Origin of the sequence: Streptococcus taoyuanensis (assembly GCF_029589235.1) — a bacterium.
Lineage (GTDB): Bacteria > Bacillota > Bacilli > Lactobacillales > Streptococcaceae > Streptococcus > Streptococcus taoyuanensis.
The window spans coordinates 1-115,343 of record NZ_JARQVW010000003.1 but is presented as its reverse complement, the minus strand read 5'-3'; the positions used below and the strand labels follow the sequence as shown (position 1 = coordinate 115,343).

The window sequence follows — 115,343 nt, the reverse complement described above, 5'->3', positions numbered from 1 at the left end:
CGATATCTGAAACAGATTGTTGGAATTCATTGTGGTCTGTTAAGATGACTTGCTCTGCACCTTCTGCTTTAGCCGATGTGATCACGCGTGGTGCTTCCACACCAAAATAATCCAATACGAAAGCTGTTTCTTCATTTGGAGTTCCTAGAGCCACTGCTTCTGTATCCAAACCATATGCTTCTTTTGCAAGATAAGCAAAGGCTACTGATGAACCGATAGCATCTGAGTCAGGATTTTGGTGACCAAAAACAAGAATTTTTGACATATTTCTACCTCTTTATTTCATTTATAGATTCACTCTATTTTAACACGTTTTGCCGTTTAAAGAAAGGGAAGAACAATGCATTTCACTAGAAAAAACAGTTGGGATTGCCAACTGTTTTTCTTCTTTATCCTTTGACCCGTTTCAGGTAATCTTGGTAACTTTCTGTTTCCATCAAATCTTTTGCATTTTGAACCCGTTCTTTTGTCGGTGGTTTCACACCCTCCAATTTGTAGGGAATGCCCAACTCCCGCCATTTGAATTCCCCCATGGTATGATAAGGGAGAATTTCAAATTTATCAACATTTTTCAGGGTCTTAACAAATTTTCCAAGCTCGATCAAGTCATCATCTCGGTCCGTCAAACCTGGCACCAAAACATGGCGAATCCAGACTGGTTTTCCAATATCAGACAAGTACTTAGCACAAGCTAAGATCGTTTTATTGGTATGGCTGGTCACAATTTTGTGTCGTTCATCATTGATTTCCTTGATATCAAGAAGCACCAAGTCTGTCACCGCCATCAAGCGGTCGAATTTTTCCAAATAACGAGGTGTATTCCGGAAAGGAAGGGCACAGGTATCCAAGGTACAATGAATGCCCAACTCTTGAGCCTTAGTAAAAAGTGCAATCAAGAAGTCAATCTGCAAGAGGGCTTCTCCACCACTGACAGTGATTCCCCCTTTTTCGCCCCAAAATCCACGATAACGGAGGGCTTCTTCTAGGACATCATCCACTGTCCGTTCACGGGACTTGTTGGTTTCCATTGCCCAAGTATCTGGATTGTGGCAGTATTGACACCGCATTTGACAGCCTTGAAGGAAGACAATAAAGCGGATCCCAGGCCCGTCTACTGCACCAAAACTTTCTGTTGAGTGTACCATTCCTGTTACTTTTCCATAGTCAACTGTTTCATTTTCCATTGAGGAACCTCTTCTCTTGAAAACGTTTTATGATTTTATTATAACACGATTCCATCTATTTTAAAGAGTTTAAGCCTCTTTTTGAAAAGAAACTGTTCTTTTCAGTATTTTTCATTGTCCTAGTACAGTTTCCAATATGGGCCTAACTGTCCTGTATTTTAATAGAAAAAAGGAGCCAGCGACTCCTTTTTTAGATCTTTCTTATGAAACACGTTAGTGAGTCATCCTTTTCTTTTTATACCAAACAAGACTCATCGTAGCTACTGCCACCCCAAAAAGAGCTAGATAGCTTGTTTCTTGTCCAGTAGATGGAAGGATTTTCCGTTTACCTGGTGTCTTAGTTTCTGTTACTGCCTCTTCCTTGTCTTCTTGCTTCTCATCTTCGTTCTTGTCCTTCTCTTTATTTTCAGCTGTTGAACTCTTTTGTTCATTAGCTTGAGCCTGATGAGGGGCTAGTTGAGACTCTGTATTCGATGAAGAAGGGCTGGTTTGTTCCGTTGCTTGTCCTGTATTGCCTTTTTGATCATCTGTCGGCGTTCCTGGAGTTTGTGCTCCACTAAAGTCGATTTGGACCAAGACAGGATCATGGTCTGATGCACGACCGTGTTCCTTCATAAAGGAAGCATTGATATGGACTGGTTCAAACCTTGCTTTGGCTGCCATGTTGTTTGAGATAAAAATGTTATCCAATACTTGATTGCTTCCACGGTAGAAATAAGAATAGCGATCACCTGCATCATGTTGGGCCATTAAGTTGGTTAGTTCACTGCCCGCAAGGATCTGTGCCGTGGTTGAGAAATCGTAATCATTAAAATCACCCGTCAAAACGAAGGTGGTCTTCGGATTTTGCTTCAAGCCTTCTTGAACAAATTGATGAATGACACTGGCTTGTGCTTCACGAGTTGGCAAGGTATGTTCCACTGATGGTTGGCTTGCCCCATAAATAGCATCATCTCCGATTTTTGATTTCAAGTGATTGGCAATCACCACAACTGGTTGGCCTTTGAATTCAAACTCAACGGCTAAAGACTTGCGAGTATGATCAAACGATGAATCGCTAGGGGCAATCCGAGCTGGGTTTTTAACCAGGTGTCCCTTGTCAAATTGCGCTGCTTCGTTGCTAGTCGCTGCCTCTTTTTTAGCTAAGGTCACGCGTTCCGGATTGTAGAGAATTCCCAAACGAATATTGGAACCTGGCTTTCCACCGTCAGCGCCATCTAGTGGAGCAACCTCCGTATACTCATAGCTCTTGCCACCCAATTCCTTGATCCGACTAGCTAGTTTGCGTCCACTTTCAACACCACTGGTCGTCCCGTCATCCACACTGCCATTATTGTCCTGCACTTCGATCAAAGTGATAATATCCGGATTGTGAATTTCATGGATAAAGGAATTGGCAATCAGCGTCACCTTATCCTCTGGCGTTTCATTTTTGGCATTGTTGGCCGAGAAATTTTCAATATTATAGGAAGCGATGGTCAGCTTGTCCTCACTTGGTTGGGTTTGAGCTGCTTGACGCTGCAAGCCGCCGTCTTGGACTGTCAACTGTTGAGTGGGCTCTACCTTATAAAAGCTATTCCGATACGTCACCACTCCTGTTACATCTTCTGCAAAGTAATCTTTGGCTTTTGCGACAAACTGATTACCAACATAAATCGGGATCGTCGCTGTATTTTGTGCATGGGGCCGTAGATTCAGACCTCCAATATTGTTTAAAGGAAGGCCTGTAAAATCTTCTCCCAATACATAGATATCTCCTTTATACTGGGGACCTAAAACATGCGGTTTCTTTACCACAGTGAGCATGCCTTCCAGACTTTCCCAATAATCGAGGGCATCGGTTTCTGGAGCATAAGCAGTTGGATTAGTCTTCACCTCTGCCGGCATCCCTGCAGTGATATTCACAGCTTCTGGAAGAGGGGCTGTCCCGTCTTTTGTGATCCAAGCATCAACCAACATGGTCACCGTTAAACTATTCGTCGGTTCCTTAAAGGTCTTCCCAGCTCCCAAGGTGACTTCTTCCATATAACCTTCCTTGACAGTACCGGTGATTTTTACCTTGTCACCGACCTTGACCTTATATTTAGAAACTACATAAATCCCATCTGAAGTCCGACTATTACCATCCGATTCAATATCTTGAGCATAAAAACCATAGCGGTCTGTTTTGGTCACGACCGCATTTTTGATGGCTACCTTTTGGCCTTCAAGTGGAGAGCGTTGCGCTTCCCCTTGAATCTCCCCAATCTTAACCGTCTTCTCTTCGATATCCTCCGAGGAACTGCTAGATATCTCTCCTCTATCACTCGAAGCTCTCGTCGTAGCTTCTGTAGTTGTTGTAGCGGAAGTCGAATGATTTGTCGAGCCTTCCTCGCTACTAGTGTTCGTCACAAGCGCTGGCTCTGAAGTCGAAGCTGTGGTCTCGTCTGCAACTACCGTGAGGGCACTGCTAAAAACCCCCAACTGACTAGCCAATAAGGTAGCTACTGCTAATAATCGAATCTTTTTTCCGTTATTTCTCATGCTTCTCTCCATCCCTAAAAAGTTTTCCTCTTTTATTATAAGGGAATGGTTTTACATTTTCAAGCGCTTTCAAAAATATTTTTCAAAAAAACAGACAAGCGAGTCCAAATCATGAAAAAATAGCAACATATCTATCAAATTTTAAAAGAGCAAATAGTAGAAGAAAAATATCTAGTCGGGGATTTTCTGCCTAGCGAAAACGACTTAAAAGAGCACTACCAGGTCAGCCGAGATACCATCCGCAAATCCCTCAAGCTCTTGCAGGAGGAAGGCTTTATCGAGACTGTTCAAGGGATGGGGTCTCAAATTTGTAGGCAATCCCATTTTGACTTTCCTGTCTCGCAATTAACCAGCTACCAAGAAATCGTCAAAGCTTCGGGTCTTCAGTCAGAAACCAATGTCATTCGTTTGGAAAAAATCACTATCGATGAAAAAGGAGCCAAAAAACTGGATTTCCCCTTCACCGCTTAGTTTGGAAGGTGACCCGGCAACGAGTGGTGGATGGCGTCGCTTCTGTCTTAGATATTGATTACCTGGATAGAGAACTGATTCCTGGCCTAACCAAGGAAATTGCCCAGCAATCTATTTATCAATATATAGAAGAAGACTTGAAATTGCAGATTGGCTATGCCAAGAAAGAAATTTTGATTTCACCAATCGATAATCTCGATAAGATCTTACTGGATCTTGGAAAAGACCAACACGTGGTGACGGTCCGTTCCCAAGTTTACTTAGCAGACGGACGACAATTCCAATTCACCGAAAGCCGTCACAAATTAGACAAGTTTCATTTTGTCGACTATGCAGAGCGGAGGAAATAAAAAAGGAGGCTGGGACAAAAGTCCTAGCCTCTCAATTGTTTTTGGATTGTCGAGCAAGACGCAGTGGTTGAGTGGGCTCTACTACGCTGATTTCATCAGCTTTTACAGCCCTACTCAACTTTGCGGATGTGGGACGACGAAATCGAATTCTAACGAATGACCGATTTCTGTCCCACTCTCTTTTATTTTATCCTAATACCAATTCATCACTCACCAAAGTTTCACCACTGTTTTGTTGGAAGAGGTGCACCAAATCTTCAACCGTTAGGTTTTTCTTTTCTTCTCCTTTGACGTCGACAACGATCTTGCCTTGGTAGAGCATGATCAAGCGGTTGCCGTATTCGATAGCATGGTTCATATCATGCGTAATCATCAAGGTTGTCAAATCATGGCTTTCCACGATCTTTTGTGTCAATTCCATGACCATTTCACTGGTCTTGGGATCAAGCGCTGCGGTATGTTCATCCAGAAGCAAGAGTTTGGGTTTAACCAAGGCTGCCATGACCAAAGTCAAAGCTTGACGTTGCCCACCAGATAGATATTGAGTATCGACTTTGAGACGGTTCTCTAAACCAATATTCAGTTCCTTCAAGGCTTCACGGAATAATTCGCGATCCTTCTCCCGAACGCCCCAGCCCAAACCACGAGATTTTCCACGACGTTGGGCAATGGCCATATTTTCTTCAATGGTCAAACGAGAAGCCGTCCCCATTTTAGGATCTTGGAAGACACGCGCAATATCCTTAGCACGCTTACGAACACTCGTATTTTTGATAGAGTTACCCTCTAGCAAGATATCCCCTTCATCCACGACTAGATTTCCTGCCAAGATGTTCATCAAGGTTGATTTCCCAGCTCCATTTCCACCGATAACCGAAATGAAATCTCCTTCTTCCACTTGGAGATCCAAGCCTTTTAAGACGTGGTTTTCATTAACCGTTCCTGCTTCAAATGTCTTATGAATGCCTTCAATTGATAATAATGTTGCCATACTTTTCTCCTACTTATTTCCTAACTTCAATCCGCGAACACGAAGACGTTTTTGCGCCTCAGGAGCGAACAAGACAATTGCGAGCAAGATTGCATTGAAGAGACGAACCATATTTTGATCGAGATTTGGGATCTCGTAAATATTTAAGATAATCAAACGGTAAACAATAGCTCCAACCCCGATGGAAAGCAAGCGCCAACCAATGGTCAATTCGTGGATCAAAACTTCAGCGATAATCACCGCACTCAAGCCGACTACGATCGTCCCTGTACCAGAAGTCACATCTGAGAAACCATCATTTTGTGCAAACATGGCTCCACAAAGGGCAATCAAACCATTGGAAATCATGTATCCCAACATCTTCATGTTATCTACATTGACCCCATTGGCTTCACTCATTGGAATGTTATCACCAGTCGAGCGCAAAACCAAGCCAAGTTGCGTCTTCATTAAGAGAGTTAACAAGATACAGACGATGATCAAGCAAGAAATGCTAATTAAAAAGACAGCTTCTTCATTGGATAAGCCCAATTTCATGACACTTTTGAAAATGGTACTGGCATCGCCAATAGAGAGGTTGGGTACTCCCCCCATGATTTTAATATTGATAGAGTAGAGACCGGTCAAAGTGACAATCCCTGTCAAGAGGGCTGGAATTTTCATTTTTGTATGGAGAATCCCAGAAACCAATCCTGCGATCATCCCTGCCAGGAAGCCCAACAAAGTTGCAAGCCAAGGGTTTCTTCCTGCTTGAATTTGGGAAGCTACAACTGCTGCCCCAAGTGGAAAGGCTCCTTCTGCCGTCATGTCAGCAATATCTAAAAATCGAAATGTTAAGTAAACACCGATCGCCATGATCGACCACAATAAACCTTCTGATAAACTTGATAAAACGAAATTCATCTCAAACCTCCTATTTTTCTACCTTCAACGAGCTAATATCAATTCCAAGCTCTTTAGCCATCTCTTTATTGGTATGCAATTCTAATTTTTCAGGTGTTTCAACTGCGACTTTGCCGGGTTTCTCACCCTTCATGATGCGAATAGCCATCCGAGCAGCTTGTTTTCCCAATTCCTCATAATCAGTACCAAAGTTGTACAAGCCACCAGTAGCTACCATTTCAGCAGATCCACCAAAAACGGGCACCTTATGGCTGAGGGAAACCTGTTTTACAGTGTCCATTGTAGAAGAGATAATATTGTCCGTCGGAACAAAGACGATATCTGCCTCTGACATGATACTGTCTGCTGCAGCTTTCACATTGTTACTATCGAGAATTGTTTTTTCAACCACTTGATAGCCTTTAGCTTCTAAGATCTTCTTCGCATTGTCTTTTTGGACGACGGAGTTAGGCTCACTTTGCGTATAGAGAATCCCAACTGTTTTCGCTGTTGGAAGCACTTGCTTAATCATGTCTACCTGTGTAGCGATCGCATCTTCTGACTGGTCACTTGTCCCTGTGATATTGCCACCTGGTTCTTTCAAGTTTTTCACCAATTTCGCTGCCAATGGGTCGGTCACAGCTGAGAAAACAATAGGTGTTGATTTAGTGGTATTAGCCAAACTTTGTGCGGAAGGGGTTGCAATCGCAAAGACTAGATCACTTTCTTCTGCCAATTGTTTAGAAATATTTTTCAGATTTCGTTGCTCCCCTTGAGCATTTTGGAAATCGATCTGAATATTTTTCCCATCTACATAGCCCTCTTTCTTCAACTCCTCGATAAAGCCTTTTCGTGTCGCATCGAGCGACTTATGGGTGATGTACTGGGAAATCCCAATTCGAAAGACATTGTCTTTTTTAGTATCCTTTAGATTGTGTAAGGTCACCAATGATGTTAACAGAAGTCCTACAACCAGGACAGGTGCTAGCAATTTTTTCACTACTTTCATTTATTGACTCCTTTTCTGCAAAATAAACAAAAAATCCGCTTAGATGATACTCTAAACGGATGCTTGAAATTCTCCAACAAGTTACAAAACCTCGGTCCATTTAGATACTAGCTCTATGGACCATCATCAAAAATCTTAGCCACATAGATACAAACAAATTGCTTGGGTTGTTTGCATCCATGAGATCATGTCTACAAACACTATCTAAAGTAGCTAAAGTAAAATTTTTGAGTTGAAATGGCTTGTTGCTTCATGTTTATTTTCTGCTTTCTTTTTTTATGGGTATTATCTTACCTTAATTTTTTTTGGCTGTCAAGACTATTTCAGAAATTTTTGAAATTTTTTGAAAATTCAACTGGTCCTGACAAGAAAAAAACAGAGGCTGGAACACGTCCAGGCCTCTATTTTTTAATCTTCTTTTGATTTAGTTTCTTCATCTTCCTCGACGATTTCAGAAATTTCAACTTTCACCTTGGTCACACGACCATTTTTTACTTTGTCGTTTGTCAAAATGAGGTGTTTCTTTTGACTATCGACTTCACAGCTGAGTCGCTCTTTCAAGGTTGGAATTCGCCCAACCTCTGTCAGATAATACCCTGCAATGGTATCCACATCATCACTTTGCAACTCAACATCAAAATATTCGTTAAAGTCATTTAGTGACATGGCTCCTTGTACGACATAGGTATTGTCCGCAATTTCAAAGACATCAATTTCTGCTTTGTCAGTCTCATCGTCAATTTCACCGACGATTTCTTCCAAAAGGTCTTCAAGAGTAACCAAACCAGACATCCCACCATATTCATCAAGCAGAATAGCCATTTGATTTTGGGTATTGCGCAATTCCTTCAAAAGATCATCCACAAAAATGGTCTCTGGAACAAACAAAGGTTCTTGTAAAATCTTTCTTAAGACAATATTATCAAAGCCATTGATAAATCCTTCGTTCAAGAGACGTTTGGTATGGATGAGACCGATGACATTGTCCTTGTCATCATCATAGACAGGAATCCGTGAAAAGTTTTGCTTAAGGATACTTTCAATGATTTCTTTGGTATCATCATTGATATCAACCATGAAGGCATCTGTCCGTGGCACCATGACTTCACGCGCTACCATTTCATCTAATGAAAAGATCCCTTGGAGCATCTCAATCTCGTCCGCATCTAGTGTTGCTTCACTATTGGTCAGCATATACTCGATTTCATCCCGCGTCATCTTTTCATCCGGATCATCGAATTCCATTGGCGTGATACGGCTCAAAAGGTTGGTCGACGCTGAAAGCAACCAAACAAAGGGGCTAACAATTTTTCCTAATAAAATGACAATCGGAGCTGTTCGAACAGCTAACTCATCTTTCAGGTTCATAGCGATTCGTTTTGGATAGAGTTCGCCAAACACGATCGAAATATAAGTCAAAAATGCTAGAGATAAAAAGCTTCCAGTTGCATGAGCTGTTTTGGTATTGCCCATCCATCCAGCAATGACATGTCCAAGGCTATCCGCAAGACTCGCCCCAGATAAGATGGTAATCAAGGTGATCCCCACCTGAATAGTGGATAAGAAATGGTTTGGTTGCTCCAATACGCTAAGAAGACGAATGTATTTTTTATCTCCTTCTTCAGCCTTTTGCTCTACACGAGAGCGATTCAACGATACCATTGACATTTCAGTCGCCGAGAAAAAGGCGTTCAATAATGTCAAAACAATCAATAAAATAACTTCCAGTAAAATTTCCTGACTGCCAGGGTCTTCCATGGATAATTTCCTCCAGTATATAATATTGTATATTATACCACAAAATAGGAGAGCCTGCATTCTTCTATAAAATTTTCTTTTTTTACCATCAAAAAATCAGGAACAAGTCCTGATTTTAGTGTTCTGCACTGGTAAAATCATAAAAGAAGGCATTGAGTTTTTCAACCAGCTCAAGCGATGAGAGACTACTTGTACAAATAAATGGTTTTTTCTTTAATTCAGGCATCATAAAGTTGGCCACCACCACATCTGCATCCGAAGCTTCAATATCATCTACTGTCAGATTGTACTTGATCATCTGCGTAAATTCAAAGTTATCCGTACAGTAGAAATCAAGGAAATCGATCATGGATTTGGCATGGTGATCGTCAAAACGACTGATAATCAAGACCTTAATGGACTTCCGACGGCGCAATAACTGCGGTAAGAGACGTTCCCAGTGAGTATAGACCGTATAGATCATGTGCTTGATGATCTCATCATTCAGATCATGCTTCATGGTCTTCATATAAGTGATGATATGCTCCTTCAAATCATCATAGAAGGCTGGGAAGATGCTCATGAAATCTTCGTTGGTATTGGTCTTGGTATCAAACAAGAGAAACTCAGAGAATAATTCCTTCCGATCGAGATGAGACGTGTTATGGACATGCATCAACATCTCATCAAGATTTTCAATGTCTAAATCATAGGTATAGCATAGATCCTTGAACATATCTTTGATGAGTCTAGTCGATTCTTTGGCATAAGGATCCGTTTCTGCAGCTTCGATCAAGCTTTCTGGACTGAAATAGAAATTCTCTTGAATAAAGATAATAAAGAACTGTTCCAGCACTTTTTCATTCAACTCGACACCCAACTGCAAGCTAAAGTAGCGCAACATCTCCTCGACATTGGTCACCCCTTGATACTGGTCCTTATACACATCATAGTTCGTTGGCATGTCGATGAAGTAACCTTGCTTAATCCGTGACAAGTAGACTGTCAAGAGAACTTTATAAGACCTGAGTACAGAGAAGGTCAATGGATAGCCATAGAGCTTGAAGAAGAAGGTGATCAAATCGGTCACCGCCTCTTCCTTAAATTCTGGGAAAGGCCACTCCATGTAGTAATAACGTTCCGCAAAATATTGGGCATAAAAGAAACGAACGTCAATCTCATCCCCGACAAGATTCAAGGGTTTCAAATCAATCTTTACATTGTATTTGGTTTGAAGCTTCTGATTAATCGTCCGAATCAAGCGGTAGAAAGATTGGTAACTCAAATCAAACTTTCTGCAAATATATTCATTGGAAACATCCTTGTGGAAGAAGAGGTATTCAATCAAGGCGAAGGCTTGTGATTCTTTAAAAAAGTGATGGTAAATCACCTCAAGACCAACCGAATCTTCATAACTGATCTTGATCCCATTGGTAGAGGATTCAATTAAAAAATCATCAAATGTACTACGAAGATTAGACAAATCTTCTTTTAATGAACGTTCTGTACAATCCAAACGCTTGGCCAACTCTTTCAAGTGGAACCATCTTTTTTCCTTAATCAAGATTTCCAACAATTGCAATTGGCGTCTCTGTTTTTTGGATAAGAGGAGTCTCATCTTTCCCTACCTTTTCATATTTTCTTTCAAAATCACTTATATTTTAACACATTTCATAACACTTGTTGACTTTTTTACGGTATTTTTTCAAAAAAATGTACAAAAAAGACTCCAAGGCCCATATAGGCGCTAGAGTCTAAGATTTATTAATGATTCCAAATTCTTCTTTTTTCTTCTGCTCCTTCGCAGCACGGTGGTTATCATAAAGATTTACCAAGAATTTTACAATTTCTTTCCCAATCGAATAGACTGGAATCGCGACGACCATCCCGATAATTCCGTAGATATTACTTGAGAGCAATAAGAGAACCATAATGGTAATCGGGTGAACCTTCATCACGCCTCCAACAATACGCGGATAAAGAATATTGCCATCGATCTGCTGGATGATCAACATGTAAATGACTGCTTTGATCATCATATCCATATCGGTAAAAGCATAAGTGATGATCATCGGAATCAAACCGATGGTTGGTCCTACATAGGGAATCAAGTTGGCCAGCCCAGAAAAAATGGCAAAGACCAAAGCATACTTCAATCCAATAAAACTATAGCCAATGTAGGCTAGTGTTCCAATGATCAAAGCATCGATCGAAATACCACTAATATAGCGAGAGACCGTTTCATTCAAACTAACCAAGAGGCTTGAAATGTGGAGTTTGTCATTGCGTAAAATGGTCCGTTCTAACATCGGCAACAACTTCTTGCCATCAATCAAGAAATAAACCAAGAAGACAGGGGTCATGATTAAGATAAAGACCGTATTGACAATGGTGTTAACCACACTTCCTAAACTGTTGGTCACACTATTCAAGAGATTTTGTAGGATATCCATATAAGAGAGATTCAACTGCTGAATCGTCGACTGGATATTTACATTCTGGAACAAAGGATTGGTTGAGAGTTTTCGAACCAAACTTTGGACTTCCCAGTAGAGCCCTTGAGTCGAATTGATCAAGCTGGTTAACTGATTGATCAAGATGGGGAGCAGATAAAAGATCCCTAAGCCAATGATCCCAAACAAGAGTACTAGGGTGATCAAAATGCCAAACACACGCTTGATTTTTAAGTGTTTTTCCAACAATTCAACAATCGGATTGGTAATGTAATATAAAAAACCTGCAATTAAAAATGGTAAGAGGATGGTATTCAGAACAGATACAAATGGAGAAATTAAAGTCCCCATTGATTTCCAAATATAGAAAATCACCGTCAATAATAAGATCTCACATGTCCAGAATAACAATTTACTATTTCGAAACATTCCTTACCTCCTGTTTTCTATTCTACCATATTTTATGATAGAATAAAGGAGATTTTAATCAAAAGGATGAAGTTATGAAGAATTTGATTGAACTACAAGACGTCAATTTGATCCGCAATGGAAAAGCCCTTTTAAAAGAGATTAACTGGCAAGTAAAAGAAAATGAATATTGGGCCATTTTAGGCTTAAATGGAGCAGGAAAATCGACTCTCCTCAAACTGCTCATGTCTGAATACTGGGCTAGTTCTGGCCAGGTAACGGTCCTTGGAACCCGCTTTGGCGAAGGGGGTATTCCTGAGTTGCGTAAGCGTATTGGGATCGTTAGCTCCTTTATTTCAGAAAGACTGCCAGAGCATCTTTTGACAGAACAAATTGTCCTAACTGGTCAATACAAGAGTAGTATTTTATATGCTGCATACGGGGAGGAAGAACTAAACTGGGCACGGGATATGCTAACTTCAATTGGTGCTAGCGCTTTGATCGGTCGCAAATACCGGGAGCTCTCCCAGGGAGAAAAGCAGACTGTCCTCATTGCACGAAGCCTCATGGACCAGCCAGATCTGATCATTTTTGACGAAGCTTCTAGTGGATTGGATCTCTTTGCCAGAGAAAAACTCCTCCGTCAGATCCATCATATCAAACAACTGGATCACGCGCCTACCATGATCTACGTCACCCACCATGCCGAGGAAATTACAAAAGACATGACCCATGTCCTCTTACTCAAACATGGCCAAGTGGTCGAGCAAGGGCCAAAGGAAAAGATCCTAACTCCCCATGTCCTAAGCCAATTTTATGAAGCACCAGTATCCCTTATTAATCTGGGTGACGAGCGACTCTTTGTCAAACCAGAAATCAGACACTGAAAAGAAAGTGAATAAAGCAAAAAGAGAGTGGGACAGAAATCGGTAATTCGTTAGAATTCGATTTCGTCGTCCCACCTCCGCACAGTTGAGTAGGGCTGTAAAAGCTGATGAAATCAGCGTAGTAGAGTCCACTCAACCACTGCGTCTTGATCGACAATCCAAAAATAATTGAGAGGCTAGGACTTTTGTCCCAGCCTCTTTTACTCTTATCTCAACGATTCCGTGCATACTCGATTAAATCGTATGGAAGCGTATTGGCACTTTCTCTTAGGGAATAGCTTTCTAATTCATTGACATTTTGTCGCATACGGCGCGCTTGCTTGGCGGTAATCAGGTGTTGCGCTTCATATTCAAAAATAATCTTACGCTCCAAATAATAGCCTCTCAACATTTCATCGATATTATTTGGTTTCACGCGATTAATAACCCGCTCCACAAAGGCCCCACTGGTAATAATAGCTGTCTCTCTCAGACGAGATTCTTGTAGGAAAGAGATCAAACTGCTCCGATAAACCCCCTTGAGGTCTTCCAAACTTTCGATAATGATTTCCGTATTGGCCAGATAAAGGGCCGCAATCTGGTCATAATCAATGGCCTCTAACTTACTGTCTTCTCGGGTCCACCAGTTTCGCAAGCCAGACCCAAAAGTTAAGATCTCATGAACTAATAAACGCAAGAGACGGAAAGACACCAAGAGGTAATAGGTTAAACGAGACGAAAGATTGCGATTGACACGTTGCTCCATATTGCGAAGATAGCGTTGGTAGACGCGGTAGCCCCGCTCTCGAATCTTCCCTTCTTCATAGGCTTGTTCCAAGCCGTCACTTTCAATACTCAAAATCAGGAGCTTCAACTGTTCCCAGTCCTTTTGAATGAGCCTGTTTTCTTGGCCTAGAATCAAGTTTTCTATGCGACCATGGTAGTTATCAATTGCCGCATACAAGGGCCCCTTGTGCTTGCTATTCTTTAGGTCTGCTTCTAATTCCATGACGACATCATTTAAAATCGCGATCTGCATCAGGTAGTCATTGGTTTCTTCCTTTTCTTCTGATAATTTTGGAAGTACCACTAAGCCAGCAATAAAGCTGACAAGGGTAACTCCTGCCACTAAAAAGAGTAGGATGGGGTATTCTTTTTCGATCTTGGTTGGAATCAAAAGAATCGTCGCAATCGAAACCGTTCCCTTCACACCCGAAAAAGTCAGCAATAAGGCATCTTTTAGATAATTTCTCAACGATTTTTTTAGTCGAGCCGTTCGGAACCAATAAAAGAGGTAAACCATGACAAAACGAATCAAAAAGAGCAAGGCTGTCAAAAGAAAGACAGAAAGAACTAAAAGAAGATTATTGTAAATGGGACTACTTAAGATGGGCTTGGAAATCATTTCCAATTCCATTCCTAAGATGACAAAGACCGACCCATTTAAGATAAAGTTGACCGTATTCCAGACAGTATGACTCACAGTATCTACCCGCGCTTCAAGGAGGGTAATGTGCTTAAAGCGACTGGCTTTTAGGATCCCTGACACAACTACTGCAATGATACCAGAGACATGGAGTTCTTCTGCTAGGAAGAAGGTCAACAGTGGGAGACTCAGTTCTAATAACAATTCACTGGCAATATCACTAGCGCGAACACTCAAGAGTAAGGTTTGCAGCCACCGGTTCACAAAGGCCGTCAAGATCCCCACCGCAAATCCTCCAATGATGGAGATTCCTAAGGAAACCCCTGCCTCTCCAAGAGAGAAACTTCCGGTCGCAAGGGCTGCCAAGGCCACTCGAAAGGCAACTAGACCTGAGGCATCATTTAGTAACCCTTCGCCTTTTAAGATATTCGAAACCCGCTTTGGAAAGCTAAAGCGCTCAGACAGAGAAGCAAAAGCTACTAAGTCGGTAGGCCCAAGGGCTGCCCCAACTGCCATACAGGCTGCTAAAGGAAGGCTCAGCCACAAGGAGTGAGCTGCCCAGCCCAAACTAATAGTTGAGATAAAAATCACTGGGAAAATCAAATAGAGGATGATCCGCCAGTGCTTTAAGACGGAAGTAATATCTGCTTCTTCTGCCTCTCGAAATAAGAGAGGGCCAATGACCAGCGCCAGAAAGAGCTCGGTATCCAAATGAAAATTTTCTTCTGGCACAAAGAGGGCCCAACCAATCCCTAGTAAAATTTGAATCAAGGGCAGAGGAAGGCTTGGCACAAGTTTATTGGTGGCATTTGAGACGATCAAAATCATCGAAAAGATCACTGCATAAAGGAGTAGTTCCATATCACTCCCTCCTTAGCGTTCTTGGCAGCAGGTCTCAAATTGCTGTTTTAACTCCGCAATCTTTTGGTCTGTCTTGGTTACATCCTTGTGCTCAATCTTCTTTTGGCACCGTTCCATCTCAAGCGAAACCAATTTCTTTTTTATTTTGAGCATCTTTTTGGTCATATGAGCTTCATCATAAAAACCTATTGCACGCTCGTGGATGGTTGATTCGACAAAATGATGTCTCAATCCTTCGATTTTATTCTTTAAATATTCTTTATCCATGACGGTAGCTTTCTAATTTTTCGATCATGACCAAAAACGGTGGCTGATTCACTTGATTCAGTGTCCGGTAGATGGTCGCTGTATAGTCTTTTTGAGGAAGCTGACTAACAAAGTCCAGCACTGCATCACGCTCGATGTCTCCTCCCTCATGACCATAATAGATCATAATAGCCATTCGCCCACCTTTTTCTAGGCGAGCACAGATTTTCTCCATCGCTTCAATCGTGGTAGCAGGAAGAGTAATGACCGACTTATCTGCAGATGGCAGATACCCCAGATTAAAAATAGCTGCTTTGAGGGTCTCCACATATTGGTCCACATGCTGGTGGCCATCCAAAATCAACCGGACATGTTGAAGACCCAACTTTTCCAATCGTTCTCGGGTATTTACAAGTGCTTGTTCTTGAATATCAAAGGCATAGACCTGGCCTGCAAGTTGGGCTAAAAAGGCCGTATCATGTCCATTTCCCATGGTCGCATCCACCACCACATCTTCTTTGGTGATGACTTCTGCTAAAAATTGATGGGCCATTTCAAGTGGTCGAAGCATCAGCAGTCTCCTTTTCTTCTAGCTTACATCCTTGGGTACTTCCACGCCGACGCATTTCAGTTTCAATGGCGTTTAGGACTTCCCATTTGTTGAGGCTCCACATAGGGCCAATCAACATATCCCTTGGCGCGTCCCCTGTAATCCGGTGGATGACAATGTGTTTGGGGATGATCTCCAACTGGTCACAGATGACCTTGACATACTCCTCCTGGCTCATGAGTTGAAGTCGTCCTTCATGATAGTCCCGTTGCATCCGTGTATTGGTCATCAAATGCAAGAGGTGTAACTTGATGCCATCAATTTCATTATCGGTCACACAACGGCAAACATTTTCCACCATCATCTCATGCGTCTCCCCAGGAAGGCCATTGATCAAATGGGATACGATCTCTGCCTTGGGGACCCGTTTGCGAATACGCTTGACTGTTTCAACATAGAGATCATAACTATGGGCCCGATTGATCAATTCAGAAGTCGCTTCATAAGTCGTCTGAAGCCCCAACTCGATCGTCACATGCATGCGCTCTGTCAGCTCTGCTAGGTAGGCTAAGGTCTCATCTGGTAAACAGTCCGGACGCGTACCAATGTTGATTCCTACCACTCCTGGTTCATTGATGGCCTGTTCATACCGCTCTCGAATGACTTCCACTTTATCGTGGGTATTGGTGAAATTTTGAAAATAGACCAGGTACTTCTTCACATCTGGCCATTTCCGATGCATAAAATCAATCTCTTTGTAAAACTGTTCTCGAATCGGAGCTTCTGGGGCCACAATGGCATCTCCTGAACCTGAGACCGTACAAAAAGTACAGCCACCGTGGGCGACTGTTCCGTCTCGATTGGGACAATCAAAGCCTGCATCAATAGGGACTTTAAAGGTCTTTTCTCCAAATAAGGTTCGATAATAATTATTCAAGGTATTATAGGATTTCATACCCTTCATTATAGCAAAAAAAGAATCGAACTCAAAACGCGAGTTCAACTCCTAGTTGTTAGATGCTTATTTTTGCTTCCCTGTAAAGCGCCATTGAAACCGCAAGCGATCATACAAGGGATACTCAAACTGTAAGACAGCAAGACCCAAAATCATACTGCCGAGAACGTCTGATGGGTAGTGGACCCCGACATAAACGCGGGAAACCACAATGGTCACGATTCCCAGAACCAGCAAGCCTTGAAGGCAATAGCGGGCTGTTTTATGTTTTACATGTTGGCTGATGATGATGATCAAACTTCCCAAAACAAGGGTAGACGCCAGTGAATGACCACTCGGGAAAGAAAAGCCTTTTTCCTCTACTAGATGAAGAATACTTGGTCTCGGTCTCTGGTAGATATTCTTTAGAAGAAGCACCAAAAGACCAGTCAATACCAGATTGCTCCCTAGAAAAAGAGCTTCACTGTACCATTTCTTATAGGCAAAGACCGCCAGCAAAAGACCCACCCAGATGACAATGATCTTGGTATCCATGACATGGGTCACTTTGGTAAAGAAAGCCGTCAGTGCTGCAGGCAGATCGCCTCGAATAGCAGATTGAATCGTGCTATCAAAGCCTGTTAATTGTTGCGGGTAAAAGCGAATCACATACCCGAGAATCACAAAAATGAGAAGGGCGAAGCTTGCCCTCGCCCAATGTTGTTGTTTATTTTTCATATTTTTTCAAAATCGGTTGCAATAAGGTATAGATCAACCCAAATGCGACGGCCCAAATCACCCCTTCGATTAGGTTAAACGGTGCAACCATTGCGGCTAAATAGTGGACAAGCCCTAGTGTTTTCGAAATATCATAGTTCATAAAACGAGCATACAAAGGGATTGCATAGACATAGTTCACCAATACCATGGTGATACTCAAGCTGATCGTTCCAACAATCGTTGCCAGGACAAATCGACCATGGGTCCGTTCCTTGTTCCAAATCCATGCAAAAGCAAGGACAAAAACAAGAACTCCAATGATATTGATTGGCAATCCGATCAAGGTTTCAAGCCCCTTATTATTAAGGGCTAACTTAAGGACAGATCGGATCAAGGTCACCCAAACGGCACTTTTAAAATCCAACAGGACCAAGGCCAACAAAATGGCGATGATACTCAAATCAATTTTGAAGAAATCTATCAAGAAAGAAAATTGATAGAACATCAAAATAAAAGATAAAGCGGATAAAACAGCCACTAGGGTCAGTTTACGTGTATTTGTCATAACAGGTTCCTCCAATTTTTTAAAAATTAGAGAAGCTGGAAAGACGTCTACTCCATCATTCTACTCTAAACTATTTAAACAAAGCTTAAACTAGAAAATATTCTAGTTACTTTAGCTGGTCTCCATCGAAACATGCCGTTAGTCAGTCTTAGACCCTAACGTTCCATTTTCATGCATCAGCTCTAAACAGATCAGAATAGATGTCAGTCTATTCGTCTCTCGTCTTCTCCCATCCAGACTATACTGTCGGTTGTGGAGTCACACCACATCAGCTTGCGCTCGCGGACTTCTTTTAGAGTATGGAAAAGAACATTTCCTAGTAAAAGTCACCGCCGGTCGGGAATTACACCCTGCCCTGAAGACCCTTTTATGATAACAAAAAAAACTTGCCTAGGCAAGTTTTTGTAACGTCATGGATTACATCGTTCGGGTTTTAATTTTTCGTTCTTATTTGAGCTTGTCGTGCTCATAACGATGGCTCAACTCCAGCCCCTTAAAACCTTGCTGGCGGAGTGCCTCATAGACAATCATGCAGACAGTATTGGAGACATTTAAACTACGGACATGCTCATCATTCATCGGAATGCGAATGGCCTTCTCCTCGTGCTGGCGCATAAAATCTTCCGGCAAACCTTTATCCTCGCGTCCAAACAAGAAATAATGGGACTTCCCATCCTGATAAGAAACATCCGAATAGGTCTGATTTGCAAACTTGGACACTAGGTGTACCTGACCGTCGCGCGCCGCTTCCATAAACTCTTCCAGGCTATCATAAAAGCGGACATCCAGCTTGTCCCAATAATCAAGTCCTGCTCGCTTCATTTTGCGATCATCGATCGGAAAAGCCATGGGGCGAATGATATGTAAGGGGGAATTGGTCGCCGCACAAGTCCGTGCAATATTTCCCGTATTTTGTGGAATCTGAGGTTGGAACAAGACGATGTGGTTTTGAGCAGCTGACTCTTGGTAGTCCAGTTCTTCAATATTCATACTCGATCTCTTTCTGATAAAAAAATAGCCACACTGCCCGGAGTCAAGCTCAGCAAACAGCGTGGTTACAGCTTCATTAACTTAACTCACAACAGGTTTGAGGTAAATCAACGAAGGTACTTTCTAAGTATAACACTTTTGAAGCTCCTGTCAATAGTTTTTTTAGATTTTTTTAAGAAACTTTATCAAAGTTTTCAATCCCTCCTAGCTCTACTCTTTTGACGATTTCTCCTACTTGTTCTTAGCTTCTCAAAATTCCACCAGAAAATCCTTAAAAAAGATGAATTTTTCTTGAAAATAGAGTATGATAGAAGCATACTCTGGAGGTATTCTATGAAAATTATTGTTGTTGGTGGAGGAAAGGTCGGAACGGCCCTTTGTCGTTCTCTCGTTGCTGAAAACCACGATGTTATTTTGATCGAAAAAGACGAATCCGTTCTTAACCATATTACCAAACGGTTTGATATCATTGGAATTTTAGGAAATGGGGCAAACTTCAAGATCTTGGAGCAAGCAGATGTTGAAGACTGCGACATCTTCATTTCCATGACCGAGTACGATGAAGTGAATATGGTCTCTGCTGTTTTGGCTAAAAAAATGGGAGCCAAAGAGACTATCGTTCGGGTGCGGAATCCGGAATATTCCAATTCCTACTTCAAGGAAAAAAATATCTTGGGCTTCTCCCTAGTTGTCAATCCGGAATTGCTGACAGCTCGCTATATTGCCAATATCATTGACTTCCCAAATGCCCTTTCTGTGGAGCATTTTGCCAATGGCCGAGTTGCCTTGATGGAATTTAAAATCAAGCCAGATAGCAATCTCTGCAATATGAGTCTATCCCAATTCCGGAAGAAATACGGAAATGTCATTGTTTGTGCAATCGAGCGTGGCAACGAACTCACCATTCCAAACGGAGACTTTGTCTTGCAACCTCAAGACAAGATTTTCGTAACAGGTAATCGGATCGAGGTCGTTCTCTTCCACAACAATGTTCGCCCTCAGGTCATTAAGAGCATGATGATCATTGGTGCTGGGAAAATTGCCTATTACCTACTCAACATTCTTCAAGATGTGCGCCGCAAGATCGATCTCAAGGTCTTAGAGGTCAATCGCGAACGGGCGGAATTCTTTAGTCAGGAATTTCCTGATCTCTATGTCGTCCATGGAGACGGAACTGCTAAAGACATTCTTTTAGAAGAGAGTGCCAATAACTTCGATGCTGTGGCTACTTTGACAGGGGTCGATGAAGAAAACATCATCACCTCCATGTTCTTAAATTCTGTCGGAGTCAAAAAGAACATTACCAAGGTCAACCGAACTAGTCTGTTGGAGATCATTGGCGATCAAGATATGACCAGTATCGTTACGCCAAAACGCATCGCTGTAGATACCATTATGCACTTTATTCGTGGACGCTACAATGCACAGTTCTCAAACCTAGAAGCCTTGCATCATGTCGCAAACGGCCGGATTGAAACCTTGCAGTTCCAAATTAAGGAAGACAATAAACTAACCCAATATCCCCTCTCTGAATTGAAATTGAAAAAAGGCGTCTTGATCGCTGCCATTATTCGAGACGGCAAGGCTATTTTCCCAAATGGAGATGACCGTTTGATGGTAGGAGATCGGATTATCGTAACCACCTTGATTCAAAATGTCACAAAAATCTACGATCTACTTGAGAGGTAAGCCTGATGAATAGAAGCATGATTCGTTACCTCTTGTCCAAGCTCCTCTTAATCGAGGCAGCTCTCCTGATCGTTCCCTTAGTCGTCGCTACGATCTATCAGGAACCTGCCAAGGTCTTTGTCTCTATTGGGGCAACCATGGCCATCTTACTTGGGCTGGGGCTACTTGGTAGTTTTCACAAACCAAAGGACTTTCACATTTATGCTAAAGAAGGAGTCCTGATTGTAGCCCTCTGTTGGATCCTCTGGTCCTTCTTTGGCGCCCTTCCCTTTGTCTTTTCGGGACAAATTCCCAACATTATCGATGCCTTCTTTGAAGTCAGCTCTGGCTTTACAACAACAGGGGCAACGATATTAGATGATGTGGGTGTCCTCACCCATTCTCTCCTCTTTTGGCGCAGTTTCACCCACTTGATTGGGGGGATGGGAGTATTGGTCTTCGCCCTTGCAATTATGGACAATAACAAGAACAGCCACCTTGAAGTCATGAAGGCAGAAGTTCCTGGTCCAGTTTTTGGGAAGGTCGTTTCCAAATTAAAAAACACAGCTCAAATCCTCTACTTCTTGTACTTGGGCTTGTTCTTCCTCTTTGTGGTTCTTTATTTCCTTGCTGGTATGCCCCTTTATGATAGTTTTGTCATCGCCATGGGAACGGCTGGAACCGGGGGCTTTACCGTTTTTAACGACGGAATTGCCCACTACAATAGTAGTTTAATCACCTATTTGGTCAGTATCGGGGTTTTAGTCTTCGGGGTTAACTTTAACCTCTACTACTTCCTCATGATCCGAAAATTCAAGGCCTTCTTTAAAGATGAGGAATTGCGGACCTATATCACCATCGTCCTCGTGTCCAGTGTCTTGATCGCGTACAATGTCCTTCATCTCTATGCCAATGTCGCTAAGAGTTTTGAGATTTCCTTCTTCCAAGTTTCCAATATCATCACCACTACCGGTTTTGGTTATGGAACGACGGAAAAATGGCCTCTCTTTTCTCAGTTCATCCTCTTGATGCTGATGGTTGTCGGTGGTTCTGCTGGATCGACCGCCGGGGGGCTAAAAGTCATTCGGTGCTTGACCTTATGGCGAATCGCAAAAAATCAGGTTCTTTCGACCTTGTCTCCGAATCGCGTTCTGACCTTGCATGTCAATGATACGGTATTGGATAAGGATACACAGCATCAGATCCTCAAGTACTTTACAATATACAGTTTTATCACGATCGGCCTACTCTTTGTAGTCAGTCTAGACAATAATAACTTCATGACGGTTGTCAGCGCTGTCTTTAGTTGTTTCAACAACATTGGACCTATGATTGGAACAGGTCAAACCTTCTCCATCTTTAGTCCGATTTCAAAACTGTTACTTTCCTTAGCCATGATTGCCGGACGGCTTGAAATCTATCCAATGATTCTACTCTTCCTCCCTAAAACATGGTCTAAACGCTGATAGACAACTCTTTTACAAAATCAACACCCTTAGAAAAATAATTTCTAAGGGTGTTTCTGTTTATTTGCGATCGTCCTATTTTGATTCTTCATTTCGCTTCAGACTAAAATGGTCTGGCAAGGGGTCTGGTCCTACTTTGGTTCCAGGATGGCAACGTAGAATCCTTGCAATCCCCATCAAGACACCTTTCACACCAAAACGTTCAATCGCTTGGATCATATAATTGGAACAGGTCGGTTGAAAGCGACAAGAAGGCGGAAATAGGGGAGAGATCCATTTTTGATAGCCTCTGACCAGCGCAATCAGGATTGTTTTCATGCTTTTTTAGATTTAGTCACTGCTAGATTGTGCAGCTGGCTGATTTCTTTTTTGTTCAAGCGACGGTATTCACCCGGACGTAGCCCTGAGACGTCCAAATTTCCAAACTGGGTCCGGGAGAGTTTATCCACTAAAAGTCCCACCGCTTCAAACATCTTTTTAACCTGGTGGTTACGCCCTTCATGAATGGTCAACTGAACCACTGAACGGTTCTTTTCGACATCCACTTTTAAGATCTCGTAAGTCGCTGGCTTGGTTTTCTTTCCATCAATGGTCACCCCTCGCGTCAAGGGACGCAAGTTTTCCTTATTGGCAATCCCTTTGACACGCGCCACATAGACTTTATCAATTTCATTTCGCGGGTGAATCATCTCATCTGTAAAATCGCCATCATTGGTCAAAATCAAGACACCAGATGTATCCCAGTCCAAACGTCCTACTGGGTAGATGCGCTCTGGTACTTGAGATAAAAGGTCAACGACTGTTGTCCGTCCTTTATCATCCGATACACTAGAGATGACACCACGTGGCTTATTTAAAAGATAGTAGACCTTTTCTTCGTTATAGATTGGAGTCCCTTCTACTTCAACCTGATCACCGGTTTTAATGATAGTCGCTAATTCACGCACAACTTGGCCATTGACCGTCACCAAGCCTTGCTTGATCAGTTCTTCGGCCTTGCGACGACTAGCCACTCCTGCATGGGCAATATATTTATTAATTCTCATCTAGTTCCTCTGTTCTCTCTGAAAATAATTGACCTTCCTCTGGATCGATGTCCACTTCCTCAACCTTTGGCAATTCCTCCAAATGATTGATCCCCATATAATCCAAAAAATACTCCGTCGTGACATACAAATTAGGACGCCCGAGGACTTCTTTTTTTCCATCTTCGCGGATCAGATCAAATGACAGTAGTTTGGTAATGGCACCACTGGAATTAACGCCTCGAATATCATCGACCTCCACGCGGGTGATCGGTTGCTTATATGCAATGATTGACAAGGTTTCAAGGGCAGCCCGAGACAAGCTTTGGTTCATAGGCGTTCTAGAATAGTCTCGTAAAACCGAAGCGTAGTCTGCCTTTGTCACCAATTTATAACGGGAAGCTGTCTCCATCAAACACAGACTGGTATCTGTGTCCTCCTGGTATTTTTGGGCCAATTTTTCTAAACTTTGCACCACACCTGTTGGGGGTAAAGAGAGAAGATCTGCGATTTGTCTGGCAGTAATTCCTTCTTCACCCGCTACAAATAAGAGTGCTTCAATTTCAGCTAATTTGCTCATGTTCAATCCTATTTAAGTAAATTTCTCCAAAAGCCGTATCCTGTACCACTGTGACCTCTTGAATCTTGATTAATTCAAGGGTTGCAAGAAATAGGGTAATGATCTCTTGGAGATCCGCTGCTTCTAGAAACAAGTCCTGCAAGAGAACTTGTGAGCGATCGTGGAATCGGTGACGCAGCTGGTCCATCAGATCCTCAATCTTGTATTCATCCTTGACAATGGTTGTATGGTTCTGACGGAATTCTTCCTTTTTCTTGGTCAATAGTTTTGAGAAAGCCAAGAAGAGATCCACCGTGGTGCGATCATGAAGTAATTCGGTATCGTCATAGACCAATTCCATCTTCGGTTTCGAATAATAGAGGGCGCGCTCCTCGTGCTGCGAGGCCATCAACTCTCCTAATTGCTTGTAAGTACGGTACTCTTCCAATTGAGAAAGGAGGTCCTGCTCGAGATCCTCTGCTTCATCCATCTCCTCTGCGACCTTAGGAAGAAGTCTACGACTCTTGATCAGGGTTAGTTGACTAGCCATCAGCATGTATTCCCCTGCTACCTCTAATTTCATAGCCTGGAGAGTCGCCAGATAAGCCAGATACTGTTCGATCACCTCAATCAAGGGGACCTCATAGATATCCATCTGGTATTTAGAGACCAAGTGGAGCAAGAGGTCCAAAGGCCCTTCAAAATCTTTAATTTTAATATCCATTATTTATATTTTTCTAATGTCACCATGGTTTTTAGGCCCAATTCACGTGCAATACTAAAGAGATCCACACCGAGTTCACGTTGTTTCAAAATATACTGCTCACGAATCGATTGTGCCGAAAGGTCTTGGTTGCCTTTTTCGATCAAGAAGGCTTCTAATTGTCGGAATCCCCACTGACGAGAGTATGATTTTCCTTTATTATCAAAGAGATAGACACCATCGAGGAAGAGTTGCAACTCATCTAGTAAAGGCTCTGGAACTTTTAAAACCCGTTTTTGGCCATCTTTGCCCACTCGAATGACATGAAAGTCCAGCTGAATATCTTCTACCTTGACTTGGAGGATCTCACTTGGCAATAAGCCCATCTCCAGAATCAACAAGGCCATCAAGCGTCCCTGTGGGTTAGTTGATTCTTCCCAAAAATGGGTCAGATCCAACAATTCACGATCATGGGTCTTGGCCGGTTGAATTTTAGGCAAGACCAAACGATGGTATTCAGAAATAAAGCGTTCTTGATACAAATAATATAAAAATTGGTTAACAGCGGATAATTTTCGTTTTTGAACCGCCGGTTTAAAATCTTTAATCGAAGCTTGGTAAATTCTCAAATTCGTCGGTGTCACTTTTCCATGAATTGATTCAACAAATTGGTCCAAATCATAGAAATAGGCTGACTGAGAATTTTCACTTAGTTCTTTTTGATCAATAAAACTTGCAATAAATTCTTTCATTTTGGAATCATCTCGTATTCATTTGAAAAATTATGCATTAGCGAATTGATGGCTTTGAGGATCGATTTCCGCGTAATAATCCCTTGGAAATAACCTTCTTCATCCACCACTGATAAGAAGGAGTCATCCACCAACTTGTGAAGGACTTCTGTCAAATTGAAGTCTAAGCCGATGACCCCGACCTCCTTCTTTGCAACGTCTACGATATCCATCGAAGCAAAAGTCTCCTCAGGAATATCGTGTTTCAATTGATAAGATAGAATATCCGTTAGGGAGATCGTCCCCACAAACTTGCGTTCATCCGTCACTACCGGGATGCGACTATAGCTAATCTGGCTCAACAGCAAAACCGCATGGTCTACATTGTGGGTATCAATCAAGACCGCTAAATTTTTGGCAGGAGTTAAGAACGTCTCTTCCTGCTCCAGCAAGAAACGTTCAAATTCCTTTGCTATCATCTGCTAAACTCCTTTGTCAATTCAGGGTACAATTCATGATCTCGCGTATAATACTCTACCTTGAAGTTCGAATCGGTAATCTCTATCTTGGCATACAAACACTCGCGAATCAGACCACGAGGTTGGCTAACGGATCCAGGATTCACAAAGAGGGTTCTTCCTTCCTTCCAAGCATCTGGGATATGAAGGTGGCCGTATAGACAGATATCTGCTTCCTCCTCTTGGGCCCACAAATCCAATTTTTGAAAACTAAAATTGATCTGGAAAAGATGTCCGTGGGTCTGGATGATCCGTGTTGGCCCTAGTTGGGTCACCAAGCGTTCCGGATAGCCATCATAAAAATCCATATTTCCTTGGACAACGTGGATCCCTTCCCAGACAGGATCATCACTTTTTAGTTCAGAATCCCCATTGTGAAAGATCCCATCGACCTGGCCTAGGTATTTTTCTTTAATAGCTTCAACAATGGAGCGGTCTCCATGCGAGTCACTCATAACGATGATTGTTTGCTTTGCCATGATGGAAATACCTCCAATAACTTTTTAACAGCTAAAGCACGATGTGATTGTGTATTTTTTTCTTCTAGCGTTAATTCAGCAGCAGCACGGCCGGTTTCCCCAACTAAGAAGAGAGGGTCATAGCCAAAACCGTGTTCCCCTTTGGGCTCAAAATTAATATATCCTGGCCAATCTGCTTCCACCACTAGGCTTTCCTTGCCTGGTCTTGCAACCACCAAGGTCGTATGGAACTGAGCTGAACGATCTTTCAAATCAAAGACCATGGCCAATTCGTGCAACAATTTCGCATTGTTTTCCGCATCTGTCGCACCGACTCCCGCAAAACGAGCTGACCAAACTCCTGGTAAGCCTCCCAAGATATCTACCTTCAAACCTGAATCATCCGCTAAGACTGTTTTCCCAGTTAGCTCTGCAATCGTTTCAGCTTTTAGGCGGGCATTCTCTTCAAAGGTCAGACCTGTCTCTTCGACTTCTGGAAGCTCTGGGTATTGATTGAGATTTTCCACTTCAAAGCCCAGCTTTTCAAACATATTACGGAATTCTTTGGTTTTTCCCTCATTTCGAGTCGCAATGAGAATCGTATCTTTGACCTTGTCTTGACCCAAGAAGGCTTCCAAATCCACCCCGTCACTTGGCAAATGCAAATAGAGCAATTTCCCTTTTTCAACCAAGAGCAAGGCTCCTTGACGCTGTACGATTTCAAAAGCTCTTCCCTTGACTTCATTCAAGATTTCGGTCAAAAAGGTCAGAAAACGAAAGGCTGAACCATAGCGCATCACCGATAGATTGAGAGGGAATCCTTCAGGATCCTTGGCAAAGAGAAGTTCCAGCTGATCTAACAGAGTGGAAGCTTCCGCAGGCACTTGACTAAATTGGTTGTAGTCTGCATCTTCTCCCCATTGGGCAATATACCAATCTTGGGGATCTTTGTATTCAAATAGTTTGTCACTCATAAATTTACATGCTCCACATTCACTGAACGTTCTAGCCATTTTTCGGCAATCGCTGCAAAGCTATTGGCATTTGCAGTGGTATAAAAGCGGTGGGTCTGCTCTAAGAGTTCGCGACTCTTATTGAGCTCAAAATAGTTTAATAAAACGGAAACATCCCGAACACACTCTGCCCCACTATCAATCAATTTAACATCCGGTCCCATCACATTTTGAATGATCGGTTTTAAAAGGGGATAATGGGTGCATCCCAAGACTAAGGTATCAACCTTTCCAACTAGTGGTTTTAGGGTTTCGTAAACTACCTTTTTGGTCACACTGGATGCCAACTCGTTTGATTCCACTAGAGGAACAAACTTGGGACAAGCTAAACTGCTGACTTCCATGTCTGGTGCCAGACTTTGAATCTTCTCTTTATAAATTCCAGAAGAAACCGTCATTGGTGTCCCAATGACCCCAATTTTTTGATGGGTCGTCGATTTAATGGCTGCAGAAGCTCCGGGCAAGATCACTCCCAAAACGGGAATATCAAGTTTCTCCTTGACTTCTTCCCAAACAACTGCCGTCGCTGTATTACAGGCTAAGACAATCATCTTGACATTTTTGGTCAGAAGAAAGTTCACCATCTGCCAAGTATACTCGCGAATTTGGTCTGCTGGTCTAGGACCATAAGGTGCACGCGCTGAATCTCCAATATAGACGACATCTTCGTGAGGAAGCTGACGGAGCAATTCGCGGACAACAGTTAGGCCCCCTACGCCAGAATCTAAAAAACCAATCGGTCGGTTATCCATATCTCTTCCTTCCAAAAGGAGGGACTAAGAAATTCCTCCAAGCCCCTCTCATTTATTATCGTGAGATTGCCCCACTCTTATTTTTTCTTGCTTTTCGCCATTGCTGATTTTTGTTGGTTCACAATTTGGCGATAGACTTGTTGAACTTTTGCTTCGCTTGGACGTTGGCCGCTGGCACCTAAAAGCGTACGGACTGCTTCAACATTCAAACGTGGGTTTGATGCAAATTCTTTTTCAAATTGACGACGAAGCAAGAACATTCCTGCAACCATCCCACCAAAGAAAGCTAAAATAATCAACAAAATTCCTAAAAAGAGATTCATAAAATTTTCTCCGATCCATTATTTTTACATAACTATCATTATATCAGACAATCGCTTATTTTTCAATGTCAAAGCCGTAGAGTGTCGCAAGATAATCTTCTGGTTTTTCTGCTCGACGAATCAAACGGGCCTGCCCATCTTCTTGAAGCAAAACTTCTGCAGAACGCAACTTAGCATTGTACTGATACCCCATTGAAAATCCATGGGCTCCAGTGTCATGGATCACAAGTAAATCTCCAATCTCCGTCACGGGTAGTTCTCGTTGTTTGGCAAATTTATCGTTATTTTCACAGAGACTTCCCACGACATCAACCACTTCAGTTGGTCCATCTGGACGATCCATATTGGTAATATGGTGATAAGCACCGTACATAGCCGGTCTGAGAAGATTCACAGCAGAAGCATCGACGCCAACATAGGTCCGGTAGGTTTTCTTTTTATGAGTGACTCTTGTTACCAGGAGGCCGTGTGAAGCCAGCATAAAGCGACCAAGCTCGGTATAGATTTTCACATGACCAAGTCCTGCCGGTTTGAGAATCTCATCAAAAACGCGATGCACACCTTCCCCAATAATGGCAATATCATTTGGTTCTTGCTCTGGTTTGTAATTGACCCCAACTCCACCAGAGAGGTTGATGAAGCCCAAGTGGACACCTGTTTTCTCGACGACTTCTACTGCCAATTCAAAAAGTTGACGCGCTAACTCTGGATAGTAGTCGTTGGATACAGTATTAGAAGCCAATAAAGCGTGAATACCAAACTCTTCCACACCTAGTTCTTTCAACTCAATAAAGGCTTGAATCAATTGCTCCTTGGTCATTCCAAACTTGGCTTCTTCCGGATTGTCCATGATATCGGTACCCAGTTCAAAGACTCCACCAGGATTATAACGGCAAGAAATAACCTTGGGGATGCTAGTCACAGACTTCAAGAAAGCAATGTCTTCATAGGCATCCAGATTGATGGTTGCCCCTAATTCACGAGCATAGATGAACTCTTCAGCTGGCGTGTTGTTCGAAGAAAACATGATCTCCTTCCCAGCAAAGCCCAGCTTATCCGCCATTAATAATTCCACGTAGCTGGCAGTGTCGACTCCACAGCCCTCTTCTTGCAAAATTTTTAGGATGGATGGATTGGGTGTCGCCTTGATAGCAAAGTATTCTTTAAAACCTTCATTCCAAGCAAAAGCTTGATGGAGAGCACGAGCCGTTTCACGGATTCCAGCTTCATCATAGAGATGAAAAGGGGTTGGAAATTCTTGGGTCAAACTCTCTAATTGTTCACGGGTTACAAAGGGTGTTTTCATAGGCTCTCATTTCTATTCTTTAATCACTATTAGTATAGCACAAGTCGGAAAACAAAAAAAGCCGAGGCTATTGCCCCAGCTCGAGCTCTTTCTGATTAGTCATTTCTTCCAAAGATACGAAGAAGACTGATAAAGAGGTTGATAAAGTCAAGATAAAGTTCCAAAGCCATCGCTACTGCCCAGCCTGTCGCAGGTTGACCATTTGTTTGATCATAGACATAGCGAATCTTTTGGTTATCCCAAGCCGTCAATCCTGCGAAAAGGAAGACAGAGATAATACTCAAAATATAGTCCATGCCAGAACTTCTCAAGAACATGTTCACAACAGAAGCGATGATCACACCGATCAAGACGCCCATCAAGGCACGTCCCATACCTGAAAGATCTTTTTTCACGACGCGTCCGATAGCTCCCATGACAATAAACATCAAGGCACTGACCAAGAAAGCCTTATAAACCGTCGCTTGCATGTAGCGCGCAATGATAAAGCTCAAGGTAAAGCCATTCAAAGCTGAGTAGATCAAGAAGATAGGAAGAGCAGACGGGCTATTTTTAACAGCCTTCCCACTGGCAACAAAGACCAAGATCAATTCTACAACCACTGCTCCGTAATAAACCATCGGAGCTGTTTTCAAGATTTGAACGAAAAAGTCTTGAAAGACCGTCATCATCAGTCCAGAGACAAGGGCTGAAATCCCTACACCGATCCCCACTAATGAATAGATTTTGTTATAAAAAGCATTCAATCCACTTTGTTCTTGGATTACTGAATCATTATACATATAAACAAGTTCCTTTCAAATTTGTTTACTACGATTTTAACATTTTTCGATGAAAAAATCTCCTTTTGGCCATCTTTTTACGCCAAGGTTCTGAAGCTTCCTTAACAGCCCAGTATTTATCCACCATGGTCACCACGAAGGATTCTTTGTAGCGAGGTGGAGCAAGGGTAGCCCCCCACATGTGTTTAATGATGATATCTTCTTCCTTAGCATTAAGATCTGTAATCTTTCGCGCATTTCTCACGGCAATGCGTGGATGAATCCAGGCGTGACTCTTGGTAAACTTGGTCTCGCGCCAATCATAGTAAAAGAGGTCATGCAAGAGGCCTCCCCGAGCCGTACTTTTAGCATCCCAGCCAAATTTTTTAGCCAGTTTATAACTGGTATAGCTCACATGAATGGAATGCTCCAAACGATTGGAATGAATATGATGAGGGATGTCGGCTAATTTTTGAACCTTAGGGTGCTGGATCAGATGGCCTACATAGGTCATGTATTCTTTGTCACGATGATATTGCATAAGATAACCACCTTTCGTTGATAAGCTCTCCCAATAAGATCTCCATCAACTTCTTCTTACAGGTTAAGTATACTTCTTTTTCTCAAAATTTCCTTAAAGAAAACATCAAAATTCCTGCTGCCACTGCAACATTTAAACTCTCTGCCCGACCTGGCATGGGAATATGAACCAGCTGGTCTGCTTGTGCCGCCATTTCCTGGCTGATGCCATTTCCTTCATTCCCCATAACCAGGATAAACTGATCGGTCTGAGAAAGCTGACGGTAGTCAATGGAAGCTTCTGAAAGCGTCGTTGCGAGAACTGCTAGATGAGAGTGCGCAGCTCGCTCCAATAGTTCTTCTCGATCCAGTTTCCAGATAGGAATATGGAAATGACTGCCCTGCATGGATCGAAGGGTCTTGAGACTGTATAGATCAGCGGAGGCTTTCGAAAGCATGACGCCATCAAAACCTGCTGCATCTGCTGTTCGAATCATAGTCCCTACATTGCCAGGATCCTGTACATCCTCCAAATAGAGGAATCGCCCTTGTAGCTGATCCGGAAGCTCTGGCTGCTCTAGAAGAATCTCTGCGACAATCCCTTGAGGAGTCTTCGAATCTGCCAAGAGGCTTAAGATCTCCGGAGTCACGATAGTGACTTTTTGGATGTCCTCTACCCGGTCTAAATAGGCTTCTAAAACAAAGACCTGCCGAATCTTCGCATGATTTTCTACTGCCTCTTCAAACAGATGCCAGCCTTCAATGAGATAAGAATCTGTCCGGTATTTTTTTTGATGTAATTTTTTTGCATTTTTGATTACATTATTGGATTTAGACGTTATAATATTCATAGAACTATTATAGCACAAAGAAAAAGAAGAAATCATACCTCAGATAGATTTCTTCGAGTCAAGGAGGTCGCACATGCAAAAGGTAAAAATGATTGCCCAAGGACGGGTTCAAGGGGTTGGCTTTCGCTGGGGAGTGTACAGTCTTGCTTTAGAGATTGGTGGGATCACTGGCCGTGTCTGGAATAATGACGACGGAACGGTTGGCATTCTGGCCCAGGCAGAGTCTAGTAGCCAAATGGCCAAATTCATCCAAGAAATTCGCAAAGGTCCCACACCTTTTGCACATGTGACTTATTTAGATGTTACGCTCGCAAACTTTGAAAACTATACAGACTTTAAAATTGCAAATTAAGACTAGAGAACTATTGTGTATTTTCAAAAAAAACAGTAGAATAGAAAGGTAACATTTTAAAAAAGAAGGAACTATTTGTGAAAAAAAATAAACTTGCATTACTTGCATCGATGGGACTAGCTTCGCTTGTCTTCTTATCAGGATGCGTGAGTGTCGATCGGAAAACTGGAAATCCGACTGGATTGATATGGAATCTTCTTGGCCGTCCAATGGGCGAAGCCATCAAATTCTTTGCCAACAACCTTGGCTTGGGCTTTGGGATCGGGATTATTATCGTCACCTTGATCGTGCGGTTAATCATCTTGCCACTTGGTTTGTACCAATCATGGAAGGCAACCTACCAATCTGAAAAGATGAACTACTTAAAACCTATCCTTGGGCCAATCCAAGAGCGCATGAAGAACGCTAGCACACAAGAAGAAAAGCTATTGGCGCAACAGGAATTAATGGCTGCTCAACGTGAAAATGGAGTTAGCATGTTTGGTGGAGTTGGGTGTTTGCCACTCTTGATCCAAATGCCATTCTTCTCAGCTCTCTTCTTTGCAGCTCAACACACCAAAGGGGTAGCAGATAGTAGCTTCCTTGGCATTGCTCTCGGCAAACCAAGCTTGCTCTTGACAGCAATCGTAGCAGTTCTTTACTATATCCAAAGTATGCTCTCTCTTCATGGAATTGAAGATGAAACCCAAAAGGAAAGCATGCGCAAAGCATCACTGATGAGTCCGATTATGATCGGTGTCTTCTCATTGATCTCTTCAGCCGGAGTGACTCTTTACTGGGTAGTCGGTGGGGTGATCCAAATTATCCAACAATTTGTCATCAACTACTTGATTCGTCCAAATCTTCGCAAGCGCGTCGCTGAGGAATACAAAAACAATCCTCCAAAAGCGACTAGTCACCGCGTGAAAAAAGATGTCACACCTACTGCAACGACACAAATCCAACACAAACCCAAAAACAACCGCAATGCAGGAAAACAACGCAATAGAAAGTAGTACAAACTACTAATTCTAGCGGTATACAGTAGCACTTGAACCCAAGGTTCAAGTGCTTTTTTTGATATCGTTCAGTCAGCAAAGAATTTTCACTCTCACAAAAAGATTAAGAGCACAAAAAAACAAGCCCTCTTGGAGAGTCTGCTTTAAGACCGTTTTTACCTAAGTAATGTTAAAAAATAAAATGATATAAACTATTAGGTTCATACAGCAGATACTGAAACTTTCCGCCGTGAGAAAAGTGCCTGAAACATAATTGTTTCAGGCACTAGGGGAGTTTTGAAAGTAAAACAGTTCGGGGAACTGTTTTAGCCTGAGCCTAAAAATTGAAAAGCGAAGGGGTTCAAAACGAATTGAACACGGGCTGCGAATCGTGTCAAAAAGATAAGTCTTCCTAGAATCTAAAGATTCTGCGTCAAACTTCCTATTTTGACTTTATCCGGCACGCCCTTTGTATCTTGATTTAGTCATGGAACTTCGTAGAAGTTCGCTGACGTCCATACTCACTTAAGGAAAGTTTCTAAGAGAACTTTGTCTTTAATCTGAAACAGGCCCTCTTGGAGAGCCTGCATTTTATAGTTACGCTGTTTTTTCTACGTTCAAAATTTTCACTTGGTAGCTTCCAGCTGGTGTCTCAACCGTGACAACGTCACCTGTCTTCTTACCAATCAAAGCGTGACCGATTGGGCTTTCGTTAGAGATCTTTCCTGCAAAGGCATCTGCCCCTGCTGAACCAACGATGCTGTATACTTCTTCATCTGTTTCTCCAACTTCTTGAACTGTAACGGTTTTTCCGATCGCAACTTCGTCTACTGCAACAGCGTCACTATCGACGATTTCCGCATAACGGATTTTTGTTTCCAAGCTAGAGATTTGACCTTCCACAAAAGCTTGTTCATCTTTTGCTGCTTCGTACTCAGAGTTTTCTGAGAGGTCACCATATGAACGAGCGATCTTGATCCGTTCTACCACTTCAGGTCGACGGACCAATTTCAATTCTTCTAATTCTTGTTCCAATTTTTCTTTTTCTGCTAGGGTCATTGGGTATGTTTTTTCTGCCATTATTCTTCTCTTTCTATTATTTGAATGAAAAAGCTGTGGACGCGCCACATGCTTTTTCTAGTTTGAACTTGCTTGTGTCAATTTACTATTGACATGTTCTTCAACATTTTTATTGTGTTCTTCGTATGTCTTAGCGAAGAAAACTTCACCATTTTCGACATTTGCGACAAAATACAAGTAATCGGTCTTACTTGGGTTCACCGCCGCTTCGATCGCTGATACTCCAGGGTTATCCACTGGGCCAGGCATCAAGCCGGTATTCTTATAAATATTATAAGGTGAATCCAGCTCTGTATTGATCGTTGCATCTTCTTTTAAGGTCGTCTTTTGACCAAGTTTCCCTTCTGCATAAAGAATTGCAATATTACTTTGCAAAGGCATGTCTTGGTTCAAACGGTTATAGAAGACACTCGCGATATCTTTGCGGTCCTGATCCGTCGCCCCTTCTTTTTCAACCAAGGAAGCAAGAGTCAATACTTCGTTTACATTGATGTTCTTGCTCTCAAGTGTTTCATAGTATGGGCTTAAATTTTGATCCATTGCCGCAAGCATCTGATCGATCATCTCTTTCACTGTGGTATCTTTCCCATAGTTATAAGTAGCTGGGAAGAGATAACCTTCTAAACGGTAGCGAACACCAGAATCCTTACTTGGTAGATTCGCCAAGAGCTTAGGATATTTGGCCACCATCTTCTCAATAAAGGCATCGTCTTGGACAGCCTTCAAGAAATCTTCTTTCTTGAATGGAGTCTTGCCTGCCTTCTTAGTGGAGACATCGGCGGTGATAGCCGTCGCAATCTGATCAATCGTATAGCCTTCTGGAATCGTGACCTTTCCAAGAACTGGAGCCTGAGGAGTTTTGGTTCCCTCTTCTTGCAGTTTTTGGATGATGGTTTCTAGATCCATGCTCTTTTGCAGGTTGAAATAACCGGATTTGAAATTGCTATAGTTCTTGAACTTGGTATAGTAGTTAAAGAACTGGCCATTTTTCACGAGTCCTTTTTTCTCAAGGATCGCGCCAATCTCACGATTACTTGAACCTGCTGGAATCTCAACCGTTACGAATTCTGTTGCATTTTTATCCATCGGCTTGACAGCTGAATGGATATAGGTCACAGCAAAGATCCCTGTAGCCACGATCACAATCAGCAAAAGGCTGACCACTGTCCGCACAATTCGTTTAGCGATTTTATTTTGTTTCTTTTGTTTTTGTTGGCGCTGGTTACGAGAAGAGCGCGATAAGCTTTCCTCTACCGGTTCCTGACTTGGTTCTTTTTTAGCAGGCTTTGTAAGCTCACTCTTTTCTTCCACAGCAGGAGTCGCCTTTACCGGCTCCACTGGTTCTTCTTTGGGAGCCGACGCAGATTCTTCTACTTTTGGAGGTGGTGTTGCTTCTTCCTCCTCTTTCAGTGAAGAAGGGGTTTCAATGCTTCGATCAGGTAGATCATACTCTTTTTCGATCTTTAGAAGTTGCTCATTGGCCTCTTCTAAGTCTCTGAGGATCTGCTCTTTGAAGCTTAATAACTTCTCACTGTCTTGTGATTTATCAGTCAAATAATTGACCTCCCTCATCATAATCCTTAATATTATATCTTAAAAGATTTAGAAAAGCAATACAAATCGCCCTTCTTCTTCAAAATACCTATTTAATCAAGGTTTTCATTTTCCCAGACCAGATTGTACCAAACTTCACCCGCATATTGGGATTCTGAAAGACCTTCATTAGTAAATCCTTGCTTTTCGTAATAAGGGATCAAATAATCATGACAGGTCAAATTGATCCCTTGACGGCCATCCTTAATCGCAATTTCTTTCATTGCCTCAAGCAAGAGGGTTCCAACCCCTAGCCCTTGGGCTTCTTTAGCAATGGATAGACTCGTAATGGAAATAAAGCCTTTTTCTAACTGGCTTAGATCTTCAACCTCTGAAAAAGAGGAATCGATCAAATAGCGCTCCGGTCTAACAGGTCCTTCTAAATAGCCTAAAATCTGACCTTGGCACTCTGCTACAAGAAATGTCGTTTGAATCTTTTCGATGTGATCTTTTAAAATCTCACGCGCAATCGCTTCTTCTTCTGAGAAATTCTCAAGCTCAATACGCTCGATGGCATCCAAATCCTGCAGCTCTGCCTGTCTAATGTGAATCTTTTCTTTCATCATTTACCCCTTCTATCGTTCCCAAACCATATGGACACCTCGATCAGACTCAGCTTCATCTCGAAATCCTTGCTGGGAAAAATAAGATAGTAAGTCTTCTGGGCAATCGATCCAAATGGCTTCCTTTTCCTTTTGAACAGCTAGATCCTTTAAAGCAGCGATCAAAATAGAACCATAGCCTTGACCTTGAAAGGCTGGTCTCACTGCTAGTCGCAATACGATTAGGTCTCCTTTTAAAGGCTGGTCTTCTGTCGCCAACAAGTAAGCCACAGCATCCCCCGCCTGCTCTGCAAGCAAAGAAATGGCTTCCTTCGAACCTAGCGCTTCCTCAAGAGTGGCCTTGTGCTTCTTTTCTTCATTGTCATGAAGTTCTTCTTCTAGCAAAAGCAACTGTTCTTGATCAGCTGGGGTGATTGATCGAATCATCATCCTGCTTTCCTCATCTCATACTCCTTCAGTGGACAGATAAATTTGAGTCTGGAACCAATCGATTCCAGACTCAATCATCTCTTATTGTACACTATGTGTCAAACTAGATAATAAACGCTCAAATGAGTATTCATAGGTTTGAATATCTCCTGCTCCCATAAAGACATAGACCGCATTTTCATGGTCAAGAAGAGGAGAAACATTCTCAGCTGTAATAATCGCTGAACGTTTGACAATTTTTGCTTCCAAATCTTCAACTTTCACATCGCCGTGATCGACTTCCCGTGCAGAACCATAGATCTGTGCCAAGTAAACAGCATCTGCTTGATTCAAGGCTTCAGCAAATTCATCCAACAAGGCAATGGTCCGTGTAAAGGTATGTGGTTGGAAAATAGCCACAATCTCTTTACTTGGGTATTTTTGACGGGCAGCATCCAAGGTTGCAATAATTTCCGTTGGATGGTGCGCAAAGTCATCGATGATCACTGTTCCATTGACTACTTTTTCAGTAAAGCGACGTTTCACGCCAGCAAAGGTCTTCAATTGCTCGCGGACTAAATCTAAATCAAATCCTGCAATGTAAAGCAAACCAATGACTGCTGTAGCATTCATGATATTGTGGCGACCAAAAGTTGGGATATGGAATTGCCCCAAATCTTCTCCACGGAAATGAACGTTGAAGGTTGAACCAGTCGTTGAACGAAGCAAGTTGCTTGCCACAAAATCGTTCGTCTCCTTATCAAAACCATAGTAATAAATTGGTGCTGATGAGGTAATCCGACGCAATTCTTTGTCTTCTCCGTAGATGAAGAGACCTTTGCTGATTTGTTTGGCATAATCGTTAAAGGCATTAAAGACATCTTCCAAGCTCGTGAAATAGTCTGGATGGTCAAAGTCAATATTGGTGATGATGCTGTATTCAGGATGGTAAGGCATAAAGTGGCGTTCATACTCATCTGATTCAAAGACAAAGTATTTGGCTGCTGCAGAGCCACGACCTGTCCCGTCACCAATCAAATAACTGGTATCAGTGATATTTGATAAGACGTGAGAAAGCATCCCTGTTGTTGAGGTTTTTCCGTGTGCTCCGGCAACCCCCATGCTGACGAAGTCACGCATAAATTCACCAAGGAATTCATGGTAGCGTTTATAGGTTAGGCCATGCTCATCTGCATAAGCAATTTCCACATTGTTATCTGGACGGAAAGCATTCCCAGCAATGAGGATCTTGTCGCCTTCCAAATTTTTCACATCAAATGGATAAATTTGAATTCCTGCTTGTTCCAAGCCACGTTGCGTAAAGTAATACTTCTCAACATCCGACCCTTGAACCGTATGTCCCATTTGGTGAAGCATGAGGGCTAAAGCACTCATCCCTGCTCCTTTAATTCCAATAAAATGGTATGTATTAGACATGTTTTCTCCTTATTCTTGATCTAGATGGGTTAAATCCAATTCCTGTTTAATTGGCTGTGGTTTCAACTTGTGCTGATCTTTATTGTATATTTGGCTAGTCTTTAAGAAATCATAATTGTTTTTCTTTTCAGTCGGTTCTGCCACTTCTGGTTCTCCTGCAGATTCGAACTCTGCAAGGATCAACTGATCTTGCCGCAATCGTTTGCTATATTTCAATAACTCGCCTGGGTTTTCCTTTTGGAAGGGAGCCGTTGGCTGGCCAGGTTTTCGTTCTGAAATAAATGGTTTTTTCCGCTTACTTGTAGTAGCTGTTGGATCCGTTGTCAGATAGGGGGCTGTACGTTTCTTTTTCAGATCTTCACGCGCACGCTCTCTAGCTTCCTCTGCATAACGATTGGCAGGGCTTTTTTTATCAATCGGCTCTTTAAAATCAGGTTTTCTTACTGGCCGTCTTTTCGGTAGGGGCTCTTCTAGTGGTTGGTGGTAAGGATGCTTAGGTTTGGTATTTTCAGCAATCGGTTGCCATTCCAAATAATTTTTATCCACATAGTCGCCTGTAATGTTACTAATCAAATCTGTTTCATCATACAGGTTCATGTGAGGCATCTCTGTTAACATCAACTCATTATCCCCTACTTGAGGAAAATATTTTTCTGTCATGCTTTCTTCCTTTCGACACTCCATTAATTATAAACTATTCACAGAATTTTTCAAGCTATTCTGACTGAATTCCAAGAATCTCACGAATTTCCTCAACCGATAAACTAGATCGTGTTTCCGTTCCATCTAAAATCGTTGAGACCAAGTGTCTTTTGGAAGCTTGCAGTTCTTGGATTTTTTCTTCAATCGTACCACGAGTAATCATGCGGTAAACTTCAACATTTTGTTCCTGTCCCATTCGATGGGCACGTCCAATAGCCTGGTCTTCCACTGCAGGATTCCACCACAAATCGACTAAGATGACCGTATCGGCACCAGTGAGGTTCAATCCAACCCCTCCAGCCTTCAGAGAAATGAGAAAAGCATGGCGCTCACCTGCATTAAAAGCATTGGTCATTTCTTGTCGATCTTTAGCGGGAGTAGAACCTGTGATTTTAAAGGAGGTCATGCCAAGCTGGTCAATTTCCTGCTCTAGGATATCCAGCATGCCTCTAAATTGAGAGAAGATCAAAACCCGGTGTTCGCCATCCTTGATTTGACCCAAAAGATCTCGAAGGCTCTCCAATTTCCCACTATCTCCCTGATAATCTTCCATAAAGAGGGCGGGGGTATCACAGATTTGGCGAAGGCGCATGAGACCCGAGAGAATTTCCACCTTACTCCGATTTAGTTCTTCCTCGCTAGAGCTTCGAACCCGATCTTGAATTTGTTTTAATTGAGCCAAATAGATCGTTTTTTGACTTTCATCCAACTCATTGTGATAGGTTGTTTCAATCAAGTCCGGTAATTCTTGGAGCACTTCATCTTTTTTCCGTCTCATGACGAAAGGTTTGACAAATCGCGCAATGGTCTCAGGACTCAACTTTTGAAATTCTCTTTTAGCTGGGAAGAGCCCTGGAAGGACAATTTGGAAAATAGACCAGAGTTCACCCACATGATTTTCAATCGGTGTCCCAGATAAGGCAAACACATGCGGAACCTCAAAGCCACGTAAGTGTTGGGCAATCTTGGTTTGGGCATTTTTCATGACCTGGGCTTCATCTAGAATCAAGTACTCATACTGATTCTTCTGGTATTCCTCCACATCTTGACGGAAAGACGCGTAACTAGTGATAACTACCTGTGGATTGGTTGCGATGAGTTCATCTCGGTGCTGCTTGAGACCATAGACGACTGCCACTTCCATCTGAGGAGCGAATTTTGAAAATTCTTGTTTCCAATTGTAGATGAGACTAGATGGAGCTAGAATCAAGATTTTAGTTTCTTTTTTTGCAACACTGGTCAAGAAGGAAATAGTCTGCAGGGTTTTCCCAAGCCCCATATCATCCGCTAAAATACCACCAAAACCATAATGATTTAACATGGAGAACCATTTGACCCCTGTTTCTTGGTAATCCCTTAGGGTCGCTTGGATTGTCATCTGAGGGAGTTGGAAGTCTTCTGGATGAGTCAAATCATGAGCTAAATTTCGAAAGTCTTCTGAAAAATGAACATTGTCTTGATCTGCCAACAAATCAGATAGCTGATAAGCGGCAATCCGGCGGGCTTGTAGTTTCCCACCCTTGCTCATTTTCGCCCGCAGATCTGCTAAGGCTCGACTGATCTTCTTAGTTTCTTCATCAAAGACAAGAACTTTCCCTGTATGGCTGACAAAATAGTCTTTTTGCCCTACTAGAGCTTTGAGGACCTGGTCCACTTCGGCTGGATCCACACTTTCAAAGTCAAAACCGATCTCCAGTAGACTGCCATTGGTTTTAACATCAATTTTTGGACGCTCCACTTGATAAAGATCTAAAAGGCTATCAGAGAGGGTAACCTCTCCTAAGGCTTCAAAAGTCGGGATCTGTTGGTGAAAGAATGGATAGATTTGCTCACTTGATAAAGGACTTCTTTGGGAAGAAAAGTCGTCTGTAAAACCTGCTGCTAGCATGGTTGAAAGGACTTCTTGCTCCTTATCGAAATCACTGGAATAAGGAAGATTGAGGAGTTCCTCACGCGTGGTCACCACACGATCCTGGTATTGAAAGACAACATCCAGTAAAACAGTCTGGTCCTGTGCTAGATCAAAATGAAATTCTGGAGTGAAATCGTGGATTAAAAAGCTGGTCGGAGCTGTTATTTGCCCCAGTTTTTTGAACTCTTTTAAACTATAGGAAAGCTTTGTTTGATCCGTTGGATCAAAATGCAGGCGTTTTTTGCGATCCTGATCCATTGGAAGATCTTGGATGGCCTTCCATAGGGTTCGCTGTTGGGGCGTCAGGTGATAGAAAACACCATTTCGAAACAGGTAAACAGCAGACTCGACAACCTTCACTTGTGGCTCCGTAATGATCAATTCGTAAAAATCACCATGGTCTTCCACCTGAAAATGAAAGAGTTCTTCCTCCCCATGGACATCCTGAAAATAGACTTCAGAAAAATCGTACATGCTGTATTGCAAGAGGAAGGAATCCAAATTCATCAATAATTCTACAGCTTCTTCAAAGAGAGTCGGTGGAAAATAAAGATGGCGTCCAGCATTGGGAAAGAAATCTTGCTCTTTCGATCCACTATCTATGACCAAGCCTTGTAGGAAATTGATCACATCCTGACTAGACCCATCAAATTCTAAGTAAGAAATGGGTTCATAGTAACTTTTGCCAATTGCAAAATGGCCTTCTTTCTGAAGGGTCTGCAAAAAAGCTAGTACATCTCTGATCACATAAGAGCGCTCGTCTGGCAAGCGACGAATGCGAAGAGTCCACAAGAATTGACCAGAGTATTCATCCTCCTGCCCGACTGCTGATAAGACATAGCGTGTTTCTTTCTTTTCGATTTTTGGAAGGACCTGGTCTAAAAACAAACTTCCAAAAGAGACCTTCTCCTGCGTTTCTTCAGTCGCCGTGGCGTCTTCTTCAAGGCTTGTAAGAGCTGCTTTCCCACTGTCATCATTCTTCAAAAAAGCTTCTACAGCTGCTAGATGCGTACAGAATTTTTTCTTTTGAAAGAAAGCACAGCTACAAAAAACGGCATCGTCGTCCAAACTGTACCGCAAGCTTTCTTCTTCCACCCGAAAATACAGGTATTTTTCTTTTACTTCCTGAAGGGAAACCTTCCCAGCTTCATAGAGAAGGCTCCCTTGTGAACGAACCTTCCCAGGAATTAATTTTGCCATGTTTACCACCTTAGATTAATCCCTTTATTATACCATATTTAAGAAAAAATTAGAAAAGATAATTTTACTATTAAAAGGATTTTAACTTACTTTTAGAAAAAAACTGAGATAGTATTGTCCCAGCTTTTCACCTGATTTCGTAATAGAGTTACCTCAATCAGCTATCCATGATTTTTCTCTTTTAACCGTCTGAGCGAACAATAGACAGAATAGATAAATAGAGAGGAGAAAGATCCTGATAGCCCACAGAAAAAGACAAAAAACACGACCTATTTTTTAATAAAATCCCCAACAATAGGATCAAGAGCTCCAAGCTTACGATCGAACCGAGAAACAAGAGATACAGATAGATTTTAAATAATAAGTACACAAACCTAAAGCTCTCATGATCTTCATGAGTTTACTCTACTCATCCTTAAAAAAGCATAAGGAATAAAGAATATCCGGACCATGAAACTACGCATCTGACTATCCTCCACTTCATTTTACCAACTTATTAAAAAAAGCAACGCTTATGCGCTACTTTTAGTTGTTTTCATAGTTGGAAGAATGAGCATTTTATCATTTGAAATATCCTTCTCCACTTTGATCCATTTGTCTCGTATTCCCTACTTCCGTTTCCGCGCAATCAAATGGATTGGAGTTCCTTCAAAAACAAAGGCCTTGCGAATTTGGTTTTCTAAGAAACGAAGGTATGAGAAGTGCATCAGTTCTTCTTCATTAACAAAGACCACAAAAGTTGGCGGCTTGGTTGCCACTTGTGTCGCATAGAAGATCTTGAGGCGTTTTCCTTTATCGGTCGGCGTTGGATTAATGGCAATGGCATCCATAATCACATCGTTCAAGACAGCTGAAGGAATCCGTGTATTTTGACTTTCACTGATCTGTTTAATCATCTCTGGCAACTTGTGCAAGCGTTGTTTAGTTAGGGCAGAAACAAAGACAATCGGCGCATAAGAAAGGTATTGGAATTGATCGCGAATGTCATCTTCCCACTGCTTCATGGTATGGTTGTCTTTTTCAATAGTATCCCATTTATTGACAACAATGATCATACCTTTACCAGCCTCATGAGCAAAGCCAGCGATCCGCTTGTCGTACTCCCGAATCCCTTCTTCGGCATTAATGACCATCAAAACCACATCTGAACGGTCGATGGCCCGCATGGCACGCATGACAGAATATTTCTCAGTGTTTTCATAGATTTTACCAGATTTGCGCATACCAGCTGTATCAATCATGGTAAATTCTTGGCCATCTGCATCGGTAAAATGGGTATCGATGGCATCCCGTGTGGTTCCAGCAACAGGGCTTGCGATGACCCGGTCTTCTCCTAGGATCGCATTGATCAAGCTTGACTTCCCAACATTTGGGCGACCAATCAAGCTAAATTTGATGATATCTGGATTTTCTTCTTCTGTGTCATTCGGAAGATTTTCGATGATGGCATCGAGCACATCCCCAGTTCCGATCCCGTGGACAGAGGATACCGGTAGTGGCTCACCCAGTCCCAAGGCATAAAAGTCATAGATATCATTGCGCATCTCTGGGTTATCCACCTTGTTGACCGCTAGAATCACCGGTTTATGGGTCTTATACAAGATACGAGTGACATATTCATCCGCATCCGTGATCCCTTCTTTTCCAGAAACAACAAAGACGATCACATCTGCTTCGTCCATGGCAATTTCTGCCTGATGCTTGATTTGCTCCATAAATGGGGCATCTACGTCATCAATTCCCCCCGTATCAATGATACTAAATTTTCGATTCAACCACTCAGCTGTTGCATAAATGCGGTCACGAGTGACTCCTTCTACATCCTCAACGATGGAAATCCGCTCACCGGCAATCCGGTTAAAGAGTGTCGATTTTCCGACATTGGGACGGCCTACAATCGCAATAGTTGGTAGGGCCATGATTTCCTCTTTTCTAATGAAAGGCGAGACTTCGGTTCAAGAACGCCTCTCTTCATTTCATAATAGTTTGTGTTTTTCTAGTAGTTTTTTGGTCTCTTCTTGTTCAGGTTGACCAAATTGAGCTGCAAGGCGCTCGCTCCAGCTATCGGTTGCACGCGCTCCAGCGTAATCTGCCTGAACCTTGTCATAGGCAGTCACAACTGATAGGTCATGTTCTTGGTATTCTTCTTCAAAAGCAACCTGTTCCAATGGCAAACGTGGTTTCACTGCATGCTGCTGATTAGGTACTCCGAGAGCAATCCCAAAAACAGGATAGGTATAGTCTGGCAGACGGAAGAGTTCTGCGACTTCTTCTGAACAGTAGCGCAACATGCCGATAATCACTCCACCATAGCCGAGACTTTCAGCTGCCAATAGCGTATTTTGAGCTGCTAGAGCCGCATCCACTGAGGTGATCAGTAAGTTGTCCACCCCTTCAGGATGGAAATCCTGCTCATGAAGTTTGACAGCTTTTTCAGCACGGTTTAAATCTCCAACAAAGAGAAGAAAGACGGCTGACTGGCGAATCGCTTCTTGAGGAAGCAAGTCGTAAAGAGCTTCTTTCTTTTCCTTGCTTTTGACCACAATCACAGAATAAGATTGAAAGTTTTTCCAACTGGAAGCCATTTGACCAGCCGATAAGATTTCCTTGAGGTCAGCTTCTTTGATGGCTCCTTCCTTAAACCGGCGAACAGAAAAATGAGCATTCATTAAACGGATGGTTTCATTCATCGGCGATTGACTCCTTCCAAGTGGATTTCCTTAGCTAAAAATTTCACGCGCTCCATGACACGTTTGGCCTGCCAGGTTTCATCACCATTGCGCGATGTTGCAAAATGGCGTTCCAACTCTTCAAAATTAAAATTGGAAGTGAAGAAGGTCGGAAGATTTTCCTGCATCCGGTGCTGCAAAATCACTTGTAAAATTTCGTCTCGCACCCAGGCTGACATCTGTTCCGCACCAATATCATCGAGAATTAAAATTTCGGCTTTTTTCACCTGGTCTACGGTTTCTTTGACCAAGCCCGAACTGATGGCATTTTTAACATCGATAGCAAAACTTGGGAAATGTAGTAGAGTGGTAGAGGCCTGGCGTTTTTCGGATAAATCATGAGCCAGGGCTGCCATCATGTAGCTCTTTCCTACTCCAAAATCACCATAGAGGTAAATTCCCTTTTGATACTCGGGATAGTTGGCTACAAAATTAGCTAATTCCTCAAAGGCCACAAATCGTCCCTTATCATCGAGCTCTACCTTGGCTAGACTCGCTTCTTTCAAAGTTGAAGGGAGATTGATCAAGTTGAGACGTTGGTTGATCGCAACACGTTTTTGGGCTTCGATTAACTCTGGTGTCTCCTCATAAGTGACATCCGCATATCCTTCATTCATGGTGAGGATGGGCTTATAACCTTTGGCAATATAATCCGGATCTCCCAATAAGAAACGGTTGCGCTCACTGATGTATTGATTAAACTTTGAAATACTACGACGAATTTCTTGCTCAGACAAAGACTGGTCTTTGATAAAGGCAGCGACTTCTTGGTCTGCCAAGATCTGTGCGACCAAATCCTCATAGTTAAATTGACGCGCACGATTCATGTGAGACATGGTTTGACCTACACTTTCCATCTACTCACCTCCTTGATTCAGTTTTTCTAACAGGCGTTGTTTCTCTTTAGCGAGATCCACCTTTTCTTCTTGACTGGTTTGATTTTGATAATGTGGTTGACTCCACTTGGGAACATTGTTTTGCTTACCCTTGGCTGATGTAGGACTCGTCCCCTTGTTTCCTTGAACCTTAGCCTGTTTCTGGCGTTCTCGAACTTTTAAAATCGCCAGTTCCGCACTGTTGACTCCTTGATAAGAAAAATCATTTCCTACCTTCAAAGCATACTTTTCATTCAGATTAGCAGACTGGGTCTTGTTAAAGGTCAACAATAAGATAATATTGATCACCTCATCTAGTAAGCCTAGATCAGCTAACTTGGATAAAGTCTTGCGTTCGCTCTGCGTAATGGTCGCATTGCGTGCCTTCTTAATCTCCGCTAGAAATTGTAGGCTGGATTTTGCCTTAGCTTCTCTCAGAATGGTTTCTTCCTGACGGCTATAGGACATGCGGGGTTGCTCTTGGTTGGCCTGAGCCAACTTTTGCTTCATTCTCTTTGGAGAGACAATCCGGTCTACAGCCGTTTCTTTTGCTAGGAGATAGGTTTCATACCAGGTCCATTGTTGCTCTTCTGCGATGGCAAAGAGAGCTAGGGTTGCTTCTCCTTCATCCGCAAAACGAAGTCCATCACGCCCCATCATTCGCTTAAACATCTCCATATCAAACTGCTGTTTCTTACTTGGAAGAACGGTCGTCTCCCCAGCATCTATTCCAAAGACTTGCGAGAAGGAAACTTGCCGTCTAGTCCCTAAAGAGCGTACTGGGAGCAGATCTTCCACGGCCTTTTCCCCAATCTTTTTTTCAAGCAAGCGTTTGAAAACAGCATTCGAAAAAAATTCTCCTGCCTCAAGAGGAGCATGTAACTGAATGGTGATCCCAACTTCTTCCTCATAGAGATCGATCAACCCCATGGCAATTAACCGGTCAAAAGCCAGTAGCAACTGTGGAAATCCTATATTCAAATGATTGAGGATTTGAGCCAGTAAATATTGTTTTTCACCCTGATCATAAGAGGCCAGCAGATAACGATAAACCGTTACCGTTTCCACCTCCAAAATAGGCAGGTAATACTGCTCCAATGCAGCCCCTGCCGGTGGAAGAAGATTATTTTTTAAAAATGCGAAAGGCGTATTGGGCTTCATCTATTTTTCCTTTTTCTTCTTGGTTCCCTTCGTAATTTGTTTCAAGAGGGTTTCTAACTCACCGACATCCTTGAAACTCCGGTAAACACTAGCAAAACGGACATAGGTGATCTCATCTAGATCTGCTAACTCATCCATGACCAACGAACCTATATATTCACTGTTGATTTCATTATCACTTTGGCTGCGAACCTTTTGCTCGATCCGGTTTACAATTTCTTCGATTTCGTCACTAGAAACAGGCCGTTTTTGAGCTGAGCGGATAATACCATTAAAGATTTTATCACGAGAAAATTGCTCGCGTGTCCCATCCTTTTTGACAACCACTAGGGTCCGCTCTTCCACTCGTTCGTAGGTAGTAAAGCGATAATGGCATTCTTCGCATTCCCTGCGACGACGGATGGTGTTCCCATCTTCAGCTTGTCGACTATCCACCACACTAGACTTACTTCCACCACATTTTGGACAACGCATTTGCTACCTCCTTAAACTGTTTTAACACTTCATTTTACCATAAATTGAATCGTAAAGAAAGCAGAAGAACAGGAGAATCCCCTATGCTTGCTCCTCATTGATCCATAAAAAAGAGTCGAAGGACGATTGAATAAAATCGTTTTCCTTTCGACTCTCCATTTATATTAAAGTGATAATTCAGCTTCTAAGCCATAGTGATCACTGACATGGGGTTTGTTTTGATCATCAAAAATGACATGTAGACGCTGGATGTCCCATTCTGGACTTGCAAAGACGTAATCGATTCGCAATGGAACTTGATTATCCGTCCAGCCATCGATTCCAGGTCCTACAGTATAAGTCCCCTTTGTTTCTTTGGCTTCGATAAAACTATCTTGAAGTTTTAGCGAACTGGATAGAATCGTTTCATACCCTTCTTGACCAGCAGGATTATTGAAATCACCAGCTAGAATAAAAGGTTTGCCTACTTGGCTGAAGTAGTTCTCAATGCGTGGCCACTCAAATTGGAAACCTTTGTCCCACCAAGAAAGATGGACGCTGGCAACAGCAATCTCTTTGCCATCTACACTTGTATGGGCAACGGCTACTCGACGAGTATGGTAGTCCGTTGGATCATCCATATTGGATACCAAAATCTCATCTGCCTTCAAGGGTTGACGCGAAAGAACGGCCACACCCTCATTGAGGTGATCATAGCCAATATGGTTGTAGGCCCAAGTCCAATAATAGTGGAGTCCATGAGCAGCTAACTCTTCTACCAATACGCGAACAAAGTGATCCTTGTGAATCGCTACAGATGATGGCAAAGCTTGATAATACTCATCTGTTTCGACTGTTTCTGAGGCCATTTCTTGATTGACCTCTTGGAAACAGATCACATCATATTGCGCTTCTAAAATTTGTTCCTTGAGGGTTTCAAATTTTTGCTGAGCATTCTCTTCCATCCAACTATGGGAATTTAATGTTAAAAATTTCATCCCCTGATTTCTCCTTCTCTCCAAATCAAGAAACGGCAAGAGGCCGGGTGCACTGCCCCAACCTCATTTTCTTTGCCGATGTCTTTTATAATTCTACTGTTGCAACTGGTGCATTTGCTACCAATTTACCAGTATGTTCGACCTTAACGGATTTAATCGCATCTGCATTTGTGAAGACAACAATTGTTGAAGTTTCACGACCAGCTGCATGGATTGCATCAAGGTCTGCTTCTACCAAGAGGTCTCCAGCAGCCACTGTTTGACCTTCAGAAACTTTAACCTCAAATGGTTTTCCTTCAAGACTAACAGTATCTAGACCGATGTGAACCAAGACTTCCAAACCATTATCTGTTACCAAACCAAGGGCATGTTTGGTTGGGAAGACGCTAGTAACTTTACCAGCAACTGGTGAAACGATGTGGCCATTTTCAGGCTCAACTGCAAATCCGTCACCCATCATTTTTTGTGAGAATACAGGATCTTTCACATCTTCGATGTTGATCACTTCACCATCTGCAACGGAATGCACTTCATCAGTTACCCCTTTAAAGGTTGCTTCAGCTTTTTGAACTGCTGTCATTTGGCTAGGAAGTGTTTCAGGAATAACTTCACCCGAATCAAGAACGTCTTGGATATCAGATTTCAATACGTCAGCTTTAGGTCCGTAGATTGCTTGGACACCTTGTCCTTTCATGACAAGACCCATAGCGCCTTCAGCTTTCCATTGTTCTTCTGTTCCGACTTTTTCAGCGTCCTTAACGGTTACACGAAGACGAGTCATACATGCGTCAACGTCTACGATATTGGCACGTCCACCAAGAAGGTTGATGATGTTAATGACTTGTGAGCTTGCTGAGCTTGTAGCAGCACCTGCTGCTGCACCATCTCCTGCAGGGGCATCATCATTTTGTTCATAGTTACCGTTACGTCCTGGAGTCGCATAATTGAATTTCTTAATCATGAAGTTGGCAATGAAGTACATGATAAATCCAAAGAGGACTGTTACCCATACAAAGTTAAAGATATCTAATGCCAAACCAGCGTTGATGGCCATTGGTGTACGTGTCAAGAACTCGATTGAACCGAATGAGTGAACACGAAGGTTAACCACGTCAGCCATTGCAAAGGCAGCACCTTGAACAAGAGCATAGATGATGTACAATGGTGTAGCAATAAACATGAACATGTATTCAATTGGTTCTGTTACACCTGTCAAGAATGTTGCAAGGGCAGTTGCAACAAGCATCCCTTTGTATTTTTCTTTTTTATCTGGATCCACATTGCGGTAGATGGCAACCACAATACCCATCAAAATACCAAATGATCCGATCATTTGACCAACTTTGAAACGAGCTGGTGTGTAGGCATGAAGCAAGTGTTGGTATTGGCTAGGATCAGCTTTCTTCAAGTTGACAAGGTCTGTTACCCAAGCCAACCAAAGTGGATCTTGTCCAAATACAGTTGTTCCTTTGGCAGCACCTGTAAGAACTTGGTAGCTACCACCCAATTGAGTATAGTTGATTGGAATGGTCAACATGTGGTGAAGACCAAATGGCAAGAGAAGACGTTCTAAGGTACCGTACAAGAATGGTGCCAATACTGGAGCAGTGGATTGGGAGTTGGCGATCCAAACACCAAATCCATTAATTCCTGATTGAACTACTGGCCACAAGGCTGCCAAAACCAAGGCTGCAAGAGCTGAACGGACGATAACAACGAATGGTACAAAGCGTTTCCCATTGAAGAAAGAAAGGGCTTCTGGGAGTTTACGGTAGTTGTAGTATTTATTGAAGGCTGTTGCTCCAACAAAACCTGAGATAATCCCTACAAACACCCCCATATTAAGTGCCGGTGCTTCAAGGACACTAATGAAGTAGTCTGCAACTTTAATTGATCCACCTAAGATCGTGTGAACGGTAGCATCCTTATCGGCCAACATTGCAGATGTCACTCCGAAAACTGCACCGGTAATACGGTTAATCAAGATGAAAGAGAGACCAGCCGCAAAGGCACCCCCAGCACGCTCTTTGGCCCAGCTACCACCGATAGCAAGGGCAAAGAGGATGTGAAGGTTACCGATAACCCCCCAACCGATTTGTTCGAGAATTCCACCTGTAATAACAAGTGGAGATAAATTCGGGTTGATCATAGGGATTGATTTCCCGATTGAAATCATCAACCCAGCCGCTGGCATGACAGCGATAACGACCATCAAGGCCTTACCAAACTTCTGCCAGAATTCAAAGCTAAATAAACTTTTGAATGATCCTTTATTCATCATTCAACCTCCTTATATTGTTTAAGGCTTTTGTTTTTAAGAAAACGTTTGCGCTTAATTTGCTTCTAGTATACCACATTTTAAAAATTTGTAAAGCCTTACATTCATTTTTTCTCCAAATTTTATCATTTTTTATCTTTTTTAAGCCAAATCCTTTTTAAAACCCATCCTTTCCAAACGCAAACGTTTCCCTTGGAGTATAAAAATATTCGAACCCTCTAAGGGTTCGAATATTTTATTCTAATGCATCTTGCATGGCATAGCCAATCCCACGAACGGTCTTAATATAGCTTTTTTGACCTGGTAGATCAATTTTCCCACGGAGATAACGGATATAGACGTCCACAATATTAGTCTCACCTGTACTCTCGTACTTCCAGACACTCTCCAATAACTGATCTCGTGTCACCACTCCTTTGCTTCCCATCAGGGTCGCTAAGAGATCATACTCTCTGCGGGTTAAACTAATCATGTCTTTCCCACGATAGACGGTATGGTGTTCCACATCAATGCGCAAATTGCGGTATGATGTTGGGATTTTCATCTGGCTACAATGTTGGTCAATATAATCACGTCCTCTAAAAATGGCTGTGATCTTATCTACCAAATCGCTGATAATAAAGGGTTTGACCATATAGGAAACAGCAAAGCGCTGAATACTCTCTTTGTGCTCAGCAATTTTTTCGCGGCTATCCAAAACAATCAAAACAGAAGCTGGGCGAATCTGACTGATTTCCTCTGCGAATGTTTCACCAGACATATCTGACAAATCGTAATTAAACAAGATCAGATCATATTTGGTCGCAGCAATCAAGGCCAGACCCGCTTTCCCATCTTCGACCACATCAACTTGATACCCCTCTTTTTGAAGTTCCAAATCAATGAAGCGAGCGATTTGCTTCTCATTTTCTACTAGTAGAACTCGTTTGACCATAGAGCAAGATTATTTTTCGTCGTACCAAGAATAGTGGAAGGTACCTTCTTTGTCTTTACGTTTGTATGTGTGAGCACCAAAGTAGTCACGTTGTGCTTGGATCAAGTTCGCTGGAAGATCCGCTGAACGGTAGCTATCGAAGTAAGTGATGGCTGCTGAGAAGGTTGGTACGGGCACACCAGCTTGAACAGCAAGAGCTACGATATCCCGAACTGATTGTTGGTACTTAGCAGTAACATCTAAGAAGTACTCATCCAATAGAAGGTTAGCAAGATCTGCATCGCGGTTGTAAGCATCTGTGATCTTTTGCAAGAAACGAGAACGGATGATACATCCATCGCGCCAGATAGATGCGATGTCTGCAAATGGCAAGTTCCAGTTGTTTTCTTTAGAAGCAACACGCAATTGCGCAAAACCTTGTGCGTAAGAGATGATTTTTGAGAAGTAAAGGGCTTGACGAATCTTTTCGATCAACTCAGCCTTGTCTCCTTCAAATTTGAAGGCAGCTGGTTTTGGAAGAACCTTGCTAGCATGTACACGTTCTTCTTTGTAGGCAGAGATGTAACGGGCAAATACTGACTCAGTGATGAGTGACAACGGCACACCAAGGTCAAGCGCTGATTGGCTAGTCCATTTACCAGTTCCTTTGTTTCCTGCAGCGTCCAAGATGTAGTCTACGATTGGTCCATCTTGACCTTCGTCGTCTTTGCGTTTCAAGATATCCGCAGTGATTTCGATCAAGTAGCTGTCCAATTCACCCTTGTTCCATTCAGTGAAGATTTCAGCCATGTCTTCTGCAGAAAGTCCAAGCAAGTGTTGCATGAGGTCATAGCTTTCTGCGATCAATTGCATATCCCCGTACTCGATCCCGTTGTGGACCATTTTCACGTAGTGACCAGCTCCATCAGGACCGATGTAAGTCACACATGGTTTTCCATCTTCAGGCGCTTTTGCAGAGATTTCTTCAAGAACGTCAGCTACCAAGTCATACGCTTCTTTTTGCCCACCAGGCATGATTGAAGGACCTTCAAGGGCACCTTTTTCCCCACCAGATACACCAGTACCAATAAAGTTGATTCCTGAGTTCGCCAATTCTTCATTACGACGGATGGTATCTTTATAGAAAGTATTTCCTCCGTCGATCAAGATGTCACCTTTATCCAAGTGTGGAAGAAGGGCTTGGATAGTTGCGTCTGTACCAGGTCCTGCTTGAACCATGAGCATGATACGACGTGGTTTTTCGATTGAGTTTACGAAGCTTTCGATATCATAGCTTGGCACAAAGTTTTTATCAGGGTGGCAAGCAATTACATCTTCTGTTTTTTCTTTACTACGGTTATAAATGGCAACTGTGTAGCCACGAGATTCGATATTAAGGGCAAGGTTACGACCCATTACGGCCATACCAACAACACCAAAGTTTGCTTTAGTCATGTGACACTCCTCTTTATAGTTTGCCTTTATTCTACCATTTTTCCTCCTCAAAAGAAAGCAGAAAATAGCTTCCCGCCTTCTCCAAGAGGGAGAAGATCATGCAAGTCATTTGATCTTAAAAACAAAAGTGCCCGAGAAACAGTTCTCAGACACTTCTTGATGAATGGCATTAATCTTCTTTAGAAGCTAACTCCTCTGCTTCAATGACCGGTTGTTCTCCTTCTTTGAGTTTATTGACCGTCATATTGACCCCAAGAGCTCCTGCTAGCAATTGACGAATATCAAATCCGGCTCCTTGAGAGACTTGGTCGATACTTTGCATAATATCTCCCACCATCTTAGAAGCATTGCCTTCCCCGTACATGGTGATCTTATCAACCTTGGTTAATGGTTCTGCGACAGCACGCGCAATTTCAGGCAACTTATCAACGACCATTTCAGTAATGGCAGCTTCTTGCATTTTCTTCATCGCTTCGGCCTTTTGGTCCAAACCTTTGGCTTCGGCTTCCAGTTTCAAGCGAATAGCTTCAGCCTCGGCACGACCTTTAGCCTCAATAGCTTCGGCCTCTTGCAATTGGGCAAATTTCTCAGCTTCGGCTTGGGCTTTCCGAGCTTCGGCTTCTTTTTGTGTTTCGAAGAGTTCTGCTTCCGCCTTGCGTTGGCGTTCAATCAATTCTGCTTCTGCAGCTTGTTGACGCGCATATTTTTCAGCTTCAGCTTGTTTGCGGATATTGGCATCCAATTCTTGTTCACGAACCTTAACTTCGCGCTCTTTGACTTCTGCTTCTTTTTCTTGCTTCATGATATTGGCTTCGGCTGCTACGCGCTCTTGTTCACGACGTTGCACTTCTGCCTCAATCCCTTTAGCGGCATCTGCTTTTGCTTGGGCAATATCTGCTTCTTGCTTGAGGGCTGCTTGTTTGAGTTTTAATTCATTTTGTTTTTGCGCGATTTCAAGATCGGCAGCGACGCGTTTGTCGTTAGCCAATTTATCTTGTTCTGCTTCGACTTCCTTGCGTTCGCGTTCTGCTTTGGCTTTGGCAATCAAGGCATCTTTCTTAATGGTTTCAACATTTTCAATCCCGAGGTTATCGATGACTCCCCCTTCATCAGAGAAGGATTGAACCGTAAAGGCGATGACTTCTAGACCCATTTTAGCCAAGTCTGGCGCTACGTTGTCTTGCACTTTTGAGGCAAACTCTTGACGGTCATTGACCATCTTACGGAGTTCCATCTGACCGATCACTTCCCGCAGGTTTCCTTCCAAGACATCTTGGACAGAGTTGGAAATATCTGTCGTATTCCAGTTCAAGAAGTTTTCTGCAGCCCGGGCAATCATTTCATCGGTTGTACCAATTTTTAATTTAACAGCTGCATCGGCACGGACGTTAATGAAGTCCAGTGTTGGGACTGCTTCAGATGTCCGAACATCTGTCGAGAATTGCTCAATATCAAGATAAGAGCGTTGTTCGACAAAGGGAATCATAAAGCCAGCTTTCCCACGCAAGTGACGTTGCTTCCGAAGACCGGTAATGACCACGACTTCGTTGGGTTTAGCGTTCACATAACCTTTAACAAGCAAAATCAAAATAATAACTGCGACTATTAGGCCGGTAATCAACCAACCTGGAATAAATAAAGTATCCATACTTTTTCTCCTTTTTAGAGGTCTCCCCTCTGTTATTTATTAATCCTAGTATATCAAAAGAAGGCCTTTCCTCAAAGAAAAGACCTGTATTTATGTCTAAATTTATCAAATGTAATCTCTAGCTTATTCTTCGTCAAACAAGCCATTTAGACCAGCGAAAGGACTGTTTTCTTCTTTCTTGATCGCTTGAGCGGCTTGGTATTCTTCTTCGGATAGGATTTTCCAATCATTGCCTTCGATAAAACCTTGTCCAGCCTCTTCTTCTGGAGTAAGAACCTTGAGGGGAATATTGAGCAGGATATTATCCGCTACGCTTTCACTCAGGTCAATCTTCCCACCTTCGATTGGAAGGATCAAGTCTTCCTCTAGGGCCTCGATATCTGCGTCAGACTGTACATCCTCCGCAAACACCTCTGTTACAGGATAGCTCTCTTGAAGCTCAACAGGCTCCATGCTTCGGCTAGATGCCAAAACGATGGTATAGCTCAACTGGTAATCCAAGACATAGAGGCCTGTATCATAGGCTACTCGTCCTGTCGCTGTCACATTCTTTAAATCAAGAATTTCTGGATTACGCTTTTGCAATTCTTTGAGCAAATCCAACTCTTGATCAAAGGCTAGTCCTTCAGGATTTTTACGGATTTCTTGTGTAAATAGGTTCATTCTTTTGTCCTCAAATCTTCTAGATACTACTAGTATATCATGAAGCTGCCCCTCAACCAAGAAGTCTCCTCAAGAATTTGTTATAATCATGAAAAAAGATACAGAAACTAGGCAATTGGTGTTGTACACAAGGTCCCACCATCTCTTGGACAAAAGAGGGTCACTTGCTAGGGCATTGAGCAATGTTAGATAGAGGAGAATTCATGAAAGATATCGGAGCAGTTTTTCGGCAAATACGTGAAAGTCGCCACATCTCTTTAGAGGAGGCTACGGGTGGCGAATTTTCACGCTCCATGCTATCTCGATTTGAAAGAGGGGAAAATGACCTGACCACGCAACGTTTTTTTCAGGCCCTTCAACAGATCAAAACCAGCCTCAGTGAGTTTTCCCATCTAGCTGGAATCGATCAGCACTCTTTTATTCCCAAATTGTTGAAAGAGCACTATGAAAACATGAGCTTGGAACACGACCAAGCCTTGTACCAAAGCTACCAGCTAGCCTATCAGAAAGATCACAAAAAAGAAGACTTCTTAGCCAGCATTATTCTCAAGGCCCAAATGCTTGGCAACTATCCTGAGGTAGAGTTGGCCGCTAGCCAAGAGGAACTAGATTTCCTCTATGACTATCTCTTCTCTGTCATGATCTGGGGAAATTTTGAGTTAAGCCTATTTTCACTGACCTCTCCTCTTTTCCCTAGTCAGCTCTATCGACAATACACAGAGGAGTTGGTCCAAAGAGATGATTTCAAGCTTCTCCTAGACTCTTCTCGTCCTGCCCTTAACTCTATTTTTCTTAATGGCTTCTTTCTGGCCATTAGTTCAAATGAATTTGAAGATGCATCTTATTTTGACCAACTAATTAACGACCACTTTTACTCTGAAAACGAAGCCTACCTTCGGACGGTTTATCTCTACGCCAAAGGAGAATTTCTCTATCGAAAGGGAGAGAAAGAAATTGGTCTTGAAAAGATGGAACAGGCCATCCAGGTCCTATCCATTCTTGATTGTAAGGACAGTGCCAACTACTACAAACAGGGCCTGCAAGAACTGATCAATAAATCCTAAAAACTCACAGATCTACTCTGTGAGTTTTTGTTGAAAATATGCAACATTAATTTTTTCTTGCTTTTTAGGTTTACAATAGGACTATCAAATAAAGAAAGAAGGTTCTTCCCATGATAACCAAACTAAAAAGCCACTTCCTCCGCTTTCTTCTCTCACATACCAGCGTCTATCTGAAGGATCAGGAACTTCTTCTCTCTGATGATGAGAAACTAGACCTCTTCAAACAGATCGTTCGATCTATCAAACAAGTCCTAGCAACTGATCACGTGAAGGAGGAAGGCTTATGAAACTCTTAGTCCGTAATAAGATTTTTGCCTTACTCAGTCTTTCTCGCTTTTTGAATACCCTGGGCGCTGCCATCTACAATCTGGTCTTTGTGGTCTTTGCTGCCAGTATGCCGCAACCGAGCCTAGCAGTTGGCATTGCCAATCTCATTGTATTTATTCCTAGCCTCTTTACCATTTTTGTCGGAATGAAGGCTGACCGCACGAAGAAAAAAGCTAACTGGTTGATCCGCATTGGCTATCTTCAAGCCATCCTCTTCATCCTTATTGCTCTCATGACCAAGATTCCGGGTTACCTTGCCTTTTCGATTGTTTGCTTCTTAAACATAGTTTCAGATTGTTTGAGTGATTATCGCGGAGGCTTGCAACTCCCCATCATGAAAAAGAACATCCCCGACGAGGATTTGATGGAGGCCTATTCCTTCAACCAACTGCTTAGCATGGTCTGTTCGATTTCTGGACAAGCTCTAGGAGTTTGGCTGTTAGCTATCAGTCATCAAAATTTTGCCCTGGTCGCTTCGATCAATTCAGTGACTTTTCTCCTGTCTTCCACTTGTCTCCTGATGAAAAAAAAGCAGCTGACACATGATCCCGTCATTGAGCCCAAAAGTAAGAATTCTTTGGTACACGAATGTCAAGAGATGTACCAGAACGCCAAAAGTATTTTTGCAGATGAGGAGGTTCACCACTTTGGCAAGTTGCTCTTCTCATTGGTTCTCATCAATGCCCTAGGGGGATCCATCTCAGGTATCTACAATTTGCAACTGCTTCACTCCCCCTTCTTTCAGTTGAGCTTTAGCCAATCCCTCTTGATCTTGGAGGCAGTGACTATTTTAAGTATGGTCTGGGCTAGCCTGACACCCCACGATTATTTTTCCAAGCAATCGCTCCACCATACCCTCCTGTGGATCGCAGGTGGGCTGACCATGCTTGGGCTCACAAATATCTTGGTACACTGGGACATTCTTTCCCTTCTACTCATCACTTTCCTTGGTTATCTTGTAGCAAAAATCAACCCAAAAGTTTCCAGTCTTTTAATGAGTAAATTGCCCGCTGAAAAATTAGCTTCTACCTCTAGCTTTTTGGGACTGATGGTCAGCTTTGCCATGCCACTTGGGACAGCTCTCTTTTCTAGTCTAGCTATCTGGAGCCTTCCCCTAGCTTGGGGGATCTTTGCCATCCTTGGTTTCACTACCCTCCTCTTAACAACCAAATAAAAAATCCACCGTTTGGTGGATTGAGCTTGAGGACAAAGTCATCTTAAAAACTTTCCTTAGGTGAGGACGGACGTCAGCGAACTTCGAAGAAGTTCCATGACTAATTATTGAGTCTAAGGTCTCAATAATTCCGAGTGCCTGAAACTAAATAGCTTCAGGCACTTTTCTCACGGCGGAAAGTTTCAATAGATGAGTTAATAATTCTAAAGAATAAATTTCTTTTATTTGTATAGAATTTATTAGATTTATAAAGAAAAACAGTTTTCCCACACTCTCAATCCTGCTAATGATGGATTTTTTACATTTTTCTTAGGCGAGCCACTCGCTCAGCAATGGGTGGGTGGGTATAAAAGAGTTTTTGCAATCCGGATTCTTTTTTTGGATCGTTGATAAAAAGAGCACTGCTCGCATCATCGACATGTCGTTGCATTGGTTCGCTATTGTCTAGCTTTAACAAAGCATTTATCATTCCTTGAGGATTCCGTGTCAATTCAACACTTGAAGCGTCTGCTAGGAACTCCCGTTGACGAGAAATGGCTAACTGGACCAAGGTCGCTGCTAATGGTGCTAAAACGATGGCAAGCAAGGAAAGGATCAAAATTACAATCTCCAAACCACCGCTACCTTCTCGATCATCGTCCCGGCTACGACCACCGCCCCACCACATCATCCGGCCACCAATGCTAGAAAGCATGGTGATGGCACTTGCAAGGGCAACTGCAATCGTGGAGATGCGGATATCGTAATTGCGAATGTGGCTGACTTCGTGTCCGATGACTCCCTCCAATTCCTCACGATTCATCACAGCTAGAAGACCTGTCGTTGCTGCAACAGCTGCATTTTGAGGATTAGATCCTGTCGCAAATGCATTCATAGAAGGATCATCCACAATATAGACCCGAGGCATGGGGATCTGAGCTACCATAGCCATATCTTGTACAATATGGTAGAGTTGAGGGGCTTGCTCTTCGGTCACCTCACGCGCCCCGTTCATCCGCATGACAACTTCTGTTGATTGGAAAATCATACTAAAGGCATAGATACCGCCAATGATTAAGGCTAGGATGACGCCACCAAGGGAGGAGCCTAACCAGAGGTAGCCAACGGCTGCTCCGATAAGAGCTAAGAGTATGAAAAAAGCAATAAGGAGAATCCAGGTTCTCCTTTTATTGCTTGCAATTTGGTCAAAGAGCATATTAGTCTCCTAATCCGCTAAAGTCCACCTTTGGTACTGCTTTTTCTTCTTCAGGCACTTGAAGAAATTCAGCTTGTCTGAAGCCGAACATTCCAGCAATTACGTTTGTTGGGAAAGTTTCCAACTTGACATTGTAGTTGCTTGTGACACTGTTGTACAATTGACGCGCATAAGAAATTTTGTTTTCTGTATTGGTCAATTCTTCTTGCAACTGCATGAAGTTGGTGTTAGCTTTCAAGTCTGGGTAGTTTTCGGCAACCGCAAAGATGCCTGCTACTTGACGGGAAAGAGCATCGCTGGCCGCCATTGCTTCTGCAGGTGAAGAAGCTTGCGCTACTTGTTGGCGAAGTTGAGTCACTTTTGCTAGTGTATCTCCTTCGTACTTAGCATAGCCTTTAACGGTTTCGATCAAGTTTGGAATCAAGTCATTCCGACGTTTCAATTGCACATCAATTTGACTCCATGCTTCACGAGTTTGCATGCGGCTTTTCACCAAACCGTTGTAAACTCCTACTACAATCAACACAAGGACCACAAGGATCCCAAGAATAATCCAAATCATTTTATTGAATTCCTTTCATTTCTTTCTACCAGTATATCAAATTTCCCTTATTTTGTGGTAAAATAAAAGCATGAAACCAGAAGAATTTTATGTCCGTTTAGCCGAACTCGGCTTCCCAGTAACTGACCGTCAAAAAGAGCAATACGAACGCTATTTTGAGCTCCTCGTGGAATGGAATGAAAAGATTAATCTCACTGCCATCACCGAAAAAGACGAAGTCTATCTCAAGCATTTTTATGACTCTATCGCACCCATTTTACAAGGCTTGATCGAAAACCAACCCATCCGTCTCTTGGATATCGGAGCTGGCGCCGGCTTTCCAAGCCTTCCTATGAAAATTCTTTTCCCTGAGCTGGATGTGACTATCATTGATTCCCTTAATAAGCGGATCAATTTTCTCCACTTGCTGGCTGAAGAGTTAGGTTTGAGCGGAGTTCATTTCTACCATGGACGTGCAGAAGACTTTGCGCAAGACAAGGCTTTTCGTGCCCAATTTGATATTGTAACTGCCCGCGCCGTTGCCCGCATGCAAGTCCTCTCTGAACTGACCATCCCTTATCTGAAAGTAGGAGGACGGCTTCTTGCTCTCAAGGCCAGCAATGCTCCAGAAGAGTTGGAAGAAGCCAAAAATGCCCTCAATCTGCTCTTTAGTAAGGTTGAAGACAATCTACAATATGAATTGCCAAATGGGGATCCACGCTATATCACTGTTGTCGAAAAGAAAAAAGAAACCCCCAATAAATATCCAAGAAAAGCAGGTATGCCCAATAAGCGGCCATTGTAGTAAGATACAAAGGGCCAAGCGGATAATGTCAAATAAGAGGCTGGGACAAAAGTCCTAGCCTCTCAATTATTTTTGGATTGTCAAGCAAGACGCGGTGGTTGAGTGGGCTCTACTACGCTGATTTCATCAGCTTTTACAGCCCTACTCAACTGTGAGGAGGTGGGACGACGAAATCGAATTCTAACGAATTACCGATTTCTGTCCCACTCTCTTTTTTATTTTTGTTTCAATTCTGTTCGTAGGGCTTCTTGCTGCTCTTTTGTCAGATGAACGCCCTTACTTGCAACAATCTGGCTAGAAACTTTGTTGGCAAATCTTAAGGCTTGCGTGATATCTAAGCCTTCTAAACGAGCGGATATGAAGGATCCCACATGGCTATCTCCAGCGCCTACTGTATCGATGACTTCTGTTGGAAAACCGTCTGCCTCATACCAGTTGCCATCATAGGCAACCGCTCCGTTTTCACCCAAGGTGACAATGACCAATTGCCCCGTTCTCTGATACAAGTGTTCGATGGCTGGCTGGATCTCTCTACACCCTGAAAAAGCCAGTGCTTCAGCCTCATTAACATGGAGAATTGGATGCAGATCATAAATTGCTTCCAGTCGATCCTTTGGAATCAAGAGTCCGCGTGGCCCAGGTGCGAAAATCACCTGGCCTTCTAGTTGCGAAACAGACTGCACCAATGCAAGACCGGTTGGCTCCTCAACTTCAAGGCCACACAAGTAGATATAATCAAATCGATCTGTCTCGATATCTTTTAGCCACTCTGCTTGGAAGCTATACTCCACTCCGTGGTCCGATAAGAAGGCCCTTTCACCATCAGACTCTACAAAGCAGTAACAGCAACCATTGGCCCCTTCTAATGAGATGCTAGAGGAAATCCCTAATTGTTTCAGCTCTCTCCGAATAAAATCACCATATATTCCAGAACCGACTGGCGAGACAAACTGGTAGGGTTGCGACAAAAAATGAAGGATATTAACGACATTAAAGGCACAACCTCCCACAGACCATTGCTGGTGATCAATATGGGCATCTCCTTCACGACTTGGCAAACGATCCAAGTAAATCATCACATCACAAACTGTAGAACCAATAACTAACGCAGCTGTCATCTTTTTCTCCTTACTTTGCCTTCTATTATACCAGAGGAAACATAAAAAACAACCAACTCCTTGTGGTTTGGTTGCTTCTCTTTTTAATCACGATAAACGGGTTGAGGGCCAAAGGTTTGGGAAACTGGCATGATTTCAATCCGATTGACATTGACATGCTTGGGCTGTTGGATCAACCAAGCTACGGTGTTGGCAATGTCTTCCGGCTGAATGGCATGGGCATCTCGATAGAGGGCTTCTACCCGTTTTTCGTCTCCTTTAAAGCGAACAGAAGAGAACTCCGTTCCTTCGCAAAGACCGGGTTCAATATTGCTGACACGAATCTTCTTGCCGGCTAGATCCGCCCGAAGATTGAGGGAGAATTGCTTGACAAAAGCCTTGGACGCCCCGTAAACATTGGCCCCTGGATAAGGTACAGTTCCTGCTGTAGAGCCCAAATTGATAATATAGCCATCATTTCGTTCCACCATCTGGGGCAAGATTTTCCTTGTCAGATAGGTCAAGCCGACAATATTGGTCTGAATCATGGTCAGCCAGTCTGCGACCTCTGCTTCATAAGCTGGGGCGAGGCCTAGGGCCAAGCCAGCATTATTGACCAAAACATCCACTCTCTCCCAAGCTTTTGGCAAACTGGCAAGTGCACGATCTACCTGAGAAAGATCCGTCACATCCATTTGCAGGGGATAAAAGGCTTCTCCTAACTCTTCTTGGAGGGCCTGTAATTTTTCAATGCGTCTAGCTGATCCGATCACACGGTATCCATCTGCTACTAAGCGACGGCAAATCGCTTGACCAAAGCCAGCTGAAGCTCCTGTTACTAAAATCGTTTCTGACATGTCATTACCTCCATGGATTGTAAAAACGTCCCTGATTGACAAAGATCAGGACAATACTAAAGACCAGAACAGCTAATGCTGATAGAATCATCCCATAATCTTTCATTTCCATGGCTTGATGAGAATACCAGGTCCGCTTTTTATTTTTACCAAAGCGACGTAATTCCATAGCCGTAGAAATGCTGTCAATCCGCTCAAGTGAGCTAAAGATTAAGGGAGAGATGATTTGCAAATTGCCTTTGATCCGCTTGATCAGCTTGGCCTTTTTGGACAACTCCACCCCTCTGGCTTCCTGAGACAATTTAATCGTTTGATATTCTTCTTGTACGTCAGGAATGTAACGCAGAGTCAAGCTGACAGAATAGGCAATCTTGTAAGATACTCCAATTTGGTTGAGGCTTGAAGCAAACTGACTAGGATGGGTCGTCATCAAAAAAATCAAGGCTAGAGGTATGGTACAGACATACTTAAGAGCTAGATTAAAAAGATAAAAGAGTTCCTGCGAGGTGATACTATAGGAGCCCCACCCCTTCATCAGTACCGTCTTTGCCCCGTAGATCTCTACTCCATACTGGGGGGCAAAGAGATAGACCATGACAACATTTAACAGTGCAAAAACAAAAGCAAATGCAAGCACAAATGAAATATCCCGAAATCGAATACCAGCTGTAGAGAATAAAAGCAAGGCGCCCACACCAATTCCTAGAAGGAGCCGGGTATCATAACTCAACATGGCCGCAAGAGATACAAAAAGAAGAAAGAGTAACTTACTCGCACCTGAAAGGCGATGAAGAAAACTCGTCCCCTCATGGTAGCCGACTAATCGATGATTCATGACCTGCTCCTTTCTGTTGCATATAAAACTGCGTTAGCGCCAAGGGATCCATTCCTAATCGATTGGCTAAAGCAAAAATCGAAGTCTCTTTGAGATTAGCCTCTTGTAAAATATCCGGATGAGTGAACAGCTCTGCAGGTGGGAGATCTGCTAGAATTTGTCCGTCTGATACTACAAGGGCACGATCAGAATAATCCAACATCAGTTGCATATCATGGGTAATCATGACAATGGTATGGCCTTTTTCTTGCAAGCTATTTAGAAATTCCATGATTTCAGTGTAATTGCGCTGGTCCTGACCTGCTGTCGGCTCGTCCAAGACCAAAATTTCTGGTCCTAAAACTAGTATAGAGGCGATGGTCACCCGTTTCTTTTGCCCATATGAGAGAGCAGAAATCGGCCATTTACGAAACTCATAGAGACCACAAGTTTTCAGTGCTTGATAGACACGCTCTTTGATGTCTTCTTCAGCGACACCCCGCAAACGCAAACCTAGAGCGACTTCGTCAAAAATCATATTGGTCGAAATCATTTGATTGGGGTTTTGCAGGACATAGCCCACTCGCTCAGCCCGCTCCTTGACACTCTCCTGCTTGATATCTTCACCTCTAGAGGTGTATTGCCCATCTGTGGTAATGAATCCACAGATGGCTTTCGCAAGAGTTGATTTTCCTGCCCCATTCTTCCCGACAATCGCTAAGCGCTGCCCTTTCGGAATCGTGAGGGATATATCTTTTAAGATCGGATGATCCTTTTGATAAGCAAAGGAAATCTGCTCCAACTTCAATAGTTCTTCCGTCTCACCAGTTTTAGTAAAGGTCGCTTCTGTAATGGAACGATTCACACCAGTAAGTTCGATATCTTCTAGACGATCTAGATGCTCCAATTGATCGATATCCTGACCAAGCTGGCGAAGAGTTGTTAAATAAAGAGGTTCTCGAATCCCATTTTCAGCTAGCAGTGTCGTCCTCAACAACTCATCTGGTTGACCATTATAGAGAACTTGTCCTTGATTGATCAAGATAACCCGATCGACAGGACGGTAGAGTACATCCTCTAAACGGTGTTCGATAATAATGGTGGTCGTCCCCTGTTCTTCATGAATCTGATCGATCAGATCAATAATATCCTGACCCGACTTGGGATCTAGATTAGCCAGTGGTTCATCAAAAAGGAGGATCGGACTTTCGTCAATCAGAACACCTGCTAAACTCACTCGCTGTTTTTGCCCACCGGACAAATCTTGTGGCCGATGATCCAAGAGCTTCATCAAATCCAAGCGTTCTGCCCAACTCTGCACACGCTCTTTCATCGTTCCCAGATCCACCATGTCATTTTCAAGAGCAAAAGCCAAGTCTTCTGCGACACTCAAACCAATAAATTGGCCATCTGTATCTTGCAAAACCGTACTGACCAAGTGAGATTTCTCATAAATACTGAGATCAAAGGCTTCTTTCCCCTGAATGAGGAATTGCCCACTACTGGTTCCCTTATAGATATTAGGGATAATCCCATTTAAGCACTGGCCAATGGTTGACTTACCAGAACCAGACGGCCCAACAATCAGAACCTTTTCCCCCTTATAAATGGTTAAGTTGAGATTTTTCAAGGTTGGTTCAGACTGTGCCTTGTATTGGAAGGAAAAATCCTTCAGTTCAATCATTGCTTCTTTCATTTAGTTTGCCTTTTCCCAAAAGAGCGCAAATTGGATGGCTAACTCCGCGATGCGATCCTTGCTATCTAAATCTTCATGACTAGATAAGGTTCGGATATCCCATTTTTCTTCCGAGAGGTGGTCAGCTGCATAGAAGAAATGGCAGAGCTCAAAGCCTCTATAAACTGCTAAGGCTGCCACTGCCGAACATTCCATATCCACACAGATGGCTCCTGCTTCCTTTCGTCGCTTCATCTTGTCGATGGTTTCCCGGTAGGGTGCATCTGTCGTCCACACTTTTCCTGACTGATAAGAAACCTTGTGACTGTCCAGAAAGGCTTGGAAGAGAGGGAGGGTTTTCTTGTTTACTTCCACTTCATCACTAGCCGGAAGATAGTGGTAACTGGTCCCCTCGTCGCGAAGAGCAGCCGTTGGAATGATGATGGAAGTCGCTTCGATATCACGGTCTAAAACCCCACAGGTTCCAAAGAGCACCAGTTTTTCCATCCCAAATTGAATCAGGTCCTCTATAATCCCCACACAGGAAGCAGCCCCAACTGGTGCATTAAAGGCACCAATCTGTTGGTCTCCAATAGTGATCCCATAGACCAGGACTTCAAAATTAGCCATAGAGGTTCTTGCAATGACCTCGTGGTCATAATTCTCAAGAAGGCGCGCAAAGGTTACTCTTGAAAAGCAAGAGATGACAACTTTGGGAAATCCTTCAATTGGTTGGTGTAAGTCTTGTGGATTGATAATCGCCTGTCGATTGGCATCAAATTCTTCTAACAGCATTTCGTGCACCTCTTTCATTCTACTTCTAGGCCCCTATTATACCATAATTAGCCTAGTCATTGGTTTTTGATCAAAGGAAGGAGCATAAAAAAGAACTGCTCCCAGACGTTAGATTTTTCGGATCAAACGTCGAAAGGACAGTTCACTGCGATTCTTTTTACTTGTTTTCCAATTGCGCTAATTCTAGCAACCGTTCTTTGGACAATTTTTTAATTTCAATTTGACTAGCATCTAGCAGCTGGAATTCATCTGGCTCTAGCGCTGCCAATAGATTCTTCAGAGCAAGAGAGCCAATTGGATGGTAATTTTCTGGCTTATCCGGATCTCCATCGATCGCAACCAATAGAACTCGCCAATCAATGATACCCGCTAAGCCCACAATTTCTACATATTCTGCAGGAACATGTGGCACGCTTGGCAAGACCGTATCCGTATCTTCTGTCAAGCTATAGCTGGCTAAGAAGGCTCCTGTCTCCTCCTGTTGATAAAAACGGACTTGACTGAAATATGCTGCACTATATTGAATCTTCTTGATAAAGGCAGAGTAGGCTTCTAGTGGATGGACATGGTTCAAGACTTCCTGCACTGTATCCCGATCCAAATAGACTGGATGAGCGAAGCCTTGTACTTCAAACTCTTTTAGATCTTTTTCCTTGGTCACATTACCCAGCGTTTCTAGGATAACGACTTCATAATCAAAATGGAAAATAGAATCTGGAGTATAGCTCACGCCGTCGCTGGCCACAATCTCCGTTCCTAATACTTCTCCTAGGCGACTAAGCCATCGAAGGGCCAACTGCCAATCTTCTTCTATCGCAAAAGAGGGCACCTGAATCTGATAAGACTCTTCCTCATCAAAATAGCGTAACTGCAGAGGAAGACCGCTCTTACCAAATACGATACAGTTCAAGCCTTCAAAATCATTTAAGGGACGATGAAGGGTAGCAGGATCATAGTTGTAGGTTGTCAACCCTTCTACCAATTTAAGAACTTCCTGTGCTGCGAGTACTTTCTGATAGCCAAATAAGCTCTTTTTATTTTTGATTGAAAACACGATACTCATTTGTTTTCTCCTTTGTGAAATCGCTTACCTAAAGTATAGCACAATTTTCAATCAATTTCCATATAAAAACAGCCTGAGCTTTCAGACTGTTTGTTTCCATTATGCAGGTGCTCCATCAAGCGTTTCACCGATAAGGGCCAAACGCTCAGCAACCTCTGCTTGTGACAAGTTGTGTTCTTGGACATAACGATTGCGAGGGTGAACCCGGCACTCATGTGAGCAACCACGGAGGTACTTGTCCTCGTTTTCTTCTGAAGTCAAGATGCGACGGTTACAGAAAGGATTTCCACAGTTGACATAGCGTTCACATGGCGTTCCATCAAACCAGTCTTTGCCGACAACGCTTGGATCGACATGGTTGACGTCGACTGCAATCCGCTCGTCAAAGACGTACATTTTCCCATCCCACAGTTCGCCTTGAACTTCTGGATCTTTCCCGTAGGTTGCAATTCCGCCATGCAATTGACCAACATCTTTGTAGCCCTCACGCACCATCCAGCCTGAGAATTTCTCACAGCGGACTCCACCAGTACAGTAGACGACAACGCGTTTGTCCATGAATTTTTCCTTATTATCACGGACCCATTGTGGCAATTCACGGAAGTTGCGGATGTCTGGACGAATAGCTCCACGGAAGTGACCAAGATCGTACTCGTAGTCATTCCGAGTATCAAGGACAACGGTATCTTCGTCGAGAAGAGCTTCTTTAAACTCTTTTGGTGACAAGTAAGCACCTGTTGTTTCAAGAGGATTGATGTCATTATCGAAATTATCATCTTCTAAACCAAGGTGGACAATCTCTTTCTTATAACGGACAAACATCTTCTTGAAAGCTTGCTCTTCTTCCTCATCGATCTTGAACCAGAGGTCTTCCATCCCTGGAAGGCTGTGAACGTAGTCCATGTATTTTTGCGTTGTTTCGTAGTCACCAGATACGGTTCCGTTGATTCCTTCATCAGCGACTAAGATACGACCTTTAAGGCCGATTGATTTACAGAAGGCCAAGTGATCAGCTGCAAATTGTTCTGCGTTTTCGATGGGAACATATTTATAGTAAAGTAATACACGAATAGGTTTTGCCATGTCATTCTCTTTTCTAAGATTAAATTATCAGAATTTTTCATTCAACTATACCAGTATACTCTCCCAAGAAAACGAATGCAATTTATTTGACTGAAAAATAAAAGCCTGGTTTCCCAGACTTTTATACGATGAAACCAGGGTTCCAACTTCCTACTCTTCCTTTTCCAACTGATCCAGATAGGCTTCATAGCGTCTTTTCTCAACTTTTGCAAGAAGCATTACAAGGGTATTCACTCCCCATACAATTGGAAGATTCAGTAAAAAGGTAATAGGAAGTACTAGTAAGAATTTTGAATGGAAGGGATTTGCCTGATAGACAGCTTGGTTTAATTGAAAATTTTGAGCCAGATGAACAAGGAGAGAATAGAGGTTACTGCTACAATTCCCGTCACATTTAGATAGCTATAACTGATAAATCTCACACCCAATCGTTGACAACGCACCGAATAATATAATCCTGAGACGATGAGTAAGGCTACCACCATGATTGGACTGAGCCCCACCTTAGATGTAAAAATGGATCCTACACTAAAAACAGTTAAGGCAAGGAAAAGAAAAACAGCCATCTCAGCACCAGCCTTATGAGCTAAGCCTTCTTCTCGTTCATCTATGATTTGTTTGTTCAGCAATTGTAATCTCATCCCTTCCTCCTTATTCTTCATCCTCTAATTCTGCCTCGATCTTCTCTTGTTTTTTCCGATTGATAAGAGCAAGTGGTTTTTCAAGCAGATCTGTCAGGATGGCAAAGACGAGAATTTCTAATAGAATTTTGACCAGATACTTTGGACTCAAGATAAAGCTCATTGCTTCTCTCTTTCCAATCACATCCATAGCTGTCACAAGCACAGCAAAGAATAGACCTGACCCAAGGCGACTCAACCAGCTATCTTTTTCTAACACATCTCGGATTTCAATCCCTGAACTGATCCTTCTTAGCAGAGCATAAGCCCCCATGGCAATCAGAAGGAACATCTCAGGGAGATAAGCGACTAGGTCTAAGTCCAGGATACTGGACTTCACAAAGGCAGATAGGGCAATAAAGCAGGTCATGCCAAGGACAAGTTCTCCTGCGATTTTTCCATCAAGTAGCATAGTCCGTTCATCTTTTACAATTGGTTCTTTCTTTTGTTTCATATTCTTCCTCTTTCTATTATTAAAACTGTTACTCCCAGAACAGTTGATCCAGCGTCTTATCCAAGGTCTTACAGATGGCAAGGCAGAGACTGAGGGTTGGGTTATACTTTCCCGCCTCAATCAGACCGATGGTCTGGCGCGTCACTCCAATGGCATCTGCAAGATCCCCCTGGGTCATATCATGCTCGACCCGGGCCATTTTTAATTTGAGATTTTTCGCCACAGGCTTTTCCTTTCTTATTTTTATAGCTCTATTATACACTATATTTTCTATTTTGCAATATATATCTTGCATTTTGTAAAAAATATTTTTTACAAAACAAAAAAAGAGGCTGGAAAAAAGTCCTAGCCTCTCAATTGTCTTTGGATTGTCGAGCAAGATGCAGTGGTTGAGTGGGCTCTACTACGCTGATTTCATCAGCTTTTACAGCCCTACTCAACTGTGCGGAGGTGGGACGACGAAATTGAATTCTAACGAATTACCGATTTCTGTCCCACTCTCTTATCTTCTGTACATTTAATCTTTGGTCAAACTTCCATCTTTTGTTTGAGTCCGTGCATAAGCGATCAAGAGAAGAGAACCTGCAACAGCCACTGTTAATGCATTAAAAGAACCCGCAACAACACCTTGTAGGAAGACTTTATTGGCACTTTCCTTGTAGATCAAGACATCTCCAACCGGAGCAATCAAGCCCCAGATCACAAGGTTGGATACGATTTGAACGATGTTAAAGACAATTAATTCTTTCTTTGTCACTTCCCCTTTGAATTCACCGATTTGTTTGCGGAAGAAACCAACAAAAAGTCCAAACAAACCACTTGAAATGATCCAAGTCCACCAAAGACCACCTGACATAGCATCCTTAATGGCATGACCAATCAAGCCGATTAAGAAACCGACAATCGGACCAAAAACTACACTAAAGAGAGCTTGAAGGGCATATTGCAACTGAATGCTCGTATTCGGTGCAGGTGCAGGGATTTGCAACATAGCAATCACGACAAAGAGGGCTGCTCCAACCCCAATAGCTACAACATCTTTAATTGAAAATAATGATTTCTGTTTCATTATGATATCTCCTATTAATTTTCCATTTTTCTAATCTCGATATTCCAAGAAGCCCCAACTCCTACATTATAGGCCTTAGCAAAGGATCCCTGGTTGATGGCAAGACCAACACGGTAGAGGGAATTGATATAAAGGATTGGCTGTCCAATCCGCACGTCGGCGAAAGACTTGCCGTAGGTTACTTGGTTTTGGTAAACCAGCATGTCATTGTTATAGATGGTCACTTCAAAGCGTTCCCCAAATTCAGGTTTCAAATGATTGAACTCTTCTCGGGTAATCGAAGTCCAGAGAGAACCAAAGCGCACATCCAAGATGTCAACTGCTCCTTTGACAAGATTGTCCTCCATAACCGTTTCCACCACTGGGATTTCTACAATGTGTTCGACACTGAGTTCTGGTCCCACTTCCTCAAAGCTGATATGGCCACTGGCTAACTTAGCTCCTGTATAGGCATAGACATCACGCCCATGGAAGGTATAAGAAAACTCTGTATTGGCCCGGCGGTTCTTCACCTCTGAAATCTCACGGATAGCAACAATCCCTACATGTTTCTTGATGAAAGAGAGAGTCCCATTATCCGGAGTGACAATGTATTGATTCTTCGCCGTTTTAGCTACCACACTCTTTCGTTTAGAACCAACACCAGGATCGACCACCGAAACAAAGGTCGTCCCTTCTGGCCAGTAATCTACTGTCTGAAAGAGACGGTAACTCCCTTCAAAGATATTGTAGGGGGTAATATCATGAGTTAAGTGGTGAATTTTAAGGGTTGGTGATTCTTCTAAAGCAACCCCAATCATAGCTGATACTGCTCCATCCACCAAACCAAAGTCTGACTGAAGAACTAGTAAATTATTGTGCATCTTTATCTCCTTTTTTGGCCAATAATGGAAGAAGGATGTTCGATAGTCCCCATCCTAATCCAGCACCCATTATGACCGTGAGGACAAACCAAGTGATGGTCGCTAGATCTGGTGATACCATCACCCGATTGACATAGTCTATCGATTTACCACGATCCAGTAACGACATGCGGTAACTGGCTGGATAGAACCACATCATAAGAATGGGCCCTGTCGTCGCAAAGGCAAAAATGACAAAAGACAAGGCATTTCGTAAATTCGAGCGAAAACGACCACTTGAGGCGACCATTTCCGCAAAACTTCCGGCGATCAAGGCTGGAATAAAGGCCCCTGCACCATGACGCGAAAAGAGGAAGAAGGATCCAATCACGCAGCCAACTATAAAGATAGATCCAACTCCTTTTATTTTTTCTAGATAATAGCGGTAGATCATCCCGCCAAACAAGGCTGAAAAGGCAGGAGCATAAAACATATTTCCTTGATGATCGACCAGATTTCCAACTAAGACCCCCAGTCCAATCGCAAGAAAATAGAGGAAAGTGAAGGCTCCAACTTGTTTTATTTGATTCACATTTATTCTATTCATTGGATACTGATCCTAACGGTGGCTAATTTTCTTCGAAAGGAAGTCCCCGATAAATTGGACCAGAACGATAAGAATCAGGATCAATAAGGTCGCCACAAAGATGACATCATTGTTAAACATGTTTTTCCCGTAGTTGATGGCCAAGGTTCCTAATCCTCCAGCACCAACGGCACCCGCCATGGCGGTTTCTCCAATCAAGGAAATGATGGTCACTGTTGTTACACGGATCAAATCAGGAAGCCCTTCACGAAGGTAGACACCAACAATATCCCAGAAGGTTGCCCCACTGGCTTGTGCTGCTTCAATCACGCCTCCATCCAATTCTGACAAGACTACTTGGACTTGGCGGGCAAAGAATGGAAAGACAGCCAAGGATAGCGGAACAAGTGCCGCTGTAGGACCGATGGTATTTTTCAAGAGCAAGTAGGTCAAAGGATTAATAAAGGCCAACAAGATAATGAAAGGAATGGCGCGGAACAAGGAAGTAATTTTATCCAAAATTTGGAAAACGATTCTATTTTCGATGACACCACCTGGACGGGTCAAGACTAACAAAAGTCCTGTCACCAAACCTAAAAATCCACCAATAATGAAGGAAATAACGGTCATGTAAAGAGTCAAGTAAATAGCGGTTCCCCATCCATACTGGCCAGACCACCCTAATTTATAGACATTTGGTAAATATGTTTGAATTAACTGGATCATGCTTTTCTCCCATCTTTCACAATAGTCACGGAAACTCCTGCATTTTCTAACTCAGCTTTGGCCGTTTCCAGATTTTGATTTTCACCTGATAAGATGACCACCAATTCTCCAACAGGCGTGTTATCAAGGATCTCGATGTTCCCAAATAAAATGTTGGCAGATACTTGGTACTGCTTGTAAATATCATTGATGATAGCTGTATCTGTCACAGAACCCGCATACTTGAGATGCGCTAAAATCGAGTCATCTGGCAAGTTCTTAACAATCGCTTGTTGATTGATTTTCACCATGGCTTCATCGATTCCTGTTGCAACCGTGATAAAGTCTTGCGTCAAAGCATTTTTCGGATTCGAGAAGATATCTAAAACAGACCCTTCTTCAATCAGCTCGCCATTTTGCATGACAGCTACCCTGTTGGCAATATCTTTGACAATTTGCATCTCATGGGTGATCAAGACAATGGTTAAGCCAAGTTTTTTGTTTAACTCTTGCAACAAAGCTAGAATTTGTTTGGTCGTCTTTGGATCCAAGGCTGAAGTTGACTCATCTGAGATCAAAATTTTTGGATCGTTGGCAAGGGCACGCGCAATCGCTACCCGCTGCTTTTGTCCACCAGACAATTGTGCTGGGTAATTTTCTGCACGGTCAGCTAGACCAACCAGTTCCAACAATTTTGCCACTTTTTCATTCTTTTGCTCTTTATTTAAATTTGAATGTTTAAGAGCGAAGGCTACATTTTCTGCGACAGTCATTTGAGCCATCAAGTTGAAGTGTTGGAAGATCATCCCGATATCCCGACGTTTCTCCCGAAGGGCAGCCGGTTTTAGGGTCACCTGATCTTGATAAATCACATCCCCATCCACAGTGATGGTTCCGGCACTAGGCACTTGCAAGAGATTGATCACCCGAACCAAGGTCGATTTTCCGGCTCCGGAATACCCTACAATCCCATAGATATCGCCTTCATTAATATGAATGGTCACATCTTTGACGGCTTGGATCTGACGTTTCTTTTGCTGGAAGGTCACATCAATGTGGTCCAGCTGAATCATTGCTTTACTCATAACTTGCTATTAACTCCTTTATCAATTCAATATGGGTGTAATAATCGGCGATTTTCACATTTTCGTCGCCCCCATGATCACGGCTATTGGCATTGCCAATCCCAAAGGCTGCCATCGGTACCTGCAAAGCCTCAAATACCGTATGCATTGGCCCTGTTCCCGCTGTTGTTGGAAGAACAGAAACTCCTTCTCTATAGAAGTCTTTGGCCAGCCGAATGACATTTAAAATCGATGGGGCACTCATATCACTTCGGTAACTCATTTCACCGAGAGTATAGACCAATTCGACCTGATCATAGCCATTTTTCTTCAATTGTTGCCTGATCTTTTCTAAGACATCCTTGGGATCCAGTCCAGGAACCAAACGCACCTCCATCTTGGCACGTGCCTCTGCCGGAAGAATCGTTTTGACACCTTGACCTTGGTAACCAGAGCCAAAGCCTTCAATATTCAGGGCTGGTTCAAAATAGAAACGGCGTAGGAATTCTTTTCGATCTTCCTTCAAGATTGGGAGGGTCAGGCCATAGGTTTCCGCTACGTCTTCTGGTCCTTTGTTGGCATATTGCTCGATCAAAGCTAGCTCGCGTTCATTGGGTTCTTGGATCTGATCATAAATCCCATCCACCAAGATTCGGCCTTCTTTGTCACGAAGACTGGCGATAGCATTTAACAAATACCAAGAAGCAGAATCTACCACACCGCCATAGCTAGAATGAATATCCACTTCTGCACTCTTCACCACCATATCAAAGGTGACGATCCCCTTGCTACCACCGGAAATTTCCAACTGTCCCTGATTATTTCGGGTACCTTGCTCCCAGACTAAGAGGTCTGCCCCACGCAAGTGTTTCTTGTGTTTGGCCAAGTATTTATCCAAGTCCGTCGATGCGGACTCTTCTGCCCCTTCGATGATAAAGGTGATATTGACTGGCAACTCGCCACTTTCACGAATGTATTTTCGAAGAGCTGTAAGACGAGCTGTGATATGCCCCTTGTCATCATCAACCCCTCGACCGTACATGGTTCCATAATGAACCGATAAGGTAAAAGGGTCTCCCGTCCAAGGTTGGTCCCCATCAGCTGGTACCGTATCATAGTGGTTATAAAAAATGATGGTTTTGGCTTCAGGATTTGGCGAGAAAAATTTGGCAATCACAAAAGGAGCTGTATAGCTATCATCAACTTCGACTTTGGCTCCTGCAGCTGTAAAAATTTCCCCCAAATAGTTGGCCACTTCCTTGAGACCAACTTGTTGGGCAAAGATGGATTTTTTTGAAATCAATGTTCGCAACACTTCAAAATAATGTTGTGCGACCTCATCATTTTCAAATTTACGGATTTGTTCCGCTTCTGTTGCAAAAGGCATGCATTCCTCCTAATACACGATAAGAGGTAGAGAATTGCTTCTCCACCTCCTTCATACACATGAGATCAAATCTTAGAAGACTGGTTGGTCCATTCCTTCTGAAGATTCTTCGATCACTTTCTTCACATTGTCTTTGTGATAGGCTTTGATGATTTCTTTGATTGCTTTTGCTTTATCAGATTTTTCCCAATCTTTCTTAGCAGCGATCACGTTGTACCATTGTTTTGAGTTGTTGTCTTTCTTTTCAACATAGATAGCTTTTTTGAAATCAACGCCTGCTTCACGAACGAAGGTATTGTTGATGACAGCAGCATCTACTGATGGAAGAGCAGATGGTGTTTGTGAAGCATCCAATTCAGAGATCTTCAAATCTTTTGAATTTTCTTTGATGTTTGACACGTTTGCCAATTGACCATCTTTGGTATCCAATTTAATCAAACCTGCTGATTGCAAGACATACAAGGCACGGCTTTCATTTGTTGGGTCATTTGGTACAGCGATTGTTCCACCTTTAGGAATTTCTTTAATTGAAGTGTATTTGTTTTTACCGTTTTCTGTACCAGAGTAAAGACGGATTGGAGCGATGTAAGTATCTGCTACTGCAACAAGGGCATTATCGTTTTTAGAGTTCCAGTTATCAAGGAAGTTGTAGTGTTGGAAAGCATTGATATCCACGCTACCATCTTTTACAGCCACGTTTGGTTGTGAGTAATCTGTAAATTGAGTGAATTCCAATTTGATCCCTGTTTTAGCGTCATCCAAGTTCTTTTGAACTTGATCCCAACGAGCTTTTTCAGTGTCGCTCAAAGTCATAACACCCACTTTTACAGTTGTTTCACCATCTTTGCTAGATGATTTTGAAGAACCACATGCTGCAAGAGCAAATGTTGCAATAGCTGCAAGAGCTGTTAAACCAAGAATTTTTTTCAATTTCATTTTGAAGTCTCCTTTAATTAAATATTATTCTTTAATATCTTTTGCTTCTGGTAGATAAACTCCACCAAAGTATTTTTTAGACAGTTTTTCAAGGGTTCCATTGTCATAGAGTTCTTTGATACGTTTGTTGACAAATTTTTGAAGGTCTTTATCTTCTTTTGCAATAATTGGATACACATAAGGTTGTTGGTCGCTTGGAAGCTCGATAACCTTCAAGTTGTCATAGCCTTGATCACGAATGATAGTATCTACTGAGATCCGTTCGAAGATCTTGTAATCTGTACGACCATCCGCTAGATTAGCCATGATGGTTTGAATGGTTCCATCTGTGTATTGCAAGTCAGTTGGATTATCTGAATGTTTTTTATTGTAATCTTCTAATTGTTTAGCAGTTGATGTTCCTTGAACAACTTCTGTTTTCTTACCACCGATGTCATCCAAAGATTTAATAGAAGAATCTTTTGGTACGACCAATACTAATGGATTGCGAGCATATGGATTTGGATAGAGGTATTTTTCTTCCCGCTCTTTTGAGTAACTAATGTTGTTGGCACCGATTTGGAAACGGTCACTATCTAATCCAGCAAAGACTGAAGACCACTCTGTCTTGTTAAAGTTCACTTCGTATTTGTCTGAACCTTTAAAGATTTCACGCAATACTTCGATCTCATAACCAGTTAGCTTGCCGTCTTTTTCTTCATAAGAGAAGGGTTTGGTTGTTCCAACAGTCCCAACTTCAATGGTTTTCTTGCCACTGGCTGATTTGCCAGATGAACATGCTACTAAAGCACTGGTTGCAAGGACTGCAACTAATCCTAAAGCAGAATACTTAATCATTTTTTTTAGATTCATAGGATCTCCTTTTTGGTTTCAGGCACATAAAACGCCATTTTAAAAGTATTTTTTTATTTTACCAGAAAAGCATTCACTTGCCTAATATATATTTTTTATGGAGGTGATAGTTTTTCTTTATCACACTTATTTTTCTTTAAAATACCGCAATAAAGCTTGCGCATTTTCAACATAATAGGGAACCGACACCTGAAAGGCTGCATCATCGATGGTCATGTGATCATGATGGAGGTCTGGCGCATCCGGTTCTCCATTTGAACCGATAAAGGCAAAGACTCCAGGAATTCGCTCTTGGTAAAAGGCGAAGTCTTCTCCAGCTGTAGAAGGATTCGCTGGGATCACTTCAGCCAAACCTTGTGAAGCTTCCCAAACGACTTTGGTCAATTCCTCATCATTAAAGGTAACAGGCGGGGTCACTCCCCACTCAAAAGCCACATCCACTTCCAGGCTTTTTGCTATATGACGAATGATCGAAATGAAATGTTCCTTCAACTCTCTTTGCACACTCGGATTAAAGGAGCGAATCGTTCCTTCAAAATAGCCTGATTTTGGGAGTACATTCCAGGTTAAACCCACATTTAGATGAGTAATCGATAAAACAGCTGTTTCAAAGGGAGAAATGGTCCGTGAAATTAATAATTGTACATTCTGAACCATGGTTGTGACGGCTGTTACCGTATCAACTCCCAAATCCGGTCTCGCAGCATGGCTACTAACCCCTGTTACAGTGACCTTAAATTTCTCTACCCCTGCCATCATAGCTCCAGCATTCAAAGCAAGTTGTCCTGCTTTTAGCTGAGGCATATTATGAAATCCAATAATTCCTTGAACATCCTCCAACAGTCCTGTTGCTAGAACGTCAGAAGCACCTTCTGAAATTTCTTCTGCCGGTTGAAAGATCAAGCGTATTGTTCCTTCCAGCTGGTCTTCTTTTTCCTTGAGAAGAGCTGCTGCTCCTAGAAGACTGGTTTGATGAAAATCGTGACCACAAGCATGCATGACACCTGGATGTTGACTTTGGTAGGGCAGATTTGTTTGTTCCAAAATTGGAAGGGCATCGATATCTGCACGTAGCGCCACCACTGGTTTACCAGATCCAATTTCTGCAATCAGACCAGTTTTTAATCCACTCTCTAAAATACGAATCCCCAACTCTTCCAAACGTTCCCTTAGAAAGGCGGTTGTCTGGTATTCTTGACCAGACAATTCAGGGTGTTGGTGGATATAGTGGCGAATCTCTGCTAACTCTTCATAAGAAAAAGACACGAGCCTTCATCTCCTTTCAAACTTAAAATTATTTTATCACTAATAGGTGTTTCCGTCTAATTCTTGTTTCTTGGGTTTTGATATAGTTTCAAACTATAGACAAAAAACACTCCTAGATTTCTGTCCTAGGAGTGTCTTCTTCATGATTAAGAAAGATTTCCCTCGAATTTTTCCATAAAGCTATCACTATTATAGGCTTTTTCCACTTCCCATTTGCCATCTTTCTTAACAAAGGTCAACTGGTAGTCGTATCGATCCGGCGTCGTCAAGGGGCGATCCGCAAGAGAAGCCATCATTTCCTCTCTATAGGCTTTGTTTTGAGCCTGATTGGCCTCAATGATACTCGAATAATCTTTCCGATGTTCTTGATAGAAGGTCTGCATGTGGTTTAAAATCGTCTTTTCCATGCTGACAGTCTCAGGATTTAGACTAATGACCACCTTGTCCGGGAGATATTGTTTAACCTTATAGGTTAATTTAGCGCGCTTTGCATTTTCCTTTTCATAAGCATCGATAAACTGGGTCACTTCTTCTTCTGGGAATTGGTAATCGTGTAGTTTACGAGTAAAATCAGCCGCAAATTTCGCACGGAAATCACTGGCTTCCTTTTTCAAATCAGTTCCCAAAACAAAAGCATCATCCTTTTTGACCTTTCGTTGGCCACTAAAGTAAACTTGATTGATGTATTCATCAGCTAGAAGGGTGGAATCTTCCACCTTGTCCTCATACTGAGAAGAATCCACCGCAAATTTTAGAGGCTTCGTTTTTTTATCAGAGCTATAGGTTTTTCGTTCATACTGCACTTCGTATTTTTTGCCTTTTTCGACTGGGAAGACAATATAGCCGGTTAATTTTTTATCCTGGGCCAACTGATCACTCTTGAGCAATTGGAAGGCTTCCGTTTGGTCATAAATTCCTGACTGCAATTTGACCTTGTTATTCTCCGCATCGTAAATGGTGATATCTGAATCTGACACGTTAATAGATTCTTTAGCAACATTCTTAAATTCTAATTGAAGGGCCAAATAAGTGCCGTCTTCTGAGTCATTGAGGACAGGCGGTTTGATGTATTGCCCTCCTTTTAGGCTCAGCTCTACTTGACCGTCAGATGCTGAGCTTTTTGCTACTTTTTCCGTCTTTGATTGCTGCGAATTTGTCTTTTGAGCAGTGGTGCCACAAGCTACTAGACTCAAAGTCGCCACAGCAAATAGGGTCCATTTAAAAATCTTTTTCATCCTTATCTCCTTAAAAAAGTTTTGTTCTATTTTAACATCTTTTTCTATTTATGTATACGCTATATAGTGATAACTCTTCCCTGTCATAAAAAGGCTAAGACCTTCGTCTCAACCTTTTAACTAAAATATGATTGGTCTTGATTTTACAAGATGCCTTTTTCTTTTTGAATCATGAAATCCTTGAGGGAAATCAAGAGAACTGCAAGGAGGATCATGGCCATCCCAATCACATCAACCATAAAAAAATGCTCCTTCATAATGACAAAGGCAAAGAAAACTGCCGAAACAGGCTCAAAGGACGCCAGCAAGCTTCCTTTAACGGCTCCTACCAAAGAGGTTCCTTTCAGAAAGGCTGTATAGGCAAAAATCGTCCCAATAACCACCAAGCCAAAAAGGGCCATCCAGGTATCGAATCTGTAGTTTTCAGAAGAAGAGAGAAGACCACTAAAAGGGAGCATTAGGATTCCTGGAATAGCCATCCCAACTCCAATCACCAGCATGCTTCCCCATTTTTGAATTAAGTTCAGAGGTAGAATGATGTAAAGGGCATAGGCAAAGGCTGACACCACTCCCCAAGCCAAACCTTTGGGATTGATGGCCAATTGATTGAGTTGACCATGGGTTGCTATTAAGAATGTGCCACCAATCGCTAGAAGCATCGAAACCACTTCTGCTAGTGTAGGGGCCACCCTATCCATGATACAGGTATAGGCTAAAATTCCCACTGGACAGAGATACTGTAACACCGTAGCAGTCCCAGCATTGGTTTCAGCAATCGCCTCTAAATAGGTCAGCTGAGTCAATAACAATCCTAAAAAGGCAAAAACAAGGAGGGGGAGGTAGGAAGATTTATCTTTGACAAAGGCCAAAAACTTCTCCTTATCTGCAACGTAGGAAAGAAGAATAAGGACAATTCCAGAAAAAAGCAAACGGAGATTTGTTAACTCAATAGCCGAAAATCCATGAACCATTAAATATTGCCCGCTAACTCCGGATAGTCCCCAAGCGATCCCAGCAATCAAGGTCATGAGTGTTCCTTTCATCGTCTTTGACATAGTCCCCTCCCAAATCTGTTCCTTACTTTTATTGTATCATAAAAGGCCGAAACGAAACGTTTCAGCCTCATATATTTCATATAAATTTATTCGCTTATTCAGGTTGAACCAAGATCTTGATTTGAGATTTATCTTGTGTTAATTCAATAAATCCTTCTTCAACGATATTTTCCAATTTAATTTTCTTGGTAACCAATTTTTCAGCAGAGAAGTAGCCTTGTTCCATCAATTCCAACACTTTAGGGAAGATATGACGGTAGGCAATAATTCCTTTGAGAGATTTTTCTTGGATAGCGAATTCATTTGGATTGATGCTAGCTTCACGTTCCCAGATAGATACGACCATACATTCCCCAGCTTTATGAACAGCTGCCAAGGCTTGACCTAAAACAACTGGAACCCCAGTCACTTCATAAGAAACATCTGCTCCACCACCTGTTAAACGATGGATGGCTTCGACGATTGTTTCTCCTTCTTCTGGGCGAACAACGATTGCTCCCAATTCTTCCGCTTTCGCTTGGCGTTCAGGAGATAATTCAACCGCATAGATTTTTGATGCTCCTGCTGCACGAAGGGCTTCAACAATCAAAAGACCGATTGGACCCAAGCCAAAGATAACGGCTGTATCCCCAGTTTTCAATGCAGATTGACGAACGGCATAAACAGCCACAGCTGCAGGTTCTGTAAGCGCAGCTTGTTCATAGCTCAAGCCATCTGGAATCACATGAACCAAATCCCCATCAAGGACACAATATTTGGCAAAACCACCATCTGCAGCAAGGCCGACAAAGTTCAAGTTTGGATCAAGGTTATAATCACCAATCAAATTGTGCTCTGCAAGAATTGGTTCGATAGTGACACGATCGCCAACTTTGACACGAGTCACATCACTTCCGACTTCTACAATTTCACCAGAGAATTCATGTCCCAAAGTGACCGGTGCTTTTTGACCAGAATACACATGTTCTTCAGTTGGGATGAAGATCGGTCCATCCAAATATTCATGCAAGTCCGTACCACAGATCCCTGTGAACTTAACTGCCACTTTTACTTGATGTGGTTGTACTTCAGGTACTTCCACTTCTTCGATACGAACGTCTTTTGCTGCATGCCAGCGAGCTGCTTTCATAGTAGCCATATGATGATCTCCTTGTTTTCACCTTTTTTGTTTTCTTTTCAGGAAACTTTATATTTAAAATTGTAAACGTTTTCCTTTTGTTTGTCAAGGAAAAACTGAAGATGAAAAAGAGCAGCCCTTTGACTGCTCCTTCTTATTTCTTCTTGATCCGAGAAGATTCCAATCTCCACCCAACAATCCAACCAAGGACTAGGAGATAATTTTCAAGCGCACCGATCCCATTGACCGGCAGATGATAGTGAAAATAACTGAAGAGATGATTAGTACCGATCCCAAGCCCACCTAGGATCAAAGCCAATAGAACCGTTCGAAGATAAAACCAATCGTATTTGAGATTGACAGCAATCAGGATCACAAGGACCGCCACATTCCAAATCCCAATCTCCCGTTGCCAACCGACAGAAATACCATATCCCGAATGACTTCCCATATAGGATGGAAAGAATAGCTGGAAGATAATCGCTCCAGTCATGGCGATGATAACCAGGACAAATAAGACTCTTAAAAATTTGTTCATGTAACTCCTCCTAATGCCAGTTGATATGTAATGGTCTTTCCTATTCTAACACAATTTTATGGATAGTAAAAACCAACCTCTCGGCTGGTTTTTTCTCTATTACTCTTCTTTCAACTTCGCCAATTCTTGAGCAAGTAACTTGAGGGCTACTTGTGGGTTGGCTTGACCTTTGGTTGCTTTCATGAGGAAGCCTGTAAAGGCCTTGTCCGCATTCCGTTTCCCTGACTTGAAGTCAGCTACGGCTGCTTCATTGTCTGCAAAGACTTGGTGGATGATTGGTATCAAGACTTCAGGATCTGAAATCTGTACCAGACCAGCTTTTTCGACGTATTCACGCGCGCCGCCACCGTTTTTCGCCAAGTGAACGAAGACTTTCTTGGCAATCTTAGATGAAATGGTTCCATCTTCGATAATGGCAATCATTTCAACCAAGTTTTCTGGTGTCAATTGGATTTCTTCCAGCGTTTTGCCTTCTGCGTTCAAGAATTGTGCGACTTCACCTTGGAGCCAGTTAGACACTTGTTTGGCATCGCCACCAAGGGCTACAGTTGCTTCAAAGAAGTCAGAAGTGACTTTCGTCGCTGTCAATTGGTTGGCATCATAGTCAGACAAGCCAAGCTCTGCCACATAGCGAGCCCGACGGTCTTTTGGAAACTCTGGCAACTCCGTACGCATTTCCTCAATCCACTCATCTGAGATTTCAAAGAGTGGTAGGTCTGGTTCTGGGAAGTAACGATAGTCCGCTGCCCCTTCTTTAACACGCATAAGAATCGTACTCTTATTAGCTTCATCATAACGGCGTGTTTCTTGACGAATGACCCCACCTGAACGCAAGATTTTCGCTTGGCGCTCCACTTCGTATTCAAGACCTTTACGGACGTTTGAGAAGGAGTTCAAGTTTTTCAACTCCGTCTTGGTACCAAATTCCTCTTGGCCGTATGGGCGAAGGGAAATGTTGGCATCCACCCGCATCGATCCTTCTTCCATCTTGACGTCTGAAATACCAGTGTATTGGATAACTTCTTTGAGGGCTGTCAAATAGGCGTAGGCTTCTTCAGGAGAACGCATATCTGCTTCAGAAACGATTTCGATCAACGGCACTCCCTGACGGTTGAGGTCTACATAAGAGAAACCGTCTGTTCCGTGGGTGTTCTTACCAGCATCTTCTTCCAAGTGGGCCCGTTCAATCCCAATTTTCTTAGTTGAGCCGTCTTCCAATTGCACTTCAATCCAACCGTTGTAACCGATTGGCTCGTCAAATTGCGAAATTTGGTAGGCCTTTGGATTATCAGGGTAGAAATAGTTCTTCCGGTCAAAGTGCATGTGCTGATGGATATCCATATTCAGCGCCAAAGCAGCCTTGATACCAGCATCCACAACACCCTTGTTCAAGACAGGAAGCACCCCTGGGAAAGACCAGTCAATCACATTGGTATTGGCATTTTGCTCGTTCCCAAAGTGAGCAGAGGTTGGTGAGAAAATTTTTGAGTTTGTATTCAATTCAACGTGGACTTCAAGTCCGATGACTGTTTCAAAGTTCATTAATTGTCACCTCCGAAAATAAGGGGTTGTTGCTTGTGGTAATCCGTCGTAGCTTCAAAGGCAGCTGCAGCTTGGTAGATGGTTTCTTCAGAATACTTAGGACCAATCAACTGCAAACCAACTGGAAGACCTTGCGCAAAACCTGCAGGAATCGAAATCCCTGGAAGGCCTGCCAAGTTGACTGGAATGGTCAAGAGGTCAGCCAAGTACATGGCTACCGGATCATGGTTGAGCGAATCCAAATCAAAGGCTACGCTAGGAGCTGTTGGACCAAGGATAAGGTCGTAATCCGCAAAGACTTTTTCGAAGTCTTGGATAATAAGGGTACGGACTTGACCAGCTTTCTTGTAGTAAGCATCGTAGTAACCAGATGACAAACTAAAGGTACCCAGCATGATACGGCGTTTGACCTCATCACCAAAGCCTTGGCTACGAGTGTTCACGTAGATATCATCCAAGTTTTTAGCATCTTCTGCACGGAAACCATAGCGAATCCCATCGAAACGTTGCAAGTTTGAAGAAGCTTCAGATGAAGCGATGATGTAGTATACGGCAACTCCGTATTTAGAATGAGGCAAGCTGACTTCTTCGACAGTTGCTCCCAATTTTTCAAAGTGTTTGGCCGCTTTAAGGATAGTTTCTTTGACTTCTGGGTCAATCCCTTCCCCAAGGTATTCCTTCGGAAGGGCAATCTTCATGCCTTTAATGTCTTGACCAATCTTAGAAGTATAGTCTGCTACGCGCACTGGCGCTGAAGTTGAATCTTTATCATCTTCACTGGCAATAACATTAAGCAAGAGCGCATTTTCCTTAACCGTTGGTGCAAACGGCCCAATTTGGTCGAGTGAGCTACCAAAAGCAATGAGACCAAAACGGGAAACTGTTCCATAAGTTGGTTTGAGACCAACAATCCCATTAAAAGCAGCCGGTTGACGGATAGAACCACCTGTATCTGAACCAAGGGACAAACGGACTTGACCTGAAGCGACAGAAGCTGCTGAACCACTAGAAGATCCACCAGGCACCTTGCTGTGGTCCCATGCATTCTTGGTTGGTCCATAGTAAGAAGTTTCACCAGATCCACCCATGGCAAATTCATCCATGTTGGTCTTTCCGATGACAATCATATCTTTGGCTTTGGCATTGGCAACCGCTGTCGCATCAAAGATTGGCTCGTAGTTATAGAGCATTTTTGAAGCCGCAGTTGTCAAGATACCATCTGTTGAGATATTGTCTTTGACAGCGAGTGGAATCCCTGACAGGAGGTTGTCTGCATCGATTCCTTTTTCATCAATGGCCTTGGCTTGTGCAAGAGCTGCTTCTTCGGCCACCGTTACAAAGGCATTAACCGCTTCTTCACGCGCCTTGATATCGTCCAGCGTTGCTTGTGTCAATTCGGTTGCCGAAATTTCCTTAGAGACAAGGAGGTCGTGCAACTCTTCAATGGTTTTATGGTTGAATGACATTAGGCATCTCCTCCATCTTCTAGGATAGCTGGTACCTTGATGTAGTAGTTATCTTTTTCAGGTACATTTTTAAACAAGCGGTCTCGGTCAGTCCCTTTTTCAGCAACATCCGGACGCAATACAGTCTTACGATCCGCCATGGTCGTTGTTGGAGCAACGCCTGTTGTGTCCACTTCTTCCAACAATTCCACCATGTCGACAATTTTAGACAAGGTTGTCGCAAACTCAGCTGTCTCTTCTGGAGAGAATTTCAATTTTGAAAGATTGGCAACGTGGGTTACCTCTTCTTGCGTTATTTTCATCTTGCTTCCTTTCGTGAAATGATGATTTTTCAATACCCTCTATTTTACCATAATTTAGCCCAATTTGCTTGCCTTAGAAAAAATCTGTAGGACTTTTTTGTCGCTACAGATTCTTCATTTTATATTTCTTTTCCGCCTAATTGCCCCATCTCCATTAGAGTCTCTTTCCAGACTTCCTGGACCTTAGAAGCGAGGTAAGAAGAGGCCAACTCATAAGAAGCCTGATGGAATGGAGCGAGGTCGCTTTCAAAGAGCTGGACCAGCTTGTCTGCCAACTCTTTCACCAACTCTTCTTCTGGCACTGTCTCGCTATAAGGTACCAAAAAGCCATTTTCACCCTCTTTTATAAAAGTTGGATTACCATAACGGGCATCAAAGCCCAGCAAGGCCAAACCTGCTCCAGCCGCCTCCATCAAAGTCAAACCAAAGGTCTCCCACTGAGAAGTGGTGAGGTAGGCTTGGTAGCAAGGATAGATCTGCTGAAGATCCGCATGACCGCGTAGGTGAATATAATCTTGTGCTGCAAGCTCCTGAATCAGGTGGCGCAAGTTGTCCGCTTCTCCACCCTTCCCACAAATATCAAACTGAAGGGCTGGGAGTTTTTCATGAGCTTGGGCCACTACTCGAATAGCCAAATCGATGCGTTTTCTTGGATCCAAACGGGAAGCTGTGAGCACACTAAAGGGAGGTCGATCTCCTTGTGATTCTGTCAATTCTTCTAGATGCCCAACCGGAATGCTATAGATTGGAATTCCTTGGCATCCTTGTTTAGCAAGTGTCTGCTCCAAGACTTCTTTTTGAAGATCCGTTGCCGTGATGAAATAATCGAAGCGTTTAGCATACTTGAACACATAATAATATTCATAATTGAGATGGCCATTTTCAAATTCATGCTCCGAATGAAACACCATGGCGAGCTTTGAAGGGGCAGGTTTCTCCAACAAAGGGCGAGCAAAATCCATGCGCGAAGCCCGGTCAAGCAGAATCAGATCTTCTTCTTTTAGCGACAGCTGCGACAAAAAACGTCTCATCACTTCTGTATGGTTGGTCAAAATCTCAGACCCCAGTTTATAGAGCCAGCTTCCACCTAACCTCGATTCTTCAAAAGCGATAGTCCCATCTTGATGGTGATAGATCCGTCTGACAACACTACCATACTGAAAATACTCTGTGACAAGTTTACAAGCTCCATAATACTCTCGCTTGATCCTATTTCCAGCCAAAAGATAGTCTACATAGCGGACACAGTTTGGATGATAGGGATCCAAATGAAAGCTCAAGGCGTTTCCATCCGCAAATTGGTAGCGAATGACTCTTTCCGTTTTTTCAACAACATCCAGACGAGTCAGTTGAAACTCCATTTGCAAGGCCCCTACCGACTTTTGAGGGACCGTAGTCTGTTGATCCGTAAAAGTTAAATGGGCAAAAAGCAGTTCCTCATCCCGGTGCCCCAATGAGAGGTAATAGGCCAATTTTTCTGGAGTGGGCCAAGTGGTAAAGACAAACTTCGCTGCCACTCCTAGTCTCCGGAGCATCTTTGCCCGAGAGGCTTGTGCAACATCAACCCCATTAGGTTCGAATCCCACTAATAGATTAAAGGTATAAATGGTCATGCGGTTCCTCCCTCTAATCGCTTAAACAGCTCTTCCAAAGCTTCTTTTTCAGGCAATTTCAAGATTCGTGCCTGCTCTCTTACCAATTCTTTGTGGGTCTCTGGATGCTGGAGCAAGGTATCTAGTTGCTGTTTCATTTCTTCGACTGTATCTGTGATTGTGCTCAAGTTTTTATAGGCTTCCTGATGAACCGTGCTCTTCAAACCAAATAAGACTTGCCCATTTTCAAGAGCATGAAGACTACTACTCCACACTTCTTCTCCCTGGTTGCAATCCAGATAAATAGAGCAGCTAGATAACAAGTCCTCATATTTGTCCAGCGAAATCCCTGGATAGAGGCGCACATTGGAGCGAGTCGCTAAGTCTGTTAATTTCGGCCCCATAGCCGTCAAAGCAGCAATGTGAAAGGTGACTTGTGGGAATTGATGGACCAGGCTAGATAGGCCTTCGACCTCTTGAGAAGCCGTCATAACCATGGCTTCTGGTTGAAAACTTTCCTGCTCCACATCTACCAGCCCTGACAAGACTGTGATTCCGTCTATTTTCTCACTCAACAGACCATCTTCTACCAACAAAATCTGACTGACTTGTTCTTTGATCTCGTCTAGATCATGCGCGTCACTGGCACAGTAGGCGAGTCTTTCCTTTGGTTTCTCTTTCACAACATCTAGCAATGCCTTGTCCATCAAAAGAACGGCTTCATCTTCCGGCAAGACTTGTTCTAGGACAGCTCTTTGCAGCTCTTTCTTATTGGCATACAGGCGATCCCGTCCCTTAGGAGTTTGAAGCAAAAAGGTTCCTTGTGAGACAAAGTGAAGCAAGACTTCTTCTTGTTGACGGTTCAAATAGATGTCTAAATATGGTTGGCCAGATTCCGTAAGGAGACTCTGTTTGCTTCTCCAGCCATAGCGGTTGTAGACATCAATGGATACGATCTCTTCTCCCTGACCAAACCATTCCACTCTGTCAACTGTTCGAGACAAGATATCCTCTCGCAAAACCACGTTGGCACGACGTTCCTCACCATCAAAAAGATAGGTTGTGATCCCTAGTGTCCAACATTCCCATAATTCTGGAACTGCTAGATCATTGAAAAATAAAGGTTTTCCAATTTTTGATGCTGGGTCTTTTTGGGTAAAAAAGGTCGCCAGACTCTCTGTCTGTTCAGCTATATCTGTTTCCAGATTGGTCACAAACACACGGTAGGGCTGGCCAAGTTTGTCCAATAATTTTCGCAAACGTTCCAGCTCTCTGGTCTGCTCTGATGCAATAATGAACATGCTGATCCTTTCTCATCAATAAGTTCTTAGTCCATGGTTTCAACGAAACTGAGGTTGATCACCACGCGCTCATAGGTTTCTGACTCTTGTAAGCCAGCTTCTTCTAGTTTTTCAAGAGCCCGTTTCAACCGCGTTTTATAGATATAGCGGTGCCAGGTCAGATCATAGCCCAACATCCCAAGAAGAGCCAATTTTTCTTGCTTGGCTTCCATCTCATCCAGTACCCGCTTTTCTGTCCAAACCTGGGACAGAGTATCTGAACGACCCACGCGATACCAATAAATACATTTCTCCGTATGGACCACCCGATTGGCTTTTAAGAAGAGCTTGTACATGAGAAAGTTATCTTCAACATTTTTTCCGACCGGAAAACGAAGTCCTTCAAATAAACCACGCTTATAGAGCTTCATCATGGCACAAGCCCAGGCCATATCTCTGGTCTCCTGGATGGCATCGTGGTCCATGATCTCTCTCCCCTCATAAAGGGTCTCTGAATAATCGTCGTCCGTTACCTTGATCAAGTATTTGCTACTACTGTCATCATAGAGGTTATAGTTGGCTACGGAAACATCCGCATTATATTTTTGAAGTTGGCGATAGAGCACTTCTACATAGTCTTCCGTCACCCAGTCATCTGGATCAATAAAGGTGATGTAATCACCAGTCGCTAACTCAATCCCTGTATTCCGAGCAGCAGATAAGCCACCATTTTCTTGGCGAACGTAGCGGATGCGTGCATCCTTCCTAAAAAATTCTTTACAGATCTCTTCTGACTGGTCTGGCGAACCATCATTGACCAGGATAATTTCAAGGTGAGGGTAAGTCTGATGGATAACCGTTTCCAAACATTGTCTCAAATAAGCTTCTACATTATAGATGGGAATGATGATACTCACTACTTCATTTGTTTCCATGCTTCTTCTCATTTCTCTTTAAATAATCGCGAATCGCTGCCACCATCTCCTGCACCTGATCATCCGCAAACACTTGGTTCACACCATTCTCTACATGATTGGTTCCTTCAAAAGAGAAAATCGGCAAGCCCAATTGATGGATCGTTTGCGTCATCTGATCCACCTCATCATAAGGATTGATATCCAGGTAAAAATCCAATTTCTCTAAGACCTTTCGACTGGTCAAAGGATCAAAAGAGGGATAAAGAAAGAGGTTGGGGTAGCGTTCCAATTGCACCAAGTTAAAACCAAAATGGCTATGGGCAAGGACATGAATCGCTACGTCTGGCAACTCTTTTAACAAGGTCTCCAACTCGTGGATATCTGCTGTATGGGTATAAATAGCCGCATGATAAGGAAAATCTCCCACTAGATCTTGATAGGTTTGCTTCAAAATCGGTTTTCGAAGCAAAATTTCCTCCCAAGAGAGGGCATAATAAAACCACCATAATTCACGAAAACGATTGAAGCGTTTGGAGGTCCATGGTTTATTATGAGAGGTATAGTGAACGACTGCTGGGATCCCTTGGAAGGCATCATACCAGTCCAAATCACCATAGAGATATTGATCCTTATCAGACCCTACTTGTAGATTATAGGTCCAAGGTAATGGATACCAAGCATCTTTGAAATACAGATTCAAAATTCCTTGATCTCCGTAAACATGCTGATGGTGCTCGCCAGTGAGGTCAAAAAGAGCCTCTGTCACTTGGTGCTCTTGCCACCAAGCCTTATCAATCACCAAAAGTCCAGCATTAAAACCATCTGTAGTCGTCGGCTTATCTACCACTGCACCCAGTCCATAACCTTTTAGATCGACCTCAAATAAAGGCGATAAATCCTGTGTAAAGATCATATCACAATCCAGATAGAGGATTCGCTCTTCTTCCACCATCTCTGGAATAGCGTAACGGAAATAGGTTGCATAGTGAATATGGTCACTCGGAAGCGAAAAGGACTGGAATTGCTCGGGAGACATCCGACAATTGATCACTTCTGAATCCAACTTGCGCAAGCGCTGATTCATGATAGTAAACCACTCAGTTGGTAGATCTTCATTTAAAACATAAATTTTCAACTGGTCCTGATGGGCACACAGTGACTTCATAGCGGTTTCCAACTTTTCCATATAAGACAGATTGGCTGAAAACACGACAGCTTTTTTACTCATAACTTCCCCTTTTTTCTTTCATTAGAATACCATTTTCAAGAGAGGAAAACAATTTCTAAGCCCAAAAAAGAGGCCTAGACAAGTGTCTATGACCTCTTTTACATCGGTTTCTTATTTTGGGTCTAATTCAGCTAGTGTATCGTCTACCAAACTTGCCCCTAAGACATGCTTGAAGTGATTCAAAGCAAACTGGTGATTTTCAGGAGTGAGCGATGCCACTGCAGGTTCCACAACTTCGATCTGATAACCCAGATTGTAGGCATCAACCGCTGTATGAAGGACACAGATATCGGTCAAGACACCCGTCAAAATAACAGTATCCACATGACGTTCCCGAAGGCGGATATCTAGATCCGTCCCTGAAAAAGCAGAATAATGACGCTTGTCCATCCAAAAGACACGTGAATCCGCTTTATGTTCTCGATAAAAATCTGCTAAAGGGCCGTACAAATCGCGTCCACTAGTCCCAATGATATTATGGGGTGGGAAGAGCTTGCTTTCAGGATGAAAAGGATCGTCTACATCATGCGCATCAATGGCAAAAAAGACATAGGCTCCTTGATCAAAGGCCAATTGGGTCACCTGAGCAATGCTCTCAGAAATGGCTTGTGCAGGAGCACCTGCCGTAAGCTTACCATCATCCGCCACAAAATCGACAGTATAGTCAATTGAAATCAAAGCTTTGGTCATTAGTAATCTCTTTTCTTAATTTCTTCAAAAATATCTGGTATCAACACTTTAAGATAAGTTCCCTTCATTCCAAGAGAACGGCTTTCAATAATGCCGGCCGACTCCAATTTCCGAAGTGCATTGACAATCACAGAGCGAGTGATGCCAATCCGATCCGCGATGATAGAAGCAGTCAACTGCCCCTCATTTCCTTTCAATTCACTAAGAATGGCAGAAACAGCCCGCAATTCAGAGTAAGACAAGGTATTGACAGCCATATTCACCGCTGTGCGGCGACGAATATTTTTTTCGTCTTCTTCGCGTTGGAAATTCAACATTTGAATCCCCACCACGGTGCTCGCAATCTCAACCAAGATCAAATCATCATCCGCAAACTGTTTATCATTGCGCCAAATGATCAAGGAACCCAACCGAATCCCAGAAACATGGATAGGCGCAATGGTGGTCAAGCCATCAGGAAATTCAGACTTGGTTTCGACCGGAAAGATACTCAAATCATGGTCCACATCTAAATTAGCTTCTGTATCGTAGACCAAACTAGCCGCCTTGGCATAATCTTCTGGTAATTTTTTATTTTGAAAGAAAGCTTCTACCCGGTCATTGTTGGTCTTGTAACGCATGAAATAACCAAGAAGGGTTCCCTTGCTATTAATGATACAGGCATTACAGTGGATAATATCCGCTAATTGCTGGGCAATATCATTATAAGGCATCTCGACCTGCAACTGTTCATCAGTCCGTTTCAAGATGGATGTAATTTTACGTGTCTTTTCTAATAAGTTTGCCATAATAAACCTCGCATATAGTCAGCTCAAGTATATCATATAAGTGTGGGAATTTCAATCAAATTATCTGAAAATTATTTATTTTTTCTACAATTATGCGCAATTCAGAAAAATGTCGTTTCGATGACATGGATTTTATAAAATGAATCAAAAAAAAGATTGAAGACTTTCCTCTTCAATCCTTTATCTAATTAACGTTTGTATTGCTTCAAGAAACGAGTCATTTTTTCTTGAATTTGAGCTAACTCATCGACACGTGGAAGGTAAACGATCCGGAAGTGATCTGGATCTTTCCAGTTAAAGCCACGGCCATGAACCAAGAGAATTTTTTCTTGCTTCAAGAACTCTAAAACAAATTGCTCGTCATCATCCACGCGGTACATGTCCCGATCAATCTTAGGGAAGATATAGAGACCAGCCTTTGGCTTAACAGCTGAGAGGCCTGGAATATCATTGATGGCTTTGTAGATAAAGTTCCGTTGTTCATAAATTCGACCACCTGGAAGTAAAAGTTCATCCACGGATTGGTAGCCTCCAAGAGAGGTTTGCACAACATGTTGAGACAAGACATTTGAACAAAGACGCATATTGGACAACATGTTCAAGCCTTCGATATAGCCCTTCACGTGATGCTTTGGTCCGGACAGAACCATCCAACCAACACGGAAACCGGCAATCCGGTGAGATTTTGACAAGCCATTCATACTCACACAGAAGAGATCAGGCGCTAAACTTGCGATAGCCGTGTGTTTTTCACCATCCATGACCAAGCGATCGTAAATTTCATCCGCAAAGATGATCAAGTTATTTTGACGAGCGATCTCTACAATCTCAAGCAGGATCTCATCTGGATAGAGGGCACCTGTTGGGTTATTCGGGTTGATGACAACGATAGCCTTAGTGTTTGAGGTGATTTTCGACTTGATATCTTCAATATCTGGATACCAGTTTGCTTCTTCATCACAAAGATAGTGAACCGCATTCCCACCAGCTAGGCTGACGGCTGCTGTCCAAAGAGGATAGTCCGGCATGGGAACCAAGACCTCATCCCCGTTGTCGAGCAGTCCTTGCATGGACATGACGATCAGCTCACTCACTCCATTTCCAAGGTAAATATCATCAATATCCACATTTGGAATTTTTTTCAACTGGCAGTACTGCATGATGGCTTTGCGGGCTGAAAAGATCCCTTTTGAGTCTGAATAACCTTCACTATCACGCGCATTCATGATCAAATCATGGATAACTTCATCTGGAGCTGTAAAGCCAAATTCAGCAGGATTCCCTGTATTCAAACGTAGAATTTTTTCTCCATTTGCTCGCATGCGCATGGCTTCTTCCAAGACTGGACCACGAATATCGTAAGCGACATGTTCGAGTTTGCTTGATTTATTATATTCCTTCATATTCTGCCTCGATTCACGAAATTATCTCTATTATACCACTAGTTCAAATAGAGTACAAACCGAGGACTTTAAAAATTCTGCAAAAATATAGCAGAAAAGCGAGACTTTACCTTTACATTCTAGCTCAAAAGAGATAAAATATAAGTGTATAAAGAATAGGATTCCCTTCTATTCTATCCATGTTTTCAAGCTATAAGGAGGTAGGATTATGTCTCAAAAATACGAAAACATTATGGTCGCTGTCGACGGTTCTCATGAAGCAGAATTAGCCTTTGAAAAAGGGGTTAACGTTTCTCTTCGCAACGGCTCTAAATTGACTATTGCCCACGTCATCGATACTCGTGCCCTTCAAAGCGTCTCAACTTTTGATGCTGAGGTCTACGAAGAATTGCAAGAAGAAGCTAACGAATTGCTCAAGGGCTACAAGGAACGTGCTGAAAAAGTCGGCGTTCAAAATGTTGTGACTGTTGTAGAAATGGGAAATCCAAAAGTCCTCTTAGCCAATGATATCCCAAGTAAGGAAGGGGTTGACCTTATTATGGTCGGGGCTACCGGACTCAATGCCTTCGAACGGTTAATGGTCGGATCCTCCTCAGAATATATCCTTCGCCACGCCAAAGTAGACTTACTAGTGGTACGTGATAAGGATAAAACCATGTAAGAAAGAAAAAGTTTGGAACAAAGGTTCCAAACTTTTTTAGTTGTCTTTTTTTGCTTCTTTTTGTTTTGCATGTTTTTCGTAGGCCTTGAGCTGGCGATCGAGTTCTTTTTTGATAGCTGGTTCCGGGGCGTATTTTTCTTCCCAATCATCTGGCTTCAGAATTTTGTGGGTTACTGGATCAAAGTGCGCCTTTCCATCTGGGAAAATCTTGCCCATATTGGCCCGGTGAACAATCTCAAAGACCTCTTCAGGATCAACTCCCATTAGTACAAAGCTACCATAAGTCAGATAGAGGGTATCAATTAAGGCATCAACCTGCCCTACCATGGAGATCTCAGCTGGATGCTTGCTCCGAACCTTATCTGCAGCCTTATCCAAGGCTTCGTGAAGAGCTGCTACCGAGCGGTCAAATTCTTCCTCACTTGTGCTAGCTGCTCGGACAAATTCAACCAACTCCTCTTGCTTGAACATGGTTCGATAAAGGGCGTCTTGAGGCTGCCAAACAACTGGTTTCTCCTGGGTTTCCCCATCCATCACACCATGGAAGGTTTTGACCTTATTGAAGTGATCATCCTTAGAAAGAAAGAGTTCTTTCTCTGAGAGAATACCAAAGTGTTGCAGGGCCTTTTGGATGCCATCCTTGCCATTACTAGTCGTGGTATGCTTGGCAATTGCCTTGACACTGGTCGTCCCATTTCCCATCGCAATAGACAAGCCAACACCTGACAGCATCTCTAAGTCATTATCAGAATCTCCAAAAGCCATCACTTCATCGATGTCAAAGCCAAATTCCTGACCAACGATGCGGATCCCTTCTAACTTGGAAATCCCTGGGTTGAGGACATCTGCTGCAAAAGGACTAGACCGTGTGAATTTCAGATCCGGAAACTCTTTTTCAATTTTTGCAGTCTCCTCTGGACTCGATAAGATCAACACTTGGTAGATTGGTTCTTGCGCTAGTGCATAGAGGGTATCCTGATCTTGTGGGACGACCTTGCTGACCACTTTGTTAAATCCACGACTGACTGTACGGGCCATTTTGCGGGGCACAAAGCGACTGGACCAGGTTGAAATAGGACTCATCCCAAAACTCATGATCCGAGAACCGAATACCCCATCCTTGGTACCGAGAGCAATTTCCTTGCGGTGTTCTCGAGCATAGTCAATTAGTTGGTGCAGACTCTTTTTATCGATTGGACTGGTAAATAGCACGCGGTCCTTGGTCAAAATATACTGACCATTATAGGTCACGGCAAAATCAAAGCCATAGCGTTCCATAAACGGTTTGACAAAGGCCGGTCCCCGCCCTGTCGCAAGGCCTACATAGATCCCTTCTTCCTTTAAAGACTGAATAGCTTTTTCTGTTGATTTGAGGACCGCTCGACTATCATTCACCAAGGTTCCATCGATATCAAAAAAGACTGCTTTTATTTCCATGTCTACTGTTTCTTTCTTTTTATGATAAAATAAATTATATCACATATTCCAAGGAGCTTCACATGTTTAAGAAAATTTTAGCACTACATACCGGAGGGACCATTTCGATGGCGGCAGATGACTCTGGGGCAGTGATTACCAATGAAGTCAATCCCATGACCCAAGTTACTTCACCAATTGAAGGGATTGCAGTCACCTCAGAGGACTTCTTCAACCTTCCCAGCCCTCAAATGACTCCTCGTCACATGTTAGCCCTGTATCAAAAAATCAAAGAGGAAGCTCACAACTATGATGGCATCGTTATTACCCACGGAACAGATACGCTGGAAGAAACGGCTTATTTCTTGGATACCATGGAGTTACCAGAGATCGCTGTGGTCATTACAGGAGCTATGCGAAGCTCCAATGAGCTAGGAAGCGATGGCGTCTATAATTTTCTGACAGCCCTTCGAGTGGCTGCCGATCCAAAAGCACGTGATAAAGGGGTCTTAGTCGTCATGAACGATGAAATTCATGCGGCTAAGTACGTCACCAAAACCCACACCACCAATGTCAGCACCTTCCAGACACCAACCCACGGACCACTAGGTTTGGTCATGAAAAAGGAAATCCTCTTCTTTAAAACAGCCGAGCCAAGGGTGCGCTTTGATCTCGATACCATCGATGGTTTCGTTCCGATCATTGCTACCTATGCAGGGATGAAAACCGATCTGCTGGATATGCTGGATCTTTCAAAGCTCGACGGCCTCATTATCCAAGCCTTTGGAGCAGGAAACATCCCTAAAGAAACGGCACATAAACTCCAAGAATTCATGGATGCAGGCCTTCCAATCGCTTTAGTATCCCGTTGCTTCAATGGAATCGCTGAACCCGTCTACGCATATGAAGGAGGAGGCGTCCAACTCCATCAAGCAGGTGTCTTTTTCATCAAAGAATTAAATGCCCCCAAAGCGCGCATCAAACTCCTCATCGCCCTCAATGCCGGCCTAAAAGGACAAGAACTCAAAGACTATATCGAAGGGTAAAATAAGATACAAAGGGCGTAGCGGATACAGTCAAAATAGGGAATACGACGAAGAATCCAAAAGATTCTAGGAGGATTCATCTTTTTGACACAATCCGCAGCCCGTGTTCAATTAATAAGATACAAAGCCCGTAAAATACAATCTTAAAGGGAGTAGAGTGGAATCCAAAGAATTTCCACTCTACTCCCTTTTTATATTTTAGTCTAAATGTTCTTTCTTTTCTAAGTAAAGCGAGAGCAAATGCCAATCGGGGTGTTCACGCCAATTTGGCGTGGCTACAATCTGGCTGGCGACTTTCCGCGCTTCTTCCAGAATGGGATAATCTTCTACCAAATCAGCCACTTGAAATTCTGGAATCCCAGATTGACGGGTTCCAAAGATTTCACCTGAACCCCGCATTTTCAAATCTTCTTCCGCTAGAACAAACCCATTGGTCGTCTCTGTCATGATTTTCATGCGCTGCTTGCCACTATCTGTCTTAGGATTGGCTACTAGAATAGCATAGGATTGCTTGCTTCCCCGACCAACCCGGCCTCGAAGCTGGTGAAGTTGGCTAAGACCAAACCGATCTGCATCCATAATGACCATAACGGTCGCATTGGGCACGTTGACTCCTACTTCAATAACGGTCGTAGACACCAAAACATCGACTTGGTGCTCTTTAAAGGACTGCATGATAGCATCTTTTTCTTCACTTTTCATCTTCCCATGAAGAAGAGAAACGCGTGCTCGCTGTCCAAAGAAGGTCTCTAGCTCTTCTTTGAGGGCAAGGGCGTTTTTCAAATCTAGCGCCTCTGACTCCTCAATCAATGGAGAAATAAAGTAGGCTTGAGAACCTTTGCCAAGTTCTTTGACTAACCAGTCGAGGACCACTTCTAACTGCTCATGCTTGACCCAACGTGTGATGATTTCCTTGCGTCCCGCAGGCATCTGATCAATGATGGACACATCCATATCTCCAAAGGCTGTAATAGCCAAGGTCCGGGGAATAGGGGTAGCCGTCATCATCAGGACGTCTGGATTTTGTCCCTTTTCTCGAAGAATACGACGTTGGGAAACCCCAAAGCGATGCTGTTCATCAATAATGACCAAGCCTAGATCTTGGTAGTGAACTCCCTCTTGAATCAAGGCATGTGTCCCCACAATCAATTGGGCTTTTCCTGAGGCGATCTCTTCTAAGACTTCTCGTTTCTCAGCCGCCTTTAATCCTCCTGTTAGAAGGGCAATTGGCAAATCTGGAAAAAGATTTTGCAAGCTTTCCTTGTGTTGCTCTGCCAAAATCTCCGTTGGAACCATCAAGGCAGCTTGCTTCCCAGCGCTTAAGGCTGCATACATAGCAAGACCGGCCACGACTGTCTTCCCGCTTCCCACATCCCCTTGTAAGAGGCGGTTCATATGATAAGGAGAGGCCATATCTGTCAAGATTTCATTCAGGCTGTTTTCTTGAGCTTGCGTTAGCTCAAAAGGAAGCTGTTTTTTTCGTTCTGCTAATTTTTCTGGATTCCAGGCCAAGGAAATCCCTTGGCTGGCATCGTGATTTTCTTCTTTTAGCACTTGGAGTTGCAGCTGGAAAAAGAGGAGCTCTTCAAATTTTACCCGGCGAAGGGCTTGCTTGTACTCTGCCAGATCCTTAGGAAAATGCATAGCTTGCACTGCTTGGGAACGAGACATAAGTTGATAACGATCCCGCAAGACTTGGGGTACATTCTCTTCTAAAAGCTGGTCCAAACCCTGGTCAAACGCTATTTTGATCAATTTCACCAGGCTGTTTTGGCTGACTCCTTGCGTCACTCGATAGACCGGTTGCAAATCATCTTCCACTTGAGCCAGGAGTTTCATCCCTGTCAAACTGCCTTTGGCCTTGTCCCATTTCCCAAAAATCGCCACTGTCTGCTGAACCTCAATTTTGTCTGCCAGGTAGGGTTGGTTGAAAAAATTAACCGCAATGACTTGGTCTCCCTGTTTGATGGAAAAACGCAAGCGATTTCGTTTGTAGCCATAATATTGGACATTGGCTGGCGTTGCTACCAGCCCAGAGATGACGGCTTTTTCCCCATCTTCCAACTCTAAAACATTGCGTGTTTTGAAGTCTTCATAGCGAAAGGGGAAATACAAGAGTAGATCTTCTAAGGTTTCAATCCCTAATTTTTTAAATTTTTCCGCCGATTTTGGACCGACGCCAGGCAGTACGGATAAGGGTTGGTGTAAATTCATTGTTCCTCCTTTCTTTTATAAAAAAGCAGGTTCTTCAGGGAAATCCCACCTGCTTTTTTTATTCTTCACCTGCATAGTCACGAGGAATCCGATCACTCAAGAGACAGACTACTTCATAATTAATGGTACCACGGTAATCCGCAATCTCTGTTGCCGTAATTTCTTTCTCGCCGTCTCGGCCAATCAGGGTAACCTTGGTCCCCAGAGGTAATTCTTCTGGAAGGCGAACAGTAATCTGGTCCATCGAAACCCGGCCTACAATAGGGCAAAACTCACTCTTAATCAGCACTTGGAAATTTTGCATCTCTCGAATCCAGCCATCCGCATAGCCGATAGGAATCGTCCCGATCCATTGGGCATCTTCCGTCGTATAGGTGGCCCCGTAGCCAATATCTTGACCGGCTTCTAACTGTTTGACATGAACCAATTCGCTCACCAAACTCAAGGCTGGCTTGATTTCATAAGGCAAGGCTAGAACAGAACCACTTGGATTCAAGCCATACATGACATCTCCCAAGCGCACAGCTGTGAAAATCGTATCTGCATGCCACAAAGAGGTGGCTGAATTACTAGCATGAACAATCGGAGGAAGGGTTTCAAGAGCAGCCAATACTTCTTTGAAAAACTGGTATTGCGCTTGAAATTTTCGATCATCTGCCTCATCTGCTGTCGCAAAATGAGTAAAGATCCCTTCAATCTCAGCTCCAGCTGCTAAGAGGAGGCGTTCAGCCTCTTTGATCTCTTCGATAGTTCTGAATCCAATCCGCCCCATTCCTGAATCCACCTTAATATGGACCTTCAATCCTGAAAGATCTGCTTCTTGTCCAAGCAATTGGTCCAACCAAGCAAGACTAGCCACCGTTAAGCGGATCTCATGCTCTTTGGCTAGATTCACTGTTTCACTTGGCACAACTCCCAAAATCAAAAGAGGGTGTTGCAAGCCTTCTTCACGGATTTCGAGGGCTTCATCCATATTGGAAACACAAAAAGCATCTACCTGAGGCGCCAATTTTTTGGTCACCGCAACGACCCCATGACCATAGGCGTTGGCCTTGACGACTGCATATTTCAAGGCTTGACTCGGAATATGGTCACTGACTTGTTGCACATTAAAGGCAATGGCATCCAAATCGACTCTAGCAACAGTTGGTCTATGTTTACTTGCTTTCATTTTCTTCCTCCAAAATGACACTGGTCGACACTAGGTCTCCCTTGTGACTGATCGAAATCCATACCTTCCCAGAAAAAGGAGACTTGGAAAAATAGGGAGCTCCGTGGGCATCATTTAAAATTTCTAAATCTTGAAAACCAACTGGTCCAATCCCTGTTCCCATTGCCTTTGAAAAGGCTTCTTTGGCGGACCATCGGCCCGTTAAATATTCCATTTTCCGTTTTCCAGACAATTCCTCAAAGCGCTCTCGCTCAGCCTCGGTTAAAACTTTTTCAGCGAATCGAGTATTCTTCTGATAGGCTTTTTCAATCGCAGCGATCGATTCGATATCGATGCCATGTCCTTTGATCATCTTGTTTTATCCTTATTTATCGTTTCAGTATCGTTTTACTGACAAAAGAGAAGGGGCTAAAGAATCACTCCTTCCGCCCCTGCCTTTTACTTATTCATCGTTGCAATTTCTTTGACCAAGGCCTGTGTTTTTTCCCAACCCAGGCAAGGGTCTGTGATGGATTGACCATAAACCACTGGTTCATTTTGACGGCCATCTTCTAGATAGGATTCAATCATGAAACCACGAACTAAAGTTGCCAAATCCTTGTGCCAAGCACGGTTCATCATGGTTTCTCTCACGATGCGTACTTGCTCTTCGAATTGTTTGCCAGAATTGTCATGGTTGGTATCCACCAGGATGAAGGGATGTTGCAAGCCCATTTCGCTATAGCGTTTTGCTGCCGCTAGCAAATCTTCATAATGGTAGTTTGGAACATTCTTACCACTCGCATCCAAGCCTCCACGAAGGATCGCATGGGCTAAAGGATTTCCTGATGTTTCCACTGCTTGGGCATTGAACAAAAAGTTTTGGGGATGTTGGGCTGCATAAATCGCATTGAACATGACAGAAAGATTTCCAGAGGTTGGATTCTTCATGCCTGTCGGAGCAGAGATCCCACTAGATACAAAGCGGTGCTCCTGGTCTTCAACTGAACGAGCTCCAATGGCATGATAAGAAATTAAATCCTCAACATAAGGAAGACTTGCTGGATAAAGCAACTCATCCGCAGTTGTCAAACCAGTCTCGGTAATCACACGGTAGTGGAGATGTCGGACTGCTTTCAAACCATCCACAAAGCTTGGTGCTGCATGTGTATCTGGTTGGTGCATCAAGCCTTTATAGCCATCCCCATTGGTCCGAGGTTTAGCCGTATAGACCCGCATCACAATGAAAATTTGATATTTCACTTGCTCTTGCAAGTCTGCCAAACGACGGGCATACTCCATCACAGCTTCTTCATTATCAGAAGAGCAAGGCCCGATCACAAGAAGGATCCGTTGGTCTTCTCCTTTGATAATAGCTTCCAATTCTCGATCACGCACTTCTTTGCGCTCCAAGGCTGGACCTTCCAAGCGGTAAAGCGAAGTGATCTCTTGCTCATCAATCTTATTGCTCTTCGTAATGAATACCATACAGCCTCCTTATGCTAGCTAGACCCATCCTCTTTCTATTTCAGAGGAACTCTTAAAATTTACGTCCGTGACAGTTTTTAAATTTCTTGCCTGAACCACAAGGGCACAAATCGTTGCGTTTCACTTGTGACAAGTCAATATCTGCTGGAATATCTTGTTGTTGCGCTGCAATGTTGCGAGTCGCAGTTGTTGAAATACTGTGTTCCGTACGTGGACGTTCTTGTTCGTGAATTTGGGCTTTCATCATGAGACGAGTCACATCAAATTCAATCGATCCGATCATATCGTTAAACATACGGAAACTTTCTGATTGGTATTCTACCACTGGGTTATTTTGCGCATACCCACGGAGTCCAACCGCATTTCGCAATTGATCCAAAGCATCGATATGGTCCGTCCACTTGCTGTCCACCACGCGAAGGATCAAGACTTTTTGGAATTCTTGCACAGACTCTTCGTCACGCAATTTCGCTACTTGGCTAGCATAGATTTCTTCTGCACGTGCATACAAGTAATCGATGACTTCCTTGTCAGATTTTCCTTCAATATCGCTTGCAGAAATCGTATCTTCCGGAACCAAATTGTATTTGGCAAAGTTCAGAATCGCTTCAACGCGTTCTTCCTTACTTGAGTGGCTGGCTCCTTCAACAATCCGTTTGATGGTCCGTTTGATCATGGCCTTGATTTCAGGCGCCAAATCACGGTTAGCTGTGATGACATCATAGCGTTCAGCGTAGATAATTTCCCGTTGTTCCCGCATCACGTCATCGTATTGAAGGACTTGTTTACGGGTATCGTAGTTGTTTCCTTCAACCCGTTTTTGAGCACCCTCTACCTGACGGGTGAACATGTTTGAACGGATCACTGATTCTTCTTCGCTCAACTTGAAGCGATCAAGCACTGCTTTGATCCGTTCAGAACCGAAACGACGCATCAATTCATCTTCAAGAGACAAGTAGAATTGAGATTCACCTGGATCCCCTTGACGTCCTGAACGTCCACGAAGCTGGTTATCGATCCGACGGCTTTCGTGACGTTCTGTCCCGATGACACAAAGTCCACCGAGTTCGCGAACCCCTTCACCAAGCTTGATATCGGTACCACGCCCGGCCATGTTGGTCGCAATGGTAACAGCACCACGTTGACCAGCGTTCATGATGATTTGCGCTTCTTTGTAGTGGTTTTTCGCATTTAAAACTTCGTGAGGGACACCTGCTTGAACCAACAATTGAGAAAGGTAATCACTGGTTTCAACCGCAACGGTACCAACTAGAACTGGTTGTCCTTTTTCATGACGAGACTTGACATCTTCCACAACAGCCTTGAATTTTGATTTCAAGCTTGGGTAGAGAAGGTCTGGATGGTCAATACGGGCAATCGGACGGTTGGTTGGAATTGGAATCACGCGAATGTTATAAATTTCACGGAATTCTTCTTCTTCAGTTTTCCCTGTCCCTGTCATCCCTGACAACTTCTTGTACATACGGAAGAGGTTTTGGTAAGTAATCGATGCAGATGTTTTGGTTTCTTCTTGAACTGGAACACCTTCTTTGGCTTCGATCGCTTGGTGAAGGCCATCCGAATAACGACGTCCTTCCATGGTCCGACCAGTAAATTGGTCGACGATCAAGATTTCTTGATCTTCGCTGACCACATAGTCGATATCCAAGATCATGATGTAGTTTGCACGAAGGGCATTGTCGATAAAGTGAGTCAAAGCTACGTTTTCAATATCGTACAAGTTTTCAAGATTAAAGTAGCTTTCTGCCTTATCGATTCCTGAATCAGACAAACCGATGGTTTTAGATGGGACATCGATAATGTAATCGTCCTCTGTCAAGGTCTTCACATAAGCATCCGCCATGTGGTAGAGCTGGCTCGTATCAGAAGCTGTCTGACCAGAAACGATCAATGGAGTACGCGCTTCGTCAATCAAGATGGAGTCTACCTCATCGACCAAGGCATAGTTCAATGGACGTTGAACCATGTTTTCTGCACGCACAACCATGTTGTCACGCAAGTAGTCAAAACCAATCTCTGAGTTGGTTGAGTAAGTGATATCACAGAGGTAAGCTTCTTTTTTCTCAGCTGGAGATTTCGCTGCAAGGTTGATCCCTACTGAAAGGCCAAGCCATGAGTAAAGTTCTCCCATCTCTGTTGCATCCCGCTCGGTCAAGTATTCATTGACGGTAACAACGTGTACCCCTTTGCCAGACAAGGCATTCAAGTATACCGGCATGGTGGCTGTCAGGGTTTTTCCTTCCCCTGTACGCATCTCTGGAACGTCACCATGGTGAAGGACGATTCCCCCCATGACCTGAACCTTGTATGGGAACAAACCAAGAACCCGTTTTGCAGCTTCACGAACAACTGCAAAAGCCTCGTACAAGAGATCATCCAAAGACTCACCATCTTGGTAGCGTTGCTTAAACTCAACTGTTTTCGCTTTTAATTCGTCATCCGTCAAAGCTGCCATTTGGTCTTCATAAGAAAAGACCTTATCAGCCATTTTTTCAAGGCGTTTGATTTCGCCTCGATCATTTTCAATAATTGTTTTTAATAAATTTGCCATTTTTTTCCTTACTTTGAATTTTTCAAAATCTAAAATGTTCTTTTTATTCTAGCATTTTTTAAACATTTTTTCAAGATCAAGGCTGTATCTTACAAGACTTTCGAGTGGTTTTTTTCGTGTGAGAAAATCCAAAAAGATGCCTGCTCAAGCAGACATCTTTTCTATATACGGTGTTTATTCAGACAAATGGTAAGAATAGCTTGCCACAACCACTTCTTCATGCCAACGAAGTGCATACTTCAATTTCAAACTCATTTGGTTGTGGAGAATATTTTGCCAGTGTTTTTTAGGGATAAATTGAGGGACTAAGACTGTAACGGTGTTGCCTTTTTCCTTGGCCTCCTCAGCTACTTTTGAGACAAATTCAACTGTTGGCTGGATAATATCCCGGTAACTGGTCATGACATTTTCAAAGCGAATATGAGGGAAATAACGCTTAAATTCTTCTGCTACCTCAGCGTCCTTGACCTTGGTTTCTTCCGTTGAGACGTGCATCGCTATAACATCGTTTCCTAGGCTATTTGCATAACTCATAGCTCCCACACTTACCTGAGTGACATTCCCAACAAGGACAATCACGGTATTGCCCGCATAACTTGTCTTTTCGATCTGACCTCCCAAGCGCAATTGGGCCGCAACTTTATCATAGTGATTACGGATGCTCAAGAACATCCAAAGCAAGAGACCAATAATAGGGAAGAAGGGCCAGATCTCACCCAAACGGAATAATAAGAGGATCAAGACAATCCCATAACAGATGGCTGCCCCCAGGATATTGGCAAGGGAATACTTAAGAAATCCTTTTTGATATTGGCGTTTCCAGTGGATCACCATCCCTGTTTGAGAAAGGGCAAAAGGAATGAAGACCCCAATGGTATACAGCGGAATCAAGCTTTCTGTTTGCCCATCAAAGATCAAGAGCAAGACGATGGCACCAATCGCCAAGGTCAAAATCCCATTAGAATAGCCCAGACGATCCCCTTTTTCCATATACATGTGTGGCATGTATTTATTTTTAGCCATGTTAAAGGCCAACATTGGAAAGGCTGAGAAACCGGTATTAGCTGCAACTGCCAAGATCAAGGCTGTTGATAATTGGAAGACGTAAAAGAAGGCTTGACCGACTGGGGAATTCCCTAAGATGGCTTGGGCCATTTGGGCTAGAGTTGTTACCCCTTTAGCCGGAACGACACCCACCCAGTAATTGAGGAAGGTAATCCCTGCAAACATGATCCCCAAAATCAAAGCCATAATGGTCAAGGTAGAGGCTGCATTCTTTGCTTTTGGTTTCTTAAAGAAAGGAACCGAATTGGAGATGGCTTCAACCCCTGTTAGGGAAGCGGATCCACTCGTAAAGGCCCGCAATAAGAGAATGACACTAACCCCTGAAATGGTTTGACCCACATGAGCAGTTGCATTATAGGCCAAGTGACCCGTCAAAATTTGGATCACACCATAGCCGATCAAGGCAATGGTACTGACAATGAAAAGGTAGACCGGAATCATCAACGATGTCGCTGATTCGCGTAGCCCCCGAAGGTTCATCAGCATCAAAATCAAGACCAATAAAATGGAAATGTGAAGATTATAAGGATGAAGAGATGGAATCGCTGACGTGATGGCATCTGCACCGGAAGACACAGATACTGCTACTGTCAGCATGTAGTCAACCAAGAGACTACCACCAGCGATCAAACCCGCTTTGGGAGACAAGTTCTCCGTAGTCACCATATAGGCCCCTCCCCCTTGAGGGTAGGCATGAATGACCTGGCGATAAGAAATCGTTAAACTGGCTAGGAGAACCAGGACCACAATCCCAATCGGAATGGACCACCAAATGGCTCCCGCTGAAACAGTCATCAAGACCAGGATAACTTGCTCTGGACCGTAGGCGATAGAAGAAAGCGCGTCACTAGAGAGCATGGCCAAGGCCTGCATTTTCCCAAGCAATCCGCCTTCACCTTCTGCACCAGATTTCAACGGACGGCCAATAAACCATTTTTTCAATGTTGAAAACATAAAAAACTCCTTGAAAAAAGATCATGAGGCCGGGAATTCCCTGCCTCTTTTTCATAAAACAGGGGTTATTCTACTCCTTTTTTTCAAGACTGTCAACTAAAATTGTGAAATTTTCGTAAAGCTTTCATTGTGTTCATTCATTCAAGCTCTCTTAGATCAGCCAGCTTCTTTTCAAATTGATCCAAGCAAAAAACGAGGCTGGGACAAAAATCCTAACCTCTCAATTATTTTTGGATTGTCGAACAAGACGCAGTGGTTGAGTGGGCTCTACTACGCTGATTTCATCAGCTTATACAGCTCTACTCAACTGTGCGGAGGTGGGACGACGAAATCGAATTCTAACGAATGACCGATTTCTGTCCCACTCTCACTTTTTTATTTTGCTTGATTTTCAACATAAAAGGCAATGACATCCGAAGTGTACTGGGCTGTGCCAGCTCCAAACTTGTCGATGTTTTCCTTGAATTCTGGATTATAGACATAGCCTTTGCCGATATGGCCAAAAACCTCTATAGAGCAGTCAAATCCATACGTTCGAATCGCGTCTAAAAGTTTGGCGGCTTCTTCTTGGTTTTCCGATGCTGTTACTGGCAAACCTGCTTGGAGGTTTTTCGCCAAGGCTTGAAAGACTTGATTAAAGGCTCTTGTCGCCTCCTCTTCTCGACCTTTTTGACGTTCAAGCGCTTGGTCCATGACTTCTTGACCGTACTTCTCTACCGCCTCTTGCTGGTATTTTTGAGTATCTTGGTAGCTAAATCCAGTAAATTTTTCCTCAATGGTCATTTTTCTTTCTCCTTTTTGTTCTTGAATGGTTTTTTGCAAGGTAGAAATCAAGGTATCCAAACGTTGTCTTTCTTGAGTCAAATAGTCCAACTGTTTGGTCAAATGGGGCAATAAGTTAGATTTTTCTTCGGCTAAGAGTTCTGCTATTTGGTCTAAGGAAAATCCTAGATACTTGTAGTAGAGAATCACCTGTAATCGTTCTAAATCTTCTTGACTGTATGTCCGATAGCCATTTTCAGATTTCACAGGGACGAGAAGTCCTATCTTGTCATAGTGGTGCAAGGTCTTGACAGAGACACCCGACAGCTCTGCAGCTTCTTTGATATGGTACATGATTTCCTCCTTACAAGGATAGTATAATCCCTCCCCTTAGGTCAGAGTCAAGGCTTAACATAAAAATAGTTTTCAGATAAAAAAGGCTTGAGTTGTTTCACAGCTTTTAACTCAAACCCTTTCTTTTTTATGGATGACTCACGATCAATTCTAAACCTTGCCCTTCCAAAGTCCAAGATTCAACATCGCTCGGTAAGATAAAGTGACTTCCTTTTTGAATTGGATAATCCTTTCCATCGACCGTCAATTTTCCTTCTCCGGCTAAGACGCTCAACAAGCTGTAATCAGCGGTCTTTTCAAAATCAGCTTTTCCAGTCAGTTCCCACTTATAAACGGTGAAGAAATCACTGGCAACCAAGGTGGTCATACGAAGATCATCAATCACAACTGTATCTGGATGGCTATTGGCAGGCTCTCCAATGTTCAAGACATCAATTGATTTTTCAAGATGAAGCTCCCGCAAGTTTCCTTGAGCATCCTTGCGGTCAAAATCATAAACCCGGTAGGTGGTATCACTCGACTGTTGGGTTTCAAGAATCAAAATTCCAGAACCAATGGCGTGCATAGTTCCACTTGGCACATAGAAGAAATCTCCAGCCTTGACAGGAACCTTTGTCAGCAAGGCATCCCAGTTTTTATCTTCGATTTGCTGGCGGAGTTCTTCTTTTGACTTGGCATTGTGTCCATAGATAATCTCGGATCCTTCATCGGCCGCAATCACGTACCAACACTCGGTTTTTCCAAGTTCTCCTTCATGCTCCATCGCATAGGTATCATCTGGGTGCACCTGTACACTAAGCCAATCGTTGGCATCCAAAATCTTTGTTAATAAAGGAAAGACAGGCTCTTTACGATTACCGAATAATTCCCGGTGCTCTTGATAGAGCTGATCCAATCCCATTCCTTCGTATGGACCATTGGCTACTTTAGAAACTCCATGTGGATGGGCTGAAATCGCCCAAAATTCCCCGACATGGTCGCTCGGAATTTCGTAACCAAATTCTTCTTTCAGACGAGTTCCTCCCCAAATTTTTTCCTGCATGACTGAATGTAAAAATAATGGTTGTCCCATAATATCCTCCTCGCATTTCATGTTTCTATTATACAAAAAAAAGAAAGCTTTTGAAAGCCCTTTCCATTATTTTCCTCTCTCGCCAGAAACTTTATTTTTGTGTATAATGAAAGGGATGACACTAAAAGAAAACATTATCCAACTGGCGCATTCTATTGGGATATCAAAAATTGGATTTACAACTGCTGATGACTTCGCTTATTTGGAAAAATCGCTCCGCTTGGCCGTTGAGGAAGGACGGAATTCTGGATTCGAGCATAAGAATATTGAAGAGCGCATCCACCCCAAATTAAGTCTCTCCTCTGCCAAGACCATCATCTCAATCGCTGTCGCCTACCCCCACAAACTCAAGCAGCAACCTCAAAAAACAGCTTATAAAAGAGGAAAATTCACGCCCAACAGCTGGGGGTTAGACTACCATTATGTTCTTCAAGACAAGCTCAACCGCTTAGCTGCTGGGATTGAAGAAATGACGCAAGATTTTGAATACAAGGGCATGGTCGATACTGGAGCACTGGTTGATACAGCCGTCGCCCAACGAGCAGGGATTGGCTTTATCGGGAAAAATGGCTTGGTCATTTCAAAAGAATACGGTTCTTACATGTTTCTGGGGGAATTGATTACCAACCTCGAAATCGAACCAGATCAGCCAGTCGACTATGGTTGTGGAGACTGTCGACGTTGTTTAGATGCATGTCCAACCTCCTGTTTAATCGGGGATGGCTCTATGAATGCCAGACGCTGTCTGTCCTTCCAAACCCAAGACAAGGGCATGATGGACCTAGAATTTCGCAAGAAAATTAAAACGGTCATCTATGGATGTGATATCTGTCAGATTAGTTGTCCTTATAACAAAGGGCTAGATAATCCCTTGGCAACAGAAATCGATCCTGATCTGGCTCATCCAGAGTTGATTCCTTTTATCGAGCTGTCCAACGGACAATTTAAGGAAAAATTCGGACATGTTGCTGGAAGTTGGCGAGGCAAGAACATCCTCCAGCGCAATGCCATCATTGCATTAGCCAATGCCAATGACCGCTCGGCCATCCCTAAGCTCCTGAACATCATCGAAACTTCACAAAATCAGATTCATATTGCAACGGCTATCTGGTCCTTAGGGCAACTGCTTCGTGAAGTCACACCGGACCTTGTTGAGCTCTTACGGAATATCAAACATCCGACCGATGCTATCATAGAAGAACGAACTGCTTTCTTTGAAAAATTCGGTATTTAAGCAGATTCACAGCTACAATGAAAAAACACTAAGGTTGTAATCTTAGTGTTTTTTTAGTTCTTTCAAGAAATACCAACTACCCATCTCTACTTGGTTAAAGCTAATCTCACTTGAATAGACTTCCTTGTAGCCATTTTTGGTATAAAAATAGACATTTCCTTTGGTATTGGTATAAAAGGCTAGTTTTTTCCCTTTGATCCCTTCCAAGAAAGGCTCAATTCCTTCTGTCATAAAGCGACTGCCATAGCCCTGCCGTTGGTGTTTAGGGGCGACTGCGAGAAGCATCAAATACCAATCAAAGTCTACATTTTGCTCCAATTCCTTATCCGTGTCCTCCATAAATTTAAAGTAGGCCAACATATTCTTCAAGGAAATAAACTTGAGCAAACCGAATCCCCCATTTAAGAGATAGGCCCGAAAAGGAATCGGTCCCTTTTGCAACAAGGCAACTGCATAAATTTCATCATTTTTTTCTGCCACAAGGCAAATATGGTGCTTAAGAAAAACCTTTACCAGGATGCGCATCATTGCCTCAACAAAGGCTGGGTATTGCTTGGGATCCCGAACCAAATCCTTGATAACTTTTAAAAATAGATAGTCCTCAAAGGCTGTACTGGCTACTCGAACCACCTGATCCAGATCTGCTTTTTCTGCTTTTCTGTACTTCATCTTCTCTCCTATTCTAAGTCCACTTTCCAGTATACACTATGATACGCTGTTAGACAAAGGTCAATTTTCAGCAATTTGTTCATTCAAGCCAGCAAAAAGAGTCCTCCCCAGACGAGTCCCAGCCCCCAAGCGACGAGGACATCCTTGGGATAATGAACCCCTCCAAGAACTCGAACAAGGGCTAATAGAAGAGATAGGAGCATGGAGCACATTCCTAGCGGAAGAGACAACTGACAGACACACATGGAGATAATGGTCGCCGAAAAAACATGTCGGCTAGGAAAGGAATGACCGGATGAATTTTTTTCTAATAAGGGTTGAATCTCCCATTTTTCATAAGGTCTCGGAACATTGACCCAATGACGAAAGAGGCTAAACAAGACAAAGCCCGAAGCTGGAATCCAGATAAAAGGCCAGATGCCTCCCATTGAAGTTTTCTTTAAAAATAGCCAACAAAAGACCAGGCCGTAGATGCCTGGCATGGCGAACGTCAGGATTCGATTCGTCCTTTGAAGGACCTGCACACGATGTGGCTTTCTCGTAAAAGGCAGGGTTAGCCAACGATAAAATTTCGGATAATCTTGAAGATTGGGCTTCATGTTGGCACTCCTGTCTATCATCTCATTTTTGTACTACTAGTATACGCGATCCTAAGAAAGCCTGTCAAGCCAGGCTTCTTTTTTATCTTTTCTTCCTTCTTTTTCACATGATTTAGCACTAAAATCTGATGATTTATCATTTTCCTGTCTCCAAGAAACGTCTTTTCCATTACTATTATCGATAAAAAAATGAGGCTGGGACAAAAGTCCTAGCCTCTAAATTGTCTTTGGATTATCGAGCAAGACGCAGTGGTTGAGTGGGCTCTACTACGCTGATTTCATCAGCTTTTACAGCCCTACTCAACTGTGCGGAGGTGTGACGACGAAATCGAATTCTAACGAATTACCGATTTCTGTCCCACTCTCATTTTTTCACTTTGTATGTTACGCCCTTTGTATCTTGTTGGAATTGCGACAGGACGAAGGTGGATCGATACCATCCACCTGAGGAGTTAGTGAGTCGTGTCGGCAAGGCACCATTGTGCTTGCCATTACACGAATTGAACACGCCCTAAATGCTGGGTGAAAAACGCTAACTATACTAGCACTAACCTCCAGACACAGTAGCTGATTGGATTCTTCTCTCGCCCATCAGCTCGGAAGAATCCTAATCAGCCTTGTGGGGGTAGGACGACGAATCGTCCACAATCGCATAGCTTCTGTCCTACTCCCTATTTTGACTGTATCCGCTACGCCCTTTGTATCTTGTTGTTACGCTACTTCTTCTGTGAATTGGCTATTATAGAGATCAGCATAGAAGCCATTTTGGCTCATGAGTTCTTGGTGGTTGCCTTGCTCGATAATATTTCCATCTTTCATCACGAGAATCAGATCCGCATTACGGATAGTGGACAAGCGATGGGCAATGACAAAGGAAGTTCGGCCTTCCATGAGTTTGTCCATGGCTTTTTGAATCAACTCTTCTGTTCGGGTATCGACAGATGAGGTTGCTTCATCCAAGATAAGAAGCGGGGCATCCTTCAAGAGGGCACGCGCAATGGTCAAGAGTTGCTTTTGACCAACGGACAAGGTCACTGAATCATCTAATACAGTATCATAGCCATTCGGCAAGGTCCGAATAAAGTGATGGACCCCAACCGCTCGGGTTGCTGCTTCGACTGCTTCATCTGAAATATCGGTTTGATTAAAGACTAAGTTTTCCCGAATGGTCCCTTCAAAGAGCCAGGTATCTTGCAAGACCATCGAAAAAGCATCATGAACTTCTTCGCGACTCATGGCCTTAGTATCCACACCATCGATGGTAATTTTACCAGCTTGAATGTCGTAAAAACGCATCAAGAGATTGACCATGGTGGTCTTACCAGCACCTGTTGGACCAACAATAGCGACCTTTTGTCCTGGCTTCGCTTCAGCTGTAAAGTCATGGATAATAGTCTTATCTGGTGAATAGCCAAAACGAACATGCTCAAATTTGACATGACCTTTTGTTGTTTCCAATTGACGTGTTTTTTGGGATTCGTCTTCCATTTCTTCTTCGTCTAAGAATTCAAAGACACGCCTCATAGCAGCACTAGCTGATTGCAATTGGGTAATTCCTTGGGCCATTTGACCAATTGGTTGGGTAAAGATGCGGACATAGGTCATAAAGGCCACAATGGTCCCGATGGTAATATCCCCATTAATGGTGAGGGCAGCCCCTACGATACAGACCATGACATAACCAAAATTCCCTACAAACTGCATCAAGGGCATCATAATCCCAGAGAAGAATTGGGATTTCCACATGCTTTGATACAAATCTTGATTGATGGCATCAAAATGATCTTTGGCTTGATGACGGCCATTGTAGGAAATAACAACATTATGTCCACTATAGATTTCTTCAACATAGCCTGAAACTTTGGCAAGATTATCTTGTTGCTGTTTAAACAAAGGCTGACTCTTGACCATAATGATGCTGGAAAGAGCAAAGCCGGCAAAGACGGATACAATCGCTGTGACAGCTAAGTGCCAGTCCGTCTTAAACATCATAAAGATAGATCCAATCAATAAGACGATAGAGGAGACCATTTGAACCAAACTTTGGTTAAAGGATTGGGTCATCAAATCCACGTCATTGGTCACACGAGACAAGGTATCTCCTTGTTCATGGCTATCAAAATATTGGAGAGGTACACGATTGATCTTTTCAGCGATGGCATTTCGCAAGCGTTCTGCGAAGCGCTGAATCATTGTTGAGATAATGAAACTACTGCTGTAGGACACCAGTGCTCCAACTCCATAAAGGATGGCTAAGGTCAGGGCAATCGAAGTGATTTTGTCAATATCAATGGCGCCTCCCATCCCTTTTGTGATGGTATCCGTGATTTCTTTTAACTTATCCGGTCCAATAACCGTGATAATACTCGATACGATTGAAAAGAGGATAGCAACTAGGAAAAATAGGTGGAAGCCCTTCAAATAGGGAGAAAGTTGTCTCCAAAGGGACGAATCTTGTTTTGTTTTATGCATGTTCCAACTCCTCCTTAGACAATTGTGAATAGGCAATTTCTTGATAGACTTCATTGGTCGCAAGCAATTCTTTGTGGGTGCCTTGACCGACGACCTTCCCTTGATCCAAAACCAAAATCAAATCTGCATCCATAATGGTCGAAATGCGTTGGGCAACGATCAATTTGGTCGTATCTGCCAGCTCTTCTTTCAGAGCTTGGCGCAAGATACGATCCGTTTTGTAATCTAGGGCTGAGAAGGAATCATCAAAGATGAGGATCTCGGGCTTGCGTGCCAGGGCACGCGCAATGGCCAAACGTTGACGTTGACCTCCAGAGAAGTTGCTTCCTCCTTGCGCTACTTCTGTATCCAAGCCCTTCTCTTTTGTGGCAACAAACTCTTTGGCTTGGGCCAATTCAAGAGCTTTCCAGATGGCTTCATCCTCTAATTTTCCTTGGCTACTTTCTCCAAATTCCATATTGGAGCGAATCGTGCCACTAAAGAGCACTGCTTTTTGGGGAATGTAGCCGACTTTATTGTTCAATTCTTGGTGGCTATAGTCCTTGACATTGACGCCATCCACTAAGATCTTTCCTTCTGTCGCATCGTAAAAACGTGGAATTAAATTGACCAGAGTGGATTTACCAGAACCAGTTGATCCAATGAAGGCAACAGTTTGTCCTTTCTGAGCTGAGAAGGTCACATGTTCAATCACCGCACGGGAAGTCCGTCCATAGCGGAAGGAAACATCTTGAAATTCTACTGTACCTGCTTGGCCTGTTGTTTCTTTTGACTCACTTGGGAAGGCTACAGACGGTTCAAGAGCCAAGACCTGATTAATCCGTTTTGCGGATACTAGTGCACGAGGAAGAATAATCAAGATGGCCACCATCATCATAAAGCCAACGACAATCTGCATAGCGTAAGAAGAAAAGGTGATCATATCTGAGAAGACCTTGGTCCGATCCGCTAATGCAGGACTGGTGAAGATCTTTGTAGGATCTTTTGGCATGGCGATATCATTGATCAAGTGCGCCCCAATCCAGTAGATAGCAAGGGTCAAGCCACTTGATACCACTGTCATGACAGGGTTCATCAGAGACATCAAACGATAAACAAAGAGATTTAGACGGGTTAAGCCCTTGTTTTCAGCCTGGAATTTCTCATTTTGATACGCTTCCGCATTGTAGGCGCGAACGACCCGCACCCCAGTCAAACTCTCCCGTGTCGTCGCATTCAAGGCATCGGTCAAACCTTGAACCTTTTGCTGGCGTGGAAAGGCAATCAGAACCAGAACAGAAAGCAGAATCAAGACCATCAAGACCGCAATCCCAACAGAAGTTGTCCAGGCACTGCTCTTGCCCCAAATCTTGGTCAAAGCCCAAATCGCCATAATGGGACCACGCGTCACAACTTGCATCCCCATCACAATCATGATTTGTAACTGGGTCAAATCGTTGGTCGTCCGAGTCAAGAGAGAGGGAACGGAGAATTTCTTGATCTCAGCATCAGAGTAATCCATCACTTGATGGAAAATCTCTCCTCGAAGTCGCATCGTAAAGCTGGCAGCGACTCGTGATGCTAGAAAGCCCACAAAAACTGCCATCAAAAAGCTTCCAAAAGAGAAGAGCAACATCTTACTCCCTGGCTCCATGATATCAGAAACCTTGGTCCCCTCCTTAGCTAAGAGGGTCGTAATATCGGATAAGTATTCCGGGGTCTTTAAATCCATCCAAACTGCCAGACAGATAAAGACCGTACTAAGGGCAATCATGCTCCATTCTTTGGCGGTTAAGCGCCGAAACATATTGATCATTCCTCGCTCCTTTTTTTCATATTCTCATAAAATTGATGCATGACCTTGAAAAAGGTGGACAATTCTTCTTCTGATACACCCGCTACTAGACTCTGCTCCACTTCCTCAAAGAATTGCTTCATGTCATTCAAATTGGCTTTCACACTGTCTGTTAGGTAGACATACTTGGCCCGTTTATCGGTCGGACTAGCCTCTAAATAAATAAACCCATTTTTCTCCATTCGCTTGATCAGGCTACTGGCCACGGATTTTGAGATATGAAGTTCCTGCTCAACATCCCGAATCAAGGTCACTTTTCCCTCTTTTTCACGATGAGATAAGAATCTCAATACCTGACCTTGTGGTCCTGCGCTAAATTCAAACCCACGCTTCTTAGCCTCTCTTTCCACCATGAGGTGAATGAGATGGCCAATTTTTTTTAATTCTTGTAATGGCTTTTCCATCATTCCTCCAAATAGTTCTCTTAAGAACCTTAAAGTTACTATGAGAACTATTTTAGCACAAAAAAGATCCCTGTCAAGAAAAAAGTTTCTATAAGAACTAAAAAAATGGAGCCCAATCGACTCCATTAATGACTTCTAGATAATAATGCCTTCTAGATGATCCATTTCGTGCTGACAGATCTGGGCTGGAAAACCTGACAACTGAATTGTTTTTGCTTTCCAATTCACATCTCGATAGGCCACTGAAATCTCCTCATAACGAGTGGTCGGCCGACTCCCCACCAAGGACAAGCATCCTTCTTCTGTTTGGTAAGGCTTTTTCTTTTCAAGGAGAACAGGATTAAACAGGACCAAATTTTCACTTCCCATTCGGATGATAATCGCCCGTTTTTTCACCCCGATCATATTAGCCGCTAAACCCACACACTCAAGGAGATGAGCATTTAAAGTGTCCTGCAAATCCAAAGCCAAGGTGCGATCCTCAGGTGTCGCTTCTTCTGACTTTTGACCCAAGAATAAGACATCTTTTACAATATTCTTTTTCATTCCTTCCTCACTTCTTGATAGGTAGACGAAAGAAGAGAGTGGGACAGAAATCGGTAATTCGTTAGAATTCGATTTCGTCGTCCCACCTCCGCACAGTTGAGTAGGGCTGTAAAAGCTGATGAAATCAGCGT

At 42.9% G+C, this 115,343-nt stretch carries 109 protein-coding genes, 2 pseudogenes and 1 riboswitch (1 of these 112 running past the window's edge); of the genes and pseudogenes, 13 read left to right on the top strand and 98 right to left on the bottom strand.

The window, feature by feature from the left end; all coding sequences use genetic code 11:
* The 3 genes from P5Y91_RS04005 to P5Y91_RS03995 all read right to left on the bottom strand — a co-directional run.
* On the bottom strand, positions 1-265 hold the 5' end (the start) of the coding sequence (locus P5Y91_RS04005; RefSeq protein WP_003005572.1) for a manganese-dependent inorganic pyrophosphatase. 671 nt of this gene lie to the left of the window's left edge; the window shows 265 of its 936 coding nt (coding positions 1-265); the start codon lies at positions 263-265; its stop codon lies off the left edge, out of view.
* 124 nt (positions 266-389) lie between these two features.
* On the bottom strand, positions 390-1,184 hold the full coding sequence (pflA, locus tag P5Y91_RS04000; protein WP_003005017.1) for a pyruvate formate-lyase-activating protein: 795 nt from the start codon (positions 1,182-1,184) through the stop codon (positions 390-392).
* A gap of 213 nt (positions 1,185-1,397) precedes the next feature.
* A complete protein-coding gene (locus tag P5Y91_RS03995) occupies positions 1,398-3,707 on the bottom strand; it encodes a DUF8508 domain-containing protein (protein ID WP_118396624.1) in 2,310 nt (769 codons plus the stop codon).
* 129 nt (positions 3,708-3,836) lie between these two features.
* Here P5Y91_RS03995 and treR point away from each other — a divergent pair.
* Positions 3,837-4,528: pseudogene (gene treR, locus P5Y91_RS03990) on the top strand (trehalose operon repressor).
* Between the two features lie 187 nt (positions 4,529-4,715).
* Here treR and P5Y91_RS03985 read toward each other — a convergent pair.
* From P5Y91_RS03985 to P5Y91_RS03960, 6 genes are all read right to left on the bottom strand, one after another.
* Positions 4,716-5,519 carry an ABC transporter ATP-binding protein gene (locus P5Y91_RS03985; RefSeq protein ID WP_118396622.1) on the bottom strand — a complete coding sequence of 268 codons (804 nt, stop codon included), beginning with the start codon at positions 5,517-5,519 and terminating at the stop codon, positions 4,716-4,718.
* A 9-nt stretch (positions 5,520-5,528) separates the two neighbouring features.
* Positions 5,529-6,422: an ABC transporter permease gene (locus tag P5Y91_RS03980; RefSeq protein ID WP_277839019.1), complete on the bottom strand. Its 894-nt coding sequence runs from the start codon at positions 6,420-6,422 to the stop codon at positions 5,529-5,531.
* 10 nt (positions 6,423-6,432) lie between these two features.
* Entirely contained in the window at positions 6,433-7,410 is a 978-nt protein-coding gene (locus tag P5Y91_RS03975; RefSeq protein WP_118396620.1) for an ABC transporter substrate-binding protein, read from the bottom strand.
* A gap of 408 nt (positions 7,411-7,818) precedes the next feature.
* Positions 7,819-9,168 (bottom strand): hemolysin family protein, encoded by a 1,350-nt coding sequence (locus P5Y91_RS03970; RefSeq protein ID WP_118095460.1) that lies wholly within the window; start codon positions 9,166-9,168, stop codon positions 7,819-7,821.
* A 115-nt stretch (positions 9,169-9,283) separates the two neighbouring features.
* Positions 9,284-10,765 carry an AcpB/EbpR/MafR family transcriptional regulator gene (locus tag P5Y91_RS03965; protein WP_070665466.1) on the bottom strand — a complete coding sequence of 494 codons (1,482 nt, stop codon included), beginning with the start codon at positions 10,763-10,765 and terminating at the stop codon, positions 9,284-9,286.
* Positions 10,766-10,901: 136 nt separating this feature from the next.
* Complete coding sequence (locus P5Y91_RS03960; RefSeq protein WP_070449283.1) at positions 10,902-12,029, bottom strand: AI-2E family transporter; 1,128 nt, start codon at positions 12,027-12,029, stop codon at positions 10,902-10,904.
* Positions 12,030-12,103: 74 nt separating this feature from the next.
* On the opposite strand from P5Y91_RS03960, the gene P5Y91_RS03955 reads away from it, so the two are divergent.
* Positions 12,104-12,895 carry an ABC transporter ATP-binding protein gene (locus P5Y91_RS03955; protein WP_277839018.1) on the top strand — a complete coding sequence of 264 codons (792 nt, stop codon included), beginning with the start codon at positions 12,104-12,106 and terminating at the stop codon, positions 12,893-12,895.
* A 211-nt stretch (positions 12,896-13,106) separates the two neighbouring features.
* Here P5Y91_RS03955 and P5Y91_RS03950 read toward each other — a convergent pair whose 3' ends face one another.
* From P5Y91_RS03950 to trmL, 7 genes are all read right to left on the bottom strand, one after another.
* On the bottom strand, positions 13,107-15,161 hold the full coding sequence (locus tag P5Y91_RS03950) for a cation:proton antiporter (protein WP_257738965.1): 2,055 nt from the start codon (positions 15,159-15,161) through the stop codon (positions 13,107-13,109).
* 12 nt (positions 15,162-15,173) lie between these two features.
* A complete protein-coding gene (locus P5Y91_RS03945) occupies positions 15,174-15,428 on the bottom strand; it encodes a hypothetical protein (RefSeq protein WP_023918874.1) in 255 nt (84 codons plus the stop codon).
* Positions 15,421-15,978, bottom strand: a complete 558-nt coding sequence (mnmM, locus tag P5Y91_RS03940; RefSeq protein ID WP_125826897.1) for a tRNA 5-(aminomethyl)-2-thiouridylate-methyltransferase MnmM — start codon at positions 15,976-15,978, stop codon at positions 15,421-15,423. The genes P5Y91_RS03945 and mnmM overlap by 8 nt, the downstream gene beginning before the upstream one ends.
* Entirely contained in the window at positions 15,962-16,921 is a 960-nt protein-coding gene (gene mnmL / locus P5Y91_RS03935) for a tRNA modification radical SAM protein MnmL/YtqA (RefSeq protein ID WP_257738964.1), read from the bottom strand. The genes mnmM and mnmL overlap by 17 nt, the downstream gene beginning before the upstream one ends.
* 57 nt (positions 16,922-16,978) lie before the next feature.
* Positions 16,979-17,629 (bottom strand): phosphatase PAP2 family protein, encoded by a 651-nt coding sequence (locus P5Y91_RS03930; RefSeq protein WP_070675090.1) that lies wholly within the window; start codon positions 17,627-17,629, stop codon positions 16,979-16,981.
* A complete protein-coding gene (locus P5Y91_RS03925) occupies positions 17,619-18,191 on the bottom strand; it encodes an ECF transporter S component (protein ID WP_324250337.1) in 573 nt (190 codons plus the stop codon). The genes P5Y91_RS03930 and P5Y91_RS03925 overlap by 11 nt, the downstream gene beginning before the upstream one ends.
* 202 nt (positions 18,192-18,393) lie before the next feature.
* A riboswitch (FMN riboswitch) is annotated at positions 18,394-18,543 on the bottom strand.
* 80 nt (positions 18,544-18,623) lie between these two features.
* The gene (gene trmL / locus P5Y91_RS03920; protein ID WP_003008338.1) at positions 18,624-19,166 is read right to left on the bottom strand and encodes a tRNA (uridine(34)/cytosine(34)/5-carboxymethylaminomethyluridine(34)-2'-O)-methyltransferase TrmL; all 543 of its coding nucleotides are present in this window, start codon (positions 19,164-19,166) and stop codon (positions 18,624-18,626) included.
* Between the two features lie 333 nt (positions 19,167-19,499).
* Here trmL and trkA point away from each other — a divergent pair, with 333 nt between their 5' ends.
* Both trkA and P5Y91_RS03910 read left to right on the top strand, forming a co-directional pair.
* The gene (trkA, locus tag P5Y91_RS03915; RefSeq protein WP_003008340.1) at positions 19,500-20,855 is read left to right on the top strand and encodes a Trk system potassium transporter TrkA; all 1,356 of its coding nucleotides are present in this window, start codon (positions 19,500-19,502) and stop codon (positions 20,853-20,855) included.
* Between the two features lie 5 nt (positions 20,856-20,860).
* Positions 20,861-22,300 (top strand): TrkH family potassium uptake protein, encoded by a 1,440-nt coding sequence (locus tag P5Y91_RS03910; RefSeq protein WP_049474017.1) that lies wholly within the window; start codon positions 20,861-20,863, stop codon positions 22,298-22,300.
* A gap of 75 nt (positions 22,301-22,375) precedes the next feature.
* Here the strand turns inward: P5Y91_RS03910 and yidD are convergent, their stop codons facing one another.
* From yidD to P5Y91_RS03840, 14 genes are all read right to left on the bottom strand, one after another.
* On the bottom strand, positions 22,376-22,618 hold the full coding sequence (yidD, locus tag P5Y91_RS03905; RefSeq protein ID WP_023918885.1) for a membrane protein insertion efficiency factor YidD: 243 nt from the start codon (positions 22,616-22,618) through the stop codon (positions 22,376-22,378).
* Complete coding sequence (locus tag P5Y91_RS03900) at positions 22,615-23,346, bottom strand: pseudouridine synthase (protein ID WP_003005375.1); 732 nt, start codon at positions 23,344-23,346, stop codon at positions 22,615-22,617. The genes yidD and P5Y91_RS03900 overlap by 4 nt, the downstream gene beginning before the upstream one ends.
* Positions 23,336-23,905: an SMC-Scp complex subunit ScpB gene (gene scpB, locus P5Y91_RS03895; protein WP_003017403.1), complete on the bottom strand. Its 570-nt coding sequence runs from the start codon at positions 23,903-23,905 to the stop codon at positions 23,336-23,338. The genes P5Y91_RS03900 and scpB overlap by 11 nt, the downstream gene beginning before the upstream one ends.
* Positions 23,889-24,608 (bottom strand): segregation/condensation protein A, encoded by a 720-nt coding sequence (locus tag P5Y91_RS03890; RefSeq protein WP_195424082.1) that lies wholly within the window; start codon positions 24,606-24,608, stop codon positions 23,889-23,891. Before P5Y91_RS03890 ends, scpB begins: the two co-directional genes overlap by 17 nt.
* Positions 24,608-25,339 (bottom strand): site-specific tyrosine recombinase XerD, encoded by a 732-nt coding sequence (xerD, locus tag P5Y91_RS03885; protein ID WP_003017353.1) that lies wholly within the window; start codon positions 25,337-25,339, stop codon positions 24,608-24,610. The genes P5Y91_RS03890 and xerD overlap by 1 nt, the downstream gene beginning before the upstream one ends.
* Entirely contained in the window at positions 25,336-25,797 is a 462-nt protein-coding gene (cbpB, locus tag P5Y91_RS03880) for a cyclic-di-AMP-binding protein CbpB (RefSeq protein ID WP_118396615.1), read from the bottom strand. Before cbpB ends, xerD begins: the two co-directional genes overlap by 4 nt.
* Positions 25,794-26,315 (bottom strand): metallophosphoesterase, encoded by a 522-nt coding sequence (locus P5Y91_RS03875; protein ID WP_003008356.1) that lies wholly within the window; start codon positions 26,313-26,315, stop codon positions 25,794-25,796. The genes cbpB and P5Y91_RS03875 overlap by 4 nt, the downstream gene beginning before the upstream one ends.
* Positions 26,288-27,268: a nucleoside-triphosphate diphosphatase gene (locus P5Y91_RS03870; RefSeq protein ID WP_003005496.1), complete on the bottom strand. Its 981-nt coding sequence runs from the start codon at positions 27,266-27,268 to the stop codon at positions 26,288-26,290. Before P5Y91_RS03870 ends, P5Y91_RS03875 begins: the two co-directional genes overlap by 28 nt.
* Positions 27,265-28,059 carry a glutamate racemase gene (racE, locus tag P5Y91_RS03865; protein WP_118396613.1) on the bottom strand — a complete coding sequence of 265 codons (795 nt, stop codon included), beginning with the start codon at positions 28,057-28,059 and terminating at the stop codon, positions 27,265-27,267. The genes P5Y91_RS03870 and racE overlap by 4 nt, the downstream gene beginning before the upstream one ends.
* A 77-nt stretch (positions 28,060-28,136) precedes the next feature.
* Complete coding sequence (locus tag P5Y91_RS03860) at positions 28,137-28,382, bottom strand: YneF family protein (RefSeq protein WP_049492475.1); 246 nt, start codon at positions 28,380-28,382, stop codon at positions 28,137-28,139.
* Between the two features lie 55 nt (positions 28,383-28,437).
* Positions 28,438-29,688: a diaminopimelate decarboxylase gene (locus P5Y91_RS03855; RefSeq protein ID WP_277839014.1), complete on the bottom strand. Its 1,251-nt coding sequence runs from the start codon at positions 29,686-29,688 to the stop codon at positions 28,438-28,440.
* A gap of 95 nt (positions 29,689-29,783) precedes the next feature.
* The gene (locus P5Y91_RS03850; RefSeq protein WP_277839013.1) at positions 29,784-30,470 is read right to left on the bottom strand and encodes a Bax inhibitor-1/YccA family protein; all 687 of its coding nucleotides are present in this window, start codon (positions 30,468-30,470) and stop codon (positions 29,784-29,786) included.
* 28 nt (positions 30,471-30,498) lie between these two features.
* Entirely contained in the window at positions 30,499-30,990 is a 492-nt protein-coding gene (locus tag P5Y91_RS03845) for an HDIG domain-containing metalloprotein (protein ID WP_003005617.1), read from the bottom strand.
* Between the two features lie 82 nt (positions 30,991-31,072).
* The gene (locus P5Y91_RS03840) at positions 31,073-31,819 is read right to left on the bottom strand and encodes a TrmH family RNA methyltransferase (RefSeq protein ID WP_049523730.1); all 747 of its coding nucleotides are present in this window, start codon (positions 31,817-31,819) and stop codon (positions 31,073-31,075) included.
* Positions 31,820-31,892: 73 nt separating this feature from the next.
* Here P5Y91_RS03840 and P5Y91_RS03835 point away from each other — a divergent pair, with 73 nt between their 5' ends.
* Both P5Y91_RS03835 and yidC read left to right on the top strand, forming a co-directional pair.
* Positions 31,893-32,171 carry an acylphosphatase gene (locus P5Y91_RS03835; protein WP_023918900.1) on the top strand — a complete coding sequence of 93 codons (279 nt, stop codon included), beginning with the start codon at positions 31,893-31,895 and terminating at the stop codon, positions 32,169-32,171.
* Between the two features lie 77 nt (positions 32,172-32,248).
* Positions 32,249-33,166 carry a membrane protein insertase YidC gene (yidC, locus tag P5Y91_RS03830; protein WP_003008377.1) on the top strand — a complete coding sequence of 306 codons (918 nt, stop codon included), beginning with the start codon at positions 32,249-32,251 and terminating at the stop codon, positions 33,164-33,166.
* Between the two features lie 579 nt (positions 33,167-33,745).
* On the opposite strand, the gene greA is transcribed toward yidC, so the two are convergent.
* The 18 genes from greA to P5Y91_RS03740 form a co-directional block, all read right to left on the bottom strand.
* Positions 33,746-34,228 carry a transcription elongation factor GreA gene (greA, locus tag P5Y91_RS03825; protein ID WP_003005389.1) on the bottom strand — a complete coding sequence of 161 codons (483 nt, stop codon included), beginning with the start codon at positions 34,226-34,228 and terminating at the stop codon, positions 33,746-33,748.
* A 57-nt stretch (positions 34,229-34,285) separates the two neighbouring features.
* The gene (gene mltG, locus P5Y91_RS03820; protein WP_442478250.1) at positions 34,286-35,815 is read right to left on the bottom strand and encodes an endolytic transglycosylase MltG; all 1,530 of its coding nucleotides are present in this window, start codon (positions 35,813-35,815) and stop codon (positions 34,286-34,288) included.
* A gap of 59 nt (positions 35,816-35,874) precedes the next feature.
* Positions 35,875-36,384: a GNAT family N-acetyltransferase gene (locus P5Y91_RS03815; protein ID WP_193389327.1), complete on the bottom strand. Its 510-nt coding sequence runs from the start codon at positions 36,382-36,384 to the stop codon at positions 35,875-35,877.
* A 12-nt stretch (positions 36,385-36,396) separates the two neighbouring features.
* Positions 36,397-36,813 (bottom strand): GNAT family N-acetyltransferase, encoded by a 417-nt coding sequence (locus tag P5Y91_RS03810; RefSeq protein ID WP_003008386.1) that lies wholly within the window; start codon positions 36,811-36,813, stop codon positions 36,397-36,399.
* 81 nt (positions 36,814-36,894) lie between these two features.
* The gene (gene murC, locus P5Y91_RS03805) at positions 36,895-38,229 is read right to left on the bottom strand and encodes a UDP-N-acetylmuramate--L-alanine ligase (protein ID WP_003008389.1); all 1,335 of its coding nucleotides are present in this window, start codon (positions 38,227-38,229) and stop codon (positions 36,895-36,897) included.
* 9 nt (positions 38,230-38,238) lie between these two features.
* Positions 38,239-38,889, bottom strand: coding sequence for a divisome accessory protein ZapJ (gene zapJ / locus P5Y91_RS03800; protein ID WP_037608045.1), 651 nt, complete (start codon positions 38,887-38,889; stop codon positions 38,239-38,241).
* A gap of 55 nt (positions 38,890-38,944) precedes the next feature.
* Complete coding sequence (locus P5Y91_RS03795) at positions 38,945-42,043, bottom strand: pilus expression-regulating Snf2 family helicase (RefSeq protein WP_195623393.1); 3,099 nt, start codon at positions 42,041-42,043, stop codon at positions 38,945-38,947.
* A 608-nt stretch (positions 42,044-42,651) separates the two neighbouring features.
* The gene (gene der, locus P5Y91_RS03790; RefSeq protein WP_031575509.1) at positions 42,652-43,962 is read right to left on the bottom strand and encodes a ribosome biogenesis GTPase Der; all 1,311 of its coding nucleotides are present in this window, start codon (positions 43,960-43,962) and stop codon (positions 42,652-42,654) included.
* A gap of 57 nt (positions 43,963-44,019) precedes the next feature.
* Positions 44,020-44,733 (bottom strand): nitroreductase family protein, encoded by a 714-nt coding sequence (locus P5Y91_RS03785; protein ID WP_277839009.1) that lies wholly within the window; start codon positions 44,731-44,733, stop codon positions 44,020-44,022.
* Positions 44,730-45,629 (bottom strand): primosomal protein DnaI, encoded by a 900-nt coding sequence (gene dnaI / locus P5Y91_RS03780; protein WP_277839008.1) that lies wholly within the window; start codon positions 45,627-45,629, stop codon positions 44,730-44,732. The genes P5Y91_RS03785 and dnaI overlap by 4 nt, the downstream gene beginning before the upstream one ends.
* Positions 45,630-46,808: a replication initiation and membrane attachment family protein gene (locus tag P5Y91_RS03775; RefSeq protein WP_277839007.1), complete on the bottom strand. Its 1,179-nt coding sequence runs from the start codon at positions 46,806-46,808 to the stop codon at positions 45,630-45,632.
* Complete coding sequence (gene nrdR / locus P5Y91_RS03770) at positions 46,809-47,282, bottom strand: transcriptional regulator NrdR (RefSeq protein WP_003005476.1); 474 nt, start codon at positions 47,280-47,282, stop codon at positions 46,809-46,811. It abuts the gene before it with no gap.
* A gap of 164 nt (positions 47,283-47,446) precedes the next feature.
* Positions 47,447-48,259 (bottom strand): endonuclease/exonuclease/phosphatase family protein, encoded by an 813-nt coding sequence (locus P5Y91_RS03765; RefSeq protein WP_049474028.1) that lies wholly within the window; start codon positions 48,257-48,259, stop codon positions 47,447-47,449.
* 85 nt (positions 48,260-48,344) lie between these two features.
* Positions 48,345-50,537 carry a PTS transporter subunit IIBC gene (locus P5Y91_RS03760; protein WP_277839026.1) on the bottom strand — a complete coding sequence of 731 codons (2,193 nt, stop codon included), beginning with the start codon at positions 50,535-50,537 and terminating at the stop codon, positions 48,345-48,347.
* A 235-nt stretch (positions 50,538-50,772) separates the two neighbouring features.
* Positions 50,773-51,471 carry a response regulator transcription factor gene (locus P5Y91_RS03755; protein ID WP_070665480.1) on the bottom strand — a complete coding sequence of 233 codons (699 nt, stop codon included), beginning with the start codon at positions 51,469-51,471 and terminating at the stop codon, positions 50,773-50,775.
* Between the two features lie 9 nt (positions 51,472-51,480).
* Positions 51,481-52,905, bottom strand: a complete 1,425-nt coding sequence (gnd, locus tag P5Y91_RS03750; RefSeq protein ID WP_049474030.1) for an NADP-dependent phosphogluconate dehydrogenase — start codon at positions 52,903-52,905, stop codon at positions 51,481-51,483.
* A 169-nt stretch (positions 52,906-53,074) separates the two neighbouring features.
* Positions 53,075-54,553, bottom strand: a complete 1,479-nt coding sequence (locus tag P5Y91_RS03745) for a flotillin family protein (protein ID WP_003005145.1) — start codon at positions 54,551-54,553, stop codon at positions 53,075-53,077.
* A gap of 123 nt (positions 54,554-54,676) precedes the next feature.
* Positions 54,677-55,216 (bottom strand): YceD family protein, encoded by a 540-nt coding sequence (locus P5Y91_RS03740; RefSeq protein WP_003005275.1) that lies wholly within the window; start codon positions 55,214-55,216, stop codon positions 54,677-54,679.
* A 203-nt stretch (positions 55,217-55,419) separates the two neighbouring features.
* Here P5Y91_RS03740 and P5Y91_RS03735 point away from each other — a divergent pair, with 203 nt between their 5' ends.
* The 3 genes from P5Y91_RS03735 to P5Y91_RS03725 all read left to right on the top strand — a co-directional run bounded on the left by P5Y91_RS03735 (position 55,420) and on the right by P5Y91_RS03725 (position 57,781).
* Positions 55,420-56,280, top strand: coding sequence for a helix-turn-helix domain-containing protein (locus P5Y91_RS03735; RefSeq protein WP_277839006.1), 861 nt, complete (start codon positions 55,420-55,422; stop codon positions 56,278-56,280).
* Positions 56,281-56,390: 110 nt separating this feature from the next.
* Positions 56,391-56,567 carry a hypothetical protein gene (locus tag P5Y91_RS03730; protein WP_173018902.1) on the top strand — a complete coding sequence of 59 codons (177 nt, stop codon included), beginning with the start codon at positions 56,391-56,393 and terminating at the stop codon, positions 56,565-56,567.
* Positions 56,564-57,781 (top strand): MFS transporter, encoded by a 1,218-nt coding sequence (locus P5Y91_RS03725; protein WP_277839005.1) that lies wholly within the window; start codon positions 56,564-56,566, stop codon positions 57,779-57,781. The genes P5Y91_RS03730 and P5Y91_RS03725 overlap by 4 nt, the downstream gene beginning before the upstream one ends.
* A 298-nt stretch (positions 57,782-58,079) precedes the next feature.
* On the opposite strand, the gene htpX is transcribed toward P5Y91_RS03725, so the two are convergent.
* The gene (htpX, locus tag P5Y91_RS03720; RefSeq protein ID WP_118095475.1) at positions 58,080-58,976 is read right to left on the bottom strand and encodes a zinc metalloprotease HtpX; all 897 of its coding nucleotides are present in this window, start codon (positions 58,974-58,976) and stop codon (positions 58,080-58,082) included.
* Position 58,977: 1 nt separating this feature from the next.
* Positions 58,978-59,538 carry a LemA family protein gene (locus P5Y91_RS03715; protein ID WP_003008445.1) on the bottom strand — a complete coding sequence of 187 codons (561 nt, stop codon included), beginning with the start codon at positions 59,536-59,538 and terminating at the stop codon, positions 58,978-58,980.
* A gap of 70 nt (positions 59,539-59,608) precedes the next feature.
* Here P5Y91_RS03715 and rsmG point away from each other — a divergent pair, with 70 nt between their 5' ends.
* Entirely contained in the window at positions 59,609-60,322 is a 714-nt protein-coding gene (gene rsmG, locus P5Y91_RS03710) for a 16S rRNA (guanine(527)-N(7))-methyltransferase RsmG (protein ID WP_003008448.1), read from the top strand.
* 215 nt (positions 60,323-60,537) lie between these two features.
* Here the strand turns inward: rsmG and P5Y91_RS03705 are convergent, their stop codons facing one another.
* From P5Y91_RS03705 to P5Y91_RS03545, 33 genes and pseudogenes are all read right to left on the bottom strand, one after another.
* Entirely contained in the window at positions 60,538-61,440 is a 903-nt protein-coding gene (locus P5Y91_RS03705) for a carbohydrate kinase family protein (RefSeq protein WP_277839003.1), read from the bottom strand.
* 83 nt (positions 61,441-61,523) lie between these two features.
* Positions 61,524-62,276: an SDR family oxidoreductase gene (locus P5Y91_RS03700; protein ID WP_003008453.1), complete on the bottom strand. Its 753-nt coding sequence runs from the start codon at positions 62,274-62,276 to the stop codon at positions 61,524-61,526.
* 4 nt (positions 62,277-62,280) lie between these two features.
* Positions 62,281-63,111: an energy-coupling factor transporter transmembrane component T family protein gene (locus P5Y91_RS03695; protein WP_003008456.1), complete on the bottom strand. Its 831-nt coding sequence runs from the start codon at positions 63,109-63,111 to the stop codon at positions 62,281-62,283.
* Entirely contained in the window at positions 63,083-64,786 is a 1,704-nt protein-coding gene (locus tag P5Y91_RS03690; RefSeq protein WP_003008459.1) for an ABC transporter ATP-binding protein, read from the bottom strand. The genes P5Y91_RS03695 and P5Y91_RS03690 overlap by 29 nt, the downstream gene beginning before the upstream one ends.
* Complete coding sequence (locus P5Y91_RS03685; protein WP_037608051.1) at positions 64,787-65,560, bottom strand: nucleoside phosphorylase; 774 nt, start codon at positions 65,558-65,560, stop codon at positions 64,787-64,789.
* Positions 65,561-65,717: 157 nt separating this feature from the next.
* Entirely contained in the window at positions 65,718-66,623 is a 906-nt protein-coding gene (locus tag P5Y91_RS03680) for a DUF4299 family protein (protein ID WP_118396587.1), read from the bottom strand.
* Between the two features lie 99 nt (positions 66,624-66,722).
* Positions 66,723-67,706 (bottom strand): oxygen-dependent tRNA uridine(34) hydroxylase TrhO, encoded by a 984-nt coding sequence (gene trhO / locus P5Y91_RS03675; protein ID WP_118396585.1) that lies wholly within the window; start codon positions 67,704-67,706, stop codon positions 66,723-66,725.
* A 150-nt stretch (positions 67,707-67,856) separates the two neighbouring features.
* Positions 67,857-68,272: pseudogene (locus tag P5Y91_RS10365) on the bottom strand (DUF6773 family protein).
* An 85-nt stretch (positions 68,273-68,357) separates the two neighbouring features.
* Positions 68,358-68,840 carry a DUF6773 family protein gene (locus tag P5Y91_RS03665; RefSeq protein WP_277839002.1) on the bottom strand — a complete coding sequence of 161 codons (483 nt, stop codon included), beginning with the start codon at positions 68,838-68,840 and terminating at the stop codon, positions 68,358-68,360.
* Between the two features lie 28 nt (positions 68,841-68,868).
* Entirely contained in the window at positions 68,869-69,063 is a 195-nt protein-coding gene (locus tag P5Y91_RS03660) for a helix-turn-helix transcriptional regulator (protein ID WP_003005328.1), read from the bottom strand.
* Positions 69,064-69,357: 294 nt separating this feature from the next.
* Positions 69,358-69,909 carry an ECF-type riboflavin transporter substrate-binding protein gene (locus P5Y91_RS03655; RefSeq protein ID WP_049472837.1) on the bottom strand — a complete coding sequence of 184 codons (552 nt, stop codon included), beginning with the start codon at positions 69,907-69,909 and terminating at the stop codon, positions 69,358-69,360.
* Between the two features lie 14 nt (positions 69,910-69,923).
* Entirely contained in the window at positions 69,924-70,772 is an 849-nt protein-coding gene (locus P5Y91_RS03650) for an SAM hydrolase/SAM-dependent halogenase family protein (RefSeq protein WP_049498675.1), read from the bottom strand.
* Positions 70,762-71,358 carry an MptD family putative ECF transporter S component gene (locus tag P5Y91_RS03645; protein ID WP_118095484.1) on the bottom strand — a complete coding sequence of 199 codons (597 nt, stop codon included), beginning with the start codon at positions 71,356-71,358 and terminating at the stop codon, positions 70,762-70,764. Before P5Y91_RS03645 ends, P5Y91_RS03650 begins: the two co-directional genes overlap by 11 nt.
* 12 nt (positions 71,359-71,370) lie before the next feature.
* A complete protein-coding gene (locus tag P5Y91_RS03640; protein ID WP_003008487.1) occupies positions 71,371-72,063 on the bottom strand; it encodes a methionine ABC transporter permease in 693 nt (230 codons plus the stop codon).
* Positions 72,060-73,127 carry a methionine ABC transporter ATP-binding protein gene (locus P5Y91_RS03635; protein ID WP_155124682.1) on the bottom strand — a complete coding sequence of 356 codons (1,068 nt, stop codon included), beginning with the start codon at positions 73,125-73,127 and terminating at the stop codon, positions 72,060-72,062. Before P5Y91_RS03635 ends, P5Y91_RS03640 begins: the two co-directional genes overlap by 4 nt.
* Positions 73,120-74,493, bottom strand: coding sequence for a M20/M25/M40 family metallo-hydrolase (locus P5Y91_RS03630; RefSeq protein ID WP_155124681.1), 1,374 nt, complete (start codon positions 74,491-74,493; stop codon positions 73,120-73,122). The genes P5Y91_RS03635 and P5Y91_RS03630 overlap by 8 nt, the downstream gene beginning before the upstream one ends.
* A gap of 72 nt (positions 74,494-74,565) precedes the next feature.
* The gene (locus P5Y91_RS03625) at positions 74,566-75,429 is read right to left on the bottom strand and encodes a MetQ/NlpA family ABC transporter substrate-binding protein (RefSeq protein WP_049492388.1); all 864 of its coding nucleotides are present in this window, start codon (positions 75,427-75,429) and stop codon (positions 74,566-74,568) included.
* Between the two features lie 24 nt (positions 75,430-75,453).
* Positions 75,454-76,281 carry an amino acid ABC transporter substrate-binding protein gene (locus tag P5Y91_RS03620; RefSeq protein WP_024056430.1) on the bottom strand — a complete coding sequence of 276 codons (828 nt, stop codon included), beginning with the start codon at positions 76,279-76,281 and terminating at the stop codon, positions 75,454-75,456.
* Between the two features lie 126 nt (positions 76,282-76,407).
* The gene (locus P5Y91_RS03615; RefSeq protein WP_277839000.1) at positions 76,408-77,547 is read right to left on the bottom strand and encodes an amidohydrolase; all 1,140 of its coding nucleotides are present in this window, start codon (positions 77,545-77,547) and stop codon (positions 76,408-76,410) included.
* 146 nt (positions 77,548-77,693) lie between these two features.
* Positions 77,694-78,782 (bottom strand): DUF4352 domain-containing protein, encoded by a 1,089-nt coding sequence (locus tag P5Y91_RS03610; RefSeq protein ID WP_277838999.1) that lies wholly within the window; start codon positions 78,780-78,782, stop codon positions 77,694-77,696.
* Between the two features lie 143 nt (positions 78,783-78,925).
* On the bottom strand, positions 78,926-79,837 hold the full coding sequence (locus P5Y91_RS03605; protein ID WP_195423997.1) for a DMT family transporter: 912 nt from the start codon (positions 79,835-79,837) through the stop codon (positions 78,926-78,928).
* A 94-nt stretch (positions 79,838-79,931) separates the two neighbouring features.
* Positions 79,932-80,975, bottom strand: coding sequence for a 2,3-butanediol dehydrogenase (locus P5Y91_RS03600; protein ID WP_195423995.1), 1,044 nt, complete (start codon positions 80,973-80,975; stop codon positions 79,932-79,934).
* A 133-nt stretch (positions 80,976-81,108) separates the two neighbouring features.
* Positions 81,109-81,492, bottom strand: coding sequence for a hypothetical protein (locus P5Y91_RS03595; protein ID WP_003005450.1), 384 nt, complete (start codon positions 81,490-81,492; stop codon positions 81,109-81,111).
* Between the two features lie 99 nt (positions 81,493-81,591).
* Positions 81,592-83,034, bottom strand: a complete 1,443-nt coding sequence (gatB, locus tag P5Y91_RS03590) for an Asp-tRNA(Asn)/Glu-tRNA(Gln) amidotransferase subunit GatB (protein WP_277838998.1) — start codon at positions 83,032-83,034, stop codon at positions 81,592-81,594.
* Complete coding sequence (gene gatA, locus P5Y91_RS03585) at positions 83,034-84,500, bottom strand: Asp-tRNA(Asn)/Glu-tRNA(Gln) amidotransferase subunit GatA (protein ID WP_031572932.1); 1,467 nt, start codon at positions 84,498-84,500, stop codon at positions 83,034-83,036. The genes gatB and gatA overlap by 1 nt, the downstream gene beginning before the upstream one ends.
* Positions 84,500-84,802: an Asp-tRNA(Asn)/Glu-tRNA(Gln) amidotransferase subunit GatC gene (gatC, locus tag P5Y91_RS03580; RefSeq protein WP_002884769.1), complete on the bottom strand. Its 303-nt coding sequence runs from the start codon at positions 84,800-84,802 to the stop codon at positions 84,500-84,502. Before gatC ends, gatA begins: the two co-directional genes overlap by 1 nt.
* 119 nt (positions 84,803-84,921) lie before the next feature.
* Positions 84,922-86,415: a glycosyltransferase gene (locus P5Y91_RS03575; protein ID WP_277838997.1), complete on the bottom strand. Its 1,494-nt coding sequence runs from the start codon at positions 86,413-86,415 to the stop codon at positions 84,922-84,924.
* Positions 86,412-87,695, bottom strand: a complete 1,284-nt coding sequence (locus P5Y91_RS03570; protein ID WP_155124674.1) for a glycosyltransferase family protein — start codon at positions 87,693-87,695, stop codon at positions 86,412-86,414. The genes P5Y91_RS03575 and P5Y91_RS03570 overlap by 4 nt, the downstream gene beginning before the upstream one ends.
* A gap of 26 nt (positions 87,696-87,721) precedes the next feature.
* The gene (locus P5Y91_RS03565; RefSeq protein WP_155124673.1) at positions 87,722-88,609 is read right to left on the bottom strand and encodes a glycosyltransferase family 2 protein; all 888 of its coding nucleotides are present in this window, start codon (positions 88,607-88,609) and stop codon (positions 87,722-87,724) included.
* Positions 88,596-89,819, bottom strand: a complete 1,224-nt coding sequence (locus tag P5Y91_RS03560) for a glycosyltransferase (RefSeq protein WP_155124672.1) — start codon at positions 89,817-89,819, stop codon at positions 88,596-88,598. The genes P5Y91_RS03565 and P5Y91_RS03560 overlap by 14 nt, the downstream gene beginning before the upstream one ends.
* A gap of 111 nt (positions 89,820-89,930) precedes the next feature.
* Entirely contained in the window at positions 89,931-90,509 is a 579-nt protein-coding gene (locus tag P5Y91_RS03555; RefSeq protein ID WP_155124671.1) for a cysteine hydrolase family protein, read from the bottom strand.
* The gene (gene codY, locus P5Y91_RS03550) at positions 90,509-91,297 is read right to left on the bottom strand and encodes a GTP-sensing pleiotropic transcriptional regulator CodY (protein WP_021153765.1); all 789 of its coding nucleotides are present in this window, start codon (positions 91,295-91,297) and stop codon (positions 90,509-90,511) included. Before codY ends, P5Y91_RS03555 begins: the two co-directional genes overlap by 1 nt.
* Before the next feature lie 188 nt (positions 91,298-91,485).
* Complete coding sequence (locus P5Y91_RS03545; protein WP_021153766.1) at positions 91,486-92,700, bottom strand: pyridoxal phosphate-dependent aminotransferase; 1,215 nt, start codon at positions 92,698-92,700, stop codon at positions 91,486-91,488.
* A gap of 208 nt (positions 92,701-92,908) precedes the next feature.
* Here P5Y91_RS03545 and P5Y91_RS03540 point away from each other — a divergent pair, with 208 nt between their 5' ends.
* On the top strand, positions 92,909-93,361 hold the full coding sequence (locus P5Y91_RS03540) for a universal stress protein (RefSeq protein WP_003008541.1): 453 nt from the start codon (positions 92,909-92,911) through the stop codon (positions 93,359-93,361).
* A 36-nt stretch (positions 93,362-93,397) separates the two neighbouring features.
* Here the strand turns inward: P5Y91_RS03540 and P5Y91_RS03535 are convergent, their stop codons facing one another.
* Positions 93,398-94,798, bottom strand: coding sequence for a Cof-type HAD-IIB family hydrolase (locus P5Y91_RS03535; RefSeq protein ID WP_049473128.1), 1,401 nt, complete (start codon positions 94,796-94,798; stop codon positions 93,398-93,400).
* A 62-nt stretch (positions 94,799-94,860) separates the two neighbouring features.
* On the opposite strand from P5Y91_RS03535, the gene P5Y91_RS03530 reads away from it, so the two are divergent.
* Positions 94,861-95,823: an asparaginase gene (locus P5Y91_RS03530; RefSeq protein ID WP_049473127.1), complete on the top strand. Its 963-nt coding sequence runs from the start codon at positions 94,861-94,863 to the stop codon at positions 95,821-95,823.
* Between the two features lie 198 nt (positions 95,824-96,021).
* On the opposite strand, the gene recG is transcribed toward P5Y91_RS03530, so the two are convergent.
* The 8 genes from recG to manA form a co-directional block, all read right to left on the bottom strand.
* Positions 96,022-98,037, bottom strand: a complete 2,016-nt coding sequence (gene recG / locus P5Y91_RS03525) for an ATP-dependent DNA helicase RecG (protein WP_118396581.1) — start codon at positions 98,035-98,037, stop codon at positions 96,022-96,024.
* 58 nt (positions 98,038-98,095) lie between these two features.
* Positions 98,096-99,208: an alanine racemase gene (alr, locus tag P5Y91_RS03520; protein WP_118396579.1), complete on the bottom strand. Its 1,113-nt coding sequence runs from the start codon at positions 99,206-99,208 to the stop codon at positions 98,096-98,098.
* Positions 99,195-99,560 (bottom strand): holo-ACP synthase, encoded by a 366-nt coding sequence (acpS, locus tag P5Y91_RS03515; protein WP_003005615.1) that lies wholly within the window; start codon positions 99,558-99,560, stop codon positions 99,195-99,197. Before acpS ends, alr begins: the two co-directional genes overlap by 14 nt.
* 86 nt (positions 99,561-99,646) lie before the next feature.
* A complete protein-coding gene (locus tag P5Y91_RS03510; protein ID WP_118095502.1) occupies positions 99,647-100,675 on the bottom strand; it encodes a 3-deoxy-7-phosphoheptulonate synthase in 1,029 nt (342 codons plus the stop codon).
* Between the two features lie 52 nt (positions 100,676-100,727).
* Positions 100,728-103,247, bottom strand: a complete 2,520-nt coding sequence (secA, locus tag P5Y91_RS03505; protein ID WP_021153773.1) for a preprotein translocase subunit SecA — start codon at positions 103,245-103,247, stop codon at positions 100,728-100,730.
* A gap of 174 nt (positions 103,248-103,421) precedes the next feature.
* Positions 103,422-105,266 carry a potassium transporter KimA gene (kimA, locus tag P5Y91_RS03500; protein ID WP_118095503.1) on the bottom strand — a complete coding sequence of 615 codons (1,845 nt, stop codon included), beginning with the start codon at positions 105,264-105,266 and terminating at the stop codon, positions 103,422-103,424.
* A gap of 375 nt (positions 105,267-105,641) precedes the next feature.
* Positions 105,642-106,382 carry a MerR family transcriptional regulator gene (locus tag P5Y91_RS03495; RefSeq protein ID WP_049515163.1) on the bottom strand — a complete coding sequence of 247 codons (741 nt, stop codon included), beginning with the start codon at positions 106,380-106,382 and terminating at the stop codon, positions 105,642-105,644.
* A 127-nt stretch (positions 106,383-106,509) separates the two neighbouring features.
* Positions 106,510-107,454, bottom strand: a complete 945-nt coding sequence (manA, locus tag P5Y91_RS03490; RefSeq protein ID WP_003005297.1) for a mannose-6-phosphate isomerase, class I — start codon at positions 107,452-107,454, stop codon at positions 106,510-106,512.
* 115 nt (positions 107,455-107,569) lie between these two features.
* Here manA and queG point away from each other — a divergent pair, with 115 nt between their 5' ends.
* Positions 107,570-108,688, top strand: coding sequence for a tRNA epoxyqueuosine(34) reductase QueG (gene queG, locus P5Y91_RS03485; RefSeq protein WP_118396577.1), 1,119 nt, complete (start codon positions 107,570-107,572; stop codon positions 108,686-108,688).
* Between the two features lie 42 nt (positions 108,689-108,730).
* Here queG and P5Y91_RS03480 read toward each other — a convergent pair whose 3' ends face one another.
* The 6 genes from P5Y91_RS03480 to P5Y91_RS03455 all read right to left on the bottom strand — a co-directional run bounded on the left by P5Y91_RS03480 (position 108,731) and on the right by P5Y91_RS03455 (position 115,212).
* Positions 108,731-109,357 carry a GNAT family N-acetyltransferase gene (locus P5Y91_RS03480; protein ID WP_118396575.1) on the bottom strand — a complete coding sequence of 209 codons (627 nt, stop codon included), beginning with the start codon at positions 109,355-109,357 and terminating at the stop codon, positions 108,731-108,733.
* An 83-nt stretch (positions 109,358-109,440) separates the two neighbouring features.
* Positions 109,441-109,956, bottom strand: coding sequence for a phosphatase PAP2 family protein (locus P5Y91_RS03475; protein ID WP_049506491.1), 516 nt, complete (start codon positions 109,954-109,956; stop codon positions 109,441-109,443).
* Positions 109,957-110,667: 711 nt separating this feature from the next.
* Entirely contained in the window at positions 110,668-112,428 is a 1,761-nt protein-coding gene (locus P5Y91_RS03470) for an ABC transporter ATP-binding protein (protein WP_070662686.1), read from the bottom strand.
* Positions 112,421-114,223, bottom strand: a complete 1,803-nt coding sequence (locus P5Y91_RS03465; protein ID WP_129823961.1) for an ABC transporter ATP-binding protein — start codon at positions 114,221-114,223, stop codon at positions 112,421-112,423. Before P5Y91_RS03465 ends, P5Y91_RS03470 begins: the two co-directional genes overlap by 8 nt.
* On the bottom strand, positions 114,220-114,666 hold the full coding sequence (locus tag P5Y91_RS03460; protein ID WP_070505237.1) for a MarR family winged helix-turn-helix transcriptional regulator: 447 nt from the start codon (positions 114,664-114,666) through the stop codon (positions 114,220-114,222). Before P5Y91_RS03460 ends, P5Y91_RS03465 begins: the two co-directional genes overlap by 4 nt.
* Before the next feature lie 135 nt (positions 114,667-114,801).
* Entirely contained in the window at positions 114,802-115,212 is a 411-nt protein-coding gene (locus tag P5Y91_RS03455; RefSeq protein ID WP_070505238.1) for a peptide deformylase, read from the bottom strand.
* Between the last annotated feature and the right edge of the window lie 131 nt (positions 115,213-115,343).

Bases quoted from the DNA above. Each gene is read 5' to 3' on its own strand.
- P5Y91_RS03815 (WP_193389327.1), bottom strand. From the start codon at position 36,384: ATGAAAGAAAAGATTCACATTAGACAGGCAGAGCTGCAGGATTTGGAT.
- P5Y91_RS03605 (WP_195423997.1), bottom strand. From the start codon at position 79,837: ATGTCAAAGACGATGAAAGGAACACTCATGACCTTGATTGCTGGGATC.
- P5Y91_RS03715 (WP_003008445.1), bottom strand. From the start codon at position 59,538: ATGATTTGGATTATTCTTGGGATCCTTGTGGTCCTTGTGTTGATTGTA.
- mnmM (WP_125826897.1), bottom strand. From the start codon at position 15,978: ATGCTTCGACCACTTGAAATGGCCCATCAATTTTTAGCAGAAGTCATC.
- codY (WP_021153765.1), bottom strand. From the start codon at position 91,297: ATGGCAAACTTATTAGAAAAGACACGTAAAATTACATCCATCTTGAAA.
- P5Y91_RS03930 (WP_070675090.1), bottom strand. From the start codon at position 17,629: ATGAAAAATAAACAACAACATTGGGCGAGGGCAAGCTTCGCCCTTCTC.
- P5Y91_RS03950 (WP_257738965.1), bottom strand. From the start codon at position 15,161: ATGGAACTACTCCTTTATGCAGTGATCTTTTCGATGATTTTGATCGTC.
- P5Y91_RS03760 (WP_277839026.1), bottom strand. From the start codon at position 50,537: ATGAATAAAGGATCATTCAAAAGTTTATTTAGCTTTGAATTCTGGCAG.
- P5Y91_RS03510 (WP_118095502.1), bottom strand. From the start codon at position 100,675: ATGGTATTCATTACGAAGAGCAATAAGATTGATGAGCAAGAGATCACT.
- trkA (WP_003008340.1), top strand. From the start codon at position 19,500: ATGAAAATTATTGTTGTTGGTGGAGGAAAGGTCGGAACGGCCCTTTGT.
- P5Y91_RS03475 (WP_049506491.1), bottom strand. From the start codon at position 109,956: ATGAAGCCCAATCTTCAAGATTATCCGAAATTTTATCGTTGGCTAACC.
- manA (WP_003005297.1), bottom strand. From the start codon at position 107,454: ATGGGACAACCATTATTTTTACATTCAGTCATGCAGGAAAAAATTTGG.
- P5Y91_RS03855 (WP_277839014.1), bottom strand. From the start codon at position 29,688: ATGAAAACACCCTTTGTAACCCGTGAACAATTAGAGAGTTTGACCCAA.
- P5Y91_RS03810 (WP_003008386.1), bottom strand. From the start codon at position 36,813: ATGATGATTCGATCAATCACCCCAGCTGATCAAGAACAGTTGCTTTTG.
- P5Y91_RS03630 (WP_155124681.1), bottom strand. From the start codon at position 74,493: ATGCCTTTTGCAACAGAAGCGGAACAAATCCGTAAATTTGAAAATGAT.
- P5Y91_RS03755 (WP_070665480.1), bottom strand. From the start codon at position 51,471: ATGGTCAAACGAGTTCTACTAGTAGAAAATGAGAAGCAAATCGCTCGC.
- gatA (WP_031572932.1), bottom strand. From the start codon at position 84,500: ATGTCATTCAACCATAAAACCATTGAAGAGTTGCACGACCTCCTTGTC.
- P5Y91_RS03745 (WP_003005145.1), bottom strand. From the start codon at position 54,553: ATGGATACTTTATTTATTCCAGGTTGGTTGATTACCGGCCTAATAGTC.
- P5Y91_RS03685 (WP_037608051.1), bottom strand. From the start codon at position 65,560: ATGCTGTTAGAAGAATTTGATGCCAATCGACAGGCGATTATCAATCCA.
- P5Y91_RS03565 (WP_155124673.1), bottom strand. From the start codon at position 88,609: ATGGAAACAAATGAAGTAGTGAGTATCATCATTCCCATCTATAATGTA.
- P5Y91_RS03890 (WP_195424082.1), bottom strand. From the start codon at position 24,608: ATGGATATTAAAATTAAAGATTTTGAAGGGCCTTTGGACCTCTTGCTC.
- P5Y91_RS03570 (WP_155124674.1), bottom strand. From the start codon at position 87,695: ATGTTCATTATTGCATCAGAGCAGACCAGAGAGCTGGAACGTTTGCGA.
- secA (WP_021153773.1), bottom strand. From the start codon at position 103,247: ATGGCAAATTTATTAAAAACAATTATTGAAAATGATCGAGGCGAAATC.
- P5Y91_RS03495 (WP_049515163.1), bottom strand. From the start codon at position 106,382: ATGTACCATATCAAAGAAGCTGCAGAGCTGTCGGGTGTCTCTGTCAAG.
- P5Y91_RS03995 (WP_118396624.1), bottom strand. From the start codon at position 3,707: ATGAGAAATAACGGAAAAAAGATTCGATTATTAGCAGTAGCTACCTTA.
- rsmG (WP_003008448.1), top strand. From the start codon at position 59,609: ATGAAACCAGAAGAATTTTATGTCCGTTTAGCCGAACTCGGCTTCCCA.
- P5Y91_RS03845 (WP_003005617.1), bottom strand. From the start codon at position 30,990: ATGCAATATCATCGTGACAAAGAATACATGACCTATGTAGGCCATCTG.
- P5Y91_RS03730 (WP_173018902.1), top strand. From the start codon at position 56,391: ATGATAACCAAACTAAAAAGCCACTTCCTCCGCTTTCTTCTCTCACAT.
- P5Y91_RS03875 (WP_003008356.1), bottom strand. From the start codon at position 26,315: ATGGCAAAGCAAACAATCATCGTTATGAGTGACTCGCATGGAGACCGC.
- racE (WP_118396613.1), bottom strand. From the start codon at position 28,059: ATGGATAACCGACCGATTGGTTTTTTAGATTCTGGCGTAGGGGGCCTA.
- P5Y91_RS03535 (WP_049473128.1), bottom strand. From the start codon at position 94,798: ATGGAAATAAAAGCAGTCTTTTTTGATATCGATGGAACCTTGGTGAAT.
- P5Y91_RS03740 (WP_003005275.1), bottom strand. From the start codon at position 55,216: ATGAACCTATTTACACAAGAAATCCGTAAAAATCCTGAAGGACTAGCC.
- P5Y91_RS03655 (WP_049472837.1), bottom strand. From the start codon at position 69,909: ATGAAACAGAAATCATTATTTTCAATTAAAGATGTTGTAGCTATTGGG.
- P5Y91_RS03460 (WP_070505237.1), bottom strand. From the start codon at position 114,666: ATGGAAAAGCCATTACAAGAATTAAAAAAAATTGGCCATCTCATTCAC.
- P5Y91_RS03700 (WP_003008453.1), bottom strand. From the start codon at position 62,276: ATGTCAGAAACGATTTTAGTAACAGGAGCTTCAGCTGGCTTTGGTCAA.
- kimA (WP_118095503.1), bottom strand. From the start codon at position 105,266: ATGTTTTCAACATTGAAAAAATGGTTTATTGGCCGTCCGTTGAAATCT.
- trhO (WP_118396585.1), bottom strand. From the start codon at position 67,706: ATGGCAAAACCTATTCGTGTATTACTTTACTATAAATATGTTCCCATC.
- yidD (WP_023918885.1), bottom strand. From the start codon at position 22,618: ATGAAAACAATCCTGATTGCGCTGGTCAGAGGCTATCAAAAATGGATC.
- P5Y91_RS03985 (WP_118396622.1), bottom strand. From the start codon at position 5,519: ATGGCAACATTATTATCAATTGAAGGCATTCATAAGACATTTGAAGCA.
- P5Y91_RS03540 (WP_003008541.1), top strand. From the start codon at position 92,909: ATGTCTCAAAAATACGAAAACATTATGGTCGCTGTCGACGGTTCTCAT.
- P5Y91_RS03690 (WP_003008459.1), bottom strand. From the start codon at position 64,786: ATGAAAGAAGCAATGATTGAACTGAAGGATTTTTCCTTCCAATACAAG.
- P5Y91_RS03465 (WP_129823961.1), bottom strand. From the start codon at position 114,223: ATGATCAATATGTTTCGGCGCTTAACCGCCAAAGAATGGAGCATGATT.
- pflA (WP_003005017.1), bottom strand. From the start codon at position 1,184: ATGGAAAATGAAACAGTTGACTATGGAAAAGTAACAGGAATGGTACAC.
- P5Y91_RS03765 (WP_049474028.1), bottom strand. From the start codon at position 48,259: ATGAAATTTTTAACATTAAATTCCCATAGTTGGATGGAAGAGAATGCT.
- der (WP_031575509.1), bottom strand. From the start codon at position 43,962: ATGGCCCTACCAACTATTGCGATTGTAGGCCGTCCCAATGTCGGAAAA.
- P5Y91_RS03640 (WP_003008487.1), bottom strand. From the start codon at position 72,063: ATGATCCAGTTAATTCAAACATATTTACCAAATGTCTATAAATTAGGG.
- P5Y91_RS03595 (WP_003005450.1), bottom strand. From the start codon at position 81,492: ATGAACAAATTTTTAAGAGTCTTATTTGTCCTGGTTATCATCGCCATG.
- murC (WP_003008389.1), bottom strand. From the start codon at position 38,229: ATGTCTAATACATACCATTTTATTGGAATTAAAGGAGCAGGGATGAGT.
- zapJ (WP_037608045.1), bottom strand. From the start codon at position 38,889: ATGACAGAAAAATATTTTCCTCAAGTAGGGGATAATGAGTTGATGTTA.
- P5Y91_RS03610 (WP_277838999.1), bottom strand. From the start codon at position 78,782: ATGAAAAAGATTTTTAAATGGACCCTATTTGCTGTGGCGACTTTGAGT.
- P5Y91_RS03695 (WP_003008456.1), bottom strand. From the start codon at position 63,111: ATGAATCATCGATTAGTCGGCTACCATGAGGGGACGAGTTTTCTTCAT.
- P5Y91_RS03560 (WP_155124672.1), bottom strand. From the start codon at position 89,819: ATGAGTAAAAAAGCTGTCGTGTTTTCAGCCAATCTGTCTTATATGGAA.
- P5Y91_RS03725 (WP_277839005.1), top strand. From the start codon at position 56,564: ATGAAACTCTTAGTCCGTAATAAGATTTTTGCCTTACTCAGTCTTTCT.
- P5Y91_RS03665 (WP_277839002.1), bottom strand. From the start codon at position 68,840: ATGAAACAAAAGAAAGAACCAATTGTAAAAGATGAACGGACTATGCTA.
- P5Y91_RS03835 (WP_023918900.1), top strand. From the start codon at position 31,893: ATGCAAAAGGTAAAAATGATTGCCCAAGGACGGGTTCAAGGGGTTGGC.
- P5Y91_RS03970 (WP_118095460.1), bottom strand. From the start codon at position 9,168: ATGGAAGACCCTGGCAGTCAGGAAATTTTACTGGAAGTTATTTTATTG.
- P5Y91_RS03470 (WP_070662686.1), bottom strand. From the start codon at position 112,428: ATGCATAAAACAAAACAAGATTCGTCCCTTTGGAGACAACTTTCTCCC.
- P5Y91_RS03870 (WP_003005496.1), bottom strand. From the start codon at position 27,268: ATGAGTGACAAACTATTTGAATACAAAGATCCCCAAGATTGGTATATT.
- P5Y91_RS03735 (WP_277839006.1), top strand. From the start codon at position 55,420: ATGAAAGATATCGGAGCAGTTTTTCGGCAAATACGTGAAAGTCGCCAC.
- P5Y91_RS03860 (WP_049492475.1), bottom strand. From the start codon at position 28,382: ATGAATCTCTTTTTAGGAATTTTGTTGATTATTTTAGCTTTCTTTGGT.
- P5Y91_RS03705 (WP_277839003.1), bottom strand. From the start codon at position 61,440: ATGACAGCTGCGTTAGTTATTGGTTCTACAGTTTGTGATGTGATGATT.
- P5Y91_RS03455 (WP_070505238.1), bottom strand. From the start codon at position 115,212: ATGAAAAAGAATATTGTAAAAGATGTCTTATTCTTGGGTCAAAAGTCA.
- P5Y91_RS03965 (WP_070665466.1), bottom strand. From the start codon at position 10,765: ATGAGACTCCTCTTATCCAAAAAACAGAGACGCCAATTGCAATTGTTG.
- P5Y91_RS03945 (WP_023918874.1), bottom strand. From the start codon at position 15,428: ATGGATAAAGAATATTTAAAGAATAAAATCGAAGGATTGAGACATCAT.
- P5Y91_RS03775 (WP_277839007.1), bottom strand. From the start codon at position 46,808: ATGAAGCCCAATACGCCTTTCGCATTTTTAAAAAATAATCTTCTTCCA.
- P5Y91_RS03530 (WP_049473127.1), top strand. From the start codon at position 94,861: ATGTTTAAGAAAATTTTAGCACTACATACCGGAGGGACCATTTCGATG.
- P5Y91_RS03980 (WP_277839019.1), bottom strand. From the start codon at position 6,422: ATGAATTTCGTTTTATCAAGTTTATCAGAAGGTTTATTGTGGTCGATC.
- P5Y91_RS03625 (WP_049492388.1), bottom strand. From the start codon at position 75,429: ATGAAATTGAAAAAAATTCTTGGTTTAACAGCTCTTGCAGCTATTGCA.
- gatB (WP_277838998.1), bottom strand. From the start codon at position 83,034: ATGAACTTTGAAACAGTCATCGGACTTGAAGTCCACGTTGAATTGAAT.
- alr (WP_118396579.1), bottom strand. From the start codon at position 99,208: ATGAAAGCAAGTAAACATAGACCAACTGTTGCTAGAGTCGATTTGGAT.
- P5Y91_RS03600 (WP_195423995.1), bottom strand. From the start codon at position 80,975: ATGGCTACTATGAAAGCAGCTCGCTGGCATGCAGCAAAAGACGTTCGT.
- mnmL (WP_257738964.1), bottom strand. From the start codon at position 16,921: ATGAAGGGTATGAAATCCTATAATACCTTGAATAATTATTATCGAACC.
- P5Y91_RS03910 (WP_049474017.1), top strand. From the start codon at position 20,861: ATGAATAGAAGCATGATTCGTTACCTCTTGTCCAAGCTCCTCTTAATC.
- cbpB (WP_118396615.1), bottom strand. From the start codon at position 25,797: ATGATAGCAAAGGAATTTGAACGTTTCTTGCTGGAGCAGGAAGAGACG.
- P5Y91_RS03650 (WP_049498675.1), bottom strand. From the start codon at position 70,772: ATGCACAATAATTTACTAGTTCTTCAGTCAGACTTTGGTTTGGTGGAT.
- queG (WP_118396577.1), top strand. From the start codon at position 107,570: ATGACACTAAAAGAAAACATTATCCAACTGGCGCATTCTATTGGGATA.
- P5Y91_RS03785 (WP_277839009.1), bottom strand. From the start codon at position 44,733: ATGAATGAAACCATCCGTTTAATGAATGCTCATTTTTCTGTTCGCCGG.
- P5Y91_RS03555 (WP_155124671.1), bottom strand. From the start codon at position 90,509: ATGACCAAAGCTTTGATTTCAATTGACTATACTGTCGATTTTGTGGCG.
- P5Y91_RS03620 (WP_024056430.1), bottom strand. From the start codon at position 76,281: ATGAATCTAAAAAAAATGATTAAGTATTCTGCTTTAGGATTAGTTGCA.
- scpB (WP_003017403.1), bottom strand. From the start codon at position 23,905: ATGAGCAAATTAGCTGAAATTGAAGCACTCTTATTTGTAGCGGGTGAA.
- recG (WP_118396581.1), bottom strand. From the start codon at position 98,037: ATGAATTTACACCAACCCTTATCCGTACTGCCTGGCGTCGGTCCAAAA.
- P5Y91_RS03840 (WP_049523730.1), bottom strand. From the start codon at position 31,819: ATGAATATTATAACGTCTAAATCCAATAATGTAATCAAAAATGCAAAA.
- P5Y91_RS03480 (WP_118396575.1), bottom strand. From the start codon at position 109,357: ATGAAGTACAGAAAAGCAGAAAAAGCAGATCTGGATCAGGTGGTTCGA.
- P5Y91_RS03645 (WP_118095484.1), bottom strand. From the start codon at position 71,358: ATGAATAGAATAAATGTGAATCAAATAAAACAAGTTGGAGCCTTCACT.
- P5Y91_RS03680 (WP_118396587.1), bottom strand. From the start codon at position 66,623: ATGAGTATCGTGTTTTCAATCAAAAATAAAAAGAGCTTATTTGGCTAT.
- P5Y91_RS03960 (WP_070449283.1), bottom strand. From the start codon at position 12,029: ATGTTTCGAAATAGTAAATTGTTATTCTGGACATGTGAGATCTTATTA.
- gatC (WP_002884769.1), bottom strand. From the start codon at position 84,802: ATGAAAATAACGCAAGAAGAGGTAACCCACGTTGCCAATCTTTCAAAA.
- P5Y91_RS03575 (WP_277838997.1), bottom strand. From the start codon at position 86,415: ATGACCATTTATACCTTTAATCTATTAGTGGGATTCGAACCTAATGGG.
- greA (WP_003005389.1), bottom strand. From the start codon at position 34,228: ATGGCAGAAAAAACATACCCAATGACCCTAGCAGAAAAAGAAAAATTG.
- P5Y91_RS03900 (WP_003005375.1), bottom strand. From the start codon at position 23,346: ATGAGAATTAATAAATATATTGCCCATGCAGGAGTGGCTAGTCGTCGC.
- xerD (WP_003017353.1), bottom strand. From the start codon at position 25,339: ATGAAAGAATTTATTGCAAGTTTTATTGATCAAAAAGAACTAAGTGAA.
- trmL (WP_003008338.1), bottom strand. From the start codon at position 19,166: ATGAATATTGAAGAACTGGACTACCAAGAGTCAGCTGCTCAAAACCAC.
- P5Y91_RS03795 (WP_195623393.1), bottom strand. From the start codon at position 42,043: ATGGCAAAATTAATTCCTGGGAAGGTTCGTTCACAAGGGAGCCTTCTC.
- gnd (WP_049474030.1), bottom strand. From the start codon at position 52,905: ATGACTAAAGCAAACTTTGGTGTTGTTGGTATGGCCGTAATGGGTCGT.
- P5Y91_RS03545 (WP_021153766.1), bottom strand. From the start codon at position 92,700: ATGAAGGAATATAATAAATCAAGCAAACTCGAACATGTCGCTTACGAT.
- acpS (WP_003005615.1), bottom strand. From the start codon at position 99,560: ATGATCAAAGGACATGGCATCGATATCGAATCGATCGCTGCGATTGAA.
- dnaI (WP_277839008.1), bottom strand. From the start codon at position 45,629: ATGGAAAGTGTAGGTCAAACCATGTCTCACATGAATCGTGCGCGTCAA.
- P5Y91_RS03635 (WP_155124682.1), bottom strand. From the start codon at position 73,127: ATGAGTAAAGCAATGATTCAGCTGGACCACATTGATGTGACCTTCCAG.
- nrdR (WP_003005476.1), bottom strand. From the start codon at position 47,282: ATGCGTTGTCCAAAATGTGGTGGAAGTAAGTCTAGTGTGGTGGATAGT.
- P5Y91_RS03850 (WP_277839013.1), bottom strand. From the start codon at position 30,470: ATGTATAATGATTCAGTAATCCAAGAACAAAGTGGATTGAATGCTTTT.
- P5Y91_RS03975 (WP_118396620.1), bottom strand. From the start codon at position 7,410: ATGAAAGTAGTGAAAAAATTGCTAGCACCTGTCCTGGTTGTAGGACTT.
- htpX (WP_118095475.1), bottom strand. From the start codon at position 58,976: ATGCTCTTTGACCAAATTGCAAGCAATAAAAGGAGAACCTGGATTCTC.
- P5Y91_RS03955 (WP_277839018.1), top strand. From the start codon at position 12,104: ATGAAGAATTTGATTGAACTACAAGACGTCAATTTGATCCGCAATGGA.